110 protein-coding genes, 1 tRNA gene, 1 rRNA gene and 1 pseudogene (1 of these 113 only partly in view) are annotated in these 114,192 nt (G+C 59.5%); 60 read left to right on the top strand and 53 right to left on the bottom strand.

Going from position 1 to position 114,192, the window contains the following annotated elements; translation table 11 throughout:
- Positions 1-1,109, top strand: the final stretch of a protein-coding gene (locus tag DCS96_RS18995) for an AAA family ATPase (protein ID WP_116475367.1). Its footprint begins 2,302 nt before the window's first position; the window shows 1,109 of its 3,411 coding nt (coding positions 2,303-3,411); the start codon falls outside the window, past its left edge; its stop codon occupies positions 1,107-1,109.
- A gap of 140 nt (positions 1,110-1,249) precedes the next feature.
- Here the strand turns inward: DCS96_RS18995 and DCS96_RS15805 are convergent, their stop codons facing one another.
- The gene (locus tag DCS96_RS15805) at positions 1,250-2,713 is read right to left on the bottom strand and encodes a DUF3360 family protein (RefSeq protein WP_116475424.1); all 1,464 of its coding nucleotides are present in this window, start codon (positions 2,711-2,713) and stop codon (positions 1,250-1,252) included.
- 104 nt (positions 2,714-2,817) lie between these two features.
- Positions 2,818-3,729 (bottom strand): LysR family transcriptional regulator, encoded by a 912-nt coding sequence (locus DCS96_RS15800; protein WP_116475366.1) that lies wholly within the window; start codon positions 3,727-3,729, stop codon positions 2,818-2,820.
- 159 nt (positions 3,730-3,888) lie between these two features.
- Between DCS96_RS15800 and DCS96_RS15795 the strand changes: the two genes are divergently transcribed.
- The 11 genes and pseudogenes from DCS96_RS15795 to DCS96_RS15745 all read left to right on the top strand — a co-directional run bounded on the left by DCS96_RS15795 (position 3,889) and on the right by DCS96_RS15745 (position 14,228).
- Positions 3,889-4,095 carry a hypothetical protein gene (locus tag DCS96_RS15795; protein WP_116475365.1) on the top strand — a complete coding sequence of 69 codons (207 nt, stop codon included), beginning with the start codon at positions 3,889-3,891 and terminating at the stop codon, positions 4,093-4,095.
- Positions 4,088-5,545 (top strand): sodium:solute symporter family protein, encoded by a 1,458-nt coding sequence (locus DCS96_RS15790; RefSeq protein WP_116475364.1) that lies wholly within the window; start codon positions 4,088-4,090, stop codon positions 5,543-5,545. Before DCS96_RS15795 ends, DCS96_RS15790 begins: the two co-directional genes overlap by 8 nt.
- A 9-nt stretch (positions 5,546-5,554) precedes the next feature.
- Positions 5,555-6,826: an amidohydrolase gene (locus tag DCS96_RS15785; protein ID WP_116475363.1), complete on the top strand. Its 1,272-nt coding sequence runs from the start codon at positions 5,555-5,557 to the stop codon at positions 6,824-6,826.
- 117 nt (positions 6,827-6,943) lie between these two features.
- On the top strand, positions 6,944-7,633 hold the full coding sequence (locus DCS96_RS15780; protein ID WP_116475362.1) for a glutathione S-transferase family protein: 690 nt from the start codon (positions 6,944-6,946) through the stop codon (positions 7,631-7,633).
- Between the two features lie 75 nt (positions 7,634-7,708).
- Positions 7,709-8,994 (top strand): annotated as a pseudogene (locus tag DCS96_RS15775) (mechanosensitive ion channel family protein).
- A 492-nt stretch (positions 8,995-9,486) separates the two neighbouring features.
- Positions 9,487-10,254: a hypothetical protein gene (locus tag DCS96_RS18990; protein ID WP_116475361.1), complete on the top strand. Its 768-nt coding sequence runs from the start codon at positions 9,487-9,489 to the stop codon at positions 10,252-10,254.
- Positions 10,255-10,299: 45 nt separating this feature from the next.
- Positions 10,300-10,617 carry a hypothetical protein gene (locus DCS96_RS15765; protein WP_116475360.1) on the top strand — a complete coding sequence of 106 codons (318 nt, stop codon included), beginning with the start codon at positions 10,300-10,302 and terminating at the stop codon, positions 10,615-10,617.
- Position 10,618: 1 nt separating this feature from the next.
- Positions 10,619-11,293 (top strand): C39 family peptidase, encoded by a 675-nt coding sequence (locus DCS96_RS15760; protein ID WP_116475359.1) that lies wholly within the window; start codon positions 10,619-10,621, stop codon positions 11,291-11,293.
- 12 nt (positions 11,294-11,305) lie between these two features.
- Positions 11,306-11,743: a hypothetical protein gene (locus tag DCS96_RS15755; RefSeq protein WP_116475358.1), complete on the top strand. Its 438-nt coding sequence runs from the start codon at positions 11,306-11,308 to the stop codon at positions 11,741-11,743.
- A 266-nt stretch (positions 11,744-12,009) separates the two neighbouring features.
- Complete coding sequence (locus DCS96_RS15750) at positions 12,010-13,239, top strand: VpsR-related response regulator (RefSeq protein ID WP_116475357.1); 1,230 nt, start codon at positions 12,010-12,012, stop codon at positions 13,237-13,239.
- A 2-nt stretch (positions 13,240-13,241) separates the two neighbouring features.
- Positions 13,242-14,228 (top strand): transporter, encoded by a 987-nt coding sequence (locus DCS96_RS15745; RefSeq protein ID WP_198650106.1) that lies wholly within the window; start codon positions 13,242-13,244, stop codon positions 14,226-14,228.
- 215 nt (positions 14,229-14,443) lie between these two features.
- Here the strand turns inward: DCS96_RS15745 and DCS96_RS15740 are convergent, their stop codons facing one another.
- Positions 14,444-15,115 (bottom strand): Dph6-related ATP pyrophosphatase, encoded by a 672-nt coding sequence (locus DCS96_RS15740; RefSeq protein WP_116475355.1) that lies wholly within the window; start codon positions 15,113-15,115, stop codon positions 14,444-14,446.
- Between the two features lie 468 nt (positions 15,116-15,583).
- On the opposite strand from DCS96_RS15740, the gene DCS96_RS15730 reads away from it, so the two are divergent.
- From DCS96_RS15730 to DCS96_RS15720, 4 genes are read left to right on the top strand one after another with little or no spacing between them, the layout of a single operon-like run.
- Positions 15,584-16,540, top strand: a complete 957-nt coding sequence (locus DCS96_RS15730; protein WP_116475353.1) for a LysR family transcriptional regulator — start codon at positions 15,584-15,586, stop codon at positions 16,538-16,540.
- Between the two features lie 44 nt (positions 16,541-16,584).
- Positions 16,585-17,130, top strand: a complete 546-nt coding sequence (locus DCS96_RS18985; RefSeq protein ID WP_198650105.1) for an amidohydrolase family protein — start codon at positions 16,585-16,587, stop codon at positions 17,128-17,130.
- On the top strand, positions 17,028-17,702 hold the full coding sequence (locus DCS96_RS18980; RefSeq protein WP_332870201.1) for an adenosine deaminase family protein: 675 nt from the start codon (positions 17,028-17,030) through the stop codon (positions 17,700-17,702). The genes DCS96_RS18985 and DCS96_RS18980 overlap by 103 nt, the downstream gene beginning before the upstream one ends.
- 21 nt (positions 17,703-17,723) lie before the next feature.
- On the top strand, positions 17,724-19,037 hold the full coding sequence (locus tag DCS96_RS15720) for an NCS2 family permease (protein ID WP_116475352.1): 1,314 nt from the start codon (positions 17,724-17,726) through the stop codon (positions 19,035-19,037).
- A gap of 25 nt (positions 19,038-19,062) precedes the next feature.
- On the opposite strand, the gene DCS96_RS15715 is transcribed toward DCS96_RS15720, so the two are convergent.
- The 6 genes from DCS96_RS15715 to DCS96_RS15690 all read right to left on the bottom strand — a co-directional run bounded on the left by DCS96_RS15715 (position 19,063) and on the right by DCS96_RS15690 (position 26,313).
- Positions 19,063-19,776 (bottom strand): DUF3726 domain-containing protein, encoded by a 714-nt coding sequence (locus DCS96_RS15715; protein WP_116475351.1) that lies wholly within the window; start codon positions 19,774-19,776, stop codon positions 19,063-19,065.
- Positions 19,776-21,455 carry a hypothetical protein gene (locus DCS96_RS15710; protein WP_116475350.1) on the bottom strand — a complete coding sequence of 560 codons (1,680 nt, stop codon included), beginning with the start codon at positions 21,453-21,455 and terminating at the stop codon, positions 19,776-19,778. Before DCS96_RS15710 ends, DCS96_RS15715 begins: the two co-directional genes overlap by 1 nt.
- Positions 21,456-21,468: 13 nt before the next feature.
- Positions 21,469-23,019: a BCCT family transporter gene (locus tag DCS96_RS15705; RefSeq protein ID WP_116475349.1), complete on the bottom strand. Its 1,551-nt coding sequence runs from the start codon at positions 23,017-23,019 to the stop codon at positions 21,469-21,471.
- 17 nt (positions 23,020-23,036) lie between these two features.
- On the bottom strand, positions 23,037-24,023 hold the full coding sequence (locus DCS96_RS15700; RefSeq protein ID WP_116475348.1) for a membrane dipeptidase: 987 nt from the start codon (positions 24,021-24,023) through the stop codon (positions 23,037-23,039).
- 15 nt (positions 24,024-24,038) lie between these two features.
- Positions 24,039-25,484: an aldehyde dehydrogenase family protein gene (locus DCS96_RS15695; protein WP_116475347.1), complete on the bottom strand. Its 1,446-nt coding sequence runs from the start codon at positions 25,482-25,484 to the stop codon at positions 24,039-24,041.
- Between the two features lie 328 nt (positions 25,485-25,812).
- Positions 25,813-26,313 carry a YgjP-like metallopeptidase domain-containing protein gene (locus DCS96_RS15690; RefSeq protein ID WP_116475346.1) on the bottom strand — a complete coding sequence of 167 codons (501 nt, stop codon included), beginning with the start codon at positions 26,311-26,313 and terminating at the stop codon, positions 25,813-25,815.
- Between the two features lie 382 nt (positions 26,314-26,695).
- On the opposite strand from DCS96_RS15690, the gene DCS96_RS15685 reads away from it, so the two are divergent.
- Both DCS96_RS15685 and DCS96_RS15680 read left to right on the top strand, forming a co-directional pair.
- Positions 26,696-28,162 (top strand): NarK family nitrate/nitrite MFS transporter, encoded by a 1,467-nt coding sequence (locus tag DCS96_RS15685; RefSeq protein ID WP_116475345.1) that lies wholly within the window; start codon positions 26,696-26,698, stop codon positions 28,160-28,162.
- Positions 28,163-28,171: 9 nt separating this feature from the next.
- Positions 28,172-29,899, top strand: coding sequence for a bifunctional protein-serine/threonine kinase/phosphatase (locus tag DCS96_RS15680; protein ID WP_116475344.1), 1,728 nt, complete (start codon positions 28,172-28,174; stop codon positions 29,897-29,899).
- Between the two features lie 306 nt (positions 29,900-30,205).
- On the opposite strand, the gene DCS96_RS15675 is transcribed toward DCS96_RS15680, so the two are convergent.
- Positions 30,206-31,084: a DMT family transporter gene (locus DCS96_RS15675; RefSeq protein ID WP_116475343.1), complete on the bottom strand. Its 879-nt coding sequence runs from the start codon at positions 31,082-31,084 to the stop codon at positions 30,206-30,208.
- 114 nt (positions 31,085-31,198) lie between these two features.
- On the opposite strand from DCS96_RS15675, the gene DCS96_RS15670 reads away from it, so the two are divergent.
- Entirely contained in the window at positions 31,199-32,650 is a 1,452-nt protein-coding gene (locus tag DCS96_RS15670; RefSeq protein WP_116475342.1) for an aminotransferase-like domain-containing protein, read from the top strand.
- Here DCS96_RS15670 and DCS96_RS15665 read toward each other — a convergent pair.
- From DCS96_RS15665 to DCS96_RS15640, 6 genes are all read right to left on the bottom strand, one after another.
- Positions 32,616-33,977, bottom strand: coding sequence for an efflux transporter outer membrane subunit (locus DCS96_RS15665; RefSeq protein WP_116475341.1), 1,362 nt, complete (start codon positions 33,975-33,977; stop codon positions 32,616-32,618). The genes DCS96_RS15670 and DCS96_RS15665 overlap by 35 nt on opposite strands.
- Positions 33,978-33,980: 3 nt before the next feature.
- Positions 33,981-35,924, bottom strand: a complete 1,944-nt coding sequence (locus tag DCS96_RS15660) for a MacB family efflux pump subunit (protein WP_116475340.1) — start codon at positions 35,922-35,924, stop codon at positions 33,981-33,983.
- The gene (locus tag DCS96_RS15655; protein WP_116475339.1) at positions 35,921-37,072 is read right to left on the bottom strand and encodes an efflux RND transporter periplasmic adaptor subunit; all 1,152 of its coding nucleotides are present in this window, start codon (positions 37,070-37,072) and stop codon (positions 35,921-35,923) included. The genes DCS96_RS15660 and DCS96_RS15655 overlap by 4 nt, the downstream gene beginning before the upstream one ends.
- Before the next feature lie 175 nt (positions 37,073-37,247).
- Positions 37,248-37,547, bottom strand: a complete 300-nt coding sequence (locus DCS96_RS15650; RefSeq protein ID WP_198650103.1) for a TonB-dependent receptor — start codon at positions 37,545-37,547, stop codon at positions 37,248-37,250.
- Between the two features lie 212 nt (positions 37,548-37,759).
- Entirely contained in the window at positions 37,760-38,260 is a 501-nt protein-coding gene (locus DCS96_RS15645) for a phosphatase domain-containing putative toxin (RefSeq protein WP_116475337.1), read from the bottom strand.
- A 122-nt stretch (positions 38,261-38,382) separates the two neighbouring features.
- On the bottom strand, positions 38,383-38,802 hold the full coding sequence (locus DCS96_RS15640) for an arsenate-mycothiol transferase ArsC (protein ID WP_232818298.1): 420 nt from the start codon (positions 38,800-38,802) through the stop codon (positions 38,383-38,385).
- 242 nt (positions 38,803-39,044) lie between these two features.
- Here DCS96_RS15640 and DCS96_RS15635 point away from each other — a divergent pair, with 242 nt between their 5' ends.
- The gene (locus DCS96_RS15635) at positions 39,045-40,349 is read left to right on the top strand and encodes an inosine/guanosine kinase (protein WP_116475336.1); all 1,305 of its coding nucleotides are present in this window, start codon (positions 39,045-39,047) and stop codon (positions 40,347-40,349) included.
- A gap of 42 nt (positions 40,350-40,391) precedes the next feature.
- Here DCS96_RS15635 and DCS96_RS15630 read toward each other — a convergent pair whose 3' ends face one another.
- From DCS96_RS15630 to DCS96_RS15620, 3 genes are read right to left on the bottom strand one after another with little or no spacing between them, the layout of a single operon-like run.
- A complete protein-coding gene (locus tag DCS96_RS15630) occupies positions 40,392-41,678 on the bottom strand; it encodes a TRAP transporter large permease (RefSeq protein ID WP_116475335.1) in 1,287 nt (428 codons plus the stop codon).
- A 39-nt stretch (positions 41,679-41,717) separates the two neighbouring features.
- Positions 41,718-42,311: a TRAP transporter small permease gene (locus DCS96_RS15625; protein WP_116475334.1), complete on the bottom strand. Its 594-nt coding sequence runs from the start codon at positions 42,309-42,311 to the stop codon at positions 41,718-41,720.
- A gap of 47 nt (positions 42,312-42,358) precedes the next feature.
- A complete protein-coding gene (locus DCS96_RS15620; protein WP_116475333.1) occupies positions 42,359-43,387 on the bottom strand; it encodes a TRAP transporter substrate-binding protein in 1,029 nt (342 codons plus the stop codon).
- A gap of 78 nt (positions 43,388-43,465) precedes the next feature.
- Between DCS96_RS15620 and DCS96_RS18635 the strand changes: the two genes are divergently transcribed.
- Positions 43,466-43,669: a hypothetical protein gene (locus DCS96_RS18635; protein ID WP_157953646.1), complete on the top strand. Its 204-nt coding sequence runs from the start codon at positions 43,466-43,468 to the stop codon at positions 43,667-43,669.
- A 113-nt stretch (positions 43,670-43,782) separates the two neighbouring features.
- Here DCS96_RS18635 and DCS96_RS15615 read toward each other — a convergent pair whose 3' ends face one another.
- Both DCS96_RS15615 and ytfE read right to left on the bottom strand, forming a co-directional pair.
- Positions 43,783-46,059: a nitric-oxide reductase large subunit gene (locus tag DCS96_RS15615; protein WP_116475332.1), complete on the bottom strand. Its 2,277-nt coding sequence runs from the start codon at positions 46,057-46,059 to the stop codon at positions 43,783-43,785.
- On the bottom strand, positions 46,052-46,747 hold the full coding sequence (gene ytfE, locus DCS96_RS15610; RefSeq protein WP_116475331.1) for an iron-sulfur cluster repair protein YtfE: 696 nt from the start codon (positions 46,745-46,747) through the stop codon (positions 46,052-46,054). The genes DCS96_RS15615 and ytfE overlap by 8 nt, the downstream gene beginning before the upstream one ends.
- A gap of 154 nt (positions 46,748-46,901) precedes the next feature.
- Between ytfE and norR the strand changes: the two genes are divergently transcribed.
- On the top strand, positions 46,902-48,440 hold the full coding sequence (gene norR / locus DCS96_RS15605) for a nitric oxide reductase transcriptional regulator NorR (RefSeq protein ID WP_116475330.1): 1,539 nt from the start codon (positions 46,902-46,904) through the stop codon (positions 48,438-48,440).
- A gap of 67 nt (positions 48,441-48,507) precedes the next feature.
- Here the strand turns inward: norR and DCS96_RS15600 are convergent, their stop codons facing one another.
- From DCS96_RS15600 to DCS96_RS15575, 6 genes are all read right to left on the bottom strand, one after another.
- Entirely contained in the window at positions 48,508-49,104 is a 597-nt protein-coding gene (locus tag DCS96_RS15600; RefSeq protein ID WP_116475329.1) for an O-methyltransferase, read from the bottom strand.
- A 242-nt stretch (positions 49,105-49,346) separates the two neighbouring features.
- Positions 49,347-49,853, bottom strand: coding sequence for a DMT family transporter (locus DCS96_RS15595; RefSeq protein WP_116475328.1), 507 nt, complete (start codon positions 49,851-49,853; stop codon positions 49,347-49,349).
- Between the two features lie 43 nt (positions 49,854-49,896).
- On the bottom strand, positions 49,897-51,225 hold the full coding sequence (locus DCS96_RS15590; protein ID WP_116475327.1) for a dicarboxylate/amino acid:cation symporter: 1,329 nt from the start codon (positions 51,223-51,225) through the stop codon (positions 49,897-49,899).
- A gap of 364 nt (positions 51,226-51,589) precedes the next feature.
- Positions 51,590-51,829, bottom strand: coding sequence for a hypothetical protein (locus tag DCS96_RS15585; RefSeq protein WP_116475326.1), 240 nt, complete (start codon positions 51,827-51,829; stop codon positions 51,590-51,592).
- A gap of 19 nt (positions 51,830-51,848) precedes the next feature.
- Entirely contained in the window at positions 51,849-52,781 is a 933-nt protein-coding gene (locus DCS96_RS15580) for a pirin family protein (RefSeq protein WP_116475325.1), read from the bottom strand.
- Between the two features lie 97 nt (positions 52,782-52,878).
- Positions 52,879-53,742 carry a pirin family protein gene (locus tag DCS96_RS15575; RefSeq protein WP_116475422.1) on the bottom strand — a complete coding sequence of 288 codons (864 nt, stop codon included), beginning with the start codon at positions 53,740-53,742 and terminating at the stop codon, positions 52,879-52,881.
- Positions 53,743-53,837: 95 nt separating this feature from the next.
- On the opposite strand from DCS96_RS15575, the gene DCS96_RS15570 reads away from it, so the two are divergent.
- Positions 53,838-54,767, top strand: coding sequence for a LysR family transcriptional regulator (locus DCS96_RS15570; RefSeq protein ID WP_232818296.1), 930 nt, complete (start codon positions 53,838-53,840; stop codon positions 54,765-54,767).
- Here the strand turns inward: DCS96_RS15570 and DCS96_RS15565 are convergent.
- The 8 genes from DCS96_RS15565 to DCS96_RS15530 all read right to left on the bottom strand — a co-directional run bounded on the left by DCS96_RS15565 (position 54,764) and on the right by DCS96_RS15530 (position 66,556).
- Positions 54,764-56,119, bottom strand: a complete 1,356-nt coding sequence (locus DCS96_RS15565) for a hypothetical protein (protein ID WP_116475324.1) — start codon at positions 56,117-56,119, stop codon at positions 54,764-54,766. The genes DCS96_RS15570 and DCS96_RS15565 overlap by 4 nt on opposite strands.
- A gap of 110 nt (positions 56,120-56,229) precedes the next feature.
- Positions 56,230-57,273: a YbaY family lipoprotein gene (locus DCS96_RS15560; protein ID WP_198650102.1), complete on the bottom strand. Its 1,044-nt coding sequence runs from the start codon at positions 57,271-57,273 to the stop codon at positions 56,230-56,232.
- 242 nt (positions 57,274-57,515) lie between these two features.
- Positions 57,516-58,883, bottom strand: coding sequence for a DASS family sodium-coupled anion symporter (locus DCS96_RS15555; protein WP_116475322.1), 1,368 nt, complete (start codon positions 58,881-58,883; stop codon positions 57,516-57,518).
- Between the two features lie 232 nt (positions 58,884-59,115).
- On the bottom strand, positions 59,116-60,114 hold the full coding sequence (locus DCS96_RS15550) for a TAXI family TRAP transporter solute-binding subunit (RefSeq protein WP_232818295.1): 999 nt from the start codon (positions 60,112-60,114) through the stop codon (positions 59,116-59,118).
- 60 nt (positions 60,115-60,174) lie between these two features.
- Entirely contained in the window at positions 60,175-60,624 is a 450-nt protein-coding gene (locus DCS96_RS15545; RefSeq protein ID WP_116475321.1) for a universal stress protein, read from the bottom strand.
- Between the two features lie 11 nt (positions 60,625-60,635).
- Positions 60,636-62,843, bottom strand: coding sequence for a TRAP transporter permease (locus DCS96_RS15540; protein WP_116475419.1), 2,208 nt, complete (start codon positions 62,841-62,843; stop codon positions 60,636-60,638).
- A 411-nt stretch (positions 62,844-63,254) separates the two neighbouring features.
- Positions 63,255-64,616, bottom strand: a complete 1,362-nt coding sequence (locus DCS96_RS15535; RefSeq protein ID WP_116475320.1) for a sigma-54-dependent transcriptional regulator — start codon at positions 64,614-64,616, stop codon at positions 63,255-63,257.
- Entirely contained in the window at positions 64,613-66,556 is a 1,944-nt protein-coding gene (locus tag DCS96_RS15530) for a sensor histidine kinase (protein WP_116475319.1), read from the bottom strand. The genes DCS96_RS15535 and DCS96_RS15530 overlap by 4 nt, the downstream gene beginning before the upstream one ends.
- Before the next feature lie 111 nt (positions 66,557-66,667).
- Between DCS96_RS15530 and DCS96_RS15525 the strand changes: the two genes are divergently transcribed.
- Positions 66,668-66,916, top strand: a complete 249-nt coding sequence (locus DCS96_RS15525) for a DUF2960 domain-containing protein (protein WP_116475418.1) — start codon at positions 66,668-66,670, stop codon at positions 66,914-66,916.
- Between the two features lies 1 nt (position 66,917).
- Here DCS96_RS15525 and DCS96_RS15520 read toward each other — a convergent pair whose 3' ends face one another.
- Both DCS96_RS15520 and DCS96_RS15515 read right to left on the bottom strand, forming a co-directional pair.
- Entirely contained in the window at positions 66,918-67,493 is a 576-nt protein-coding gene (locus tag DCS96_RS15520) for an LOG family protein (RefSeq protein WP_116475318.1), read from the bottom strand.
- Between the two features lie 50 nt (positions 67,494-67,543).
- Entirely contained in the window at positions 67,544-67,894 is a 351-nt protein-coding gene (locus DCS96_RS15515) for a DUF1294 domain-containing protein (RefSeq protein WP_116475317.1), read from the bottom strand.
- Positions 67,895-68,068: 174 nt separating this feature from the next.
- Here DCS96_RS15515 and DCS96_RS15510 point away from each other — a divergent pair, with 174 nt between their 5' ends.
- Positions 68,069-68,641 carry a cupin domain-containing protein gene (locus tag DCS96_RS15510; RefSeq protein WP_116475316.1) on the top strand — a complete coding sequence of 191 codons (573 nt, stop codon included), beginning with the start codon at positions 68,069-68,071 and terminating at the stop codon, positions 68,639-68,641.
- A gap of 275 nt (positions 68,642-68,916) precedes the next feature.
- On the opposite strand, the gene DCS96_RS15505 is transcribed toward DCS96_RS15510, so the two are convergent.
- The 3 genes from DCS96_RS15505 to DCS96_RS15495 are packed head-to-tail and all read right to left on the bottom strand — an operon-like array spanning position 68,917 to position 72,587.
- Positions 68,917-70,419 (bottom strand): aldehyde dehydrogenase, encoded by a 1,503-nt coding sequence (locus DCS96_RS15505; RefSeq protein WP_116475315.1) that lies wholly within the window; start codon positions 70,417-70,419, stop codon positions 68,917-68,919.
- Between the two features lie 10 nt (positions 70,420-70,429).
- Positions 70,430-71,794: an aspartate aminotransferase family protein gene (locus DCS96_RS15500; RefSeq protein ID WP_116475314.1), complete on the bottom strand. Its 1,365-nt coding sequence runs from the start codon at positions 71,792-71,794 to the stop codon at positions 70,430-70,432.
- A 31-nt stretch (positions 71,795-71,825) separates the two neighbouring features.
- Positions 71,826-72,587, bottom strand: a complete 762-nt coding sequence (locus DCS96_RS15495) for a gamma-glutamyl-gamma-aminobutyrate hydrolase family protein (RefSeq protein ID WP_116475313.1) — start codon at positions 72,585-72,587, stop codon at positions 71,826-71,828.
- Positions 72,588-72,861: 274 nt separating this feature from the next.
- Between DCS96_RS15495 and DCS96_RS15490 the strand changes: the two genes are divergently transcribed.
- Both DCS96_RS15490 and DCS96_RS15485 read left to right on the top strand, forming a co-directional pair.
- The gene (locus DCS96_RS15490) at positions 72,862-74,235 is read left to right on the top strand and encodes a glutamine synthetase family protein (protein WP_116475312.1); all 1,374 of its coding nucleotides are present in this window, start codon (positions 72,862-72,864) and stop codon (positions 74,233-74,235) included.
- 102 nt (positions 74,236-74,337) lie between these two features.
- Positions 74,338-76,332, top strand: a complete 1,995-nt coding sequence (locus tag DCS96_RS15485; protein WP_232818294.1) for a Na+/H+ antiporter NhaC family protein — start codon at positions 74,338-74,340, stop codon at positions 76,330-76,332.
- 60 nt (positions 76,333-76,392) lie between these two features.
- Here the strand turns inward: DCS96_RS15485 and DCS96_RS15480 are convergent, their stop codons facing one another.
- The 5 genes from DCS96_RS15480 to DCS96_RS15460 all read right to left on the bottom strand — a co-directional run bounded on the left by DCS96_RS15480 (position 76,393) and on the right by DCS96_RS15460 (position 79,894).
- On the bottom strand, positions 76,393-76,812 hold the full coding sequence (locus DCS96_RS15480; protein ID WP_116475310.1) for a CoA-binding protein: 420 nt from the start codon (positions 76,810-76,812) through the stop codon (positions 76,393-76,395).
- 101 nt (positions 76,813-76,913) lie between these two features.
- A complete protein-coding gene (locus tag DCS96_RS15475; RefSeq protein ID WP_116475309.1) occupies positions 76,914-77,900 on the bottom strand; it encodes a glutathione S-transferase family protein in 987 nt (328 codons plus the stop codon).
- Positions 77,901-78,044: 144 nt separating this feature from the next.
- Positions 78,045-78,479, bottom strand: coding sequence for a thioredoxin TrxC (trxC, locus tag DCS96_RS15470; RefSeq protein ID WP_116475308.1), 435 nt, complete (start codon positions 78,477-78,479; stop codon positions 78,045-78,047).
- Positions 78,479-78,889 carry an META domain-containing protein gene (locus DCS96_RS15465; RefSeq protein WP_116475307.1) on the bottom strand — a complete coding sequence of 137 codons (411 nt, stop codon included), beginning with the start codon at positions 78,887-78,889 and terminating at the stop codon, positions 78,479-78,481. Before DCS96_RS15465 ends, trxC begins: the two co-directional genes overlap by 1 nt.
- A gap of 12 nt (positions 78,890-78,901) precedes the next feature.
- Positions 78,902-79,894 (bottom strand): 2-hydroxyacid dehydrogenase, encoded by a 993-nt coding sequence (locus DCS96_RS15460; protein WP_116475306.1) that lies wholly within the window; start codon positions 79,892-79,894, stop codon positions 78,902-78,904.
- A 46-nt stretch (positions 79,895-79,940) separates the two neighbouring features.
- Here DCS96_RS15460 and DCS96_RS15455 point away from each other — a divergent pair, with 46 nt between their 5' ends.
- Together DCS96_RS15455 and DCS96_RS15450 are read left to right on the top strand one after the other, a co-directional pair.
- Complete coding sequence (locus tag DCS96_RS15455; RefSeq protein ID WP_116475305.1) at positions 79,941-80,183, top strand: 3-alpha domain-containing protein; 243 nt, start codon at positions 79,941-79,943, stop codon at positions 80,181-80,183.
- A 63-nt stretch (positions 80,184-80,246) separates the two neighbouring features.
- A tRNA-Pro gene (locus tag DCS96_RS15450) sits at positions 80,247-80,323 on the top strand.
- Positions 80,324-80,388: 65 nt separating this feature from the next.
- Here DCS96_RS15450 and DCS96_RS15445 read toward each other — a convergent pair.
- A complete protein-coding gene (locus DCS96_RS15445; protein ID WP_116475304.1) occupies positions 80,389-81,306 on the bottom strand; it encodes a LysR substrate-binding domain-containing protein in 918 nt (305 codons plus the stop codon).
- A 206-nt stretch (positions 81,307-81,512) separates the two neighbouring features.
- Between DCS96_RS15445 and DCS96_RS15440 the strand changes: the two genes are divergently transcribed.
- The 17 genes from DCS96_RS15440 to DCS96_RS15360 all read left to right on the top strand — a co-directional run bounded on the left by DCS96_RS15440 (position 81,513) and on the right by DCS96_RS15360 (position 97,707).
- Entirely contained in the window at positions 81,513-82,289 is a 777-nt protein-coding gene (locus tag DCS96_RS15440) for a HalD/BesD family halogenase (protein ID WP_116475303.1), read from the top strand.
- Positions 82,290-82,517: 228 nt separating this feature from the next.
- On the top strand, positions 82,518-83,879 hold the full coding sequence (locus tag DCS96_RS15435; RefSeq protein WP_116475302.1) for a Na+/H+ antiporter family protein: 1,362 nt from the start codon (positions 82,518-82,520) through the stop codon (positions 83,877-83,879).
- Positions 83,880-84,011: 132 nt separating this feature from the next.
- On the top strand, positions 84,012-85,295 hold the full coding sequence (locus DCS96_RS15430) for an FAD-dependent oxidoreductase (RefSeq protein ID WP_116475301.1): 1,284 nt from the start codon (positions 84,012-84,014) through the stop codon (positions 85,293-85,295).
- 324 nt (positions 85,296-85,619) lie between these two features.
- Positions 85,620-86,477 carry a phosphonate ABC transporter ATP-binding protein gene (gene phnC, locus DCS96_RS15425; RefSeq protein ID WP_116475300.1) on the top strand — a complete coding sequence of 286 codons (858 nt, stop codon included), beginning with the start codon at positions 85,620-85,622 and terminating at the stop codon, positions 86,475-86,477.
- A complete protein-coding gene (gene phnD, locus DCS96_RS15420; RefSeq protein WP_116475299.1) occupies positions 86,474-87,463 on the top strand; it encodes a phosphonate ABC transporter substrate-binding protein in 990 nt (329 codons plus the stop codon). Before phnC ends, phnD begins: the two co-directional genes overlap by 4 nt.
- Before the next feature lie 53 nt (positions 87,464-87,516).
- Entirely contained in the window at positions 87,517-88,302 is a 786-nt protein-coding gene (gene phnE, locus DCS96_RS15415) for a phosphonate ABC transporter, permease protein PhnE (RefSeq protein WP_116475298.1), read from the top strand.
- Positions 88,303-88,396: 94 nt separating this feature from the next.
- Positions 88,397-89,092 carry a phosphonate metabolism transcriptional regulator PhnF gene (gene phnF, locus DCS96_RS15410; protein ID WP_116475297.1) on the top strand — a complete coding sequence of 232 codons (696 nt, stop codon included), beginning with the start codon at positions 88,397-88,399 and terminating at the stop codon, positions 89,090-89,092.
- Positions 89,093-89,539 carry a phosphonate C-P lyase system protein PhnG gene (gene phnG, locus DCS96_RS15405; protein ID WP_116475296.1) on the top strand — a complete coding sequence of 149 codons (447 nt, stop codon included), beginning with the start codon at positions 89,093-89,095 and terminating at the stop codon, positions 89,537-89,539.
- Positions 89,536-90,132 carry a phosphonate C-P lyase system protein PhnH gene (gene phnH / locus DCS96_RS15400; protein WP_116475295.1) on the top strand — a complete coding sequence of 199 codons (597 nt, stop codon included), beginning with the start codon at positions 89,536-89,538 and terminating at the stop codon, positions 90,130-90,132. The genes phnG and phnH overlap by 4 nt, the downstream gene beginning before the upstream one ends.
- A gap of 2 nt (positions 90,133-90,134) precedes the next feature.
- On the top strand, positions 90,135-91,235 hold the full coding sequence (locus DCS96_RS15395) for a carbon-phosphorus lyase complex subunit PhnI (protein ID WP_116475294.1): 1,101 nt from the start codon (positions 90,135-90,137) through the stop codon (positions 91,233-91,235).
- Positions 91,232-92,104 (top strand): alpha-D-ribose 1-methylphosphonate 5-phosphate C-P-lyase PhnJ, encoded by an 873-nt coding sequence (locus tag DCS96_RS15390; RefSeq protein WP_269801919.1) that lies wholly within the window; start codon positions 91,232-91,234, stop codon positions 92,102-92,104. Before DCS96_RS15395 ends, DCS96_RS15390 begins: the two co-directional genes overlap by 4 nt.
- The gene (gene phnK, locus DCS96_RS15385; protein ID WP_232818293.1) at positions 92,101-92,958 is read left to right on the top strand and encodes a phosphonate C-P lyase system protein PhnK; all 858 of its coding nucleotides are present in this window, start codon (positions 92,101-92,103) and stop codon (positions 92,956-92,958) included. Before DCS96_RS15390 ends, phnK begins: the two co-directional genes overlap by 4 nt.
- 296 nt (positions 92,959-93,254) lie before the next feature.
- Entirely contained in the window at positions 93,255-93,968 is a 714-nt protein-coding gene (gene phnL / locus DCS96_RS15380; protein ID WP_116475293.1) for a phosphonate C-P lyase system protein PhnL, read from the top strand.
- Between the two features lie 15 nt (positions 93,969-93,983).
- Positions 93,984-95,120 carry an alpha-D-ribose 1-methylphosphonate 5-triphosphate diphosphatase gene (phnM, locus tag DCS96_RS15375; RefSeq protein WP_116475292.1) on the top strand — a complete coding sequence of 379 codons (1,137 nt, stop codon included), beginning with the start codon at positions 93,984-93,986 and terminating at the stop codon, positions 95,118-95,120.
- Positions 95,121-95,136: 16 nt separating this feature from the next.
- On the top strand, positions 95,137-95,694 hold the full coding sequence (gene phnN, locus DCS96_RS15370) for a ribose 1,5-bisphosphokinase (protein WP_116475291.1): 558 nt from the start codon (positions 95,137-95,139) through the stop codon (positions 95,692-95,694).
- Position 95,695: 1 nt separating this feature from the next.
- Entirely contained in the window at positions 95,696-96,463 is a 768-nt protein-coding gene (gene phnP / locus DCS96_RS15365; protein WP_116475290.1) for a phosphonate metabolism protein PhnP, read from the top strand.
- Between the two features lie 110 nt (positions 96,464-96,573).
- Entirely contained in the window at positions 96,574-97,707 is a 1,134-nt protein-coding gene (locus DCS96_RS15360) for an aminotransferase class V-fold PLP-dependent enzyme (RefSeq protein WP_116475289.1), read from the top strand.
- A gap of 307 nt (positions 97,708-98,014) precedes the next feature.
- Here DCS96_RS15360 and ybcJ read toward each other — a convergent pair whose 3' ends face one another.
- Positions 98,015-98,230 carry a ribosome-associated protein YbcJ gene (gene ybcJ, locus DCS96_RS15355; protein ID WP_116475288.1) on the bottom strand — a complete coding sequence of 72 codons (216 nt, stop codon included), beginning with the start codon at positions 98,228-98,230 and terminating at the stop codon, positions 98,015-98,017.
- A 147-nt stretch (positions 98,231-98,377) separates the two neighbouring features.
- Between ybcJ and DCS96_RS15350 the strand changes: the two genes are divergently transcribed.
- The 5 genes from DCS96_RS15350 (at position 98,378) to rmuC (ending at position 101,927) form a co-directional block, all read left to right on the top strand.
- Positions 98,378-98,782 carry a DUF4399 domain-containing protein gene (locus tag DCS96_RS15350; protein WP_116475287.1) on the top strand — a complete coding sequence of 135 codons (405 nt, stop codon included), beginning with the start codon at positions 98,378-98,380 and terminating at the stop codon, positions 98,780-98,782.
- 83 nt (positions 98,783-98,865) lie between these two features.
- Complete coding sequence (gene efpL, locus DCS96_RS15345; protein WP_116475286.1) at positions 98,866-99,435, top strand: elongation factor P-like protein EfpL; 570 nt, start codon at positions 98,866-98,868, stop codon at positions 99,433-99,435.
- Between the two features lie 17 nt (positions 99,436-99,452).
- Positions 99,453-100,292 carry a PfkB family carbohydrate kinase gene (locus DCS96_RS15340; RefSeq protein WP_116475285.1) on the top strand — a complete coding sequence of 280 codons (840 nt, stop codon included), beginning with the start codon at positions 99,453-99,455 and terminating at the stop codon, positions 100,290-100,292.
- A 64-nt stretch (positions 100,293-100,356) separates the two neighbouring features.
- Complete coding sequence (locus DCS96_RS15335) at positions 100,357-100,581, top strand: hypothetical protein (protein WP_232818292.1); 225 nt, start codon at positions 100,357-100,359, stop codon at positions 100,579-100,581.
- The gene (gene rmuC, locus DCS96_RS15330) at positions 100,581-101,927 is read left to right on the top strand and encodes a DNA recombination protein RmuC (protein WP_116475283.1); all 1,347 of its coding nucleotides are present in this window, start codon (positions 100,581-100,583) and stop codon (positions 101,925-101,927) included. The genes DCS96_RS15335 and rmuC overlap by 1 nt, the downstream gene beginning before the upstream one ends.
- A 9-nt stretch (positions 101,928-101,936) precedes the next feature.
- Here rmuC and trkA read toward each other — a convergent pair whose 3' ends face one another.
- Genes trkA through def form a run of 4 tightly spaced genes read right to left on the bottom strand, consistent with a single transcriptional unit; the run spans position 101,937 to position 106,102 of the window.
- On the bottom strand, positions 101,937-103,313 hold the full coding sequence (trkA, locus tag DCS96_RS15325; RefSeq protein WP_116475282.1) for a Trk system potassium transporter TrkA: 1,377 nt from the start codon (positions 103,311-103,313) through the stop codon (positions 101,937-101,939).
- Positions 103,310-104,605: a 16S rRNA (cytosine(967)-C(5))-methyltransferase RsmB gene (rsmB, locus tag DCS96_RS15320; protein WP_116475281.1), complete on the bottom strand. Its 1,296-nt coding sequence runs from the start codon at positions 104,603-104,605 to the stop codon at positions 103,310-103,312. The genes trkA and rsmB overlap by 4 nt, the downstream gene beginning before the upstream one ends.
- A gap of 21 nt (positions 104,606-104,626) precedes the next feature.
- Positions 104,627-105,574 (bottom strand): methionyl-tRNA formyltransferase, encoded by a 948-nt coding sequence (fmt, locus tag DCS96_RS15315; RefSeq protein WP_116475280.1) that lies wholly within the window; start codon positions 105,572-105,574, stop codon positions 104,627-104,629.
- Positions 105,575-105,586: 12 nt separating this feature from the next.
- Entirely contained in the window at positions 105,587-106,102 is a 516-nt protein-coding gene (gene def, locus DCS96_RS15310) for a peptide deformylase (protein ID WP_116475279.1), read from the bottom strand.
- 95 nt (positions 106,103-106,197) lie between these two features.
- Here def and DCS96_RS15305 point away from each other — a divergent pair, with 95 nt between their 5' ends.
- Genes DCS96_RS15305 through hemF form a run of 6 tightly spaced genes read left to right on the top strand, consistent with a single transcriptional unit; the run spans position 106,198 to position 110,979 of the window.
- A complete protein-coding gene (locus DCS96_RS15305) occupies positions 106,198-107,298 on the top strand; it encodes a LysM peptidoglycan-binding domain-containing protein (RefSeq protein ID WP_157953645.1) in 1,101 nt (366 codons plus the stop codon).
- Positions 107,279-108,379 (top strand): DNA-processing protein DprA, encoded by a 1,101-nt coding sequence (dprA, locus tag DCS96_RS15300; RefSeq protein WP_116475277.1) that lies wholly within the window; start codon positions 107,279-107,281, stop codon positions 108,377-108,379. The genes DCS96_RS15305 and dprA overlap by 20 nt, the downstream gene beginning before the upstream one ends.
- A gap of 2 nt (positions 108,380-108,381) precedes the next feature.
- Positions 108,382-108,855, top strand: a complete 474-nt coding sequence (locus DCS96_RS15295; RefSeq protein WP_116475276.1) for a DUF494 family protein — start codon at positions 108,382-108,384, stop codon at positions 108,853-108,855.
- A 47-nt stretch (positions 108,856-108,902) separates the two neighbouring features.
- Complete coding sequence (locus tag DCS96_RS15290) at positions 108,903-109,490, top strand: DNA topoisomerase family protein (RefSeq protein WP_116475275.1); 588 nt, start codon at positions 108,903-108,905, stop codon at positions 109,488-109,490.
- A complete protein-coding gene (locus tag DCS96_RS15285; RefSeq protein WP_116475274.1) occupies positions 109,487-110,050 on the top strand; it encodes a Sua5/YciO/YrdC/YwlC family protein in 564 nt (187 codons plus the stop codon). Before DCS96_RS15290 ends, DCS96_RS15285 begins: the two co-directional genes overlap by 4 nt.
- A 20-nt stretch (positions 110,051-110,070) precedes the next feature.
- Positions 110,071-110,979, top strand: a complete 909-nt coding sequence (gene hemF / locus DCS96_RS15280) for an oxygen-dependent coproporphyrinogen oxidase (RefSeq protein ID WP_116475273.1) — start codon at positions 110,071-110,073, stop codon at positions 110,977-110,979.
- Here hemF and hdfR read toward each other — a convergent pair.
- Positions 110,956-111,828, bottom strand: a complete 873-nt coding sequence (gene hdfR / locus DCS96_RS15275; RefSeq protein WP_116475415.1) for an HTH-type transcriptional regulator HdfR — start codon at positions 111,826-111,828, stop codon at positions 110,956-110,958. The two genes, hemF and hdfR, sit on opposite strands and share 24 nt — an antisense overlap.
- 162 nt (positions 111,829-111,990) lie before the next feature.
- On the opposite strand from hdfR, the gene aroE reads away from it, so the two are divergent.
- Together aroE and DCS96_RS15265 are read left to right on the top strand one after the other, a co-directional pair.
- Positions 111,991-112,818: a shikimate dehydrogenase gene (aroE, locus tag DCS96_RS15270; protein ID WP_116475272.1), complete on the top strand. Its 828-nt coding sequence runs from the start codon at positions 111,991-111,993 to the stop codon at positions 112,816-112,818.
- Positions 112,815-113,075, top strand: coding sequence for a DUF1488 family protein (locus DCS96_RS15265; RefSeq protein WP_116475271.1), 261 nt, complete (start codon positions 112,815-112,817; stop codon positions 113,073-113,075). Before aroE ends, DCS96_RS15265 begins: the two co-directional genes overlap by 4 nt.
- Positions 113,076-113,125: 50 nt before the next feature.
- Here the strand turns inward: DCS96_RS15265 and DCS96_RS15260 are convergent, their stop codons facing one another.
- The gene (locus DCS96_RS15260) at positions 113,126-113,674 is read right to left on the bottom strand and encodes a gamma carbonic anhydrase family protein (RefSeq protein ID WP_116475270.1); all 549 of its coding nucleotides are present in this window, start codon (positions 113,672-113,674) and stop codon (positions 113,126-113,128) included.
- A 452-nt stretch (positions 113,675-114,126) separates the two neighbouring features.
- Between DCS96_RS15260 and DCS96_RS15255 the strand changes: the two genes are divergently transcribed.
- Positions 114,127-114,192: ribosomal RNA gene (locus tag DCS96_RS15255) — 16S ribosomal RNA — on the top strand; the annotation flags it as partial.

Genomic DNA, 114,192 nt, shown 5'->3' with positions numbered 1-114,192 from the left:
CCGGCCTGGCCGAGGCGGAGCGCCAGTACCGGCATTGGCAACAGGGCTGGCAGGCGCTGGGGAAGCCCGAAGGCGAGCCGGTGGCCGCATCCAATCTTCAGAAAGCGTTGGATGAAACCGGTGCGCGACTGCAAACACTGAACGATGAACAGCAGCGCCAGGGTGCGGTGCTGGAACGGGAACGCCAGCAGCTGGCAGAGCTGGATACCGAGCTCGGCGATCGGCAGCGGCAATGGCAACAGGCACTGGCCCAAAGCGGCTTTGCCGATGAGGCGGCCTTTATGGCGGCGCTGCTGAGTGATGAACAGCGGGAGCAGCTGGAAGCTCGTCTCCGGCAGTTGCAGCAGGGTTTCGAGCGTGCCAGGACCCTGCTTGAGCGGGTGGAGCAGGAGTGGCAGCAGTTGGGCGAACAGCAGCCGGATCCCCTGCCGGTGCTGGAGGAGCGGGTAGCACAGCTGCAACAGGCGGAAAGCGGCCTGCTGCAGCGCCTGGGCGGGCTAGGGGAGCGGTTGGCGCGGGATCGACAGCAAAGGGAGCAGCAACAGGCGTTGTTTGCCGATATAGTGGCGCAGCGGCAGCAATTGCAGCTCTGGGAGCAGCTGAATCACCTTATCGGCTCGGCCGACGGCGCCAAGTATCGACGCTTCGCCCAGGGGCTGACGCTGGAGCACCTAGTGCTGCTGGCCAATCAGCATCTGATACGGCTGCATGGCCGTTACCGGCTGGCGCGCAAGGCCGGTGGCGAGCTGGAACTGGCGGTGATCGACACCTGGCAGGCGGACGTGGCGCGCGACACCCAGACCTTGTCCGGCGGTGAGAGCTTCCTGGTCAGTCTGGCACTGGCTCTGGCGCTGTCGGATCTGGTGAGCAGCAAGACCCGTATCGACTCGCTGTTTCTGGATGAGGGTTTTGGCACCCTGGATGCGGAAACCCTGGAAGTGGCGCTGGATGCGCTGGATGCGCTAAACGCCAGCGGCAAGATGATAGGGGTGATCAGTCATATCGAGGCGCTGAAAGAGCGGGTACCGGTGCAAATCAAGCTGAGCAAGAGTCAGGGACTGGGCCTGAGCCGGCTGGCGCCGGAATTTGCGGTCAGCGGTAAAGTGTGAGGCTGTCTTTTGGTCACAAATTATTGTCGCCTGCTTGGCATTGCGATCGCTTGAAGGACTGGTGGCCAAAAGCCAGGGCCAGGAGATAACAACAAAAAAGCCGGAGCTTGAGCTCCGGCTTTTCAGTACTACGGCGCTTATTATTCTGCAGTGATCAGTGCCGGAATCCCCGGCAGCATGCCCACGGCGGCCATGATGCCGAGCAGGATGACAAAGGTAATGCCCGGGATCACCCAGCGGTCCATCCGGCGCAGCTTTTTGCCGCGTTCCTTGTCGCCGATCAGCCCCAGGTTGTCGAGCAGCATGGTCATGGACCAGCCGAAGACCGGATTGACGAAGGCGGAGGCGAACACCACTATGCCGGCAGACTGACTGCTGGTGGTGTTGCGGGTCATCTGCATGCCGGCTTCCAACAGCGGCATGAAAACCCCCACGATCAGCGCTACCCGCAATACCGGTGCCCATACCGCCAGATCCATGGGGTAACCCCAGAGGGCGGCAATGATGCACATGATGCCGGTCAGTATGGCGCCGGCGGGGATGGGGCGCTTGGCGATGGCGGCGGGGATCATGTAGGTGCCCCAGGAAGAAGTGAGGTTGCCGCCACCCAGCAGGCTGCCCACCGCCTGGCGGACCGAGGCAATGCTCATGGTGTCATCCACGTTCATCAGCACCTTGTCGGCTTTTTTCGGGTAGTTCAGTTCCTGGAACACCCGGTGCCCCATGAAGTCAGGTGACCACATGGCCACTGCCAGCACCGCGAAAGGTGCCACGCTGATGAAGTGATGCAGCTCGGGCCAGCCCATCTGCCAGCCGGTGTTTTCACCCCACCAGTAGGAAGGAGAAAGGTGCGGCACGCCGGGCTCGGTGACGAACTCGAACGGTGCCCCCAGGGCGATGGCGATCAGGAAGGCGATGCCTGAGCCGAGCGGGATCGACAACCAGCGCATTTCCAGCCGCGCCAGCAGTGCATACATAATGATGGTGCTCAGGATCACCGCAAAGGCAATGTAGCCCATGTCCAGACCATTGGCCCAGGAGGTGAGCGCCTTGATTTGGCTGAGCAGTCCCACAGCACCCAGGTAAATCAGCAGACCGCCGCGTACGCCGTCGCTGGTCAGTGCCATCAGCTTGCTGCCGCCCTTGCTGATACTGAGCAGTAAACCAAACAAACCGACCAGCAGCCCCAGTGCCAGAGGGTGGCCACCGGAGGCGACGATCAGGGGGATGAGCGGGATCATGGGGCCATGAGTACCGGCCAGGTTGGCGGTGGGATTGATCAGCCCCGAGAACAGGATCACGAACAGCAGGGCGGCGATCAGCATTTCGAAGCGGACGTTTTCCACCACGAAGGCATCGGACAGTCCCAGGGGACCGGCGAAGGCGGCAACCACGGCGGCTACCATGACTATCTTGCCGATGGTGGCCGCCAGGGCCGGCACCAAATCTTCCAGCTCGAAGCTGTAGTCCTTGAAGGGAAGGTTCAGCCGCCAGCGTTTGGGGGACATGATAGAGAGCTCATGTTCCAGGTAGGCGGCACGGCTGTCGAAGTCGCGGCGTGGCCGACGCTGGGAGCGATAGCTTTGGGTGTTGGCATCTGACACGGTAATCTCCTTGATGATGGTCATCGTGCTGGTGTCATATCAGAGCCTCAGTATGTGGCGTGTTACGTACTTGTGGTATTGGACATAAGTATTAGAACATTAATTTAACAATTGTCCGGTGTCGGTATGTGGCTGCCGTCGAGCACGGTATTGATAAAGTTCTGCAAGGCGGGTGAGTGGTTGTTGGTGTTCCAGGCAAAGGACACCGACATGTCGCATAACGCCAGCTCGGGCATGTCGATAAAACTGACGCCGGGCGGCGATATCCATTTGCAGTCTCCGGGGACGATGGATATGCCCAGGCCTGCGGCCACCAGGCTGAGGATGGTGACATTATCCGCGCCTATCTGGACTACCTTGGGATAGAAACCCAGCTGGTGCATATAGGCAAGCATGCGGTCGTAATACACGGGCGACGAGCTGCGCGGCCCCCAGACAAAATTATACTGGCTCAGATGCGCGACTTTATCGGGCGGCGCGCCGACCAGGGGGGAGCACTCGGGCACGGCCAGCACCAGGTTGTCCTTGTGAAACATCCGGGCCCTTAAATAGTCCGGGCTGTTATCGTCTATATAGAGAAAGCCGGCGTCGATGGAGCCGTCTTTCAGTTTTTCGCTTTGGGGGCCGGACAACAGCGGAAAAACCTCCAAGGCCACCCGGGGATAGCGTTCCCGAAAACCGGACAGCACCTGCTTTATTTCCGGTACCCACAGATGGGCCACGGTTACCCCTACGGTCACCTTGCCGGTGACTCCCTGGCCGAGGGAGGCGATACGGGCGATGACCCTCTCCCTGTCTTCCAGCAGCTGTTTTGCCTCTTCGTACAGGGCCTTGCCGGTCACCGTAAGACGAATGCCCCTGGCACCGCGGTCGAACAGGCTGACCCCCAAATCGGCTTCCAGGGCGTGGATTTGACGGGTCAAGGCCGGCTGGGCGATATGCACCCTGCGGCTGGCCGCAGAAATGGAGCCTTCTTCCACTATGGCGACAAAATAACGTAACTGGCGAAAGTCCATTGGTTTCTTATCCTCTTATGTCGCTCCGTAAAGCATACCTTAAAAGCATGGCTTGTATATTTATTTGATATTTTCTGTATCTCTCTTTCGCCGCTATCTTTTGAAATGTCAACTGTCCTGACTGGATGGTAAGAAATCACATTGCAAAGGAGATGCCGTATGCGAAGCAACTACTGGATAGGGCTGCATTTTGTGCTCTGCACCCTGGCCATGATCTGGCCAGGCGCCCTGATCGCCAACCGTTACGAACCCACTGTGCTGGGCCTGCCATTTTTATTCTTCTGGTACATCCTGTGGATGTTCCTGCTGTTTGCCGGCTTGCTGGCGGCCTTTATCAAGGTGCATGGAGGCAAGCAAGATGTCTGATTCGATTATCGTTACCGGGATCACCCTGACTTATCTGGTACTGGTGTTATGGGTCGGGCTACGGGCCCGCACCAAGGGCACCGGCTCCAGCCTGGAGGAATACGTGGCCGGTGGCCGTCACGTGGGAGTGGTGATCCTGTTTTTCATCCTGGGGGCGGAAATATTTTCGGCATTCGCCTTCCTCGGTGCACCCGGCTGGGCCTACAAGCACGGGGCTCCCGCCCTCTATATCCTGGCCTACCTGAGCCTGATCCCCATCATCATCTGGATCATGGGACCCCGGGTACGTGAACTGGGCAAGCGGCACGGCTATCTGACCCAGGCCGACATGATTGCCCATCATTACAACAGCAAGAGCCTGGGGGCTTTCGCCGGTATTGTCAGTGTGGTGGCCTTTATTCCCTATCTGGCCATTCAGATTGCCGGTGCCGGCCTGTTGTTTCAGGCCGCGACCGGCGGTCTGGTGCCTTTCTGGCTGGGCGCGCTGGCAGCCTTTCTGGTGGTGGCCGTCTACGTCTACTGCAGTGGGCTCGGGGGTATCGGCTGGACCAACCTGATGCAGGGGGTGATGATGGTGGGCATCGCCTGGTTCCTCGGCTGGACGGTGACCGACAGCCTGTTTGGCGGCGTCGGCCCCATGTTTGAGCAGCTCCAGCTGCAGATGCCGGAATACCTGGTGATGCCGGGCGCCACCGGCGTCATGGGCTGGGGCGCCTTCAGTACCGCTATCCTGGTGAGCGCCTTTGGTGGCGCCATGTGGCCTCATCTGTTCATGAAGTTTTACTCGGCCGACAGCACCTATACCCTGCGCAAGGTGAGCGTCTTCTACCCGCTGTTCGCCTATCTGTTGGTACCGTTATTGCTGATCGGTTTCGCCGGCATACTGGCCTTTGCCGACGCGCCCCTGGCCAAGCCCGACGAGGTGCTGCTGAAACTGGTGATGGAGGTGCTTGATCTTTCCCCCTGGGTCACCGGCCTGATGCTGTCCGGTGCGCTGGCGGCCGCCATGTCCACCGGGGCCAACCTGGCGCATACTGCCGCGACCATAGTGGTCCGCGATATCCTCTGTATTTCCGTGCTGCGCAATGCCTCGGAAGGCACAGTGGTGCGGGCCATCCAAATCAGCGTGCTGGTGGTGTCCCTGCTGGGGTATCTGTTCGCCCTCTATAGTCCCGCCTCGCTGGTGGCCGTGCTGCTGGGTGCCTTCGGATTGATCCTGCAGTTGATGCCCATGGTGCTCGGCGCCCTCTTTATGCCGAGCCTGCGCAAGGGCTCCGTGGTCGCCGGCGCCGCCCTGGGGGGGGCCTTGACCCTGCTCTATCAGTTTTATCTGTCTTCGCCGCTCGGCTTCCATCCGGGATTCTGGGGCATTGCCCTGAACCTGCTGGTGGTGACCCTCTGGCAACTGCTGCTTAACAACAAGGCCTCGATCATCGCCTCCAAAGCATAAGGTAACAGTATGAATATCAATGCGTTGATTTCGAGCTCCATCGATCAGGTTTATGCCGGTATCGAGCGGCTCTACAAGGATATCCACCAGCACCCGGAGCTGCCCTTCGAGGAATTCGAAACCAGCCGCAAGCTGGCCGAGCAACTGCAAAAGAGCGGCTTTGAAGTGGCCACGGGCATCGGCAAGACCGGCGTGGTCGGCCTGCTCCGCAACGGCGAGGGGCCCTGCGTGATGCTGCGGGGCGACATGGACGCCCTACCCATCCGCGAGCAGACCGGGCTGGACTACGCCAGTTGCCGGCACTCAAGCGCGGGTGTGCCGCTGATGCATGCCTGCGGTCATGATCTGCACGCCAGCTGCCTGACCGGTGCGGCCGCCGTGCTCCATGCCCTGCGGGAGCACTGGCAAGGCACCCTGATGATAGTACACCAGCCGGCGGAGGAGATTTTCGGCGGCGCCCAGGCCATGCTGGCCGACGGCCTGTATGAGCGTTTTGCCCGGCCCGACGTGATCCTGGGACAGCACAATATGCCGGCATTGGCCGGCATGGTCGGCCACCTGCCTGGTCAGGCCATGTCCGCCGCGACCACTCTGGGGGTGACCATACACGGGGACGGTGGTCATGGCTCCATGCCGGCCCAGACCGTGGATCCCGTGGTGATTGCCGCTCATGCGGTGGTCCGGCTGCAGGCCATCGTTTCCCGCGAAGTGGAGCCGAGCGAACATGTGGTGGTGACGGTGGGCAAGTTGCGGGCGGGTACCCAGGGCAATGTGATCCCGCACAGTGCCGAGCTGGAAATCAATGTGCGCAGTTTCAACGATACGACCCATGCCAGGGTGATCGGGGCGATCAAGCGCATCATCGACGCCGAGTGTCAGGCCGGACGCTCCCCCAGGCCGGCGGAATACCGGGTGCTGACCGAGACCATCACGCTGAACAACGACGCGGCCACGGTAGCACGGCTGCAGCAGGCTCATGGGGATTTTTTCGGCGCCGAGCAGATCTTCGAGATGAAGCGCCTGGGTGGCAGCGAGGACTTCCCCTATTTCGGCAACGCCGCCGCCGGTGGCTTTGGCGGAGAGGATATCCCCTATGCCTACTGGTTTATCGGTGCCGCGGCCCCGGAAAGCTGGCAAACCACCACAGGGGACAAAGTCGCCGAGCGCATGCTGCAGCTGCCCATGCCTCACTCTCCCTACTATGCACCGGATCGCCAGCCCTCGTTGATCACCGGCATGGCAGCCATGGTAACCGGTGCGTTGGCGTTCCTGAAAGGCTAACTACGGCCTGCTCGGTCCGCTGATGTCAGGCGCCTATTTTGGGCCTGTCTTCCATGGAGGATGAAAGTGGTGTTCTGTGCCAGTATCAAGGGTCACCTGTAAAAGAAAGAGGCCTGTATGATCACAGTGCACCATCTGGACAACTCCCGCTCCCAGCGGATCCTGTGGATGCTGGAAGAGCTGGGGCTGCCCTATGAGATAGTCCGTTATCGGCGGGATGCTGATACTCAGCTGGCACCTGCCAGCCTGAAGAGGGTGCATCCTCTGGGCAAGGCACCGGTACTTACCGACGGCAACGTCACCATGGCCGAATCCGGCGCCATCATTGACTACCTGGCCCAGAATTATGGCCGGGAATCCCTGCTTCCGGCAGCGGGGACGCCGGCCTACCGGGACTATGTGTACTGGCTGCACTACGCCGAAGGCTCCCTGATGCCGCCGCTGCTGGTCAGGTATATCTTCGATCAAATACAGGCGGCACCCATGCCATTTTTCGTCCGGTTGATCGTTAACAGGCTGGTGGCACAGGTAAACCGGCGTTTTCTGGATAACCAGCTGTATAGCCACCTGGATTTCGTTGCCGATCACCTGGCCTGCCATGAATGGTTTGCGGGTCCTGCCTTCAGTGCCGCCGATATCCAGATGAGTTTTCCCCTGGAGGTGGCCATGGCCCGGGCCAATGCGGCCGACAGCTACCCGAGGCTAAAGTCTTATGTTGATAGTTTGCAGGCCAGGCCGGCTTACCAAAAGGCGCTGGCGGCTGGTGGGCCCTATTGTTATGGGCCCGAGTCCTCTCCCGTTGATTGATAGCCGTTCCTATAGCCTTTAGCATGACAGTCTGTGTTTGCTGACAGGGAAAACAAGATGGAAGAGGTAAAGAACCTGAAAGGGCTGATCATGCCATGGCTGGATACCCACATCCCCGAATATTCAGCCCTGGCATATACCTGTGCAGTATTGACGCTGATCCTGATTTTCTCGGTGGCTATCCACTTGGTTTTGCACCGGGTGGTACTGAGGTGGGTGGGCAGCCGAGCCAGGAGTGCCCGTCAGGTATGGCGACAGGCATTTTTTGAACGCAAGCTGTTTAACCGTCTGGCGCTGACCTTGCAGGGTATCATCATCCATATCCAGGCCGGACTCTGGTTGAGCAGCGAGGCGATGTCGCTCCCCATTATCCAGACGGCGACTCAGCTGTGGATATTGCTCTATGGTCTGCTGTCGTTCTTTTCGTTGCTCGATGCATTGCTGGACATCTTTCAGCAGCAAACAACCATGCGTAACTTTCCGCTGCGGGGGATTTTTCAGGGTCTGAAACTGGTGTCGGCAATCTTCATCGGCCTGCTGATTATCTCCGTCCTGATCGGCAAGTCGCCGCTTATCCTGCTGAGTGGGCTGGGTGCCATGACGGCGGTGCTGATGTTGGTATTTAAAGATCCTATCCTCGGGCTGGTGGCCGGGATCCAGCTGTCGGCCAACGATATGTTGTCGGTGGGCGACTGGCTGGAAATGTCCAGGTATGGCGCAGATGGTGAGGTGATCGACATCGGCCTAACCACGGTCAAGGTACGCAACTGGGACAATACTATTACCACCATTCCCACCTATGCGCTGATCTCCGATTCCTTCAAGAACTGGCGGGGCATGAGTGAGTCCGGTGGCCGGCGCATCAAGCGCAGCCTGCTGCTGGATACCAGCAGTGTACGTTTTCTGACCGAAGAGGATGTACAGCGATTGCACAAGGCGCAGCTACTGGCTCCCTACCTGAGTGAAAAAGTATCGGAGGTCAGCCGCTACAACAGCCAGTCCAGGGCGGACTTATCCTCCCTGGTCAATGGTCGTAGGCTTACCAATCTGGGCACCTTACGCGCCTATCTGGCCGCCTACCTCAAGGCCCACCCCAGCATTCACCAACAGATGACGCTGATGGTGCGGCAGCTGGAGTCGGGCGCCCAGGGCGTCCCACTTGAGATCTACGCCTTCACCAATACCACCAGTTGGGTGGTATTGGTGAAGGCATACAGGCGGATCTGTTTGACCATGTATTCGCCGTCCTGCCTGAGTTCGGGCTGCGGATGCATCAGGCGCCTACCGGCTATGATATGCGTACCCTGGCTCATTCCCAAGGTCTGGCATCCCATCAGGCAGGTATCCGAGAAGTGGGGTAAGCACAGGTAAGGGCCGCTGTTCCGGCCCTTTTTCAATTGCGAATTCGGTACCGAAATCGGAACCTATAAAAAGTTCCTCAACCTGTATCGTGATAATTATCTACTCCCTGGCCAGCCGCCGAATCACCGTCTGGCTCCATATAACACCAATCAAAAAATAGAGATGAAGCCGTTTTAATGATTGTTATGTTTATCAATGGCTTACTCTTAATGTTCGAGAGGGAATATATAAATCAGATCTCATCATGAATAGGTCTTTCGGTGTTATTCGGTTGGTTATCGTCTCAAGAATAAGACAGCTCATTCATTCAATTTGTTGATTGGTAAGATTATATACCCAAATGGTTTGTTAAAAATCATATTTGATACATCTCGTTTTATTTGGCTCCACTAACCTTTAACACAGGGTTAGATAGGAAAACCCTGAATTCGCCCAGGATACAAGGATGGCGGAATAACTAGACACGTAATAAAGGAAAGAGGGACTTTACTATGTCTATTCAAAAGAAAACATTGGCAGCTTTGATTGCATTAACTGTCGGTGCTTCATTTAGTGCTGTCGCATCCACCCCCGGTGGGGAGAAGGATTGGAATAAAGGTGCAGACTGGCATCATAATAAGGATGGCGGTACAAATAGAAATGACGATGGTAATCAGGCCGTTGATGACAGTGTCGTGATTGACATTGATGTGGAAAAATACATTTGGAAAACGGATATAGACTACAAATCTTTCTTTAAGATCCACAAGGATATTAAGGTTACCCAGCAATACAATACTACCTACCAATATGGACATACCGGAGACACCAAGTCCAAGTCAGATGTAGATGCCTATTCCGGGGCATATAGCGGAAACTATGCAGATGCTTATCAGAAAGGCGTGAATGTCGGTGCTGGGCTTGGCCTTGGTTTGGGTGTTGGCGTGGGTCTTGGTAATGGCGAAGGCGGTGACGGCTTGGGCTTCCTGGGCTATGGTATTGACCCTAGCGATGGGGACGGTGTGGGTGTTGGCCTTGGTGCGGGAATCGGTGTCGGTGCCGGGTTGGGCCAGGCGTCGCTGGTACCCGATCAGGATCTTGATCAGACAGCCACGGCACACTCCTCAGTCAACGTCTTGTCTGTATCCCTGATCAAGTCCGGGGATAACACCTTGGGTAATAGTGCAGCCACGCATGGTATTAACACCCAACAGGCCATTTCCGGGCAGAGTGCAATGGGTCAACAAAGTGTTAATGTGAACTCTAACATTCATTTTTAACCTTCAAGCCGGCCCTCTGGGGCCGGTTGATTGCCTGGAGGAGATATGAAAAGGATGATATTGTTATCGGCTTTTTTGAGTTCTTCCATCTTTGCCGGCCAGGAGCTGGATATGCTTCCGGTTGCCGATAATACACTGCTTGGCGAAAGTAGAGGTATGGCCCAGTTTAGTGATCAGGATAATGAAACGGCTCAGGGAGGCATAGTAGCAGGCAATGGAGTGGTTAATTCCATTACCGGTGGTAATAATATATCAGCGGGTGCCTTGTCTGGATCGCATGGGATTATCATGGTTAACATGAGCTCTGGTAATAACAATCTTACCAATATGAGCGCCTCCGTCAACCTGATATCGGCTAAGTGACATGAAGAAATTACTATTAATGATAATTTTTTTTCCAGCGGTAAGTTTTGCATTAAACTTGCCAGGTGCTGGAGGGGGGCACCTGAGGGTGCCGGTCAAGAGTTTTGGTGAAATAAAGTTTGGGGAGGTTGTTAAGCAGCAGTATGACTTCAGTTGTGGCTCTGCTGCTTTGGCCTCCTTGCTTACTCACCATTACGGCATGCCATTAACAGAAGCAACAGTATTCGAGGAGATGTTTAAGTTTGGGAATAAAGATAAAATAGAAAAACAAGGTTTCTCGATGCTCGATATGAAAAGCTTTTTGGCAAGAAGAGGCTTGAAATCAGACGGGTACAAGTTAGAGAGGGAAGATATTGGCAACTTGGGACTGCCAGCCATAGCCTTGGTTAACTACAATGGCTATAACCACTTTGTGGTGGTGAAGGGGTTGAGGGACGACAAGGTGTTGATAGGCGATCCTTCATTAGGGCTGCATATCATGGATGGAGAGAGCTTCGACAAGAGCAGTAATGGCATTTTTCTATTTATAAGGGATAATACCGAGCTTGCAAAAGCCAGTTTTAATCAAGAAGAAGATTGGGAGCACTCGGCACCAAACGCACCCTCGAGAATGGCGATTATGCAGCGGCTGCCACATTTAACGGACTTGATGTTACCATCAGAATATGATTACTGAGAGGTGATAGTGATGAAATGGCTGATAGTATCTGCGTTACTGATTCCTGCTATGGCCTTTTCGAAAAGTTATGACGTTTCGCTTGATAACGCGCCTACCTTGTCGGAGAGCATGCTGGAACAACAGCGAGGGGGCTTTTATCTTCCTGGGATTAATTATTCAATAGGATTGAGAATGGAGGCTTTAGTTAATGGTGACAGAGTTTTCTTTAGTGATGTGTTCAATATAGCCAATAACCGGCTGGTACTGCCTGCCATCAATGGTCTTCCCGAGGGTCTAAAAATTACCCCGTTGAATGGGAACGGAAAAGTTGGTTATGTATTGGAGAACTCAGCCAATGGCCTGAGGACCGATGTCAGGTTGGAAATTGATATAGTTACACCCAAAGCCTTGGATGCTGTGAAAATACAACAAGACATCTCTACCCGGCTTCGTTCGGCGGGTTATTGATTTTGTTGATTTACTCACAAGTTGAGCTTGATATGCCATACATAAAAGCAACCTTGGTTATTGGACTCACTTAAACCCGGTTGATTGACATAGCTATCCGCCGGGTTTACTTCCCTTGCTGTCGCAGACTTTAACCTTAATCGACACCGTGATATTTTTTCTTATTTTTTCAAATGGTTGTAAGTAATTTATTACCATGTACTCCTTGCTATACTATTCTGGCCTATAGTAATAGCATCATTGGATGATGGTTATGGTGGTAAAAAATGGCCTTGGAAAGGGAGCTCCTGGTCCTCCAGCCATACTCGGGATTGCGAGTATGGAATAGTCAATACCTGGATTGGTCCCTGGTCCGACATTCCAGCCTGGAAACCGCCAGTCTGTATTTGAATAACTCAGAAACATCGGTAGGTATTATTGACTGCAGCGAGTCGGAAAAGCCGAGCTTTAGGCTGGCGCGTTGGTTAGACAACTACAATGGTGTGTCCTGGATTGCGGTGCTTTCTCAACGCCAACTGCTAAAAAGCGAATGGCAGCTTTTTATCGCTATGCATTGTTATGACTATCATACTACTCCAGTATCAGAAGACAGACTGTTTATCACCATAGGTCGGGCCTATGGCATGACCAGGCTTAAGAATAAGTTAAGCCTTTCGTTTCAAAAAGGCGAGGTGATAGGTCGTCATGAAAGATTTCAGAGTGTATTAGTATCTCTCCAGAGTCACAAAAGGAAATATTTGACGCTTTCTGGTGAGCAGGGAACTGGAAAACGCCTGCTTGCTAAAAATTTTTCAGAGTTGAGAGGTCTTGAATTTATAGAGCTTGATGCCAATCGCATCGAGCCGGGTGCCTATATTTCTCATTTTGAATCCATAACCTCACAATGTTCAAGACAGCCTGTTTGTTTGTATATTAATGGTGTTGAGCAGATTCCAGGTTCCATACAATCTCATATTTCCAATCGTGTGCTTGATGAGAACTTGAAATTGGTTTTTGGTTGCGGTGTCAGTTCTAATGAATTGGATAATGTTTGTTTTTTTATTCCTGAATTTACGTCATTGTTAAGACGGTGCTGGATTGAGGTTCCTCCGTTGAGAGAAAGGGGGCGAGATAAACTGATCTTGGCTAAATACTATCTCTATAAAATAAGTCGTTCTCAAGGTAAACAGGTGTTGGGTTTTTCTAATGACGCCGAATGTGCCATAGATAAATATCATTGGCCTGGGAATGTAACCGAGCTTATTGAGAAAGTTATATCTGGTTTGTCTCGCTGCGAAACAGAATATTTAAATGCAGAAGCAATGGAATTGAATGACGACTTGATACCCGAGTGCAGTAATTTAAGTCTGCGCAAGGCAAGGGAAGAGGCGGACGCCCTCGCAATAAAAAGAGTGCTTGACCTGGTGTCGGGCCGCCCGGGAAGGGCGGCCGAGTTACTTTGCATTTCCAGGGCGTCGTTACATCGTCTAATAGCAAGATATGGGATCAGGAGATAATGATGAAAAGAACAATGATGTTTGCCGGCTTGCTGTTGTCCATTGCGGGCACGGTACAGGCACAAGACCGGCAGGTGGTGGACTCGGTGGCCAGCGCCCTGGAAACCCAGGGACTATTGACCCCACAGGGGCATTTCGAAATTGAGCCCTCGTTCAGCTATTCCCAGAATACCTCAAACCGTATTTCCATCCTAGGTTACAGTGTATTACCGGCATTGGTCGTTGGCTTAATCGAAGCCGAAGATGCGGATTTGACCACCTTTACCTGGGGTTTGGCGGCGCGTTACGGGTTAACCAACAGGATTGAACTGGAGTTAAGGGCACCCTGGGTATACCGCCATGATACCTATACTAAGAGAGAGCCTGGTGAGGGGGCGCCAACCACCCGGAATTTTACCTCTAATGGCGGTGGCCTGGGGGATATCGAAGGGGCCATACGTTATCAATTCAACCTGGAGTCGGTTCCGTTCTGGATTGGCGGGTTCAGGGTCAAGTCGGATACGGGGGATTCTCCTTTCGATCAGGCATTGAATGCCGACGGTATTTTTCCGGATCCGCCCACCGGCTCGGGGGCCTGGGCTATCGAGCCCAGTCTGACCCTGATTTACCCATCAGATCCTGCGGTATTGTTCGGTAGCGCCGGCTATACCTGGAACCTGGAAGCAGACGCGGGTCGGGATTTGGATGGAGATGATTTAGCTAATGATCATGTCGATTTGGGTGACAGCTTTTTCTTAGGCATGGGCATGGGCTTTGCTGTCAACAATCGTCTTTCTTTCAGCCTGGGGGTCAATCACAGGACGGTGTTTATTTCCCGGGTCAATGGCAAGCGGGCGAGCGGGGCCGAGGTCTTGCAGTTGGATAGCCTGACCACCGGCTTTTCATTGGCCCTGACCGACAGAACCTCCATCAATATGAACCTGCAGGCCGGTTTAACGGAGGATGCACCCGATATTCAGGTGAATTTCGGTATGCCAATCATGTTTTAGCATGGCCCGTCTTATTAACAACCGAAGCCCTGCGTTAAACAAAGGGTTACCTGCATAGAGGAGCAAGGTGATAGCACCTCCATGCCAGATAGGTAACCCTCATGCTTAGCCGGCCAGTCGACGCTTTGTACAAAGCAGACGTGAGCGCCAGCCATTTTTATTTCCGCCGTGCTCTTCTTTCGTCGGCTCGTTGCGCCCATTGCAAGCGAGTAAAGTCAGCTGTCGTTCAACAGTACATCTGCAAACACAAAACCGTCGCGGCTGACGATTTCACCGATACGGATCTCGATTTTTTCCTTGAACATGGGGCCATCAAACACAAAGCTATGGAATTCTCCATACTCGCCGCACGGATCTGTACCTTCCGGTAACGCGGCCAGCAGTGCCTCGTCCAGTTCCCGGCCGGCAAAGGTTTCCGGTACCTTGGCCGGGTCCAGGCAGGTGATCAAGGTGCGCAGGCCATTGCGGATCATCTCTTTGGGCAAGCTATCGGTGGGTGTGCCCCAGATGGGAAACACGGCCTCAATGCCGGAGCCTTTCAGGTTTTCCTCGCGGTAATGGCGCACATCCTCGAGTAACAGGTCACCAAAGCCGAAGCATTCGATGTCCCGGGCCTTGGCACTGTCAACAAAAGCCCTCATGCGCTGGGCATACTGGTCATTGTTGCAGGGGTAGGGGATGGAAATCACCTCCAGCGGCAAGCCGATACTCTTTGCCTGCTGTTGTAACAGTTCGGTCCTGACGCCATGCATGGCGACCCGGTCAAAGGCTTCATTCACAGTGGTGAACAGGCCGACCACCTCGAATTCCTGACTCTGCTGCAGCGTGTACAGTGCCCAGGCACTGTCCTTGCCACTGCTCCAGGACATAAGGGTTTTTCTTTTCATCTGTATCCTTGGGTTCTGTATGACGCCCTGTCACCGCCGGCCCATCTATCCGTAAGGTGCGTATGAGCATGGCCAGTCTGGCGCCATGGGCCGGTCTTGATTGTTGTCTACCCGGACTGTATCACGATGTCGGAAGCGATGTGATGACGGCGGTGCCTGCCATATCGCAACATGCGGCTGCATGTAGACCGGAGATGTTGTCCGGCCCCGGAGAGCGATACGCAGTCCGTGCTTCGGCAATTTACGCACCACACTGGGCTGGCTGATACCCAGGCGTTCGGACAGGGCATAGGTACCGGGCAGTTGTCGGCACAGCTCGGCCAGGATGGCCCGCTCGCAGGCATTCAGTTCGGCGTTCGGCGCTGCTGCCGTTGACCGGCTAGCGGCGGCAGGATAACGTGCAAGGTATCGGTGAACCGGGGGTATATTGCCCCGATTTTATTCTGACCGGGCAGCGACAGGAGCGATATGGACATCAAATGGCTGGAGGATTATCTGGCGCTATGCGAGCTGCGCAACTTCTCCCGCGCCGCCGAGGCCCGCCATATCACCCAGCCGGCCTTTGGCCGCCATATCCGGGCCCTGGAAGCCGCGGTGGGCCAGCAACTGGTCGACAGAAGTACCAGCCCGCTGAGCCTGACCCCGGCCGGACGCCAGTTCCGTACCCTGGCCCGCAACCTCACCGAGCAGATGACCGCCGGGCTCGACCAGCTGAAGCAGACCCCCAGGATCAGCTTCGAACCGGTGCGGGTGGCCGCGCCTCACTCCCTGACTACACCCACACTGCTGGACCTGCTCGAGCTGGTGGAAGCGCCGGTCTGCGCCATCGACATATTGCGGGTGGATTTTGCGGTGGAGGCGCTGACCGAAGGGGTGTGCGACCTGTTGCTGGCGTTTGACATCCTGTCGTTGATGCAGCCGCCCTTTCTCAACCTCTGCCTGGGCCAGGGGGACTTTCTGCTGGTCGGCGGCACCAATGAACAGGGACACCCCCTGTTCACTCCCGAGTCCGGGACCATTCCCTATTTGCGCTACAGAGCAGACTCATTCAGCGCCAAACTGGTTGAGCGACAGATGCCGACCCCGGCGCTGAGCCAGTTGCAGCCGGTGTTCGAAACCTCCATGTGCCAGCTGCACAAGGACATGGCGCTGCGTGGCAAGGGGGTGGCCTGGCTACCCGATTGTCTCATCGGCGACGAGCTGAGCCGGGGGACCCTGGTGCCATTGAATCCCGACCGATTGCACATTCCCTATCAGATCCGGCTGTATCGTCATCAGGCGCCGCTGAGTCCGACGGCCGAACGGCTTTGGCAGACGCTGACCCAGCGGCTGGCGGCTGCTGCCGTCGCTCCGTCTCCCCGCCGGGTCATGATGCCGATCCGGCACAGCCATATCGGTTTCGGCATTTCCTGCCGGCCGTCGTAACAGGGATAATCCGCCTCGCATTGTTGTTAACAAGAGAGCTGGCAGTGACTTCCCCGGTGTCCTTTACCGAATTTCTGCACCGTTTTCCCAAGGTGGACATTCATTATCACCTGCTCGGTGGTGTGCGGCTGTCTACCATGCAGGATCTGGCCCGCCAGTATGGCGTGCCCCTGCCGGAGGCGGAGGCCAAAAGCTACTACCGGGCCTACCAGAGCGGCACCGGCGAGCGCCGGGGCGGCATTGCGGCCCTTCATTTTCTTTATACCCTGTTGCGCCGTCCGGAAGACTACTACCGGGTTGCCCGGGAAGTGGCCGAAGACGCCCACGCTACCGGCATTCGTTATATCGAAACGTTCTGGAATCCGAGCGATGTGTCTATGCCCTACCGGCAGGCCAACGAAGCGTTGACCCGGGCCTGTGATGATGTGGAGCGGGAGCGGGAGCTGGGGCTGGTGATGCGGCTGATCCCATCCATCAACCGGGAAAAATCCCCGGAAGAGGCGGTTGCCATGGTCGAGGCCATGATTGCCGCCCCCATCCCTATGTACTGGGCATCGGCATCGACTACAAGGAACAACAGGCGCCGGTAGAGGGCTTCTGGAAGGCCTATCGCCTGGCCCGGGAGCATGGCTATCGGCTGACCGGCCATTGTTCCGAGTTTGGCTTGCACTGGCGTAATGTGGAATCCGGCCTGGACTTGATCGGACTGGATCGCATCGATCATGGCTACACGGTGATCGACAACCCGGAACTGGCCGCGCGCTGCGCCCGGCAGGGCGTGCCCTTTACCGTGATCCCCTCCAATACCTACTACCTGAGTCAGTGGCCCGAGGCGGAACAATGGCGGCAACGTCACCCCATCCGCAAAATGGCCGAGCTGGGCCTGAAGATAGTGCCCTGCACCGACGATTGGCATATGCACAACACCAACGGCGCCGAACTGTACCGGGTGATGGTGGAAGAGTTCGGCTTCGATCTGGACGGCATTCGCCAGTGCATGCTGAACGGCATCGAGGCCAGCTGGGCGCCGGAGTCCCTGAAAGCCCGCTGGCGCCACGACTGGCCCGCCGAATTCGACCGACTGCGGTTCGCCCTGACGGCGGAGCCGGTGATCCCGCCGCAGCGTCATGTCCGTTACCACTTGCCTTGTACTGCCATTTGATCCCAGACAGGAAATCCCCCCATGCTGAATCTGTTGAATCGTTTGTTCAAACTGCCGGAGCACGGCACCGATGTCCGCACCGAAGTGATCGCCGGGCTGACCACCTTCGCCACCATGGCTTATATTGTGGCGGTCATTCCCGGCATGCTGAGCAAAGGCGGCCTGCCCTTCCCGGCGGCACTGACCGTTACCCTGGTGATGACGGTGCTCACCTCGCTGGCCATGGGCCTCTATACCAACCGGCCCTTTGTGCTGGGGCCGGGGCTGGGCAGCGCCGCTATTTTTTCCTATACCCTGCTGGGTGACGGTGTGCCCCTGAGCATCGCCGCGGGCATTGTGTTCATCAGCGGTGTGCTGTTCATGCTGGTGTCCTTTCTCGGCATTCGTGATTTCATTGTGCGGGTCATCCCCCAGAGCGTGAAGGTGTCGGTGGGGGTGGGCATTGGCCTGTTCATTGCCCTGCTCGGCTTCAAGCAGGCGGGCATAGTGGTGGCCAACGCCAGGAAGAACGTGCTGGTGTTTGGGGATCTCAACGCCATGGGACCTGTGCTGGCCATGGTGGGGCTCTTTCTTATCATGCTGTTCACGGTTCGCCGGATGAAGGGCGGTATCATCCTGGCCATTTTGCTGGTCACCGTTATCGGTATTCCGCTGGGCGTGACCAGGGTGCCCGAGTCGCTGTTTGCCTTGCCGGGTGCCATGGACGGCATGATGTTCGAGTTGGACATCATGGGCGCGCTGGATGTGACCTATCTGCCGTTCCTGCTGGCGTTCTTTATTCCGGATTTCTTCTCGACCCTGGGCACCCTGCTGGGCGTGGGCGGCCGAGCCGGCTACCTGGATGACCGGGGCAATTTGCCGGGTATCGACAGGAATTTTCATGTGGACTCCAGCGCCACCACCTTTGGCGCGCTGTTTTCCTGCCCGGTGCTGACCACTTATCTGGAAAGTTCCGCCGGGGTGGAGGCGGGGGGCCGTACCGGCCTGACCGCGGTGGTGGCGGCGCTGGGCTTTGCGTTGATGTTGTTCCTGTCACCGCTGGCTTCGATGATCCCCACCGTGGCCACGGCGCCGGCGCTGATCTTCATCGGCATCTCGATGATGGCGTCGATGAAGAAGGTGAATTACGATGACATCACCGAGTATCTGCCGGCTTTCTTCTGCGTGGCCATGACCATCTTCAGCTTCAACTCGGGCAACGGCATCGCCGCCGCCATGGTGGTCTATGCCTTCCTCAAGCTGGCCACCGGTCGTTGGCGCGAGGATCACTGGTCGGTCTATGCCATTGCGGCAGCCATGGTTTACTACTTCCATGTGGTGGCCAGCACCCACTGAGTCGCGGTTTTTAATCGTGCCGGCCTTATTCCCCGGCACCGCGACGGGAGGCGTCGGTAGCCTCCACCAGGCCGCGTGCGGCGATCTCTTTCAGGGTATTCCAGTGGCTGTCTGCTACCCGGATACCCGTGGCAAGGGCCTGCTTGCGGGCCAGTTCCAGCTGTTCACTTTCCATCATCCGGCTGTCTTCAGGTATCGGTCCACGCAGGATAGGGCTGGCGCTGATCAGAATGCGCAGGCTGTGCCGGTCGTCGGCGCTGTCTTCGCCCAGCTGAACCGTCGGGCGGGGCGAGTCGCCATGCAGATAAAATCGTACATGGTGCGGGGCACTGCCGTTATACCAGCTGGCGGTGCTCCAGTACCCCTGTCGGGCCAGCTGATAGAGGGCGCCGAAGCAAAGCCAGCGATTGTGGCAGTGGCGGATCACCAGCTCCACCTGCCCTTGCGGGGTCAGTTTGGTGGTGGCATAGTCCAGCAGCGGCGACAGGTGACAGAGCACACTGGCCCGGCGCAGATCAACTTCCAGCCGCTGTGGTGTGTCCAGCCGCACTTGGGGGGGCTGGTCGCAATCCTGCTCCAGCCAGGGCAGCGCCTTGACGAAGGCTGCCAGCCCTTCCAGCCCCATCATTTCCGCTTCTGCCACCATGTAGGCGATCACCTCCCCCTCACCGCACTGGCGATTCAGCGCCTCGAATACCTTGCGGCAGAGGGTGACAATTTCATTATGTGAAACCAGCATTATTCATCATCCTCGTTCGGCAACAAGGGAAAGAGCCATTCCCGATCATGGACTTCATCCATCAGCGGCGCCCCCTGGAACAGGGTCACCCGGACCCAGCGAGAGGAACGGGGATCGAACTTGGTGGCGCCGAACATGGACAGTTTGCAGCGCAGCAGTTGCATCGGCAGGCACTCCCGACCCAGTACATTCATGCGGATCTCCCCCATCCGGCACTGACTCATGGTCCAGGCCCGGCGGGTAATGGCCCGGAATTGAGGGTGCTGGAGCAGGAAGGCCGCCATGGTGGCCTGCTGGACATCCCGGGCCAAGGCGGCGTCCAGGCGGCTGACCTGGCGGGCAATATCCAGCCGGACTTCCTTGTCGTCGCCCGGTTCCTGGCCCCGTACCCCCATCCTGGGTTCTTCCTTTTCGGCCGATCGGTACCAGAACCAATACTGGTTTTCCGGCTGCCGGAAGTCGATGGCCAGGGCCCAGTCGTAGGCCCGGGCCAGCTCGGCACGGAAGTCTGCCACCGTCAGGCCGGGGGCCAGGGTCAGCTCTTCGGTCACGTTCATCTGCTCTTCGAACTCATCCACCAGTTCGGGATAGGGCTCCATTATGCAGGTGGTCAGTATCTCCTGGGACTCGAGTCCAAAGCGGACCTGGGCTTCTTCCAGCACCTGATCCCAGAGCCGGCCGCTTGCCTGCCCCACCAGTGCCGACAGCCGGGGGAGCTCGGCGATGGCCTGCTGATTGAGCCCAGCCTGATGTTCGTCAATGGTGACCACCTGAGTAAGGTGGCGGTGCGCCCTGTCCAGCAGGCGGCAGACCAGGGCCGCCGTCTTGTCGGTGGCCGTCTGGGCCCGTACCCGGGCGAGGGCGGATTCCCGTTGGGTCAGCCACTGATCCACCAGTTGGGGGTGATTGAGCAGGTAGGGGGCCATGCCCAGGCCGGTCGCATTGCCTATGCCCAGGTAACGTTGCAACGGGCGGCTCAGGGTGGCCGCCCGAGCGCCGCCCCGTTGTTTGGCCAGATAGTGAATCCAGTCCAGGCTGAACTGGCGCAGCAGATAGACGGCGCACATCTGGGCGCTGAAGCTGCGATGAAAGTCAGGGTTGTCCTGCAGCAGTTCGAAGTCGGCGATGCCGAACTTGCCGTTGCCGTAGACGGCGGTGGTGCGCAGTATATAGCCGACCTGAGCCAGCTCGTCCCGGGCCGGCTGACGACCCTGTGCCAGGCTGTTCACCAGGTGTTCGAATACCCGTACACTCTTGTTGGCCCTGCTCAATACCATGACCCTGGGGTTGTTGCGGCCGGCTTCCTGCAAGGGAACATTGGCCTGGAGCTGCGTCAGGGTGGCATCATCCACCTCACCAAACACCAGGGCAAAGGTGACATCCCATTTTTCGGCGATCACCCTGTCATTGCGTTCTTCGTCTTTCAGCGCGGTGGCAAACACCACCAGGTGATAAAAATGATGCGGTGTGTCCAGCCGGTAGATGGCTGTGCCCAGGCCCTGCTCGTCGAGGTCCCAACGCGGTCTGCTGAGCCGCCATCGCTCGGCGGTCATCTTGCGCAGTATGCTGCGCACGAAGCTGATTCGGGTCTGGTGCATGGCGCCCAGTCGGGTCGGATCCATCACCAGGGAAGGGGGCCTCAGCGGCAGGGCGACAGCGGAATCGAGTTGATGTTGCATCGTTTATCCCCCTCTACAGATGTTGTTCGTCGGCAAGCAGGTTGGCCACCCTGGGCGCGTTCCACAGGGAAGGCAGCAGGATCAGGGATACGGGCACGGCGGTGATGACGATAAAGGACTGCAAGGCTGAAATACCGCCGGATCCCAGGGAAATCAGGATAGCGGCGGTACTGCCCATCATGATGCCCCAGAAGGTGCGGACCTTGGCATTGGGATGCTCGCTGCCACTGACCACCACGCTGATGGTATAGGTCATGGAGTCCCCGGTGGTGATGATAAAAATGGTGGTCAGGATCAGGAACAGCACAGAGATCAGGGTCGGTAGCGGCAGCTGTTGGGTAATGGCCAGCAGCGAGGCGGGCAGGTTAAAGCCCTCGAAAGCGGTCGACACCGAGCCGGGAAGGGCGATCTCAAAGGCCAGTCCGGTGCCGCCGACGATGGAGAACCAGAAGCAGGTGATCAGGGGCGCCATGATGCTGACCGCCATCACGATTTGTCGCAGGGTCCGGCCCCGGGAGATACGGGCGATAAACACCGCCATCATGGGACCATAGCCGAGGAACCAGCCCCAGAAAAACACCGTCCACCAGCCCAGCCAGGCTTCATCGCCACGAAACAGGGCCATGGGCACAAACTGGTGCATCATGGTGCCGACCCCCTGCAGGTAGCCGTTGAAGATAAAATCGGTAGGGCCGAACAGCAGGATAAACACCATCAGGGCGACCGCCAGGATGACATTGTAACGGCTGAGGATCTGGATGCCCCGGTTCAGCCCGGTCAGCGCCGAAACCGTATAACAGACCACCGCCAACACTACGATAATCAGCTGGGTCTGGAAGGTATCGGGCAGGCCGAAAAGGGCATTGAGGGCATAACTCATCTGCAGGCCAAGGAAACCGATGGGGCCGACGGTCCCGGCAATGACGGCGACAATACAGGCGGCATCGATCAGGCTGGCGAGGGGGCCATGGAGCGCGCGTCGGCCGAACACCGGATAGAGCAGGGTGCGCGGCTTGAGCGGCAGTCCCTTGTGGTAATGGAGGTACATCAATACGATGGTGGTCAGGCTGCCGAGGATGGCCCAGGCCAGGAATCCCCAGTGCATAAAGGACTGGGCCAGGGCGTTAATGGCCTTGCCCTGGGGCGAGTCAGCGTCACCGTACAGGGGAGGAGGAGAGATAAAATGGGCAATAGGCTCGGCGGCGGCCCAGAACACGCCGCCCCCGGCCAGCAGGGTACAGAGGATAATGGCGATCCACTTGAAGGTATCCATTTCGGGGGCATCCAGGTTGCCCAGCCTGACCCGGCCGGTACGGCTCAGGGCCAGGACCATGCCGATAACAAAGGTCAGCAGCATCAGCACCTGCCAGTAGGGGCCGAACACCTTGACGGACCAGGCAAAGCCGGCGTTGACCCAGCCTCCCACCAGCTCCTGGCTGATCAGCGACAGCACGACAAACAGGGCGATAAAACCGCCGCTGAATATCAATACCGGCCAATCCAGGTGCTGTTTGCCTTCATCGTGGATCAGGGCCTCCTTGGCCATCTTCATTAGGTCTGCCATCATCAACTCCTACTTATTCATGCAGGGCCAAGCCCGGATTGCAGGAAGCGCAGCCAGTTGCCTCCCAGGATTGCCGCCGTGTCCGTCTCATTGAAACCCACGGCCTTGAGGCCGCGGTAAAGGTTGTTGAAATCGCCGCCATCCCTGAACCAGGAGGGCTGGGCCGGCCAGCCCGCATCCTGGCTGGAGCCTTCGCCATAGTCCATGGCCTTGGACCAGCGGCCGTTACGCATCCATTCCAGCACCGACTGGGGCTGGTTCAGGCACAGATCGCTGCCGATGCCGACATGTTCTATGCCCATGAACTCGACGGTATCGGCCACCATCCGGCAAAAACGCTCCAGGGTGCATTTGCTCTTGTCCGGCAGGTGGAAAGGATAGAGACTGAAGCCCAGCAGGCCGCCGCTGTCGGCCAGGGCCTTGAGCACAGTGTCCGACTTGTTGCGCAGCGCCTCGTGGGCCCGGGCCGGGTTGGCATGACTGATGCAGATTGGCCGGCTGGAAATTTCGATGGCCTCCAGGGTGGAGCGCTCGGCGCTGTGGGACATATCCACTATCATGCCGACCCGGTTCATCTCGGCAATGGCCTGACGGCCAAAGCGGGTAATGCCGGGATCCCGTTCCTCATAGCAGCCGGTGGCCAGCAGGCTCTGGTTGTTGTAGCTGAGCTGCATGATCAGCAGGCCCAGCTTGCGCATTATCTCGATCAGTCCGATATCGTCCTCTATGGGTGAGCAGTTCTGGGCGCCGAAGAAGACCCCGACCCTGCCTTCCTCCTTGGCGGCCCGGATATCCTGGTATCCCATGACCGGCCGAATTAGGTCGGCGTCTTGTTCAAAGCGACGGTTCCACTCTGAGAAACGGGTCAGGGTCTCGCGTGCCAGCTCATGGTAGACCAGGGTGGCATGGACGGCGGTGACCCCGCCGGCCCTGAGCCGTTCGAAGTGGGCGCGGTCCCAGTAGCAGTACTGGAGGCCGTCGATAATGATATGGTCCTGGTACATGCTGGCCTCCATACCCTAGGGTTTCAGATAGGTGGTTTTGACTATGGTGTAGAAATCCTTGGCGTAGGTCCCTTGCTCCCGTGGGCCGAAGCTGGATTCCTTGCGGCCGCCGAAGGGCACGTGATAATCGGTACCGGCCGTGGGCAGGTTGACCATGACGCAGCCAGTCTGGGCCCGGCGCTTGAATTCATGGCTGGCTTTCAGGCTCCGGGTACAGATGCCGGCGGTCAACCCGAAGCGGGTATCATTGACGGTGGCGATGGCGTCATCAAGATCGGTCACCCTAATCACGCTGCTGATGGGGGCAAACAGTTCTTCCTGGTTCATTTCCCAGTCGTTGCGGGTATTCAGAAACAGGGTGGGCGACATATAGTAGCCCTCATGAGTTAGGTTGAGACGATCGCCACCGGTGGCCAGCTCGGCGCCGGCCGCCTTGGCTCTGGTCACCCAGTCCAGGTTGGCATTGAGCTGCTTGTCATCAACCACGGGCCCCATGAATACTCCTTCTTCCAGGGCATGGCCGACCTTCAGGCCCTGCATCCGTTTGATCAAGGCCTCGACAAAGGCATCGTGGATACCGTCCATGACCACCAGGCGGGAAGAGGCGGTGCATTTCTGACCGGTTCCGGAAAACGCGCCGGCGATGGTTGCGTCTACGGCGGTTTGGAGATCGGCGTCGTCGGCCACCACCAGGGCGTTCTTGCTGCCCATCTCCAGCTGGCAGCGCACCAGGTTACCGGCGGTGGCGGCGGCGATGCGGCGGCCGGTGTCGACCGAACCGGTAAAGCTGATGCCATCGAGCTGGCGGGAATTGATCAATAATTCACCCACTTCACGGCCGCTGCCCAGCACCAGGTTGAAGGTGCCGGCCGGAAGATCCTGGCGGGCGATGATGTCGGCCAGGGCCACGGCACTGGCCGGGGTCAGGTTGGCGGGTTTCCAGATGACGGCATTGCCGAAGGCCAGTGCCGGGGCGATTTTCCAGGCGGCAGTGGCGGTGGGGAAATTCCAGGGAGAGATGATACCGACCACGCCCAGGGGCTCCCGGGTCACTTCGACCTCTACCCCGGGGCGAACCGAGGCGGCGGTTTCTCCCATCAGGCGCAGCACCTCGGCGGCGTAATACTGGAAGAACTGGCCGGCACGATAGATTTCTCCCCGGCCTTCGGCAAACGGCTTGCCTTCCTCCCGGGACAGCAGGGTACCCAGCTCGTCGCAACGGGCGATCAGCTCGTCTCCGATGGCCTGTAATACCCTTTGTTTGTGCTCGGGGAGGGTGGCCGCCCATGCGGGCTGGGCAGCCCTGGCGGCCTCGATGGCTGCCTGAGTCTGGCTGACGCTGGCCTGGGCGAAATGACCGATCACTTCGCTGATATCGGACGGGTTGATATTGGCAAGGGCATCCTGACCCTGTTGCCATTTTCCACCAATATACAGGGCTTGTTCGGGCTTGACGTTCATCGGTGGTTACTCCTTGCAAGATGGGTAGTGGGTTACCGCTTGTTGCTGACGTGATGGGAAGTTGCCCCGTGTGATGTTCTGGTCGGTCCGCTTATCACCAGGGCAGGACGCTCGGTGTCGCGGCCTCGGCGGTAAACGAAAGGCCAGTAGCGTCCGGAAACCTGGGTCAGCAAGCTCAAATGACATTACCTAAGTGTTATTCAAGTGTTGCATTTAGGCTAATAATATGTGCGGAGGTAGGTGCTTTGTTGAATTGCGTAATGATGTGGCCGGTATGTGCCGGGAGCGGATTCTGGTGCAGCTCCGGCGGGCGCTTCCGGGGAGAAGGTTAAGCGACTTTCTGCTGGTGCCGCCATACCAGCCATAGCCGGGTATCCAGCTCCAGCTGGTGATAGGCTGGTTCCATATGGCAGCACAACTGGTAAAACGCTTTGTTGTGTTCCTTTTCCCTGAAGTGGGCCAGTTCGTGGACCACTATCATCTTCAGAAATTCTTCCGGTGTTTCCCTGAACAGGGCCGCTATGGTGATGCTGTTATGGGCCTTGAGCCTGGCCCCCTGTACTCGGGACTGATAGGTATGCATGCCGAGCGCCTGCTTGAGTACGTTGATCTTGCTGTCGAAGTGTACCCGGCTCAGGGGCGGGGTCTTGCGCAGATACTGGTTTTTCAGCGCCATCACATAGTCGTACAGGGCCTTGTCGCTCTGTACCCGGTGACGGAGGGGGTATTTGCGTTGCAGGTAGTCGCCCAGCCGGCCGTTTTGTAGTAGCTCGCTGGCTTGGGCCTGAATATGTTCCGGGTAACCGGCCAGGTATTTCAAGGTATTCACGGCGGGCCTCCCCTGGATGAGCGGAGACCCATTATAAAGCGAAGGAGGCACTTTGTCCGCTTTCCGGTCCGGAATGGTGTAGCCCCCCTCCCTGCGGGCAGATCCGGCAGCTCGCAAACGCCTGCGGCGCAGTGTCGGCGTTATCAATGCACGGTAACGGGACATAGCCTGAGGTGCATATGGCACTAGCAGGAGGCAAGCGGCTCCGGGGTGGTGACGACTTGCACAACGACTGTGCATGTTCCTGGTGCAGCGCCTTGTTCTGGTGCCGGTAAGGCCCCTGCTCAAATACTATTTTTAATACAAAACAATCGTTTGTCATATTGGCATGATTCCCGCAGGAGGATACCCAATGTTTTAACGGGCTAGTGAGAGCACCAAGATGTCTGCATCCAGAATCAAGCTTCTATCTTTCAGCGGCAACAGCCGTATCCTGCATATGACCTGGCTGGCGTTTTTCATCAGCTTCGTGGTCTGGTTCAACCATGCCCCGCTGCTGATATTTATCCGTGAGTCTATGGGGTTGAGTGATCAGCAGATATCCACCCTGCTTATCCTTAACGTGGCCCTGACCATACCGGCGCGCATCGTCGTGGGCATGCTGGTTGACAAGTTCGGTCCCAGGGTGATGTATTCATTGCTGCTGGGGTTCTCAAGCCTGATTTGCTTCTTCTTTGCCCTCGCCGACAGCTTTGAGCAGATGGCGCTGGCGCGCTTTATGCTGGGCTTTGTCGGCGCCGGCTTCGTGATCGGCATTCGCATGATTTCCGAGTGGTTTCCCGCCAAGCAGGTGGGCCTCGCCGAAGGGATTTACGGTGGCTGGGGCAACTTCGGCTCGGCGGCGGCGGCCATGGTGTTGCCGTCACTCGCCCTGCTCATTGGCGGCGAACACGGCTGGCGTTATGCCCTGGGGATAACCGGCTGCGTCGCCCTGGTCTATTCCTTTGCCTATTATTTCAGTGTCTCCGACACCCCCAAGGGCTCTACCTACTTCAAACCGAAAAAGTCCGGTGCCATGGAAGTCACCAGCAAGGGCGACTTCGTGCTCTATATCGTGATGAGCCTGCCCCTGTATGCGGCGCTGGCCCTGCTAGTTTGGAAGCTGTCACCCCAGGGCGTCAGCCTGTTATCTGCTGGCGCCAGTTACGGGGTTTACGGCGGACTGCTGGGACTGTTCGCCTGGCAGCTTTATCATATCGTCAAGGTTAACAAGGACGTCTTCCACAAGCCGGTGCCGGAGATCCATCGCTACAAGTTCAAGCAGGTGGCGGTGCTTAACCTGGCCTATCTGTCGACCTTTGGTGCCGAGCTGGCGGTGGTGTCCATGCTGCCACTGTTTTTCAACGATACCTTCGGCATCAGCCCGGTACAGGCGGGTCTGCTGGCCTCGGCCTTCGCCTTTATGAATCTGGTTTCCCGTCCCAGCGGTGGTTATCTGAGCGACAAGCTGGGCCGCAAGAAGACCCTGACTCTGAGCCTGGCCGGCACCACCCTGGGCTTTTACCTGATGGGACAGATCAATGCCGACTGGTTGTTGCCCGTCGCCGTGCTGGTGACCATGTGCTGCTCCCTGTTCGTTCAGGCAGGGCAAGGTGCCGTGTTTGCCATCGTTCCCCTGATCAAGCGCCGCCTGACCGGGCAGATCGCCGGTATGACGGGGGCCTACGGCAATGTGGGTGCCGTGGTGTTCTTGACGGTGCTGTCTTTCGTTTCTCCCCAGGTCTTTTTCTGGATGATCGGCACCATGGCCGCCATTACCATGCTGGCGGTACAGCTGATGGATGAGCCGAGCGGCCAGATGGCAGAAGTGCTGCCGGATGGTACAGTGCAGATGATAGACGTCCACTAGGATTAATTCGTGGCAACTCCACTCAGCGCCAGTTGCGGCCAGCATTCACTGGCCGGACTGAAACCAGAAAATCAGGACGCCCTGGGCTTCTATGCCCCGGACAATCCGCTGCTGCTCGACGCCAAGGGGCTGGCCTGCGCCCTGGCCGACGGCATCAGCAGCAGCGAGCTGGCCAGCCTGGCCAGCCAGTCTGCCATCAGCAGCTTCCTCTCCGATTACTTCAGTACCCCGGATAGCTGGTCGGTCAAGCAGTCCGGTGCCAAGGTGCTGACCGCCATCAATATCTGGCTCTGTGGCCAGGGCAATCAGTTTCTGAACGAATCCAGGGCGGCTGCCACCACCTTTTCCGCCGTGGTGATCAAGTCGACCACCGCCCACTTGTTTCATGTGGGAGATACCCGCATCTACCTGTGGCGGGGCGGGGATCTGGAGCTGCTGACCCAGGATCACCGGCTGCGCCTGGGCCATGACCGCGAGTACCTGAGCCGGGCCCTGGGGGTCGGTTACGGTCTGGAAATCGACTATAAATCGCTTCCGGTCGAGTCCGGCGACAGCTTTGTGCTGGTGACCGATGGCGTCCATGAGCATGTGCCCGACCAGCAGTTGAAAACCCTGCTGCGCCAGTATCCCGATCCCGACCGCTGTGCCCGACACATATGCGAAGTGGCGCTGGAGCAGGGCAGCGACGACAACATCAGTTGCCAGGTTCTGCGTATCGACCAGTTGCCCCGGCCGGAAGTGGAGGAAGTTTATGCCAGGCTTACCACCCTGCCGTTCCCGCCTGAGCTGGAACAGGGCATGGTGCTCGACGGCTATCGCATCATCCGTGAGCTGCACGCCAGCTCGACCAGCCAGCTCTATCTGGCGGTGGATACCGACAGCGGCAACAAGGTGGTGCTGAAAACCCCCTCGGTCAATTTCGAGGATGATCCTGCCTATCTGGAGCGGTTTCAGCTGGAAGAGTGGGTCGGGCGGCGCATCAACAGCCCCCATGTGGTGCGCACCATTGAGCAGCAGCGACCCAGGCGCTTTCTCTACTATGTGCTGGAATATATCGAAGGGCGAACCCTGGAGCAGAAGCTGGATGATGAAGGTCCCCTGTCCCTGGATGAAGTGCGGCGCCTGTTGCCCCAGATGATCGCGGGGCTGCGCGCCTTCCACCGGCTGGATATGTTGCATCAGGATCTCAAGCCGGGCAACATACTGCTCACCGATGAGGGGCTGGTCAAAATCATCGACTTCGGCTCGGCCAGGATTGCCGGGATTGCCGATATCGCTACCCCCATTGCCCGCAATACCCTGCTCGGCACCAAACAATACACGGCACCCGAATATCTGCTCGGGGTGCCGGGCAGTCCCCAATCGGACCAGTTTGCCTTGGGCTGCATTGTCTATCAGATGCTCAGTGGCCAGCTGCCCTATGGCGAGGCCCTGGCCGCCGCCACCGGTAAAGGCCACCTTAACCGGCTGCGCTATACCTCGTTGCGTAACTATCAGCCGCAGCTGCCTCACTGGGTCGACCGGGCCATTGCCCGGGCCGTGTCGCTCCAGCCCGGACAGCGCTACCAGGCGCTGTCGGAGTTTGAAGCCGATATCAGAAAGCCTAATCCCGCCTATCTGCAAGAGCAGCAGCTGCCGCTGGTCGAGCGCCATCCGCTGGCCTTCTGGCGAACGCTGTCGCTGCTGCTGCTGCTCGGCAATGTGCTGCTGCTGGCGCTGTTGTTGCCGCGCAACTGATACCAATCCCGGTAAAGATCTGAGCAGCGAGCCACATCCTCATCGTGGTAGCTGACGGCATTAGCCGGCAGGCTTTGTTACGCAGCGCAATACCAGCAATGCTGAACCCGCAGTTTATGTACTTAGCCTGCTTGTTTACGGTTTGCCTGCCTATGTGTGCCAAATAAATTGACGTACTATAAGGGGCAGTGAACCGAGATGAAATAGCTCATCTGTTGAATCCGATGGGCATGAAAGCCCTAAGGCCGGCGGCCTGAACTGGATGCGTTATTCCCTTGCACCCAGGCCAGTGGATTGGCAGTGGGTTCAAGCATAGCGCCGGCCCAGGGCGACGCAGGCCACCACCGCCAGACAAATCCAGATGGTCTGGGCGGACAGGCTCTCACCCAGCAGCAGGGCGGCCAGCCAGAGTGCGCCGAACGGCTGCAGCAGCTGTACCTGGCTGACCTGGGGTACGCCGCCCAACGCCAGTCCCCGGTACCAGAAGAAAAATCCCAGGAACATGCTGCAGCTGCCCAGGTACAGCATGCTGAGCCAGCCCGCCGGGCTGGTGTCGGCCAGCACCGGGCGGCTGTGCCAGGTCAGGGGAGTCAACAGCGGCAGGGACAGCACCAGGGCCCAGCAGATCACCTGCCAGCTGCCCAGCTCCCGGGTCAGCCGGGCGCCTTCCGCATAACCGATGCCGCACAGCACACAGGCCAGCAACAACAGCAGATCCGCCTGTTGCCAGTGGCCCTGGGCCTGCTGGCCGGCATAGAACAGCACCAGCGCCGAGCCCGCCACGGCGCACAGCCAGAAACCGGCCCTGGGCCAGTGCTGGTTGAGGAAGGCGCCGAACAGGGCAGTGCACAAGGGCAGCAGGGCGGTGACCAGCACCCCGTGGGTGGCGGAGACGCTTTCCAGGGCGATGGACGACAGTATGGGATAGCCGAACACCACGCCGGTGGCGACCAGCGACAGCCGGAGCCATTGCCGAGGGGTGGGCAGGCGCTGGCGGGTAAGCAGCAGCAGCATCAGGGCCAGCACGGCGCCCAGCCAGGCGCGCCCGGCGCCGACGAACAACGAGGGCATTTCCAGTACGGCGATACGGGTGGCGGGCAGGCCGGCGGCAAACAGCAGTACCCCAAGGGTGCCCCACAGCATGCCGGCCAGGGGTTGGTGAGGGATGGAGGTGGTGATTTTCATATGAGACTCCTTCGCAGTGTTTGCCTATCGACAGGTGATCAGGTTACTCTCTTGGTGACCAGACAATCAGGACACTTTGTCCAGAATTGACCCAAGTGTACAGGTAGCTTCACCATGACAGTTCAAGCCACAGACTGGCGCTTCGATAAAGCCGCCGACCTGCCGTTTGTCGAGCAGTTGGTGCGCCATGCCACCCAGGCTATCGGCGAGGGGCGCTGGACACCGGGCTGCCGGCTGCCTTCCATTCGCCAGCTGGCCCAGCAGCTGGAGGTGAGCCGGTTTACCGTGGCGGATGCCTACGAGCGGCTGGTGGCTGCTGGTTTGGTGGTCAGCCGTCAGGGCAGCGGCGTCTATGTGGCGCGCAGCCCGCAAACTCGCCAGCTGGTACTGGAAGTGGATGCCTCCAGCAGCGCCCTGGCCAAAGAGGTGGCGCTGATGCGGCGGGTGATGGATACCGAGCGCTTCAGGCTCAAGCCCGGCAGCGGTTGTCTGCCCGCCGACTGGTTGGGAGATGAGGATATTCGTGCCGCCTTGCGGGATCTGGCCCGGCAGCCGACGCCGCTTACCGAGTATGGCTCGGCCCAGGGTCACCCGGCCCTGCGTCAGCAGTTGTCCCTGCGCCTGGAGCAGCTCAACATCCAGGCTGCCCCTTCGCAGATCCTGATGGCCGCCAGCGCCACGCACGGCCTGGATCTGGCCCTGCGCGCCCTGGTGCGTCCCGGCGACCGGGTGTTGGTGGATGATCCGGGGTTCTATAACTTTATGGCGGTGCTGCGGCTGGCCGGTGCCGTGCCGGTGGCGGTGCCGAGACAGCTGGAGGGGCCCGATCTGGCGGCGCTCAGGCTGGCCCTGGAGCAGCACAAGCCGATTCTCTATATCACCAATTCGGTGCTGTGCAATCCGGTCGGTGCCAGCGTCAGCCGCAGCCGGGCCCACAAGGTGTTGAGCGCCCTGGCGGAGCATCGTTGCTGGCTGCTGGAAGATGACATCTATGCGGATTTCGATACCCAGCAGAGTCTGCGCTATGCCAGCCTGGCCGGCTTCGACAGGGTGCTCTACCTGGGCAGCCTGTCGAAGACGCTGTCGGCGGATTTCCGGGTGGGTTTCCTGGCCGGTAATCCGGCACTGATTGCCGATATGACCGATATCAAGCTGATCACCGGCATGTCCACTTCGCCCTCGACCGAGAGCCTGATCTACCGGCTGCTGACCGGCGGCCGCTACCGCCGCCATGTGGAGCAGCTGCGTCGGCGGCTGGACGACGTCCGTTACCCTGTGCTGGAGCGGCTGGCGTCACTGGGACTGACCCCATGGCACAAGCCGGCCGGCGGCTTTCTGTGCTGGCTGCGGCTGCCCCCAGGCCAGAGCGCCGAGCGGTTGAGCCGTATCGCCGCGGAGCTGGATGTACTGCTGGCCCCGGGCCGGCATTTCAGTTCCCAGCCCGATGCCGACAGCTATGCCCGCTTCAATATCGCCCACTGTCAGGATGAACGGGTGTGGCGGGCACTGGCACAGGCATTGGATGAAGGGGCTAAGGCTGCTGCCAGCCACCCCCCAGGCTCTTGAACAGATCCAGGCTGGCATTCAGCCGGCTCTGGCGGATGATCGCCAGCTGATCTTCGGCGGCAAACAGGGTGCGCTGGGCATCGATTAACGACAGCAGCTCCTCGGCGCCTTCCCGGTAGCGGAGCTCGGTCAGGCGCAGGGTTTCCCGGGCATAGTCCACTATCTGTTGCTGGCTTTGCTCCTGGGCGGCGGTCAGCGCCACATTGCCGAGCGCGTCTTCCACTTCTTTCAGGGCGGTCAGTATCGCCTTGCGATAGATCTCAATCAGCTCATGCCGGCGGGACTCGGCGAGCCGGATCTGGCTTTGGCGCTGGCCACCATCGAACAGGGTCTGGGTCAGGGCCGCCGTCAGGTTCAGGCTCCGGCCCGGATCGGCCAGCGACAGCAGGGCGGAGCTTGCCAGGCCGCCGGTTCCGGTCAGCTGTATGCCGGGCAGCAGTGCCGCCCTGGCCGCGGCGACATCCGCATCGGCGGCGGCCAGGGCTGCTTCGGCACTGGCCAGATCCGGCCGGCGACGGAGCAGCTCGGCGGGCAGTCCTGCGCTTACCACCGGGATGGCCAGTTGCTGCAGCGAGGCTTCGGCCAGGCTGACCTCCTGGGGTGTTCGTCCCAGCAATATGACCAGGGCGGTGCGGGTCTGGTTACGCTGCTCGGCCAGCGGCAGCAGGCTGGCCTGCTGGGTCAGCACGGCGGTGCGCTGGCGCTGTACATCCACCAGGGCGGCGGCGCCGTAACGGTATTTGGCCTCGACAATGGCAAGGTTGTCCCTGGCCAGGGCCAGGTTCTGCTCGGCGATGGTCAGCCGTTGATTGAGCGCCAGCAGCTGGAACCAGGCCCCGGCGATGCCGGATGCCAGGGTCAGGCGAGCGCTTTCCACGTCAAACCGGCTGGCGGCCAGAGTCGCCTCGGCGGCGTCGCGACCAGCCTTCAGTCTGCCCCACAAATCCAGCTCATAGCTGATGGCCAGGCTGGCGCGGGTATTGTTGGTGCTGCTGTTGCCCGCGGCACTTTCCGACCAGGCCCGGCTGCTGTCGCCGCTCAGGTTCAGGGCGGGAAACAGAGAAGCCCCGGCACCTTGCAACCGGGCCTCAGCTTGGCGCACCCGCTCGGCGGCAATCAGCACATCCGGCCCCTGGCCCAGACCTTCCGCTATCAGTCGGTCGAGCTCCGGAGAGCCGAATCCCTGCCACCAGTGGGTATCCAGCTCGGCGGTGGCGGCGACGGGCTGGTTCCACTGGCTGGCCAGGGTCAGTTGTGGATGCAATGTGGTCGGTGCTTGGGCGCAGCCGGCCAGCGCCAAAACGAGAGTAAGGGGGCGATATATCATCGGTTATTCCGAAGCGAGGGCGATAACGGGATCCAGCCGCGCCGCCTTGCGCGCCGGTAGCCAGCCGAACACCAGGCCGGTGACGAAGGCGCAACCGAAGGCCAGCAGCACGGGGGACAGAGAGAAATAGACGGGAATGCCGAAGGCCTCGAGCACGGCGGCGGTGCCCAGGCCCAGGGCTACGCCGATCAGCCCCCCCAGGGCAGATACCACCAGCGCCTCGATCAGGAACTGCTGCTGTATATGGCGGCGGTGGGCGCCGGTGGCCATGCGGATACCGATTTCCCGAGTGCGTTCGGTGACGCTCACCAACATGATGTTCATCACTCCTATGCCACCCACCAGCAGGGAAATGGCGGCGATCGAGCCCAACAGCCAGGTAAAGGTGCGGGTGGTAGCCGAGACGGTGTCGATAATCGACGACATGTTGCGGATCTGGAAGTCCTCCACCCCATGGCGGGCCAACAACAGCCGGTGGATGTCCTGCTCCGTCTGATCGATGCGCGAGACATCCTCCACCGACACGGTAATGCTGCGCAGGAACTGCTGGCCGAACAGTCGCAGGCCACCTGTGGTATAGGGTATAAACACCACATCATCCTGATCCTGGCCCCAGGGTGAGGCGCCCTTGGGGCTCATCACCCCGATCACCTGGAACAGGATATTGTTGGCCATCACATACTGGCCCAGGGGATCCTGATCCGTGAACAGGGCCTCGACCACCGACTGGCCGAGCACGGCGACTGTGGCATAACTGCGTTCATCCTCCTCGGTGAAAAAGGTGCCATGAGCCAGGGACCACTGGCGGGCCTGGGGAAAGTCCGCCGAGGTGGCATTGATGGTCGGACTGTGATCCCGGCTGCCGAAGCGCAGGGTGGCGGTACCGCTGATTTCAGGCACCGCCGCCGTGACATCATCCAGTTCCCTGACTGCCAGCATGTCCGCCGCCACCAGGGTGGAAGTGGCGCTACGGGCCCAATGGCCCCCGCCGGGGGCTCCCGGACGAACCAGCAACAGGTTGCTGCCCATGGCGCTGATGCTCTGTACTATCTGTTGTTGGGAACCGTTGCCGACGGCCAGCATGCTGATTACCGAGGCGACTCCGATGACGATGCCCAGCAAGGTGAGCGCGGCGCGGAACAGGTTGCTGCGCAGGGAGCGAAAGGCGGTGCCGATGGCTTCCAGCAGCTCGGCAAGTGCAGGGTTATGCCGGGTCGGGTGCGCTATCTTGTGAGCGGCACGCTCCGGGCCGGCCGGGCCGGGATCTTTGGTGATGCGTCCATCGCTCAGCTCGATCAGCCGATCGGCACGGGCCGCGACCTTGGGGTCGTGGGTAATGACGATCACCGTATGGCCCTGCCGGGCCAGGCTGGTGAGCAGCGCCATCACATCGGCGCCGCTCTTGCTGTCCAGGGCGCCGGTGGGTTCGTCCGCCAGTATGATATCACCGCCGTTCATCAGCGCGCGGGCGATCGATACCCGTTGTTGCTGGCCGCCGGACAGCTGGCCGGGGGTATGGTCCAGCCGCTCGGCCAGGCCCAGTCGGGTAAGCAGCTGAGCGGCTCGCTCCCGGCGTTCGGTACGGGACAGGCCGGAGTACACCGCCGGCACCTCGACGTTTTCCCGGGCGCTGATACCGGGCAGCAGGTGGTAGCTCTGGAACACGAAACCGAAGGTATCGCGCCTGAGTTCGGCCAGTTGGTCGCTGCTCAGGTTGGAGACATCCCGGCCCATCAGTTGGTAGCTGCCGCTGCTGGGTTTGTCCAGGCAGCCGAGGATGTGCATCAGGGTGGATTTGCCCGACCCCGAGCTGCCGACGATGGCGACAAACTCCCCCCGGTTGATGTGGATATCGATATCGTGCAGCACCCGGACGGCCAGCTCACCCGTGCCGTAGTGCTTGTTGATGCCGCTGAGCCGGATCAGCGGGACCTCCGGGCCGCTCACAGGCGGAACCTCATGCGGCGACCGCCGTTTTGCTCGCCGGCCGGGCTGACGTTAAGGATAACCTGCTCGCCTTCCGCCAGGCCCTCGAGTATCTCGGCCTGGATGCGGTTGTTCACGCCCACCCGGATCTGGCGCTCTTCTATGCTGCCATCTTCTTCCAGTATTGCCACCCTGGCCTGGTTGCGGTCCTGGCTGTCCGGAAAGGTCAGTGCCGACATGGGCACCAGCAGGGCATCCTCGGCCTCGGCCCGCACAAAGAACACCTGGGCGGTCATCTGCGACATCAGGCGGCCCTGCTCGTTGGCGATATCGAACAGGGCGTTGTACAGCACCACGTTGTTTTCCACCAGCGGGGTCGGCTCCACCTTGCGCAGTGTGCTGAACCAGCGCTGGTTGGGATCCCCCAGGGTGGTGAAATAGACCTTCATGCCGGGGGTGAGCTTGCCCACATCGGCTTCGGATACCCTGGCCTGCACCGTCATGGTGGCCAGGTCGGCAATCTGCATCAGGGTGGGGGCCTGCTGGATGGCATTCAGGGTCTGGCCCTGGCGAGCGCTGATGCTGACGACTGTGCCGTCCATCGGCGCATAGATGCGGGCATAATCCAGGTTGGCCTCATCGGCGCGCAGGCTGGACTCGGTCTGGCTGATCTGGGCCTTGAGCGCTTCCACCTGGGCCTCGGCGGAGCGCAGGGCGGCCTCGGCGGTCTGCAGGTTTTCCCTGGAGGTGGCGTTTTCCGCCATCAGCCTGGTTTGTCGCTTGTGCTGGATGCGTGCCAGCGCTAGCTGGGCCTGGCGATCCTTAAGCTGGGCTCGCTGGTTGCGCAGCTGGGCCCGACTGGCGTCCACCTGGGCCAGGTAGATGGTAGGGTCGATTTCCGCCAGCAACTCACCCTGGTGGACCCGGTCACCCACCTCCACATGGATGACGGTCAGCTGTCCCGAGACCTGGGCGCCCACATCCACATAACCGCTGGGTTGCAGTATGCCGGTGGCGGTGACCTGGTCCACCAGTTCACCCCTGTGCACCGGCACGCTGACCAGCTCCGGTTGTTGGTCGTCACCAAGCAGGCGCTCGTAAAAGTAGTAGCCCGTACCCAGGGCTAGGATCAACCCCAGGACCAGCCACAGACGGTGCGTGCGTTTCATCGATAAATGGATCCGAAAACAGCCAAACAATTACTACCCATACCATGGCAAAGTTCTCGACCATGGGGGGATATTGCCTGGATAAAAATCATATTGTAATGATATTCAATCAGTTAATTGTCACTCAAGTGTGTCAATGACCAATAAAATGTGCCTTGTGTGGGGGGCAAGATGCTCAGAACTGGATATTGGCCGACAACCAGAGGCGGCGGCCCTCTTCTATGTGGGCGAAAGTATTGCCATAGCTGTCGCCGTTATCAAATGCCTGGTAGTCGATAAAGTCCTTGTCGAACAGGTTATAGATAGTGGCATTGAGGGTGACGTTGTCGGATGCCCGGTAGCTGCCGCCCAGGTTGAACAGGGTGTATGCCCTGAAATCTCCGAGGTCATCGAAGGTCGCGGCCCCCGGCCCGGCACCGACCCGGGTGAAATCTGGTTGTGGGTGGGGGACGATCCTGAATGCGGCCTGCGCCACGAAGTGCTGACCTATTGGTCGCGTGGTCTTTATGTCAGCCCGGACTACCTTGCCGTACAGTGCGAGCCGGGCCTACCCCGGTCAGCTGCAGCCTTGCCTGGGCAGCTGGCGGCTACCAGCCAGGCCGGTAGGGCTGCTCTATGGCTTTGGCCGGCAACCATGCAAGGTTACCGCGCTGCTGACCCATCTTCGTGGCGCCTTGCCCAAGGGCGCTAGTCCAGCCCCTTGATGTAATCGATGTGGGCGGGCAGGGTAAAGGCACTCGGCCGCACTGCCTTGATTTGCTCCCGGGCCTGTTGTGGCTCTACCCCCAAGGCCCGCAGTACCTGGTAGGCGATAAGGCCGGTTCGGCCCGATCCCCCCATGCAGTGGATGGCGACGTCCTTGCCATGGGCCAGCAAGGTCAGCATGGCGGTCTTGTTGGCCTGCCATTTCGCTTCGCAGACCACATCGGGTGTCTCCTCGTCATAAATGGGCAGATGCAGCCAGCGCATCCCCAGGGCGGTGACCAGCTCGGGCAGTTGAGTCAGGTCTTTTTCTGCCAGTTCAGCTTCGGTCGTCAGGCTGATGACGGCAGCGGCGCCGTTGTCGTGCAGCTGGGTCAGGCTGTCGGTTAGCGACGTACCCTTGGTGCCGGGGCAGGGGGTCAGGGCCAGGCGGCCGGGCTGAGGGGTGTTGATATACCAGACCGGGTGGGTGTTTGCTGAGCTCATGGTCACTCCTTGCTTCTGAGGGCGCTAAACCAGTGCCGGGCCAATCAGAGATAATGCAGGCGGGTCCGGCCGCTTGTGATCTTTAAACTGTAGCCAGAGCGGCGCGGGAATGCAGGCCCGGGCTACCACAGACTTTTCTGCTGGCGATCCTGGATCAGCACCAGCAGTTTGATGCGTTCATATATTTCATGGAGGGTACGAGTGAGCAGGGTCAGGTCCCGATCCTCTGGCTCATCGAAGTTCCAGGTGATATGGCGGGCAGCGGGGATGGCGTTTGCCGCCAGGTGAGCCTGGTGGTCCAGGCTCACCACCAGATCGAAGTACCGATCGGCGACCTGCTCCAGTTGCTTGCTGCACAGTCCCCGGGTCGATACCCCCAGCTTTTCCAGGGCGGAAAAGACCTCGGGCCTGATCTCGCCGGGCCTTATGCCGGCGCTACTGGCCTCGATGCGGTCACCTGCCAGGTGTCTGAGCAGGGCTTCCGCCATGGGAGAGCTGCCGGCATTATTGCTGCATAGGAACAAAATACGGGTCATGGACATGAAGTTAGGGCTATCCAGTATGGTGGGCCTATCCTATTCACGAGGAGTCATAAGTCAAATCTGAAGCAGGCGGATCATGGCGTATTGTCATTGGCCTGTCATTTTTTGCTGATAGGCGGGTGTCGGTAACGGCGGGCGAGAAGGTTTTTCTGCCTGTAAAACGTTTGATTATTGTACGGTCGCTGTCCTGAAGAGGGCTTTTTGCTAGACTCTTGGGTCTTTTCCTGTGGGGTGGTAAGTCAATGAAATTTCCCGGCCAGCGCAAGCATAAACATTTCTTCCCGATTGAAGCCCGTAATCCGCTGTTGAGTGAGCTGCTGCCCCAGAACAAACCGGTCTCCGGCCATATCTGCGGCATCGACCAGGTCATGGTCGATATCGAGGCCCATGTGCCGGATGACTTCCTTGCCAGGCATGGTCTGTCCAAGGGCCATTCGATGGTGCTGGAGCCTGCCCGTGCCCAGGCTATCTATGACGAACTGCTGGCCAACCGGCTGATCGTGTCCGAGTTCGCCGGCGGCACCATCGGCAATACCCTGCATAACTACTCTGTGCTGGCGGACGACAGATCCGTGTTGTTCGGGGTGATGAACGAACAGATCCGGGTTGGTACCTCCGCCTATCGTTATCTGTGCAATACCTCGTCGCGGGTCGATCTTAACTACCTGCAGCCGGTCACCGGCTCCATCGGCCAGTGCATTACCCTGATCTCGGCGGACGGTGAGCGCAGCTTCGCCATCAACAAAGGGATGATGGACAGGCTGGCGCCGGCCTACCTGGACAAGGCACAAATCCAGTCGGCCTCGGCGCTGGTGATCACCGCCTATCTGATGCGCTGTGACGCGGATGAGCCGATGAAGGACACCGCCCTGCAGGCGGTAACCTGGGCAAGAGAGGCGGGTGTGCCCGTGGTGTTGACCATGGGTACCAAGTTTATCGTGGAAGACAGGCGGGCCTGGTGGCAGCGGTTTATCCGGGATTATGTGACAGTGGTGGCGATGAACGAGGATGAAGCCCTGGCCCTGACCGGTATCGATGAGCCGCTGCGAGCCTGTGAGCAGGTGTTGGAATGGACCGACCTGGTGCTGTGCACCGCAGGCCCCCTCGGCCTCTACCTGGCCGGCCATGTGGACGAGGTCCATAAGCGGGAGAGCGGTCGCGAGTTACTGCCCGGGGCCATCCCTGAGTTCAACCGCTATGAATATTCCCGGCCCATGCGACGCGGGGATTGTCGGCAGCCGCGCAAAATCTATACTCATATCGCGCCCTACATGGGCGGGCCCGAACGGATCAAGAATACCAACGGCGCCGGTGATGGTGCCTTGGCGGCCCTGTTGCATGACATGGCAGCCAACGGTTATCACCGGCAGAATGTGCCCGGCAGTACCAAGCACCAGGCCCCGCACCTGACCTATTCTTCCCTGTCCCAGGTCAGCAAGTATGCCAACCGGGTCAGTTACGAGGTGTTGGTGCAGCATTCGCCACGCCTGTCGCGGGGCCTACCGGAACGGGAAGACTCGCTGGAAGAAGCCTATTGGGATCGGTAGCAGCAAAAACGGCCCCGGCGGTGAATCCGCCGGGGCCGTTTGCTAGTCGGCAAAGGCCAGATCCCGCAGCCCGAGGGCGATATCCGGGAAGGCGATAATCAGCCCGGCGGCCGCCACCAGCATGAAGATAAAGGGCGGGGTACCGCGTATCACCTCCAGGTACGGCCGTTTGAAAATGGCGATGGCGGTGAAGATGTCGCAACCGAACGGCGGAGTGGCCGAGCCAATGGCTACCTGCAGGGTGATCAGCACACCCACCAGCACGGGATCCAGGCCGGTGGCCTGAATCGCCGGGGCGAAGATCGGGGTCAGCACCAGGATCACCACGATGGGATCGACGAACATGCAGGCAATAAAGAAGGCCACGCAGATGGCGATCAGCACCCCCACCGGCCCGGCCTGGTTCACTCCTGCTGCTTCCAGTATGGTCTGGGGGATCTGGGCGAAGGAGAGTATCCAGGAAAAACCGTTGCCGACGGCCACCAGAATAAACACCACGGCGGTAATCAGGCCGGTGGACTTGGCGATACGATAGATTTCGGCGAGTTTGAGCGAGCGGAAGATCAGGAACTCCAGCAAAAAGGCATAGAGTACGCAGACCGCTGCCGCCTCGGTAGGGCTGAAGATGCCGCCATAGATACCGCCCACTATGATCACCGGGAAGAACAGCGGCCACATGGCATCCCGCACCGCACGGACTCGCACCCGCCAGCATGCCCTGGGCTCGGTGGGTACCTGGTTTTTATGGGCGTAGTACAGGCAGTAGAGCGAGAACATCACCAGGATCAGCAGGCCCGGGCCTATGCCGGCGATAAACAGCTCGGCAATGGAAGTCTCGGAGATAACGCCGTAGATGATCATGCCGATACTCGGCGGGATCAGGAAGGCGATGTCACTGGCGTTGATAATCAGGGCCAGGGTAAAGGGATCGGAATAACCGGCCTTGAGCATTTTGGGTCGCAGCGGGGAGCCCACCGCCACCACGGTCGCCTGGGTGGAGCCGGAAACGGCTCCGAACAGGGTGCAGGAAGTGGCGGTGCTGATTGCCAGGCCGCCCCTGATATGGCCGATAAAGGCCATCACCATGTTGATCAGGCGATCCGCCGACTGGCCACGAGTCATGATGTCCGCGGCCAGGATGAACATGGGCACGGCAATCAGGGAGGCGGGTCGAATGCCGGCCATCATCTGCTGGATCAGGGTGCCCATCTGGCCGAAGCCGTCGAACATCATCACAAAACCGACGATGGCGGCCGTCGCCAGCGGGATCATCATCGGGAAGCCCAGCAGTAGCAGCCCGATCATGATAAGCATCAATGTTGTTGCCATAAGCAATGCCTGTGTCGTATGAAGCCTTTATGGCCGGAGTTAGCCTGGCGTGCCGGTATCGGTATAGTCATCGGTTACCTGGGTGGAGAGGTATACCCGGCCGCTGCCGATATTCTTGACCGCCGTCAGCAGATACTGGATGCCGGTAATGGCAAAGCCAACCGGGGCCCAGAGATAGATCCACCATATTTCGATCCCCAGGGCCGGCAGGATACGACCGCGGCCATACAGGGTTTCGAGATAGCCATAGGCATGAAAGCACAGGAAAAACATCACCAGAGAAGTAAGCAGGGCGATCAGTATCATCAGCACCTTGCGGCCCCGGGGCGGAAAGCTGTCGTACAGGGCCGACATGCGAATGTGTCGGCCGTGGCGGGCCGCATAGCCGATACCGGCGAAGGTGATAAAGATAATCAGGATGCGGTTGATCTCGCCGGAGAAGAACAGGCCTTCCCCGAATACAAAGCGGGCGACGACACTGACACAGGTATTGACCGCCATCAGCAGCACGCCGGCGGCGAGCATGACGGCCTCCACTCTGGCTATCCATTCATCCAGGGTGCCCAGCCAGCCGGGCAGGCCCGATCGGTAGGCGCCGGTATCGTCATCCAGCTGGGGGGAATGTTCGGGCATGGGCTCCACTCCGCAGTAACAGGCACCGACCGGTGCCTGTCGCAGGCTCAGTTAGACGGTATCTCTTGCAGATCCTGCTTGAACTGGGTCAGCAGTGCCTGGCCACGATCGCCGGTCATCTCGATAAACTTCTCTTCCACCTGCGGGGCGCGTTGCCGGAATGCCGCTATCTGGCCTTCGGTCAGGCGGGTGACGGTCACCTCGTCACTGTTGTTGGTGATCTTTTCCAGTGAGCGCTCGGCCAGGCCGTCGATATGCGCGATGATTTCCTCGAAGGCATAGTCGGCGGCGTCCCGGACCAGCTGCTGGTCCTGATCGGACAGCCCCTGGTAGAAGTCTTGGTTGGCCATCATGGCGGTGGTGAACCAGCCGTGACCGGTAAACACCAGGTTGGGGGAAACTTCATACAGGCCGCCGGATTCAATCCAGAAGATGGGATTTTCCTGGCCCTGGATCATATTGGTCTGCAGGGCGCCGTACACTTCTCCCCAGGGCAATGGGGTAGGGGTGGCGCCAAAGGAGGAGTAGGTCGCCGACAGCAGCGGGTTGGTCATGACCCGGATTTTCTTGTTGTTCAGTTGCTCGGGGCTGGTGACCGGCTCGTCGAGGGTCATCACCATTTCCCCTTCAGGATACATCTTCAGCAGCTCGAGCCCCTTTTCGGCGTATAGCTTGGGAAAATCCTGGTTGATGGCGTCGCTGTGGCGGAAGAAGCTGATCACCGTATCCATGTCGGTGGGCATCAGGTAGGGAATGAAGAAGATCTGGGCTTCGGGGATCAGTGCGCCGGTAAAGCCGGGAGACTGGTTGACGAAATTGAGGATGCCGGCCTGGGTCTGCTCCATGATGTCGTCGGACTCGCCCAGCTCGCCAAAACGGTAGACCTGCAGGGTATGATCCGAGTGTTCCTCTATGTATTCCTTGAACTTGTAGGCATAGACGTCCTGCACATCGCCTTCGTACTCTTCATGGGCGTAGCGCCAGTTGTCGGCATTCACCGAAGTGGCGGCGGTGATAGTGGCCAGGGCCAGGGCTGGCAGGGCGGTCAGTTTCCCGAGTTGACTAAACGTGTTCATCGCGCACTCTCCATTATTTTGAGTTGTAACTTCCTGAATCGATTAAAGACTGACAAAATAAAACGATAGGTGCAAGCAGTGAAACCAATTAAATGCCCCTTGGTTTATCAATTGATGGCATTACAATTGCTTGAATTAACAATCTATTTGTTATTTTCATGTTTGGTGAGCGGTATTGGAGCTTGGCTGGTGATTGCCTGGCACATTGTCAGTGTCATGCGGATTTGTGAGAACGGTATCGGGAAAGGGGATGAATATGCTTTCAATACTAATTGTTTTTGAAGGCCGGATGAGGCACTTGCTGACCCTGGCCGAGTAAGCCGGACCAGGAGGCAAACGAAATCGGCCCCGACGGTATGAGCGCCGGGACCGTTTACTGATCGACTCTCAATCGGTTACTTGGACATCAGCTCGGTCACGCCGGCCTGAGCCTGCCTGCCGCGGGGCCACAGGCCAATCACCACCTGTGAGGCCACCGCCAGGGCACCGATGATAAACACCACGTCACCGAAGGTACGCACCCAGCGCAGGGTCTGCAGCAGGCCCTGCTGCATAAAGCTTTCGCTGCGTGCGTACCAGAGGCCTTCGCTGGCGCTGGCCACGAACTGGATGATCCCCACCGGCAGCACGCTGGTGAACAGCATCAGCACCAGGCCACCGTTGAGCCACCAGAAGGCGGTTTTCATCAGCGATTCGTTAAACACCATGTTGGGACGGATATAGCGCAGTACTAACAGGGTGAAGCCCAGGGCCAGGAAGCCGTAGACACCGAACAGGGCCGCGTGGGCATGGGTCGGCGTGGTGTTCAGGCCCTGGATATAGTAGAGCGCGACCGGGGGGTTGATCATAAAGCCCATAACCCCGGCGCCCAGCATGTTCCAGAATGCCACGGCGATAAAGAACAACAACGGCCACTTCACGTTTTCCATCCAGGGGGCGCGGTGCTTCAGGCTCCAGTTTTCCCAGGCTTCGTAGCCCAGTACCACCAGGGGGACCACTTCCAGCGCGCTGAAGGTGGCGCCAACGGCCATCACCGGGGTGGTGGTGCCGGAGAAATACAAGTGGTGGAAGGTACCCGGGATACCACCGAGCATAAACAGCGAGGCGGAGGCCAGGCTGGCAGTGGTGGCCATGCGCTTGGATACCAGCCCCATGTTGCAGAAGATAAAGGCCATGGCAGTGGCGGCGAACACTTCAAAGAAGCCTTCCACCCACAGGTGCACTATCCACCAGCGCCAGTATTCCATCACCGAAATATGGGTGCGTTCGCCGTAGAAGAAGCCGGCACCGTAGAACAGGCCGATGGCGGCGCAGGAGGCGGTGAGCAGGGCCAGCAGGTGCTTGTCACCGGGCTGACGCAGGGCGGGGACGATGCCGCGCAGCATCAGCACCAGCCACAGCACGATACCGATGAATTTGCCGATCTGCCACAGGCGGCCTAGGTCGACATATTCATAGCCCTGATGGCCCAGCCAGAAGCTCAGGTCGGCGGGCATGATCTGGGCAATGGCCAGGTAGTTGCCGGCGAAGCTGCCGACCACCACGGCGATCAGGGCCCAAAACAGCACATCCACCCCCAGTTTCTGGAACCTGGGATCCTTGCCGCCGTTGATGATGGGGGCCAGGAACAGGCCGGCAGCCAGGAAGCCGGTGGCGATCCAGAACAGGGCACTTTGCAGGTGCCAGGTGCGTACCAGGCTGTAGGGGAACCACTTGGACAGTTCAAGACCATAGAAATGCTGGCCTTCCACCGTGTAGTGGGCGGTGATGCCACCCATCATTACCTGAAAGGTGAACAGGGCGACCACCAGGAACAGGTATTTTCCCAGCGCCTTTTGGGATGGTGTCAGCTTGAAGCTGGTCAGCGGATCCCTGGCCGGGGCCTCAGGGTGCAGTTCGTCTTCCTTGCGCAGGAAGGCCCAGGCCCAGATCAGGCCGCCGACACCGGCGATCAGCAGGACCACACTGGTGATGGACCAGATGATGTTTTCTGCGGTGGGTTTGTTGTCGATCAGCGGCTCATGGGGCCAGTTGTTGGTATAGGTTGCCTCACCGGCGGTACGTTCTGTGGCGGCGGCCCAGGCGGTCCAGAAGAAGAAGTTGGTCATTTGCTCGCGGCGTTCGGCGCTTGGCAGGGTGTCTTCCTTCATGGCGTAGCTCTGGCGGGTGCCCCGCAGTTCGGGAGCGTCGCTGAACAGACGGCTGTAGTAGTCGGCGGCACCGGCCATGGCCTGGGCACGGCGCTCGGAAATCACCAGTACGTCGTTGGCTTCATCGTAGGTATTGGCGCGGTATTCCTTTTTCAGCCGGTGCTGCAACAGCGCCTGCTGCTCTTCGTCCAGGTTGGCGTAGTGGGTGCCGAATTCATCATGGGCAGCCAGGTCCAACCAGATCATCAGTTCCCGGTGCAACCAGTCGGCGGTCCAGTCCGGCGCCTGGTAGGCGCCATGGCCCCAGATAGAGCCGAGTTGCATGCCGCCCACCGATTGCCAGGCGGTCTGGCCATCGAGGATACTTTCTTCGGTCATCAGCAGGGTGCCATCGGTGGTGACCACCTGGGCGGGAATGGGGGGCGCCACCCGGTAGACTTCCCGGCCAAAATAGCCGAGTACGCAAAAGGTAATACCCAGTACGATCAGCAAGATCGTCCATAGGCGACGATAGTTAGCCATGTTGCACCTCCTGGTGCTTGTTGGAATTGGAAAGATAGTCCTGGTCGAACAGCAGGTTGTTCTCCAGGTGAATGTGTTGCAGTAAATCGTCTTTGAATTCGGTCAGCCCGGCATAGAGGGCACGCCAGGTATTGCAGGCCCCCGGCGGCAGCTCCAGATCTCTGGCCAGGCGCACCATCCGGGCCAGGGCTTCATCATGCTCGTCGTGCTCCAGGCGCATGATGGTAATGGGGCCCCGGGCCTGGTCAGCGAGGTGGCGCCTGAGCATGGGAAAGAGGATTTGTTCTTCTTTCTGCATATGGCTTTCCAGCTCCTGACGCATGGCGTCCAGGTGGTCGGCCAGACCGTGGGGGCATTCCGCCTTGTCGCCGTGAACCAGTTCGACCCGGCGGGCCAGGCGCAGCAATTCTGTCAGCTGTTCACGATGGACCGCATGATATCGATCAAGAATATGGCCGATCAGGGTACTTATCGGTTCGTTGGTCCAGCTCTTTGCTTGATCATGCTGGGCGAGCAGGGTTTCCAGGCCGGCAACCACCAGAGCGGGAACTATGCCCTGCTCTGCCAGTACCTCACCCAGCAGGCGCTGGCCATTACAGCAGAAGTCCAGCTGGTAATGATGGAATATGCGGCTGGCGCCGGGCAGGTCCCGGGCGATCACGCCGATGGGTTGGTCAAGCAGGTTCATGGGTGTTATCTCCTTGTGGCAAGATGCTCACCCATAAATAGGCATTTAACATGCCAGTTTTTACTTTGTTGATTTATAATAATTTATTATTTTTATGGTAATAAATACCCTATTGATTTAGGGTGTTTATTACCCGATATAGGTAAAAAATACCATGTTGCAGGATATCCTTCTGGCCGATCTCACCACCGAGCTACCCAGCGCCGTACGGCTGCAAAATCTGGTGCGCACCCTGCGTGAATATTTTCACTGTGGCGCCGTCTGTCTGCTCCGGCTGGACGATGACGCCCTGAGCCCGGTGGCGGTGGACGGGCTGGCGCGCGAGGTGCTGGGGCGGCGCTTTCTGGTTGGTCAGCACCCCAGGCTGGCAGCCATCCTGGCCAGTCGCAGCACGGTATCGTTTCCGCCCGACTCCACCCTGCCGGATCCCTATGACGGCCTGGTTGAGCATCACCTGGGCGAACCGCTGCGGGTACACGACTGCATGGGCATCAGCCTGCATGTGGAGGGGGAGTTGTGGGGGGTGCTGACCCTGGATGCGTTGCAGGCGGGGACCTTTGATCTGGATGCCCGGGACAGCTTGCAGCGCTTTACCCTGACGGTGGAGGCGGCGGTACGCATGACCCGGCTGGAGCAGGAGGTGCGCGGCTTGCGCCTGGTGCGCCATGATGCCCATGAGCCGGTAACGGCCCATGACAAGGGCGAGATCCTGGGGCAGAGTGCGCAGCTCAAGCATCTGTTGCAGGAGCTGGATGTGGTGGCCGACTCCGATTTGCCGGTGTTGCTCACCGGAGAGACCGGGGTGGGCAAGGATCTGTTTGCCCACCGGCTGCATCAGCGTTCGCGCCGTCGGCGGCGGCCGCTGGTGCAGGTCAACTGCGCTGCCCTGCCCGAATCCCTGGCCGAAAGCGAGTTGTTCGGCCATGTGAAAGGCGCCTTTTCCGGCGCCGGCAACGCCCGGGCCGGGCGCTTCGAGGCCGCCGACGGCGGCACCCTGTTTCTGGATGAAGTGGGTGAGTTGCCGCTCGGCATCCAGGCCAAGTTGCTGCGGGCCTTGCAGAATGGCGAGATCCAGCGGCTGGGGGAAGACGAACCACGCAAGGTCAATGTACGGGTGATTGCCGCCACCAACCGCCAGCTGCATGACAGCGTGCGCGACGGTCATTTTCGCGCCGATCTGTACCACCGGTTGTCGGTATATCCGGTGCCGATCCCGCCTTTACGCGAGCGGGGCAGCGATGTGCTGGTACTGGCCGGGCACTTCCTGGAGCTGAACCGGGGCCGGCTGGGGGTGCGCAGCCTGCGCCTGTCAACGGCCTCCGAACAGGCCCTGTGCGGCTACGGCTGGCCGGGCAATGTGCGCGAGCTGGAGCATGTGATCAGCCGCGCGGCGCTCAAGGCCATCAGCCGGGGCGCGGCGCGGGAAGACATCATCACCTTGGAGCCCGAGCTGCTGGATCTGGCCGGCAATCTGCACCAGCCTGTCGCTGATGTAGAAGCCGTGGCTGTAACAGCCCCCCGCTCGCCGGCTCAGCCCCTGGTCAGCCTGCAGCAAGCAACCAATCAGGCTCAGCGCCGGGCCGTAGAGCAGGCGTTGAGTGAATGCAGGAACAACTGGGCCGCCGCCGCTCGACTGCTGGAAATAGATCCCAGCAACCTGCATAAGCTGGCGAAGAGATTGGGATTGAAGTAAGTCGTGAGCTGGCCATTAGCACCGGCTATCCGGGGTGTCATGTGGGAGCATGGGAGAGCGTCTCCCTTTATTCCCGGAGCCTGGCCTTGGTGGCGAGAAACTTGCCCTTGCCGACCGGCACCAGGCAGCTGGTAAAACCGGGATCGGACGCAACCCGCCGGGTAAACTCGGCCAGCTCCTGTTGATGCGAAAGCGCATTGTCGACCACCAGCAGGCCGCCGGGGCGCAGCACGGATTGCAGGCTGGGCCACCAGCCGAGGTATTTGGAACGCTCCGAGTCGAGGAAGATCAGATCCTGGGAAGCGGGCGCCAGCCGGGACAACAACCGACCGGCCTCGATACAATGTGACTCGATAACCCCGTCCAGGCCGGCGGCGGCAAAATTTTCCCGGGCCATGGCACATTTGGGTTCGGCGTATTCCACCGTTATCACCTTGCCGCCGGTGATATGCGCGGCTTCCGCCAGCCAGAGGGTGGAATAGCCGTTGGAGGTGCCTATTTCCAGGATATGCCGCGCCGCTGTGGCCTGTATCAACACCGACAGAAACTCGCAGGTATCCCGGGGGATATTCAGCATGCGTTTGGCTCGATCCTGGTTGGCGGCGTCGTGCTGCCGGCCAAATTGCTCCAGCTCCCGTTTTAGTTGTTCAAGCTGTGAGTGCATATAATTCCCCTTATGTGCCCGTCGGCTAAAAGTCGCCGCGTCTCCCCCTGGAACCCCGCATAAACCGGGCTTCAATCAGTATTGTCGCTACCCGAAAAACGGCGGACATAGTCTGCTATTTGGTTCTCTGCCTCCGCCAGGGCCCCGACTTTGACTTTAGTGGGGGGCGACCTGTTCCCTCATGGTGGAGGCGGTGGCCATTGAGGTTTTCATCATTGCCAATAGCGCCCCTTCGGTGGCGGCTATTGGGGCGGGGAGGTGGCCAGGGGGCCTTGATGGGCTCTGTGCTCGATCGGGGATGAGGTGAAAATAACCAGGAGCATGCCCGCCACAATGAGCATCACACCGGCACTGCGGCCAAGGTTGATGGGACGGGCGGCGAGTCCCATCAGGCCGAATTGATCGATGATCAACGCCGCTATCATCTGCCCGGCCATCACGCACACAATCAATCCGGTTGCCCCCAGTCGAGGTGCCAGCATCAGGGAGGCAGAAAGGTAAACTACGCCGAGGATCCCCCCTGCCCATATCCAGGTCGGCATCTGCAGCGCTTGGCCGAAAAAGGGCGAAGGGACCCGCATGGCCAGCAGGACAGGGACCAGCACCAGCAGGCTGACCGTCAGAGAGATAAGGGTGGCCCACAGCGGGTGGCCCAGGGCCCGGCCGAGAGCGGCGTTGCTGGCGGACTGTGGCTCTGTTAGAACCCTGTCCGTCCAGTCCTTACCCTGCAGTAAAGCACGCCCGAGCATGACTCGGGCGTGCTTTACTACGTACCGCTTGGCGGCTCCGGCATCAGCTCTCGGCTGGCGATTGAGACGGCTTTTCGCGCGGGAAGTGAATGTCTTCTTCTTTTTCACCGGCATGGGGGTCATGGAAGCGGGTCAGGTCCATGGCGCCTTCGCTTTTACCCACGATACAGGTGACCACCGCATCACCGGTGATGTTCACGGCGGTGCGGATCATGTCCAGCAGGCGGTCCACGCCGATGATCAGTGCAATACCTTCCACCGGCAAGCCGACCTGGTTGAGTACCATAGCCAGCATGACCAGGCCGACTCCAGGTACACCTGCGGTGCCGACAGAGGCCAGGGTGGCGGTCAGGATAACCATCAGGTAATCGTTGAAGCTCAGATCGATATTAAAGGCCTGGGCGATAAAGGCGGTAGCCACCCCCTGCATGATGGCAGTGCCGTCCATGTTGATGGTGGCGCCCAGCGGCACGGTAAAGGAAGAGACCCTGTTGTCCACGCCCATGCGTCGGGTGGTGGTTTCCATGGTCACCGGAATGGTGGCATTGGAGGAGGCAGTGGAGAAGGCGAACATCACTGCGTCTTCCATTTTTTTCAGGAAAGTAAACGGACTCAGGCCGGTAAACGCCTTGAACATCAGGGTGTAGGTGACCAGGGCGTGTAGCAGCAGGGTGCCGGCCAGTACCAGGAAGTATGCCATCAGGTTGATGATGGCATCCAGGCCCAGGCTGGTAAATAGCTGGGCCATCAGGCAGAACACCCCATACGGCGCTATATTCATCAGCAGCGCCACCAGCTTCATGATCACTTCGTTGAAGTCATTGAACAGGGCGGCGATGCGCTCTCCCGGCTTGCCGGCCAGGCTGATGGCAATACCGAACAGTACGGCAAACACGATGATCTGCAGGGTGTTGCCCTGGGCCATGGAGTTGATGGGGTTGGTGGGGAACATGCCGATGATCACTTCGCCCAGAGAAGGTGCTTCCTTGGCGGTGAAGCTGGAGGCGGTTGTCAGATCCACCCCCTGGCCCGGCTGGAACAGGTTGCCCATTAGCAGCGCCAGGCTGATGGCAATGGCGGTGGTGGTCAGATAGAAGGCCAGGGTCTTGCCGCCGAGACGACCCAGGGTGGCAAGATCCTTCAGCGAACTGGTGCCGCACACCAGAGATACGAAAATCAGCGGGACCACCAACATCTTCAGGCTGGCGATAAAGATCTGGCCCCCAACCTGCAGCAGGCCGTCGACCAGGTAGTCATGTACAAAGGGAACATCTTCCAGCAGGGTGCGGAAAATAAAACCGACGACGATGCCAAGGCTCATGCCCAGCAGGACCCGGCCAGTCAGCGACATCTTTTTTGAGTTGGTACGCATGGGTGGATACTCCTTATCCAAGGATTGGTTTGGTATTAAAGGATTGAAAACAGTGTAGTTCAGCCATCAGCTCGGAAGACGAGGGCTAAAACCAAAGCGTACTTTTAGGCAACTTTGGTGCCACTTGTAAAAAGTTTTTATAGGTGGCTGTTTTATAATTGAAAAGAGAATATCTGTCGGGGGCGTCGGAGCAGGGGAAGGGGTATAACCAGGGGCATGGCTTTACCCGCTATTTTTGGCTTAAATTATATTAATCAGATAGATACTCGGATTTCTTGTGGTTATACCCCATGACTGTGGTTATAGGGGGTTGTTTGGTCGTATCTGTGTCCGGGTCGGGATGCCGGCTGGCTGTCTGCATGCGTCAGATACGGTTTTCACCGCAACGAGCGCGACCCTGGCCGGCAAAGCGCACGGCCAAATCATACTGGTTATGGCTGCCGACCGGCGTGAGAATCTTCACTCCCTGGTGTCCTGGAAACCGTGAAGACGCGGCTATGATCTCGTCCAGCCAGAGCTCATGGCCAGCCATGGCATCCTGCCTGACTTGATGGTTGATCAACACGAATATCCAGGTAGGCACCCTGGTATTTTGCTCTGTCACCCTCTGCTCCCTGTCACGGTCAAGGCAATGGCGGGGCCTGTAGCGGCTCGCCATCATAGCCGTAAACTTCCCCGAAGCGGCCGCTGTTGTCGTTCCAGTCCGCCAGGGCCTGTGCAATATCGGCCTTGCTGTGGCCGACGAAGTTCCACCAGATGAAAATGTCCTCATCGAGCGGTTCGCCCCCCACCAGCAAGACACGCGAGCCCGGTGTCAGACTGATGGAAATGTCACTGCGATGGAGTCCGAGATACGCCAGCTCGTTGACCGTGAAGCATTCTCCCTGGAGTTCCAGGTTGCCTTCCAGCACGAAGAGACCGTATTCAAAATCCGGCTGGAGGGAGAGGGTCGTGCTCACCTGCCGGGTGGCGTATAGGTCTATCCCCACCAGAGGGGAGAATGTCAGGGTCGGGGCCTTGTGGCTCAGGTAGTCGCCGACCAGCAGGGTATAGTCGAGGCCGTCTCTGGACCAGGTGGGAAGCCTGGGGTAATGGTCAAACCGGGGCGGTGTGTCTTTATCGGCCAGGGGCAGGGCAATCCACAGCTGGGCACCGTGCAGGCTCTGCCCGCCAGATACCGATTCTTCGGTATGGGCAATACCGTGGCCGGCGGTCATCAGGTTCACCTGATGGGGGCGGATCACCTGCTCGTTGCCGAGGCTGTCCCGGTGCAGCACTTCGCCTTCCAGCATCCAGGTGAAGGTTTGCAGGCCGATATGCGGATGCGGACCCACCCGCAGACCCGGGCTGTTATCCGTAAAGGTGACGGGACCGGCATGGTCGAGAAAGCACCAGGCACCGATCAGCCGTCGTTGTTTGGTGGGGATGGCGCGGGCCACCGGTATGCCGCCGACGTCGGCGGTGCGTGGAGCCAGGCGCTGGATCTGGTGTTGTCCGTCCACCTGCGGGCATTCGCGGGACGAGCCGAAGCTTGCCGCCCATTGGGTGTTGCTCATATGACCTCCGGAATCTTGTCTGCACAACAACTGTTATAGCCTGTCCGGCAAGGTCGTGCCTTGCCGGACAGGCGCCCGGTTAGTTACCTGCCGCCAGTTAGCTCATGGCGCCGAAGCGACCGCCGTTGAAGTCGGCGATGGCCTGACGGATCTCGGCCTCGCTGTTCATCACGAAGGGGCCGTAACCCACCACCGGCTCCTGTAGCGGCTCGCCGCTGAGCAGCAGCAACGAGGCGTCGCTGTTGGCTTCGATGGTGAGCTGCTCGCCCTTGGGGTCGAACATCACCATCTGCGCATCATGGGTCAGGGCGGTGCCGTTGATCTGCACAGTGCCGTGCAGCACGATCAGCATCGTGGTCCAGTTTTCCGGCAGCGAGAATGTCTGCGAGCCGTTCCGGTTAAGACGCAGATCCCATACCTGCATCGGCGAAAAGGTACTGGCCGGGCCTGCTTGCCCGTCAAACTCCCCGGCAATCACCCGCAGCCGCCCTGCGTTTTCGGACAGCGGCACGACCGGGATATCCTTGTTTTCAATCGCCTGATAGCCGGGTCGGGTCATTTTGTGTTTGGCCGGCAGGTTGACCCACAGCTGGACCATTTCCAGGACGCCGCCGGTTTGGGTGAACGCCTCGGAATGGAATTCCTCGTGCAGGATGCCCGCGCCCGCCGTCATCCACTGCACGTCGCCCGGGCCTATTACCCCGCCCTTGCCGGTGGAGTCGCGATGGGCCACTTCCCCTTTGTAAACGATGGTGACGGTTTCAAAGCCCCGGTGCGGATGCTCACCGACGCCTCGCGGACGGGATCCTGCCGTAAACTCGGCCGGGCCGGCGTAATCCAGTAGGAGGAAGGGACTGAGCTGCTCGCCTCGATCCTGGTAGGAAAACAGTGAGCGCACGGGAAAGCCATCGCCCACCCAATGGGAATTCGGTGCTGTGTATATGCCGCTGACTTGTTTGATCATGCTTGCTCCGGTCGCTGAGTGAACGATGGAGTCAAGTGTAGTTATGGCGTCGGGTTGGGAGTAGATGGTAAATTTGAGTAACAGTGTTCTATATGGTGAACGATGGGCTGATCATGCAGGATCTCAACGATCTTTATTATTACGCGGCCGTGGTTGAACATGGCGGCTTCGCTCCCGCCGGGCGGGCCCTGGGGATACCCAAGTCGAAGCTGAGCCGGCGTATCGCTTTGCTTGAAGAGCGGATCGGGGCCAGGTTGCTGCAGCGTTCCACCCGCCATTTTTCGGTGACCGAGGTGGGCCAGACCTTCTATGCTCACTGCAGGGCGATGCTGGTCGAGGCGGAAGCGGCGCACGAGGCAGTGGCGATGACCCATGCCGAGCCCTGTGGCGTGGTGCGTGTGACCTGTCCGATTGCCCTGCTCTATGCCCATATCGGTGTCATGCTGGCGGATTTCATGGGGCTATACCCTCAGGTCAAAGTGTATCTGGAGGCGACCAACCGGCAGGTCGATCCGGTGGGTGAGGCGATCGATATGGCGATTCGGGTTCGGCCGCCCCCCATCGAAGACAGCGAACTGGTGATGCGGACCTTCTCGGATCGTGGCCAATGTCTGGTGGCGAGCCCGGGACTGTTGGCTCGGTGCGGCTCCCCCAGGGAGCCGGGGGAGCTTGGCGCGCTGCCGAGCCTGGCACTAGGCAATGCGCCCCAGGAGCGCTATGTCTGGGAGCTGGGTGGACCCGGTGGGACCCATGCCCAGGTTGATCACCAGCCCAGGTTTGTTACCACCGATATGTTCGCGCTGCGCACGGCGGCCGTCGCGGGGGTGGGAGTAGTGCAGTTACCGGTGATGATGGTTACCCGGGAGCTGGCCAGTGGTGCCCTGGCTCGGCTGCTGCCCCAATGGCAACCCCCGCGGGAGATCATTCATGCGGTGTTTCCATCCCGGCGAGGGCTGCTGCCCTCGGTGCGGGCTCTGCTAGACTACCTGGCCGAGCGCTTTGCCGAGTTGGATGAGGACTAGCCGCCCCGCCGGGCAATCTCCTCTATCTCCACTATCTTCGAGCGGCTGATGACGATTTTCCAGCGCTGGATCAGCGGTGGCAGCTCGCCCTGTACTTCCCGGGTGACCAGGTTAATCAGGTAACGTTTTTCCACCGCTGTTCGGGACACCTGACCATCCTTGAGCTGGTAAACCCGATGGGAGCCTTTTTCCATCAGTTTCGACAGCAGGCTTAGATCCAGCTGCAGGGTCTCCCGGGTTTGTTCGTAACCGCTGAGGAAGCGGGTGGGCAGCATGCGGGAATGGCTGCCGTAATGCATGATGAGTTCTTCCCGCTGGCTGACGGTGGCCCGGCGGGCAGCCTTGATATCTTTGTCCAGCCGGGAGGAGCGCATGTAGTCGAACCATTCCAGTTGACGGCCGACCGGTTGATTGCTGTGCACATCAAAATACCGCCGCCGCCACTTGGGGCGCCCCTTGCGTAACCAGCGCCACAGGGTATTGCGCAGGTCATCCTTGAATATTTCCCGCAGGGCATAGAGCACGCCCAGCGCCAGGATCACCATCAATGACACGCCGCCCAGGGTTTCGCGTAGCTCATAGGCGGTGAGCGATACCGAGGTCATCAGCACTGCTGTCACCAGCCCCTTGAGCAGTTTCTGCTCGCCGCCGCCCAGTTCCCGGGTTTTTTCTTTGAGGGTGACCGGATACTCGATCAATCGTCGCAGCAGGCGCATCTTGTTGGAAATCCGCGACAGCCCTTCCGTGGTGTGTACCGAGTTGTATTGCAGGGCCTCCCTGTGCTGGCGCTCGACGTCACAGACGGCCAGCAACTGATCTTTGATGACCTTGTAGTCGGCATTGCGGGGTAGATAAGCGACCAGCGACAGCAGCCTCTGTTCGGTAAACCAGGAGAGGTAGTTATCGATGTTGGCGTAATACTTGAGCAGGGTCTCATCCGCGGGCACATTGCGCCTGAGTCGCTTGAGGATATCTTGGGAGAGGGTGATAAAGTCTTCCACTGCTTCCCGGATGTCGTCCTCCTGGCTGTTGCGCAGTTCCCGGCTGGTTTGTTCCAGTCCGACCACATACTGGTAGGCATACAGGCTGAGGCTGAGGCGGTACTGCTCGGTGGCCAGTTTGTCCCGGCTGGCCAGCCGGCTGTGCACCAGGGGCAGATTCTGTCGGTCGCTGAAGTAGGTACGTTTTACATGAATGGCGTTGTGGTAGAACTCTTCTTCCGGTACCACATGGGTGTTCAGGCCCAGCTCGCCGGGGATAAACAGGTAGAGATCCAGCTTGTGGGTGGTCGCCTCCCGCAATATCCGGGAGATCTTGATATTAAAACCGTCTTTCTGCTCGACAGTGATCAATGACCGTGGCTCTCCAAAAAAACAAGAGTAATAACAATATATTAAATTGACGGGGAAGGGGAGGTAGAAGTGCTCCGTCTTGTTGGCGACAGGACGGAGCATGGTCGTCGTTAGTCCAGACTCTGGCCGCAGCCCTGGTAGCTGTGGCCGTTCAGCTCGATGTTGACCCGAGCGGGCAGGGGCTCACCACTCATGTCATCCTGGCAGGCTTGCTCTGTGATGATCACGCTCAGCCGATGGGTGTCGGTGGTGGCCTGATAGCGGGTCTGGTGTGCTGACTTATCGTGCTTGGCGTCGAAAGCCGGCACGATAAGGGTATTTTCACCGTAGTTGTAGCTGAAGGAAAGCTTGTCACCGGCGGTGATCTCCAGCAGCCAGCCGGGCTCGTTACCGGTGGCGCGGAAGCTTACACCGCGCAACCGGGCATCTTCCCGAATGCCTGCCCGCCTGTCTTCCCGGCAATCCTGGTAGACTCGCTCGCCGACTTCCAGCCGGGCCAACTCACCCTTGCTCCAGATCATGGCATGGTCGTTCTGGTAGCGGGCACCACTGGCGGAGATGCTGTGGGCCAGCAGCTGGTAGGGCAGCTTGAAGCCGTCCGGCAGCCACAGACCGAGTTCGTCCTTTTCCTGATCGTACTGGGTGACAAACTCGAATGCGGCGCCGTTCTTGGGTGAACACCGATAGACCCGGGTCGTTGCCGAAGGGGATGGCCGCAGGGCCCGGGCATCTGACACCTGTTTCAGCACCAGCTCCACCTGGCCGGTGGGCTGGCCCTGGGTCAGCACGCCGTGGTAGCGGTCCGTGGTCCACATCAGCCGGCCTTGGTCATCGCGGATCTCGCCGCGTACCGCATAGCGGTGGGCCTGATTGATGGCGTTGCTGTCATAGCTGAGGCTAAACGGCAGCGGCACCTGGCGGCCTTCGGTGATAAAGGCGTGTTCGGCCAGCTGGGTAGCGGGGGCACCGGCCAGGCTGACATCAAGCAGGGTGACCTGTACCCGGGCGTTATCCGGCAGGCCGATGCGCTGCAGGTAGGTCAGGGTGCCGGTGAGGGTTTCCTGCTCGCCGGCCGTGTCGGGCTGCTCATCGGAGCAGGCGCTCAGGGTCATGGCAAACAACAGTGGCAGGGACGCAAGGCGTATGGTCATCATGGGGTCATATCCCGTACAAGGCCCGTCCCTGGGACATAAGGTCAGATTGATACTTATTGGCTCGGGCTCAAACCAGGCTTTATGTGGATGGCCAAGTCTGAGTCTGATACTGACGATAATATTGGCATGCAGCACCGAAAAAAAACAAGGTTCCCGGCCCATCCCGGGTTCGGCGACACCGAAATCCCGGTGTTTGCGCCATGAACTGACTAATGATTCGGATCTAGACGGCAAGCGCCGAGTTAGCCGACAAGAAAGAAATAGCAGGCCAGCAGGCTGATACAGGCCAGGTTGAGCACAAAACCCGCCTTCATCATCTGTCTCTGGTGGATAAGGCCACTGCCGAACACGATGGCATTGGGCGGGGTGGCGACCGGCAGCATAAAGGCGCAGGACGCCGCCACGGCAATCACGGATGCTACCATCACTGGTGTCAGCCCCAGGCTTTCGGCCACCGCAGCAAATACCGGTACCAGTAGCGCGGCACTGGCGGTATTGGAGGCCAGCTCGGTGAGAAATACCACGAAGGCGGTCACGACCAGCAGGATCACGAAGGGGCTGGCCTCGACCAGCAGCTCGGACAGTACATTGGCCAGAAACAGACTGGTACCGGTATCACGCAACACGCTGCTCAGGGTCAGACCGCCCCCGAACAGCAGCAGCACCCCCCAGTCGGTATGCCGGGCGATTTGCTGCCATTCGGCCACCCTGCAGAGACCGATCAGCACAATGGCAAACAGGGCGACCAGGGTATCGAAGGCGGCCAGTCCGCCGAGGGCGGCTGCGATGGGAGTCGAGAAAATCCACAGGCCGACGGTCAGAGCAAAGATGATCAGGGTGATTTTCCGTTTGCCGGTCCAGTCCATGGCTTCCGTTGGTGCGTCAATACGCTGATTAAGCCGGGGGCGGAACAGCAGGTACAGGATGATGATGGTGATCGGTAGCAGTATCAGGGTGATAGGCAGTCCCAATGCCATCCAGTCCACGAAACTCAGGCCCACCTCGGCGGCGGCAATGGCATTAGGTGGGCTGCCTACCAGGGTGGCGATGCCGCCGATGCTGGCGCTATAGGCAATGCCGAGCAGGACAAACACATAGGTGGCCTTGTGTTGCTGCTGATCCAGGCAGCTGAGCAGGCCCAGAGCCAGCGGCAACATCATGGCAGCGGTGGCGGTATTGCTGATCCACATGGAGAGGAAGGCGGCGGTCAGGAACATCAACAATACCGCTATGCTCAGGCGTCCGTTGGCCAGGCGCAGGATACGGCTGGCAATCAGCCGGTCCAGTCCCTGGCTGTGCATGGCCGCCGCCAGGGCAAAGCCTCCCAGAAACAGGAAAATAATGGGGTTGGCAAAGTTGCTCAGTGCGTCTCCCGTGGCCAGTATACCCATGGCGGCAGCCAGCAGTGGCACCATCAGTGCGGTAATGGTGATGTGCACGGCTTCGGTCAGCCATAATACGGCAATAAAAATCAGCAGGCTCAATCCCTTGTTGACGTCGGGTTCGAAAGGAAGGGCGGTCAGCAGGATGGCAAACAGCAGGGTATCGGCCAGCAGGATCCCTCCTTTGATACTGAACCGGGGTGATGTTGGCGGTGTGTCTGTGATCATGTTTTTGCTAACTCCTTTGTGGTTAAAACATGGTGTCCGAGGTGAAGTAATGGCGGCGGAGCCCCAAGGATGGGTTTACGGCGAGTAGAGGCAACAGAAACCGCCTCCCTCGACTGTGCTATGCCAAGGAGGCATTGCCGAGCCCCCATGGATGGTGTCATAGCGTGTCGTGGGAGACGGCTGTGTCGCCTCTGTAACTCTGCCCCAAAGACCAGATCTACCGGGGCTGGTATTATTGCTGGGCGTCGGTCAGGGTCTTGCCGTGCTCGGTCCAGAATGTCTTGGCGCCCTCGTGCAGCGGGGTCACTATGCCCATGGTGCCGGAGTCGATAGTCATGGCGCTGGCAGCCTGGGACACCGAGGACATGAACTTCAGGCCTGCCTCCGAATAGATTTCCTTCAGGCTGTTGTACACCTGCTCCGGGGACAGATGGCGGCCCGCCACCCAGAGGGCAGAGTCCTGCACCGTGACCACATCGTAGTCCACCCCCGAGTAGGTGCCGGCGGGGATGGTCACCTGGGCATAGTAGGGGTGGTCGGTGAACAGGGTACCTTGCTCGGCGGCGGCAAAGACCTGCAGCAGGCGGATCTTGTTGCTGGACGCAGCCTGGATGACGGAGGCATTGGGGAATCCGGCGAACACCCACAAGGCATCGATCTGACGGTCACCCAGCGCCGAGGCACCCTGGTTGTAGCCGATATACTGGGGCTTAATGCTGTCCCACAGACCCGCCCCTTCGAAGAAGCGCTGGGCGGAGGCGGCGGCACCGGAGCCGGCCGGACCGACCGCCACATTTTTGCCGGCCAGCTGGGATACCTCGGTGATGCCGGAGCCATCCAGCACGATCAGGTGGGCCGGCGCACCGTAAAGATAAGAAAGGGCATGGACGTTGCGGTATTTACGGGTGTCTTCGGTGAGTTTGCCATTCTGGCCCAGATAGATGTCACCCGAATAGACGATACCGAAGTCGGCGTCCCTGGAGTTCACCCGACGCAGGTTCTCCACTGAGCCGGCGGAAGCCATATTGGACACCTCGACCCCTTCCAGGTTGCGGGACAGCCTGGTGGCAATGCCGTTGGAGAAATACTGGAAGGTGCCGCCATCCGGACCGCCGGAAAAGGCCAGGCGTTCGGTTGCTTGGCTCGGGGTGCTGGCTCCAAAGCCCGCGACGGCCACCATGGTGGCGGCGATCAGGGTTTTGGACGGTTTGAACAGTTGTTTTAACATCATGGTTATTTCCTCTTTGTAATGGTTTTTCTTGCGGTCTTCCCTGAGAAAGTTGCGCGACGGTCAGACGCGCTCGGGTACGGTTAATACCGGAATATGGGACTTTCGGATCAGCCGTTCGGTGGTGGAGCCGAGCAGCAGTTTCTCCACTCCGTGGCGGCCATGGCTGCCCATGACGATCAGGTCAGCATCCAGCCGATCGGCCTGGGCCAGGATTTCTTCTGCACCGGGGCCCATTACCACATCGGTGCTCAGCTCGCCGGGGTAATGGGCAAAAAAGCGCTGGCGGAAATCGTGCATGTCGCTGACGGCCTGGGTGGTGACTTCCCTGACGAAGGCGTCCATCACACTGGCGGGGATCCCCCGCCTGTGGGTGTCGCCCAGCTCGGTGATCACATGCAGCAGGTGCAGGCGGGCGCCCTGGCTCTGTGCCAGCTGGGTGGTTAGTTCGACCGCCCGGGCGGCGTCTTCGGAAAAATCGGTGGCGTATAAAATCAACTCTATCTGGGCCATGGTTGTCATCCTCAACTGGCGTTGGAGTGGCTGGTCTTGTTTACGGAGGCGGCGGCGCTTTCCCGCTGCAGCCACCACACCAGGGCGACGATGGCCAGGCCCAGGGCGTCGGAAAGCAGGGTCGGCCAGTACAGCAGCAGGGTGCCGGCCCCCAGCAGCAGCCATTCATGGAGCCGGGTCTTGCGGCGCAGGTAGCCCATGGAAAAGGCGCCGAAGGCGATGGTGCCCAGGGTGGCAGACACAAAGGCCACCATGATTTCCAGTACGGTGCCATCCAGCAGTATGGCCGGTACATAGGCGAACAGCAGCGGCATCACATACAGCATCTTGGCGTATTTGAACGAGGTCCAGCCGGTCTTCCAGGGATCCGATCCGGCGATGGCGGCGCCGGCATAGGCGGCCACGCATACCGGCGGTGTGATGTTGGAGTCCTGGGACAGCCAGTAGACGATCATATGGGCGGCGATGGCGGCGACCCCGAACTCGCCCAGGGCGGGCACGGCCAGCACGGCGACAATCAGATAGGCGGCGGTGACCGGCACACCCATGCCCAGTACCAGCGAGGCCAAGGCCACCAGGCCGAGGGCCAGTAACAGGCTGTCACCGGCCATGGAGATGATCAGATCCGAGAACTTCAGGCCCATGCCGGTGAGCGAAATGGTCCCGACGATGACGCCGATCACCCCTATGGTGGCGCCGACGATCAGGGTGTTACGGGCGCCGACCTGGACGGCCTCCCAGATTTCCTTCGGTCCCATGCGGGTATCCTTGTTGACCCAGCTGACCGCGATACAGGACAGGGTGGCCCAGAACGCCGAGTTGCCTGCCGAGCGGCCACTGAGCAGCAGGACGGTGATGATCACCAGGGGCAGGGCATAATACCAGCCGGCTTTGAACACCGTCTTCCAGTGGGGGATGTCTTCGCCCTCAATGCCCACCAGGCCGTGCTTCTTGGCTTCGAAGTGCACCATGCAGTAGACCGATAGGAAGTACAGCAGCGCCGGCCCGATCGACAGTATCATGATGGTGGAGTAGGGGGTGCCGGTCAGTTCGGCCATCAGGAAGCCCCCCGCACCCATGATCGGCGGCAGGAACATGCCCCCGATGGAGGCCGCTGGCTCTATGGCGCCGGCCACATGGGGCTTGAAGCCGGCCCGTTTCATCATGGGGATGGTAAAAGCCCCGGAAGACACGGTATTGGCGATGGCGGAGCCGGACACAGAGCCGAACAGGGCGGAGGAAATCACCGCCACCTTGGCCGGGCCCCCGGTCGACCGGCCGGCCAGGGCCAGCGGCAGGTCGATAAAGAACTTGCCGGCGCCGGATTTTTGCAGGAAGGCACCGAAGAAGATAAACAGGATTACATAGGTAGCCAGCACGCTGGCCATGACCCCGAACACCCCGTTGGTGGTCAGGAACAGGGCGGTGGCCAGCCGCTCGAAGCGGAAGCCGCGGTGGGCCAGGATGTCGGGCAGATAGGGTCCGAACAGGGCGAAGGCCATCATGCCGACCCCGATCAGGGTGATCGACCAGCCCAGCACCCGGCGGCATATTTCCAGCGACAGCAGCAGGCCGACAATGCTTACCAGCATGTCGACTTCGTTTTCGGCGCCGGCCCGGTAGTTGAGCACTTCGAACTGGCTGATCCAGTACAGCACTGTGCCGGCGGTCATGGCAGCCAATATCACATCACTGGCGGTGGGACTGTTGTGGTTACGCCTGTTCAGCCATTGGTCCAGGGGCAGCAGCATGGCGGCAAAGGGCAGGATCAGCCACAGGGTATAGTGCAGCTTGTCCAGATCCTGCTCCAGCGCCAGGCCCAGGCCGTCGTACTCCCAGGTTTCCCGGAACAGGGTGAGCTGCTGGTAGAAGGCGGTGGGAGAGTCGTAGATCACAAAGCAGCTGACCAGTACCGACAACAAGGTGGCGGCAATCAGCGACAGGCCGCCATGGGCGGTGCGGCTGCCGGCCGGATAGAGCAGAAACACCAGTATAAAGGTGATCAGCACATAGATGCCCAGGTGGTACTGGGTACTGAGGGCGGAGACCCCGGCCCCGTAGAAGTAGACCACCACCATGATGGCGGCCAGGGCCGATACCAGCCAGCCCCAGGGGCCGGTGAGCTTGCGCTCGGTCTTGGCATCTTTTTCCATCAGCTCCTTGAGCTTTTTCTGCTCCTCGGGGCTGAGGTTGTCGAGGGGGTGTTGAGCGTTTGACATCATTACCTCTATTGGTTCACCGGCTGCCTGCCTGGCGGTCCGGGTGGCCATTGGCCTTCCTTGTTTCCTGCCTGTGTTCACGATGGTGGGCACAGGCGCTGGCGTACGCATAATCCTCATGTAGCAAAGTATGGGCCAGTTATTAAAATCCCTTTAAAGACTGGGCGATTATTTACATATTGGCTATGAAGCCGCCGATATTTATTAACTTGGTGGTGGCTGAGGCTCGAAAATGGGTGGGAATACGCCAATTCTTATAGAGGGATGGGGGGATTTCCGCCGTTTTGTTGGTAAACGGCCGTATCAGTGCGGGTAACGGCGATGAGTTAGGGGAAGCGGGAAGAGCTTGGTCGAGCCGGCCCGGGAAATTGGGTGGAAATCCACCCATATGTCTAGGGAGCCGGTGTGCGCTCAGCCCTTGTAGTCGTTCTTGTCCAGGTTGTGCTTTTTCATCTTGTCGTACAAAGTCTTGCGCGGCAGCTGCAGGCTCTCCAGGGTGTCCTTGATGGAGCCGCCGTGGCGGGCCAGCTCGGCCTGGATCAGCATCTTTTCAAACTGGTCGACCCGGACCGCCAGGCCCTGGCCATGATCGCCGCCGGATTCGGTTATGGGCTGGTTGTCGAAGTCGAAGGTGCAGGCCTCGCCCAGTAACACATAGCGTTCGGCCAGGTTGCGCAGCTCTCGCACATTGCCGGGCCAGTCGTGGCTGATCAGCCGGTGGGTGCGTTCCGCCGACAAGGGCGGTATCTCCCGCTGGTAGTGGGCGGAAGCAAGCAGGGCGAAGTGCTGGAACAGCAGGGGAATATCCTGGGCCCGGGCCCGTAGCGGCGGGATATCGATGCGCACCACATTCAACCGGTAGTAAAGGTCCTGACGGAACTGGCCCGTTTCCGCCTGCACCCTGAGATCGGCCTTGCTGGCGGCTATGATGCGGATATCCAGGGGGATCAGCCGGTTGGAGCCGAGCCGCTCTATGGCCCTTTCCTCCAGTACCCGCAGCAGCTTGATCTGCAGGCTGATGGGCATGCTCTCTATTTCATCGAGAAACAGGGTGCCGCCCTGGGCATGTTCGAACTTGCCGATACGCTTGTCTTTGGCATCGGTAAAGGCACCCTTTTCATGGCCGAACAGCTCGGATTCGATCAGGCTCTCCGGCATGCCACCGCAGTTGATGGCGACAAAGTTGTGCTCCCGGCGGGGGCTGTGTTCATGGATATAGCGGGCCAGCAGATCCTTGCCGGTACCGGTTTCCCCCATCAACAGTACATCGGCCGGGGTGCCGGCCACCGTCTGCACCAGCCGGCGCAGTTGCTGGACCGCCGGGGTGTTGCCGATGATGCGCGGACCCGGGGCGCTCTGGGCCTGCAGCTCCTGGCGCAACCGGCGGTTCTCCAGGGTCAGGGCGCGCTTTTCCTGGGCCCTGTGCACCACATCCAGCAGCAGATCGGCGGAGAAGGGTTTTTCGATAAAGTCGTAGGCACCGTTGCGGATAGCACTCACCGCCATCGAGATATCTCCGAAGCCGGTGATCAGGATCACCGGGATATCCGGATCTATGGCGGTGACGCCGGCCAGCAGCTCCAGCCCGGTCATGCCGGGCATATTGATATCGGTGACCAGCACTCCGGCAAACTCGGGATCAAGCAGCGTCAGGGCCTTGTCGGCCCGCTCACAGGCCACCACCTGATAGTCTTCCAGTTCCAGGGTCTGGCCGGCGGACAGACGGATATGGGGGTCATCGTCGACCAGGATAACGGTACGCTCTGCGCTCACTGGGTGATCTCCGGTTGTGGGGCGGGCCGGCCGCGTTTAAGGGTCAGGGTAAAGACGGCACCGCCCTTGGGGTGGTTGCCGGCCTGGAGCTCGCCTTCCAGGCTGTCGACGATGCGCTGGGAAATGGACAGGCCCAGCCCGAGCCCGGTGTCCTTGGTGGTGTAGAAGGGCTCGAAAATGTGCTCCAGTGCCTCCGGGCTCAACCCCGGTCCCTGATCGTGCAGGGTCAGGGTCACGCGGTCGGTGGTACAGCTCAGGCCGATGTCTATCACCGGCCGGGCCTGTCCGGCCATGGCCTGCAGGCCATTGCTCAGCAGATTCACCAGTACCTGTTCCAGCCGGCCGATATCGGCCCGCACATGATACTGCTCCAGCCCGTCGGGCCAGTTGATCCTGGCCTGCTGCTTTTCCAGCTGGCCGACCAGGATGGCCATGACCCCCTGGCGGACACGTTGCAGGTTGACCACGGCATTGGCCTCGCCGCTATGCCGGGCAAATTCCTTTAGCGGCTGCAGTATCCTGGCCATGCGCTCGGCCAGCCCGGTGATCTCGCCCAGGTTGGTGTCGACCGCCTCTGTCTTATTCCGGGCCAGCAGCTTGCGGCCATTATCGGCGTAATGGCGGATGGCGGTCAGGGGCTGGTTCAGCTCATGGTTGATACCGGCGGACAACTGGCCAAGCACCGCCAGTTTGGCGGCCTGGATCAGTTCTTTCTGGGTCTGCCGGTGCTGGCTGATTTCCTGCTGTAGGCGGCGGTTGCTGAGGGTCAGCTCCTCGGTGCGTTGTATCACCCGCTGTTCCAGCGCTTCGTGCGCCTGTTGCAGCTGGGCATCAAAATGCTGCTTGAGTCGGTGGCGGGCCTGCAGGAACAGCACCAGTGCGGCGAGAGCCAGATACAGAGTCAGGCCGATGGCCAGGGTCTGCCAGATACGGGTCTGCAGCGGCCGCAGGTTGGACAGTACCGCCACCCGCATGCCGGCGTCGGGCATCAGTCGGCTGAGCAGCAGGTACCGGCCCTGGCTGTCGTTGCCGTTGGCGTCTGAGTCGTTGAGGGTCAGCAGGATGTCTCCAGCCGGGGTGGACTGATGGCGGATGATATCCAACGGCAGCAGGGGGGCGTCTCCATACCGCCGGCTGGCGACCAGCTGGCGGATGTATTCCGGGGTCAGATGGGGAGGGCCTGCCGGCCTGGATGCGGCTTGCAGGGCGATGACATGATTACCGTAATATGGGTTACCAGGACCGACTGGCGACGGATATGTCAGGGTGCGAAAGCGCCAGTGGGCGCGGGTGGAGATGAAAATCACCCCGTCTTCGTCCATCACCAGTATATCCAGCAGGGGATCGCTCCAGTCGGCTTCTATATCTTCCAGATCGACTTTCACTACGACCACGCCGATGATCTGGTCGGCCAGTCGTACCGGGTAGGAAAAGAAGTAGCCGCGTACCCCTGAGGTATTGCCGAGGGCAAAATAGCGGCTGGCCGCGCCTTCTGCCGCTTGCTGAAAATAGGGGCGGAAGCTGTAGTCGTTACCGATAAAGCTGTGGGGCTGGTTCCAGTTGCTGGCGGCTCGGGTGATGCCATCGGTGTCGAGCAGGTAGCTGTCGGTGGCACCCATGGTGTCGTTGGCCCAGCTCAGATAGCGGTTGGCCCGTTTGACACGTACCGGATCGTCGGGGCTTTGCAGCAGTTGTACCAGCTGTTCCTGGTTGGCCAACAGCCGGGGCAGGTCTTTGTATCTATCCAGCTGGTGCTGCAGGTTCAGCATATAGCGGCTGAGGTTGGCATCGGCCCGGGTGCGAGCCTGCTCCATGGCCTGGTTGCGCGCCCAGCTGCTCAGCCCGTAGGCGAGCAGCACCATGCCCAGCAGCAGGAGCAACAGGGTAATGCGCTGGCCGGATGAGCCGGCGGGCAGGGTGTCGGGTGTTGAATGTCTCATCAGGATTAAATTATGACTCCTAGCGGTGGCGATTGAAATGGCGGCGGCACGCACGTCTTGAGTCTGCCTCGCCTTGGGGCGACAATGGCGGCTTTTAACCGGGATCCCGCCATGGCTTTTCGCATTCGTTACCATTACCGCAAGCAGCAAAAGGAAATTGGCTTCGCCAACGACAAGCATCACAGCCTGTATGATGCCATCGCCGCCGCCGAAGGCCTGGATTTGAGCGAGTTCCACCGGATGGAAGCCCAGCTGGCCAACGTCAGCCGCAACGATCGCAAAACCATGAAGGATTTTCAGGAAGAATACTTCCGCAAGCTGGGCTTCAGCCAGATCACCATCTTCCGGGAAGAAGAATAAGTTATTTCACCCACTTGGGCCTGATATTGCGTGGCGCCGAGTCGAGTTGGGCCAGCAATGGCTTCGGCTGTTCGGCCACCACCAGCAGACCCCGGTAATCGGCCTTGATAAACCCTTGGCCGATGGCGTGGTCGATCAGCGCCAGCAGGGGATCGAAGAAGCGGTTCACATTCAGCAGCCCTACCGGCTTGTTGTGGTGGCCGAGCTGGGCCCAGGTCAGGATCTCGAACAGCTCTTCGAAGGTGCCGAAACCGCCGGGCATGGCGATAAATGCATCCCCCAGGCTGGCCATCCGTGCCTTGCGGGCATGCATATCGGCTACCACATCCAGTTGGGTCAGCCGGGTGTGGCTGATTTCGGCCCGGGCCAGGCTTTCCGGCATGACCCCATGTACCCGTCCGCCGGCCGCCAGTGCGCTGTCGGCCAATATGCCCATCAGCCCGACCGAGCTGCCGCCGTATACCAGTTCGAGGCCGGACCGGCCGATTTCCTCACCCAGGGCCCGGGCCTGTTGCCGATAGCGGGGATCATTGCCCAGGCTGGAGCCACAATAGACACACACTCTGTTGATGCTCATTTATGCTTGCTTCCTGGTTGGTGGCCCTGACCCGCTGTCGGTGAGTATCTTCATCGCAACCTCAGCCAGGCCGGCAGCCAGCCTAACCACAGGGCCAGGTGCAACAATACGATGCACCAGAACAGCAGTTGAAAACGGGTTTTTCGGGTCTTGTGCCGAAACCTGCGCTGGGCCAGCAGGCCGCCGGGCCAGCCACCTGCCAGATCCAGCAGGTGCAGCAGATTTTCCGGGAGCCGCCATTGCGCCTGGCGGGCCCTGTGCTTGTCCAGACCGTAGGCGGCAAAACTGGCAACGCTCATGGCGCCATAGGCGAGCAGCGGCCACCAGTGTTGCAGGTACCAGCCGTACAACAGGCCGAGTAGAAAGGGCAAGCCGGCCAGCAGTGTTGTCAACAGGGTCATGGGATCTGTACCGTGTTCGATTCAGGTTGGCCAAGGGCCGGATCAGCTGGAGTGTAACAGCAGTATCCGGCGGTTTTCCTTTCATTTTATTAGTAATTTACAGTCTCTCGGCGGTTCTTGTAGAATGCCTGCAGATTTTTGGTTCCTTTCCCTTCTTTAAACTTGTGTGGTGCTATGGCTGCTGACGTTCAGGATCTGTCCAACGATGTAGGTGTTCGCCTAAAGGCCGTGCGTACCATGCGCAATATCTCCCAGCGGGAGCTGGCGAAACGCACCGGCGTAACCCACTCCAGCCTGTCGCTGATCGAACAGGGCAAGGTCAGCCCCTCGGTCAGTTCCCTGAAGAAAATCCTCGATGGTATCCCGATTACGGTGGGCGAGTTTTTTACTCTGGATCTGCAGAATACCGATCAGATTTTCTATACGGCGGAGGAGCTGCAGGATGTGGGCTCCGATAACCTGTCCCTGAAACTGGTGGGCTATAACCGCAAGAACCGCGCCATGTCGTTTATTATCGAGACCTACCCGCCCGGGGCAGATACCGGCCACGACATGATGGCCTATCGCGGAGAAGAGGCCGGGGTGGTGATCGAAGGCGAGGTGGAAGTGATTGTCGGTGCCCAGGTGAGGGTGCTGAAGGAAGGGGATAGCTACTACTTCTCTACTACTCAGCCCCACCGGTTCCGCAACAACAGCGATAAGCCTTGCCGGGTGGTCAGCTGCTCGACGCCCGCCAAGCATTTTTAAAGACAAATAGCGGACGTTGTTGTCAATGCGAGGGCGCCTTTCGGCGCCCTCGTTGTATTGTAAACCTTGTCTTTGTACCCGCCAGGAGCGCTTCAGGAGCTCCATCATCAACCCTAAGCAGCCGGCCGGGACGTTATTACCAGCCTTATGTGCAGCGGACGCTTGGGGAGCCGCCTCTGATGCGGCAGGCGTTGGCCGACTTCTACGGGCATGGCAGACACCTGGCCATCAAGCTTGGGGCTCCATCATGGAGCCCTCTGCTTTTAAGGGAAGCCTCAGTTTCCGTGCAGGGCTATCCAGGTGGTCTTCAGCTGGGAATATTCGCTCAGCGAGTGCAGCGATTTGTCCCGGCCGTTGCCCGACTGTTTGACACCGCCGAAGGGCACCGTCATGTCGCCGCCTGCGTAGTTGTTGACATAGACCTGCCCGGATTCCAGCCGACGGGAGGCGATCAGCGCCTTGTCCAGATCCTTGGTCCAGACCGCAGCGGCCAGGCCATAGGGGGAATCGTTGGCGATCTCGATGGCCTCGTCCAGGGTGTCGAAGCCGATCACCGACAGCACCGGGCCGAAAATTTCTTCCCGGGCGATGGTGTGCCGGTTGTTGACCTGGTCGAACAGAGTCGGGGGGAAGTAGTGGCCGCCGCTGTCGGTCAGCACCGGCTCGCCTCCCATACGCAGGCGGGCTCCTTCGTCCACCCCCCTGGCGACATAGCCGCAGATGGTATCCAGCTGGGCGGCGTCGACAATGGCGCCCATGCGGGTGGCCGGATCGAGTGGATCACCGGGTTGCAGCTGCTCGGCATAGGCAATGATGCGCTCGATCAGTTCGTCTTTGATGCTGTTTTCTACCAGCAGGCGGGATCCGGCGATGCAGACCTCACCCTGGTTGAAATAGATGGCCATCGCCGCCTCCCGGGCGATGGTGTCCAGGTCGCCCGCATCGGCGCAAACGATGTTGGCGCTCTTGCCGCCGCATTCCATAAAGGTGCGTTTCAGATTGGACTGGCCCGCATACTGGGTCAGCTGCTTGCCGACCCGGGTGGAACCGGTGAAGGCCAGGCAATCGACCTCGTTGTGCAGTGCCAGCGCCTTGCCCACCGTATGGCCGAAACCGGGCAGCACCTGGAATACGCCGTCGGGAATACCTGCTTCCCTGGCCAGCGCCGCCAGACGAATGGCACTGAGCGGCGACTTCTCCGAGGGTTTGAGGATCACCGAATTACCGGCTGCCAGGGCCGGGGCTATTTTCCAGCAGGACATCATCAGCGGAAAGTTCCAGGGCACAATGGCGGCAACCACCCCCAGTGGTTCTCGGGTGACCAGCCCCAGGCTGTGCTGACCGGTGGGGGCTACCTCGCCATAGACCTTGTCGATGGCCTCGGCATTCCAGCCGATGCAGTTGATGGCGCTGGGCAGGTCCACGTGCAGGCTGTCGCTGATCGGCTTGCCCATATCCAGGGTTTCCAGCAGCGCCAGCTCTTCCTTGTGTTGTTCCATCAAGCGCACTAGTTTAAGCAGGGTGCGCTTTCGCTCGGCGGGGGCGAGGCGGGACCAGGCCCCCTGGCGGAAGGCGTCTCTGGCATGGGCCACCGCCAGTGCCGCATCCTGCTCGTCACAGCCGGCAATCAGGGCCAGCGGCATGCCGTTGGCCGGATTGATACTGGCGAAGGTGTCTCCGCTCACAGCGGACACATACTTGCCGTTGATAAAGGCCCGACCTTCCAGTTGTATCCGCTCACTCATGGCCTGCCAGTCGGCCCGTGTCAATTGACTCATGTTCGGCTCCTCAGAGGGCAATGCCCAGGCGCTGGGCGGTGGCATCCAGGCTGGCGCGGGCCAGGCCGATCAGCTGATCGATTTCTTCCTTGGTGATCACCAGAGGTGGCGAGACCACCATGGTTTCACCTACCGAGCGCATTACGATGCCGGTTTCAAAGCAGATATCCCGGCACAGTCCACCGATCCCTGGCTCGAAGCGGGACAGGGTTACCTTGTCGGCTACCAGCTCCAGGGCGCCGAGCAGGCCCAGAGAGCGGGCTTCTCCGACCAGCGGGTGGCTGGCCAGCTCCGCCCAGCGTTCGGCAAAATAGGGGGCGGCGACATCACGTACATGCTCCAGCACCTGTTCTTGTTCCAGCAGCTCGATATTACGCAGGGCCACCGCGGCGCAGCTGGGATGACCCGAGTAGGTAAAGCCGTGATAGAACTCGCCGCCTTCGTCGATCAGCAGGTCGGCAACCCGGTCGCCGACCAGCACGCCGCCGATGGGCAGGTAACCGGAAGACAGCCCCTTGGCGATTGGCATCAGGTCGGGCTTGATGTTGAAATGCTGGCTGCCGAACCACTGACCCAGCCGTCCGAAACCGCAGATGACTTCGTCGGCGATCAGCAGGATGCCGTACTTGTCACAGATGCGCTGGATTTCCGGCCAGTAGCTGGCGGGCGGAATAATTACCCCACCGGCTCCCTGCACCGGTTCGGCGATAAAGGCTGCGACCCGTTCGACTCCTAGTTGCTGAATCTTTTTTTCTAGGGAGCTGGCCGCCAGCAGGCCGAATTCCTGCGGATCCATTTCCCGGCCTTCACCGAACCAGTAGGGCTGGGCGATATGTTCTATATCGGGCAGCATGGGGCCGCCCTGCTGGTGCATGGGGGCCATGCCGCCCAGGCTGGCACCGGCGACGGTTGAGCCGTGATAGCCATTCTGGCGACCGATTATCACGGTTTTTTCTGGCTTGCCCTGCAGTTGCCAGTAGCGGCGGACCATGCGTACCACGGTATCGTTGGACTCGGAACCGGAGCCGGTGAAAAACACATGGTTGATGTGGTCCGGTGCCAGCTCGGTAAGCTTTTTCGCCAGTTTGATCGCCGGTGGGTGGGCGGTCTTGAAGAAATTGTTGTAATAGGGCAGTTCCTGCATCTGTGTGGTGGCGGCGTCGATCAGTTCCTGACGGCCATAGCCGATATTGACGCACCACAGGCCGGCCATGGCGTCGAGGATTTTGTGACCGTCGGCGTCGTAGATATAGATGCCGTCTGCCTTGGTGATGATGCGGCAGCCTTGCTCGTTCAGCTCCTTGGTGTCGGTGAACGGATGCAGGTGGTGCAGGCTGTCTTCGCGGCGCAATTCGCTGGTGTTGTAGGTGCTCATAATGCCTTCCTTATTTATTTCAAATGCCTGTTCAGGCGTTAAACCGATGCTGGTGTCGGGCACATGCCTCACCGAATGCTGTAAAAATAGCCTGATAAAGTGGGTGCTGCGGGGTCTGCCATTCCGGGTGCCATTGCACGCCGAGGGCAAACGCCAGGGATGGATCACTGATGGCCTCGATCAGTCCATCCGGGGCAGTGGCATCGGCTGTCAGTCCCTGACCCAGGTGGTTTATGCCCTGCTGATGCAATGAATTCACCTTGCTGACTTGCAGGTCACTGATCCGCGCCAGTAATCCCAGGGGATTCAGGCTGATGTCATGGGCCGGATGGTAATGTCCGTTGGTGTCGTCGCCATCCGGTTCCCGGTGATCGAGCATCTCCGGCCTGTCCTGCAGCTGGTGGTGCAGGGTACCGCCATAGGCCACATTCATTTCCTGAAAGCCCCGGCAGATGCCCAGCATCGGCAGGTTAAGCGCTCGGGCCTGACGGATCAGCGAAAAGGCGGAGCCGTCCCGGGCTGGATCGTGGCGGCAGTCTTCCGGGAGCGGAGGTTGGCCGTAGTGATGAGGCTCGACATTGCTGTAGCTGCCGGTCAGGCAGATGCCATCCAGCCGGGCCAGTACCCCGTCCGGAATGCCGGCTTCCAGCGCCGGCAGCAGTACCGGACTGACACCGGCTGCCTCGATCAGGGCTGTTATGTATTTATTGACCACCATATGGCATCCGTGGCCTTCAATGGTCCGCTGGCAGGCGGTCACGCCGACTAGAGGGCGTTGTGTAATTCTATCCATGCTGTCACCCGAATAATATCGCTGTTTGCTTATAATCAACGTATCTTGTTGTCCGCCGACAATCAATTACCGTCAAAGGAGAGCATAAGTGTTAATGGAATACAAAGCGTTCATCGCTAAAAAGCCGGAGAAAGGCTGAATAATGTGACGCAAGTACAGTTGTGTTATGTTTTATTAACCATGCATTATCATCTCAGCTTGTGCTTGCATGTTTAATATAATATAACGATTGACGTTTGATATGTTGAAGATAACACAACAAGGGAATGCATTTATGGCGATCACCGGCATGCACGAAGCCCAGGTTTTCCTGGAGCAGAATCCGGACATCAACTCCATCGATCTGATGATTGGCGATATCAATGGCGTGGTCCGTGGTAAGCGGATCCCTCGGGACAGCCTGCTCAAGGCCTATGAAGAAGGGATCTGCCTGCCGGCTTCCTTGTTCGCTCTGGACATCAATGGCAACACCATAGAAGAGACCGGGCTGGGACTGGATCAGGGGGAAGCCGACCGACTGTGCTTCCCGGTGGCCGGCACCCTTAGTCGCACCCCTTGGCAAGACAGGCCCTGTGCCCAGGTGCTGATGAGCATGTACGAGAACAACGGTGAGCCTTTTATCTATGATCCGCGCCATGTACTGCAGCGGGTACTGGACAGATTCGCCGAGCTGAAGCTGACCCCTGTGGTGGCGGTGGAAACCGAATTTTATGTGGTCGATCGGGAACGAGACGAGCTGCAACAGCTGCAGCCGCCGGTATCGCCGGTCACCGGCAAACGGGATACTCAGTGCCAGGTGTATTCATTGTCGGACCTGGATGACCACTGCGATTTTATCGAAGCCATCCATGAAGCAGCCCAGGTTCAGCAGTTGCCGGTGGATACGGCGATTGCCGAATGCGCTCCCGGCCAGTTCGAAATCAACCTGAAACACAGGGCGGATGCCATGCAGGCCTGTGATGAGGCGGTATTGCTGAAACGGTTGATCAAGGGGGTGGCGGCCCGTCATCAGATGGATGCCACCTTTATGGCCAAGCCCTATAACCAGGAGGCGGGTAGCGGCACTCATATTCATGTCAGCCTGCTGGATGAGCATGGCAACAATGTATTCAAGGGCGAGGCGGACGATCCCCTGGGCAGTGTGACGTTGAGACACGCCATCGCCGGCACCCTGGCGCTGATGCCCGAGTCGATGGTGGTCTTTGCCCCCAATGCCAACAGCTATCGCCGCTTCCAGCCGGGTTTCTATGTACCCATGAGCCAGACCTGGGGAGCCGATAACCGTACCGTGGCGGTGCGTATCCCCGGCGGCAGCGGCGAGGCCCGGCGGCTTGAGCACAGGGTGGCGGGGGCCGACGCCAACCCGTATCTGCTGATGGCTAGTATCCTGGCCGGCATTCACTACGGCATCACCCGGCAGCTGACCCCGCCGGAGCCTGTGGTGGGCAATGGCTATGCCTCTCATCCGCCCAGCCTGCCGTCCAGCTGGATCCAGGCGTTGGAACAATGGCAGCGCAACGAGTTGCTGCCGGAATATCTGGGCCGGGAGTTTTGTCGGGTGTATCACGCCAACCGCTACGGCGAACGGCTGCTGTTTATGCGCCATGTCAGCCCCCAGGAATTCGATTGGTATTTGAGGTCGGTATAAATTGCGGCCGGTATAAATAAATGATGTGCATGCCGGATCTGGTTTCCGTTGTCCGGCTATGTATCGCCATATGAATGATGACAACCCATGGAAGGACCTTTAATGACAAGATATATATCCACGAGCATGAAAATGCCGGGCCTGTGGCTGGCCCTGCTGATGTCATTCGCCACCTTGCTGACCCCGGCCTGGGCCGAGGCCGGCATCGAGGCCCCGCCCCTGGTATTGAAGGACACGCCGTTCTCGGTCACCGTCAGTCGGGATGATCCGGCGGCCACCGAGCCACTCTGGCTACAGCTGGACGGGAAGCGCTATCCGCTGGCATTTGCAGACGGCGTAGCCAGCCTGGATGAGCTGACCAGCCGGGCCGAGTCGGTTAGCCTGACACTGGTCAACGAAGCCGGCGACACCCTGGCCGAGGCCGACAGCGTCGGCATTGCCGCCTGGCTGTCGGTGGTGCCGGCCCTGACCGCCATCGTGCTGGCCCTGGTATTCCGCCAAGTGATCCTGGCGCTGTTTATCGCCATTTGTGCCGGTGGCTGGCTGAGTTACGGCCTGTCCGGCGGAAAATTGCTGCAAAGTGTGCTGGACTCGGTCAATGTGCATGTTCTGAACGCCGCCAGCGATTCTGAGCATATGTCGATCGTACTGTTTTGCCTGCTGATCGGCGGCATGGTGGGAATTATTTCCCGCAATGGCGGCACCGTTGGTATCGCCAACCATATCACCCGCTTCGTGCGCGGCCGGCGCAGCGCCCAGACCACTACCGGGCTGCTGGGTACCGCCATCTTCTTCGATGACTACGCCAATGCGCTGATCGTCGGCAATACTATGCGTAATATTACCGATAAGCTGCGTATCTCCCGGGAAAAACTGGCCTATATCGTCGACTCCACCGCCGCCCCCGTGTCGGCCATCCTGTTGGTTACCACCTGGATCGGCTTTCAAGTTGGCTTGATTGACGAGGCCATCGGCCAGATCGACGGCTTTGACGGCTCCGCCTACGGGGTGTTCCTGGACGCCATCAGCTACAGCTTCTATCCGATCCTGGCGCTGCTGTTCGTGTTTATGATAAGCCTCAGTGGCCGTGATTTTGGCCCCATGCTGAAAGCCGAAGTGAAGGCGGTGCAAAGACGCAGCGATGCCGCCGATGAGCTGACCGATATGGAGGCGATTGCCGAAGAGGCCAGTATCGATGCCAAGCCGGGCATACCACACCGGGCCCTGAACGCCATCATCCCGATGACGGTGCTGGTGCTGACTACCCTGGGCGGTATCTGGTATACCGGCCTGGAAGAGCTGGGCCATCCCGCCCAGTACAGCCTGCGCGATGTCTTCGGCAATGGTGACTCCTTTACCGCCATGATGTGGGGCTCGCTGCTGAGTACCCTGGTGGCGCTGGTGATGACCCAGGGCCAGCGGCTGCTGAGCATGGATGAGACCGCCCATTACTGGTTTGAAGGGGTCAAGTCCATGCTGCTGCCGATCACCATACTGATGATGGCCTGGGCCCTGTCGTCGGTGAACGAAGCGCTGCACACCAGCGACTACCTGGTCAGCGTGCTGAGTGACAGCCTGGCGCCGGAACTGATCCCGGTGAGCGTGTTCATGCTGTCGGCCTTTACCGCCTTTGCCACCGGTTCCTCCTGGGGGGTGATGGGCATCATGATGCCCCTGGTGGTGCCCCTGGCCTGGGCTGTGCTGCAGCACCACGGCCTGGCCGGTGATCCTGAATCCATGCACCTCTTCTATGCCTCGGTGGCCGCGGTGCTGGCCGGTGCAGTGTGGGGAGATCACTGCTCGCCGCTGGCGGAAACCACCCTGTTGGCGGCCATGGCCTCCGGCTGCGGCCTGGTGGAGCATGTACGAACCCAACTGCCTTATGCGCTGTTTGTAGGGGTGATTGCCACCCTGTTCGGGATCCTGCCGGTGGCCTACGGGGTGCCCTGGTGGCTGGGGATTGTGGTATCTGCCCTGGCGATGGCCGCCGGCCTGCGCCTGCTGGGCAAGCGGGCCGATGATGCACAGCAGGCCGGGCTGCAGTCACCCGGTCAACCGGCGGTAGCTCAGGAGAAGAGGATTAAGTCGTTATCCTGATGGTGTGCGGTGTGAGTAGTGCAAAATAATAGAGGGGCGCAAGCCCCTCTTTTATTATTGCTAACCACCGCACAGTTGCCGGTGCACCGTCTTGATACAGAGATCTTCCACATATTCCAGTTCGGCTTCGGCTGCGGACTCGGCTGCATCGGCGTTACGGATACCTTCCTGCAGCCATAGACACTGGGCTTCATGTTCGATGGCCTCCAGGGCGATATCCGAGGCAAACTCGCCGCGACGGAACACATTCACCAGTTGTACCGGTTGATCCAGGTCTTCCAGGCCGGCGACGCAGGTCTGGCCGAGGATAATGGCGCCCGCCAGCTGGGGGTTGACCGGATACACCTGGTAGCCGTGTTGCAGCAGATATGCCATCACCTGATAGCTGGCTCGCTCAGGCCGGTTGGAGGCGCCCACCAGGGCGATGCTGCGTGTTTGGGTCAAGATGCGTTTCAAGCGGCTTTGTTCGAGTTTGTCCATCATGCATTCCACACGAAGAAAAACCTCTTTATACCAGCTTGCCCGCCCGCTAATCCATGGCCGCCGACTCAATTTCTGCGGATATGTTCACCTCCCCGGGATCAGTAGGGGCGGGTGTCCCTGTCATGGGCCTCAAGCCAGTTCTGAGCGGGCCCGATAGAGACGATACCATGGGGATTGATGGTCGGATGGCTGCGGAAGTAATGATGGCGGATATGGGCCATATTGAGGGTGTCGGAAATGCCCGGCAGCTGGTAGATGTCGCGTAAGTAAGCATACAGGTTGGGATATTCGGCTATCTTGCGAAGATCACACTTGAAATGAGTGTGATAGACCGCATCGAACCGGGCCAGCGTGGTCCACAGCCGGATATCGGCCTCGGTGAATTTGTTGCCGACCAGGTAACGCTGTCTGTCCAGCTTCTGCTCCAGCCAGTCCAGTCCGGTGAACAGGGCCCGTACCGCCTCGTCGTAGGCGGGCTGGCTGGTGGCAAAGCCCGCCTTGTAGACGCCGTTGTTGATGGTGTCGTACACCTCGGCATTGATGGTGTCTATCTGGGAACGCAGTGCCTCCGGATAGTAGTCACCGGCCCTGGCTCCGAGGTGATCGAAGGCGTTGTTCAGCATGCGGATGATGTCGGCGGATTCATTGCTGACGATGGTCTGGCGCTGTTTGTCCCACAGCACCGGCACCGTCACCCGACCCGAATAATGGGGATCAGCCTTCAGGTAGAGCTGGTACAGGTAGTCGAGTCCGTAAAGAGCATCGCCGGTGGCGGCCTCGAAATCGGTGTCGAATGTCCAGCCGTGTTCGCCCATCAGCGGGTTGACCACGGAGACCTCTATTATGTTTTCCAGCCCCTTGAGCGCACGTATCATCAGGGTGCGGTGCGCCCAGGGACAGGCCAGCGAGACATACAGGTGATAGCGGTCAGGCTCGGCAGCAAAGCCTGCTTCGTCGGTGGGGCCCGCTTTGCCATCTCTGGTCACCCAGTTGCGAAACTGACTCTTGCTGCGCTCAAAACGGCCCTGATTTTCTTTCGTGTCGTACCAGACATCATGCCAGACGCCCTCAACCAGTTTACCCATGTTCTGCTCCTCGGTAATTCATGTGCGTTAAGGTCATTGTGGGCAAAGCGGCCGGTGGATCCCAGCGGAGAAATTAGCCGAACTCGGTCAAAAAATATGAATGAGATGGCAGGCATCACGGCTGCGGGCTGCCATCTGTTTTGCTTACAGCGGCAGGCTCTGCAGCCACTGTTTGAGCTGTCCGGCGGAGAGAGCACCGGATTGGCGGGCAATTTCCCTGCCCTGTTTGAAGGCGATCAGGGTCGGGATGGAGCGAATGCCAAAGCGTGAGGCCGCGGCCTGATGGGCTTCGGTGTCCAGCTTGGCCAGCCGCAATTGACCGGCAACCTCGCCGGCGGCGGCTGAAAACACCGGCGCCATGCTCTGGCAGGGGCCACACCAGGGCGCCCAGAAGTCGACCACCAGGGGCAGGGTTTCGTTGGCCAGCAATCGATCCAGCTGGCCGCTGTCCAGCTCCAGCGGTGTGGTCGGTAGCAGGGAGGTCTTGCATTTGCCGCATTTGGGCGACTGTTGCAGACGTTCACCGGGAATCCGGTTCTTGGCCTGGCAGGCCGGACAGATCAGGAAATGTTCATTCATCATTGCATCCAGTCAGCCAGTTGGTAGCTCAGGGTATATTGTTCACCGGCCAGCTCCAGCTGTTTGCCGTCGTGCTTGATGGTGGCGCCTTTGGTCAGGGTGGTTAATACCGCGGTTTCCACCTGCTGGACGGCGGGCAGGCAGGCCATCTGGGTGGAAGCCAGCGGCTCGGCCTTCAGGCGGTTCAGCTCCAGGGTGGCGCTGCCGAAGAAACGATTGCAGCCGGCCTTGCCATTGATGGTGAAATGTTCGCCAATTTCCAGATCCGATTCGATCTCCGGATCCACGGCCTCGCCGTTGATGGCGGTCAGCTGCCAGTGATGGTGCTGCAGATCCGACTCGACCACATCCAGGCCGCCGCTACAGGCTGTGAGCAACAGGGCGCCGGCAGCGGTGAATATCGCTTTCATGGGGAATACCTCTTATTGATTGATTTTATTGGTGCAATCCTGGCCCTCTGCCAGCTGCTGCAAATTCTCCAGGGTGGTATGGGCGATGGCGGCAAGCGCTTCGCGGGTCAGGAAAGCCTGATGACCGGTCAGGATCACATTGGGATAGGCCGACAGCAGGTGGAAGGTGTCGTCGCGAATGATTTCATTGGATTTATCGGCGAAGAACAGCTCTTCTTCCTCTTCATAGACATCCAGACCCAGGGCTCCGATCTTGCCGCTGTTGATGGCTTCGATGGCATCTCGGGCATTGACCAGGCCACCCCGGCTGGTATTGATGATCATCACACCGTCTTTCATTCGGGCAAAGGTGCTGCGGTTCAACAGGTGATAGTCGTCCTGTGCCAGCGGGCAGTGCAGGCTGATCACATCGGCTTCCTGAAACAGTTGTTCCAGGGACACATAGCGGGCGCCCAGGGCCAGGACTTCCGGGCGCTCCACCGGGTCGTGCACCAGCAGTTTCATACCCAGGCCATGAAGGATGCGCAGGGTGGCGAGGCCTATCCTGCCGGCACCGATAATGCCGGCGGTCTTGCCGTGCATATTGAAGCCGACCAGGCCATCGAGGGAAAAGTTGGCGTCCCGGGTGCGTTGGTAGGCCTTGTGAATATGGCGGTTGAGGGCAAGCATCAGCCCGACCGTGTGCTCGGCGACCGCTTCCGGTGAATAGGCCGGGACCCGGACCACGGTGATGCCGGCCAGGCGGGCGGCTTCCAGGTCCACATTGTTGTAGCCGGCACAACGCAGGGCGATAATCCTGACCCCACCCTGGGCCAGGATGCTGATCACCTCGGCATTCAGCTTGTCGTTGACGAAGGCGCAGACGGCGTCGAAACCTTGCCCCAGCCTGGCGGTGTGCGGCTCGAGGCGCACATCGAAATAGGTGATATCAAAATCAAAGGCGGCGTTGGCGTCGAGAAAGGCCTGTTGCATATAGGGCCGGTTGCTGAAAAAGGCGACCTTCATAGGGCTCTCTGCTCGCTGTTGCTGGTCACTGAAATATGGTGTCTTTATGTTGCATTTTCAAGGCGGTGTGCCTGTTCCGGCCAGATCCGGAAGTCATGCGTCGGAATTGTTTTGCCAGTGGAGGCATCCGGCGGATATTGTATTCAACCATGGCTTTGACGCCGATGGCCTGCACGAACTGGCCGGTTTGCCGACGCTGGCGTCTGGTTGGCGGGCAAAGGCTGCGGAATATTTGACCAAGGGGCGGGTGGACGACTGGAGCCAGCCGTTGCTGGGCCCCAGGCGGTAGTAGGTTCTTTTACAAAAAGCACTTGCAAGGCCGGCGCCATTTATGTAAATTCACGGCCCATTACGGCATGTAGCGCAGCTTGGTAGCGCACTTCGTTCGGGACGAAGGGGTCGGAGGTTCGAATCCTCTCATGCCGACCAGACTCAACAAAAAGCCCCGCAGCAATGCGGGGCTTTTTGTTTTTCTGCTTTCCTGTCTTGCCGTTTCAATCCGCCTCAGCCTGGTTGCGCAACCACGCCACTAATTCCCTGGCCCTGGGTTTATTCAGGATACGTTTGGGAAAAATCAGGAAATACGCTTTATTGAGTGGCAACGCCAGCGGCGACAAGGCGACCAGTTTGCCTTGCTGCAGTTCTTCGCGGATCAGGGCTTGCTGCCCCAGCAAGATTCCCCGACCCGCGACGGCGGCGTCTATCGCCATCGCCGACAGGTTGAACGAGGGGCCCGGGGTGGGTGGCCTCGAGGTGATGTTGGCCGCCAGCAGCCATTCGTTCCAGTCCGGCAGGAAGCGTCCGTCACGGCCCCAGTCCACGTGGATCATGGGGTAATCGAGCAGTTGCTCGGGATTGGTCAGGGGAGCAGCCGTCCTGAGCAGGGCCGGGCTGCAGACCGGGACGACCGCATCGCGAAACAGCGCTATTTTTTCCTGTTCTGGATACTGTTCATCTCCGAACGAGAGGTAAAAGTCGGTGGGAGTGGTATTGAAGTCAGTCAGGCTGTGGGTAGCCTGGATGCGCAGATCGACTTCCGGGTACAGATCCATCCAGGAATACAGGCGGGGCATCAGCCAGCGGGATGCCAGGGCGGGCAGGGCGGTGATGGTCAGGGTATGGTCTCCCTGATATTGCGCCATATTCTGCTGGGCCACGCGCAGGGTTTCGAAGGCTTCCTGGGTAAAGGCCAGGTAGCTGATCCCCGGTTCGGTCAGCTCGACGCCGGTTTTGGAGCGAATGAACAGCTTGACCCCCAGGTGTTCTTCCAGCTGGCGGATTTGCTGGCTGACCGCCGCCGGTGTGAGGCACAGGGTATCGGCTGCGCTGGCCAGGCTGCCGGTCTTGGCGGCGGTTTCAAAGGCCAGTATGTTGCTTAGCTTGGGTAAACGGCGGTGATTGGCCTGCTCCATGGATACTCTCTCGCGACATGACTATCCGGCCCGAGCAGGCCGGTGGTCCGATCATGTGGCGCGGCGGCGGTCGGGTCAAGCCGGTTCGGGCAGAGAGAAGGGTTAGAGTTTGTTAACACATCATTAACGTTATATCGCTATTGCCGTTCGGCGGGGTTTTATAAGGTAAATGGGCTGAAACATACTGACCTAATCGGAGCTATACCATGAGCAAGCTGAACCCTATCCTCGACTTATCTGCCTACCCCATCGATGATCCGGACTTTCGCGCCGAATGCCGAAACACCCTGGCCCGTACCGGCGCCCTGGTGTTGCCGGGCTTTATGAAGCCCGAGGCGGTGGAGCGGGTGAAGCAGGAGGGGCTGGCAAAGCAACACCTGGCCTACTACACCGCCAATCAGCATAACGTCTACCTGGCGGAGCCGGATCCCGCCTTCGGAGAGGATCACCCACGCAACCGGAAAGTGACCTCATCCAAGGGGTGCATTACCGATGACCTTATCGGTGTGGATTCTCCCCTGCGCATCATGTACAACGCCGAGGCGTTCCGTGATTTCCTGGGCGATGTACTGGCAGAAACCCTCTATGAATACGCTGATCGGCTGTCTTCAATTAACCTGCACTATGCCGGTGAAGGGCAGGAGCTGGGCTGGCACTTCGATAACTCTTCCTTCGCCATCACCCTGCTTATCCAGAAGCCCGCCGGCGGCGGTGTGTTTGAGTATGTGGAAAACATGCGCGACGCGGATCGGGGTGAGATGAACTACGAAGCGGTGGACCGAGTACTCAGGGGCGAGTTTGAGGTCAAGCAGCTGAGCATGGAGCCGGGTGCCCTGGTGCTGTTCCGTGGCCGCAACGCTATTCATCGGGTGACCCCGACCGAGGGGAAGGTGACCCGCATGCTGGTGGTGCTGGCCTACAACAACCAGCCCAACGTCGCCCTGTCGGAAACGGCCCGCATGACCTTCTATGGCCGGCTGTAAGCCGGATTGGTGGTAGTGGCTGGGAGCGGTTGGCAAGCTGAGCCGACCTTGCATCAAGCCACATAGTCTTGCGATGGCGGATCGGCAGTTCAATCTTGCTTGGTGTTGATGAGTGATATCCGGTTCGGCGGAGCCGTTGGCGTAAGCCATGCCTGCGGCCCTGACGCCGACTTTGGTTCCCGGGCGGGTGCCGGAAACTGTTGTGATTACAACGACATGGAGGTGTCTATGAATACTATTGTGCTTGCTGTACTGATGATGATCGTGCTTAGCCTGATCCGGGTGCCGGTGGTCATCGCCCTGGTGGCATCGGCGGTGATCGGCGGCCTGTATGCGGGTATGTCGATTGCCGACATCACGGCAGCCTTTAACGGTGGTCTGGGTAGTGGTGCTGTGGTGGCGCTGGCATCGGCTACCCTGGGGGCCTTCGCGGTGGCGCTGTCGCGCACCGGTATCGCCGATGTGATTGCTGGTAAAACCCTGGAATTGATCGGTGCCAGCCGGGATGCGACCCGGTTGAAATATGTCAAATGGGGCATCTATACGGCCCTGGTGGTGATCGGGTTCTCCGCCGATACCATAGTGCCCATTCACATCGCCTTTATCCCCATGCTGATCCCGCCCTTGCTGGGGCTGATGAACATGATGAAACTGGATAGGCGTATCATCGCCTGTGTGCTGACCTTCAGCATCGTCATCCCCTACATGATTGCGCCGGTCGGATTTGGGGCCATCTTCCTTAACGACATTCTTACTCAGAATGTCAACGAAGCCGGTGCCAGCTTAGGGGTTGCGGTCACCAACGACATGGCGCCCAAGGCCATGCTGATCCCGGCCCTGGGCATGATTGTCGGCCTGCTGGTCGCGGTGTTCTTCAGCTATCGCAAGCCCCGCGACTATCAGCATGTTGAATATTCTCAGCCGATTGCCGGTGCGAATAGCGAGCAGGAAGAAGCCGCGCCTCGTCGCCTGTCATTCTTGCAGCTGTGCGTACTCGGTGTAGCGGTAGGCGGGGCCCTGCTAGTGCAGGTGGTGACAGGCTCCATGGTGCTGGGGGGTCTGCTGGGCTTTACCCTGCTGTCGATGAACGGCCTATTCAAATGGAAAGATCAGGACGATGTGTTCACCCAGGGCATGAGGTTGATGGCCTTTATCGGTTTCGTGATGATTGCCGCCGCCGGCTTTGCCGGGGTGATGAAGGCGACCGGTGCCATCCCCGAACTGGTGGCCGGAGCAGGGACACTGATTGGCAACAGTCCGGCCATGGCCGCCCTGGTGATGTTGCTGGTGGGGTTATTTATTACCATGGGTATCGGCTCGTCCTTTTCTACCGTGCCTATTATCGCAGCCATCTTCGTGCCGATGGCGATGCATTTCGGGTTCTCTCCCATGGCGACCATCGCCCTGGTCGGTACTGCCGGCGCCCTGGGCGATGCGGGTTCACCCGCATCGGACTCCACCCTGGGGCCTACCGCCGGCCTGAACGTGGATGGTCAGCATGACCATATCCGTGACTCGGTGATCCCCACCTCCATGCATTACAACATACCGTTGATCCTGTTTGGCTGGATAGCGGCTCAGGTGCTGTAACCGTCTCCGATGTTCATAACGCCAGTCGGCCAGGCCGACTGGCGTTTTTTATGGCTAAGCTTCTGTCAGAGAACAGGGGATCACCGGCCGGTGTGACGGCGATGGTCGCGTGTCGGCATTCGGAGGCTGAGGATGGACAAGGGCAGTACGGTCGCGGTGATCGGTGCCGGCATTATCGGCGTTACCAGCGCCTATATGCTGGTGCAGGCGGGATTCAGGGTGGTGCTGCTCGACTCCGATGAACCCATGAAGGGAACCAGCTTCGCCAACGCCGCCCAGCTCAGCTTTGACAACGCCGATGCTATGGCCTCTCCTGCCCTGCTGCGTAAGCTGCCCGCCATCTTGCTGGGGCGGGAGCCCGCCTTCCGGCTGGACTGGCGGCAGTCCCCCGGCTGGCTGTCCTGGGGGGCTCGTTTCCTGATGCAGGGCCGAGCCGGGAGTGAGAGCCACAACAGCCATTACCTTGCCCGACTCGCCTTGCATTCTCGGGAGCAGTTGCATGCCTTGCTGCGGGTCCATCCGCTGAGCTTTCACCATCGTTGCACCGGCAGGTTGCAGATCTACGAGAGGGCGGCAGACCTGGCGCGGGCGGCTCGGCATATCGAGCACAAGGGCCGGTGGGGATGTCGGCTGCAACTGCTCGACCGAGCAGCCTGCCTGGCCCTGGAGCCGCTCTTAAGCCAGTGGCGGGGCGACTGGGTGGGGGGCGTCTATGCCCCCCGGGACGAAGTGGGCGATGCTCCTGCCTTTGCCGAGGGGCTGCTGGCGTTGATGCGTGAGACGGATCGGCTGGAGGAGCGTTACCGGACCCGGGTGCTGCGATTGCTCATCCGCAAGCGGCATATCGAAGCCCTGGCAACCCCGGCTGGCAGGGTGGAGGCCGATGCCTATGTGCTGGCCACCGGCGCGGGAGGACAGGCTCTGGTCCGGGAATTGGGGCTGCACCTACCCATCTATCCAGTCAAGGGACACAGCCTGACGGTACCGGCGACCGCCCGGGCGCCGGAGGTGAGCGTCAGCGATGTGTCCGGTCGGGTGGTGTTCACCCGCCTGGGGGAGCGGCTACGGGTGGCGGGCGGGGCGGATCTGGTCGGCTTCGATACCCGGCCATCGCCGAAGCGGATCGGCTACCTGCTTGAACTGTGCCGACGGCGTCTCCCCGAGGCCGGCCGCTATGATGAGCCGCTGCATGGCTGGGCGGGGCTACGGCCGGTGACTCCCGACAGCCTGCCGATCATCGGCCGGGCCGGCGCCGATAACCTCTATTTCAACCTGGGCCACGGCATGCTGGGCTGGACCCTGGCGATGGGCTCGGCGTCATTGTTGGCCGCCCAGATCGGCGGGCAGCCCTTGCCGGTGGCTTCTGCCGGGTTCACCCCGCAAGAACAGGGGCTGAATTCGGTCCGCTTTAAATAGCTGCGCTCAGAGGTAAAGCCGCGCACCGACGCGCGATCCACCTTCCATGGTACAGCAGGTCTGGTTACCGGCACCTTGCCTCAGTTCAGGATGTGGCAGCCTCAGGAGCCATCACTGAAAGATGAAGCTTTCTTGAAAGTCTTGTCTATACAAGTTGTTGTCTCTGGCTCGTAGGTGCCTTTAACTACCTTATTAACAACAGCTTACAGATAGATCTGATACTGCAACAGTACTCGTCGTACATCTGGCTGACACAGTTTCTCAATAAAACTGTCATCTGCTGCCAGCAGGATGGCTCACGAATCTAACGTGAGGCTGCTGGCAATGAACAAGATCATTGAAGTCAAGAGTCTGAGCAAGACCTTTGATAACAAGAAGGCGCTGAAAGAGGTCAGCCTGGATATTTCCCATTCGGGAATGACTGCGCTGCTGGGTCCGTCCGGCTCGGGCAAGTCCACCCTGCTGCGTCACCTGAGCGGGTTGGTGTTTTCCGATCATCAGGCAACGACCGAAATACGGGTTATGGGTCAGCTGGTGCAATCCCGGGGCAAGGCGTCGCCGCAGGTGCGCCGCTGCCGGGCTCAGGCCGGCTATATCTTCCAGCAATTCAATTTGGTCAACCGCTTGAGCGTACTGACCAATGTGTTGATCGGCGCCCTGGGCGTCACCGCCAAGTGGCGGACCCTGACCGGATGCTTTACCCAGGCCCAGCGACTACAGGCGATGGCCGCGTTGGAGCGGGTCGGCATGGCGGCTTTTGCCGAACAGCGGGTTTCTACCCTGTCCGGCGGTCAGCAGCAACGGGTGGCCATCGCCCGCTCGCTGATGCAGAAGGCGAGCATTATTTTTGCCGACGAACCCATCGCCTCGCTCGATCCCGAATCGGCGCGCACCGTGATGGAGCTGCTCAGGGATATCAACCAGCAGGAAGGCATCCCCGTGGTGGTGACCCTGCATCAGGTCGACTACGCACTCAAGTACTGCCAGCAGCTGGTCGCCCTGCGGGAAGGGGAAATCTTCTATCAGGGGGCCTCCGGCGCCATTACCGAGCAGGCACTGGCGGCACTCTATACCAAGTCACCTTCGACGAAGACCACACCGACTGTTTCAGGGCCTGCAAGCAAACCGCTGCTGGCTACACCTTCCTTCGTATCCGGTTCAATTCAAGGACAACTGTCATGATGCATGCATTGAAAAAACTCGTGGGTGGCGCGACCCTGCTGGCCGCCGCAGTGTCGACGCCGGTTCTGGCGGACGATGCCCCCCTGTCGACCATCAATTTCGGCATTATCTCCACCGAATCCCAGCAAAATCTCAAACAGAGCTGGGAGCCCTTCCTGGCCGATATGGAAAAGCAGCTGGGCGTGGAAGTGGAAGCCTTCTTCGCCCCGGATTACGCCGGCATCATCCAGGGGATGCGTTTCGACAAGGTCGATATCGCCTGGCTGGGCAACAAATCGGCGATGGAGGCGGTAGACCGGGCAGGCGGTGAAATCTTTGCCCAGACGGTCCGCGCCGACGGCCAGCCCGGTTACTGGAGCCTGTTGATCGCCCACCAGGACAGCCCGCTCAACACCGTTGAGGATGTGCTGGCACAGCGTAAGGAGCTGGTGTTCGGCAACGGCGACCCCAACTCTACCTCCGGCTTCCTGGTGCCTTCCTATTATGTGTTTGCCCAGAACCAGGTATCCCCCCAGGAATTCAAGCGCACCCTCAACTCCAGCCACGAGGTCAATGTGTTCGCGGTGCTGAACAAGCAGGTGGACGTGGCGACCAACAATACCGAAAGCCTGGAACGCTTTGCCCAGCACAGCCCGGAAAAGGTAAAGAACATCAAGGTGTTGTGGAAATCTCCCTTAATCCCGGCCGATCCCATCGTCTGGCGCAAAAACCTGCCGGAAGCCACCAAGCAGGCGGTCTACGGTTTCTTTATGGACTATGGCCGCTCCGGTGATCCGCAACAGCAGGACATCCTGGCCGCGCTGCAGTGGGCCTCCTTCAAGCCCTCCAGCGATCTGCAGCTGCTGCCCATTCGACAGCTGCAGCTGTTCAAGGATCTGAAAGAGCTGGAAAGCAACCAGGCAGACGCCGGTGATATCGCCCGGGTGAAGGTGCAGCTGGCGGCGTTGAACCGTCAGATGTCCGCCCTGTCGGCGATGACCAACTAATACCGTGAGGGGCCGGCGGTATTGGCCCCTCACGTTTATCGGAGACTGTGAAGATGAATACTGACATAGTGACGCCCCCCCGCCCTGGCCTGCGTCTGGGACAATCGTTCAAGTGGCTGCTGCTGGCCCTGGTGCTGGCCTGGGCCTGGCAGGGCGCGGAAATGAATCCCATGGTGCTGGTGCAGGATGCCGACAACATGGCTGAGTTGGCCGCGGACTTTTTCCCGCCCGACTTTACCCACTGGCAGCTTTACTTGAAAGAGACCCTGGTCACCCTGCAGGTTGCCTTGTGGGGTACCCTGCTGGCGATAGTATTGTCGATTCCGTTCGGCCTGCTGTGCGCCGAAAACCTGTTTCCCCAGTGGGTATGCCAGCCGATGCGCCGGCTGATGGATGCGGCCCGGGCCATCAACGAGATGGTGTTTGCCATGCTGTTTGTGGTGGCGGTCGGCCTGGGACCCTTTGCCGGGGTGCTGGCGCTGTTCGTGCATACCACGGGTGTGCTGTCCAAGCTGTTTTCCGAGGCGGTTGAAGCCATAGAGCCGGGCCCCATCGAGGGGGTAAGGGCCACCGGGGCCAGCAAGCTGGAGGAAATTCTCTACGGTGTGTTGCCTCAGGTCATCCCCCTGTGGATTTCCTATTCGCTCTACCGCTTCGAGTCCAATGTCCGCTCCGCCACGGTCGTCGGCATGGTGGGAGCCGGCGGTGTCGGGGTGCTGCTGTGGGAAGCCATCCGCAGTTTCCAGTTTGAGCAGACGGCGGCCATCATGCTGGTGGTGATAGTGACAGTGAGTCTGCTCGACTTTGCCTCGCAGTTTATTCGCAAGAAATATATCTGATTTATTTAATAGAACTTGTCTAGACAACAAGCGCATAAATTAATTGGTTCCAATGCCATTCAATTAATCAGCGAAAAAAGTCAGAGGAATGGACATGCGGGTATATCAGGATATCAGTCGGCAACTGGAAACGGATATCAAGCAGTATTTCAAACCAGGTGACTATTTACCGCCGGAAATGCAGCTGGCCGAACGCTTCCAGGTCAATCGTCACACGGTGCGACGGGCTATCGATGAGCTGGTGGCCAATGGTCTGATACAGCGTCATCAGGGCAAGGGCAACATGGTGTTGCGTCAGCCGCATATCTACAAACTGCATGATGGCGCCCATTTCACCGGCAATCTGCTGGAGCAGGGCTCCTTGCCCAGCAGCCAGGTGATCAAGTCCCGGCTGATAGCCGTGTCCGCCCGGCTGGCTGAGGAATTGGGGGTTGAGCAAGAGCAGAAGATTATTCACATACAAACCTTGCGGAAAACGGAAAGTATTCCTCGCTGTGTGATTAATCATTATTTGAGTAATCCGGAATGGTGGCCGGTACTAAAGCATTTTCAGCAGGGATCGCTGCACACGTTTTTAAAGCAAACACTCGATGTGGATTTGAAAAGAAAGTCGACAAGGTTAAGTGCCAGGGCACCATCAAATGAAGAGTGTCGCCTGTTGCAAATAAACAAGTCGGTCCCCGTGATGCGAATAAAGACCAAGAACCAGATCAAGGATACGGAGCAGGTGGCGGAATTCTCCGAGAGCTCGTCCCGTTCCGATTTAATTGAATATGTCGTGGAGCACTGAATGAATACACCACAACGCAAGCAATGGATGTCGGTACTGGCCCGGTCATCGTTTTTCGATCTGCAGGCCCGCTGGCAGGCCCTGCAATTGGCACCGGATTACCAGTTGATCCGGGCGCCGGAAATCGGCCTGGCCCAGGTCAGGGCGCGGATGGGCGCCACCGGCCGGCCCTTCAATCTCGGCGATGTCACCATCACCCGGGCCGTGGTCAAGCTGGCCGGCGGTGAGCTGGGCTACAGCTACCTGCGTGGCCGCAATAAGCCCCATGCGGAACTGGCGGCGCTGATCGATGCCCTGATGCAGACCAAGAACTGTTATGAGGTGTTGAACAAGGAGCTGATTACGCCACTGGCCGCCATCAAGGCGGAGCAGGAAGAATGCTACCGCCGGGAAGTGGCGGCCAGCAAGGTGGACTTTTTTACCATGGTACGGGGAGAAGACGAATGACCATGATCACCACGGCATTTGCGAATGCGACCCACGACAGCCAGATCTGTTTCCGGCGATTGCTAACCGCCATGTCCGAGCCGGGTACCCGGGTCGAGCTGGACCGGGCCGGCAATTTCGGCAGCCTGAGCGCCGGCTGCACGCAGGCCCTGTTGACCCTTGCGGACAGCGGCACCCGGGTCTGGCTGTCGCCGACCCTGAACCGGGATCAGGCGGTACTCGACAACCTGCGCTTCCATGTGGCTGCACCGCTGGTCGAGCGGGCATCGGACGCCGACTTTGCGGTGTTGTCTCAGGCCGATTTGGCCTGCTGTGAAGCCCTGTTGCAGGACTTGCCGGTGGGCTGCGAGGAATATCCGGATAAGGGCGCCACCCTGCTCATCGAGACCGACTCCCTGGCGCAGGGGGTGGAGCTCAGCCTGTCGGGCCCGGGCATTCCGGAGGTGCGCCGGGTCCGGCTCGGGCAACTGCCGGAAGCGCTGGTGCGCTACCTGAACGAGCGGGAAGTCGCTTTTCCGCTGGGTATTGATCTGATGCTGGTATGCGGCCGCGAGCTGGTCGCCATTCCGCGTTCCACCCGAGTGGAGGTGTAAACATGTATGTAGCAGTAAAAGGAGGCGAAAAGGCCATTGCCGCAGCGCACAGGCTGCAAGCGAAGAAGCGTCGCGGCAATACCGCCCGGCCCGAGATCAGCGTGGGCCAGGTGGAGGAGCAGCTGGCCGGTGCGGTGGACAGGGTGATGACCGAAGGAGGGGTGTACGACAAGGAGCTGGCGGCGCTGGCGGTCAAGCAGGCCGGCGGCGATCTGGTCGAGGCAATCTTCCTGTTGCGGGCCTACCGCACCACGCTGCCGCGGCTGGCGGTTACCGAGCCGGTCGACACCGCCCGCATGCGCATCGCGCGCCGCATCTCGGCGACCTACAAGGATCTGCCCGGCGGCCAGGTGCTGGGGCCAACCTATGACTACACCCACCGGTTGCTGGATTTTGCCCTGTTGGCCGAGGGCGAATACCCGGGGCCCGAGCCGGTCGCCGCCGAGCCACAGGCCTGTCCCCAGGTGTCGGGTATCCTCGAGCAGCTGGAGCTGATGGTCGCCGAGTCCGACAACGGGCAGGCGCCGGCCGATGTGACCATAGCGCCGGTGACCTATCCCTGTGACCGCTCTGCACGGTTGCAGCAGCTGGTCCGCGGTGACGAAGGTTTTCTGCTGGCCCTGGGCTATTCGACCCAGCGCGGTTATGGCCGCAATCATCCCTTTGCCGGCGAGATCCGCTCCGGTGAGGTGACCCTGGAGCTGGTGCCGGAGGATCTGGGCTTTGCCATCGAGATCGGTGATATCGAACTGACCGAATGCCAGATGATCAACGGCTTTGTCGGTGGCAAGCAGCAGAAACCGGCCTTTACCCGCGGGTATGGCCTGACCTTCGGCTTCGGCGAACGCAAGGCGATGTCGATGGCATTGGTGGACCGGGCGCTGCAGGCCGAGGAATACCAGGAGCAGGTGGCCGGGCCGGCCCAGGACGAGGAATTTGTGCTGGCCCACGCGGATAACGTGGAAGCATCCGGCTTTGTATCGCACCTGAAGCTGCCCCACTACGTGGATTTTCAGGCCGAACTGGAACTGTTGCGCAAGATGCGCCGGGAATATGAACAAGAGCATGGCCCAGAGGCCAGCCAAGCGGGGGAGCAGGCATGATGAGCAGCCAGACGATAACCCAGGCCGGTAACAATAATCACGGCTATAACTATGCCTACCTGGATGAACAGACCAAACGCATGATCCGCCGGGCGCTGCTCAAGGCGGTGGCTATCCCCGGCTATCAGGTGCCGTTCGGCGGCCGGGAAATGCCCATGCCCTATGGCTGGGGTACCGGCGGGGTGCAGTTGACCGCAGCGGTGATCGGTCGCGACGATATCCTCAAGGTGATCGACCAGGGTGCAGACGACACCACCAATGCGGTGTCCATCCGTGCTTTTTTCCAGCAGGTCGCCGAGGTTGATACCACCGAAGTGACCACGGACGCGACCCTGATCCAGACCCGTCATCGCATTCCGGAAACGGCGTTGCAGGCAGGCCAGATACTGGTCTATCAGGTGCCGATCCCCGAGCCGCTGCGCTTTATCGAACCGCGGGAAACCGAGACTCGCAAGATGCACGCCCTGGAAGAGTACGGCATCATGCACGTCAAGCTCTACGAAGATATCGCCCGCTATGGCCATATCGCCACCGCCTATGCCTATCCGGTGCGGGTCAATGATCGCTATATCATGGACCCCTCGCCAATCCCCAAGTTCGACAACCCCAAGATGGACATGATGCCGGCGCTGCAGCTGTTCGGTGCTGGTCGGGAAAAGCGCATCTATGCCATCCCCCCCTATACCCGGGTGCAGAGCCTCGACTTCGAGGACCATCCCTTCGAAGTTCAGCAATGGGACGAGCCCTGCGATATCTGCGGATCCACCGACAGTTTCCTCGACGAGGTGGTGACCGACGATCAGGGCAGCCGGGTCTTTATTTGCTCCGATACCGATTATTGCCGCCAGCAGCAGGAGAAACAGGCATGAACCAGCAAGTGTTGTCCCGCGCCGGAGACGTTATGGAGGCTCAGCAAGCAATGACCATTAATATCCAGGAGCAGCCCCTGCTGTCGGTGCAGAACCTGACCAAGCTCTATGCCCCGGGCAAGGGCTTTGCCGAGGTGTCTTTCGATCTGTATCCGGGCGAGGTGCTGGGCATCGTCGGCGAGTCCGGCTCGGGCAAGAGTACCCTGCTGCAGGCGATTTCCGGACGCCTGGCGCCGGACGAGGGTGAAGTGCTGTATCTGCGCGGCAACGCCGACAGTCAGTTGGCCCAGGTGGTCAGCCTGTATCAGATGGCCGAAAGTCAGCGGCGTCAGCTGCTGCGCACCGACTGGGGGGTGGTACATCAGCACCCACTCGACGGCCTGCGGCCGCGGGTATCGGCCGGCGGCAACATCGGCGAGCGGCTGATGGCTGTCGGCCAGCGGCATTACGGCAACATCCGCGAGCAGGCGCTGCAGTGGCTGCAGGATGTGGAAATTCCCGCCGACCGTATCGACGACATGCCGGTGACTTTCTCCGGCGGTATGCAGCAGCGGCTGCAGATCGCCCGCAACCTGGTGACCCACCCCAAACTGATCTTTATGGATGAGCCCACCGGCGGGCTGGATGTATCGGTGCAGGCCCGGTTGCTGGATCTGCTGCGCCGGCTGGTGTCCGAGCTGGGGCTGGCGGTGATCATCGTTACCCACGATTTGGCGGTCGCCCGCCTGCTGGCCCACCGGCTGATGGTGATGAAGCAGAGCCGGGTAGTAGAAACCGGACTCACCGATCAGGTACTGGACGACCCCCAGCACCCCTATACCCAGTTACTCGTGTCTTCCGTATTGCAAAGCTGAATGAACAGTGCGGGAGATGGGATCAGCGTCAGGAGTAGATAAGCAGACCCTCTGTGCCAGGGCCGGAAAATGCTCCTGCCGTACCGGCATTTCCGCCATCCATGGCGGACAGTGGCGCAGCGGAGCCCTCATGGGGCAGCTTGCTGCCTGCACCAAGTTTTACGGCTGAACGAACATCCAGTGAATGTTCGCAGCAGACGTAAAACACAGGTGGCCTTACTTATGGCGAGTCTGCGTTTGTTCCTGACTCCCGGCCGATATGTTGCGGCATTTAAATTGATAATTTAGGAGCGCCAATGACCTGCGCATTGAAAGTTTCGAACGTACGCAAGACCTTCGTCTTGCACAACCAGAATGGCATCCGGCTGCCGGTGTTGTCCGGCGCATCCTTCGCCGTCAAACAGGGGGAATGTGTGGTGCTGAATGGCCGGTCCGGTACCGGCAAGTCGACCCTGTTGCGTACCCTCTATGGCAACTACCTGACCGACAGCGGCCGGATCGAGGTGCAGCATCAGGGCCGGTGGCTGGACATGACCCAGGCGCCGCCGCGCACCCTGGTCAATGTACGCCGCCATACCATCGGCTGGGTTAGCCAGTTCTTGCGGGTGATCCCCCGAATCAGTGCTCTGGAAGTGGTGATGCAGCCGATGATTGAGCAGGGCGGGGGACGGCCCGAGGCCCGGGCTCGGGCCGAAGTGTTGCTGACCCGGCTCAATGTGCCGGAGCACCTGTGGCAGCTGGCGCCGGCGACCTTTTCCGGTGGCGAGCAGCAGCGGGTGAATATCGCCCGGGGCTTTATCGCCAATTATCCGATACTGCTGCTCGACGAGCCGACCGCCTCCCTGGACGCGACCAACCGCGCCGTGGTGGTTGAGCTTATCCGGGAGGCCAAGGCGCGGGGCGCGGCCATTGTCGGCATCTTCCATGACGAGGATGTGCGCGAACAGGTGGCCGACCATCTCTATGAGATACAGCCGGAACTTGACACTACTCGGAAAGCAGTGAGCTAACACGGAGCATTCAGTATGATTATTACCAATGTGAACCTGGTACTGGAAAATGAAGTGATACGCGGCTCGGTAGACGTCAGTGATGGGGTGATCCGCGCCCTGGCCGACAGCCCGAGCCGGCAACCGGGCGCCATCGACGGCGACGGTGGTTGGCTGCTGCCCGGCTTGGTGGAACTGCATACCGATAATCTGGACAAGCATTTTACTCCGCGGCCCAAGGTTAGCTGGCCGCCCTTTGCCGCCATGCGTGCCCATGATGCCCAGGTAGTGGCCTCGGGCATCACCACAGTGCTGGATGCGGTGGCCATCGGCGACGAACGGGACGGTGGTACCCGCCAGGACAACCTCGACAAGATGATCCATACGGTGGTGAACAGCGAGCGACGCGGCTTGAACCGGGCCCAGCACCTGTTGCACCTGCGCTGCGAGCTACCTCATGAAACCACGGTGCCGCTGTTCGAGCATTACCTGACGCTGCCGGAGGTCCGGCTGGTGTCGCTGATGGACCATTCGCCCGGCCAGCGCCAGTTCGTTAACATGATCAAGTACCGGGAGTATTATCAGGGTAAATACCATCTCAATGATCAGCAGATGCAGGCATTCGAGAGGAGTCAATTGAGCTTGTCCGCTCGTTGGTCGGCGGTTAACCGGACGGAAATCGCCCGCCAGTGCCGGGAACGGGGGGTTTCCCTGGCCAGCCACGATGACGCCACCCTGGCCCATGTGCAGGAATCCCACCAGTTGGGTATGGTGATTGCCGAGTTCCCGACCACAGTCGAGGCGGCGACCGCTTCCCACCAGCATGGCCTGATGGTGATGATGGGGGCGCCCAATGTGGTGCGGGGCGGCTCCCATTCCGGTAATGTGGCCGCCCATGAGCTGGCCGCGCTGGGGGTACTGGATGTGCTGTCGTCCGATTACTATCCGGGCAGCCTGCTCGATGCGGTGTTCCGGCTGGCCGAGGACGAACGCAATACACTGGACCTGGCCGGTGCGGTACGGCTGGCTACCAGCAATCCGGCCCGGGCCCTGGGCCTGGATGACAGGGGAGTGCTGGCCGAAGGGCGGCGGGCCGATCTGGTGCTGGTTGGGCAGCATCACGGGCAGATCTATCCAAATCGGGTCTGGTGCCGGGGCGAGCTGGCGTACTGATACAGGAGAAAACCGCATGAACAGGCAGACGGGCAGGCTGTTTTACGTGATGGGCCCCTCGGGGGCGGGCAAGGATAGCTTTATGCAAGCGGTGCGTGAACGCTGGGGCGATCGCCTGCTGGTGGCCCATCGCTATATTACCCGTGCCGCCTCGGCCGGGGGGGAGAATCATATCGAGCTCTCCGTCGAGGAGTTTCGCCTGCGCCAGGACTTGGGCCTGTTCGCCCTCAATTGGGAGGCCAACGGCCACCACTATGCCCTGGGTTGCGAGCTTGAGCGCTGGCTGGAATCAGGTGTCGATGTCATGGTCAATGGCTCTCGGGCCTACCTGCCCCAAGCGCAGGCCCGGTTCGGTGAGCGGCTGGTGCCGGTGATGATCAGCGTTGTCCCCGAGATCCTGGGCAGGCGGCTGCGGGCCCGGGGGCGGGAAAGCGAAGACGAAATCGCCCGGCGGCTGGCGCGGGCGGTGGCCCAGAATAACGGCTTGCCGGACTCGGTGTGGCGGCTGGATAACAGTGGTCCCCTGAGTGAGACACTACGTCAGTTTCAGCATTATCAACAGGGGGACGACTGAAATGATGAGTCTGACCCTGCTAGGCACGGGGGCGGCGGGCGGTATCCCCCTTTATGGCTGCGACTGCCGCGACTGTGTCCAGGCCCGCGCCGAGCCGGAGCTGGGTCGTGAACCCTGTTCGGCGCTATTGGAATGGGATGGCCACCGGCTGTTGATTGATGGTGGCCTGATGGATCTGCACCGGCGTTTTCCGGCCGGCAGCCTGAGCGGCATACTGCTGACCCATTTCCATGTGGATCATGTGCAGGGGTTGTTTCACCTGCGTTGGGGCAAGGCGGCATCGATCCGGGTATGGTGCCCGGATGACCCCCTGGGCTGTGCCGATCTGCTCAAGCACCCCGGGTGTCTGGATTTTCATCCCACTATGGCACATGGTCGGTCATGGCGGCTGGGCGGGCTGGCCATTACCCCGCTGGCGCTGGCCCATTCCCGGCCCACCTTGGGTTACCTGTTTGAATATGACGGCAGGCGGCTGGCCTATCTGACCGACACCCTGGGGTTGCCGGCGCAGACTGAAACCCTGTTGCAGTCCCTGCCGACATTGGATGTGCTGGTGATCGATTGCAGTTTCCCCCCCGGCAGCCAGGGACGCAATCACAATTCGCTGGATCAGGTGGTGGCAATAGGAAAGACACTGTCACCGGGGCGGATCATACTGACCCATGTCGGTCATGACTTTCACGGCTGGTTGCGGCAGCATCAACTGCCGGACGGGATCCGGGCGGGATGGGACAATATGCGCATTCCGCTTGCAGAGGGCAACGAATAAGTCCCAACGGGAAGCATCGGGCTGACCTGCAGAGTCACCGCTGAACCTTGTTATTCTGTCCGAGATTGGGCAGCATGACACGACTGGTGTTTACAACTGAAGGTAAAGCTATGTCCGGATTATTAGCCAATGTGGATCCAGATGGTCTGCTCGAATATTCGGTGGTCTATACCGACCGCTCGTTGAATCACATGTCTCAGTCGTTTCAGCAGGTGATGAACGACATTTCCGCTACCCTGAAAGGCCTCTATCGTGCCCATGCCGCCGTGGTGGTGCCGGGCAGCGGTACCTTCGGTATGGAAGCGGTTGCCCGCCAGTTCGCAACCGACAAGAAGTGCCTGGTGATCCGCAACGGCTGGTTCAGCTACCGCTGGACCCAGATCTTTGAGATGGGCAAGATCCCGGCAGCGGAAACCGTGCTCAAGGCCCGTCCGATCGAAGCCGGCTCCCAGGCTGCCTTCGCCCCGGCGCCGATTGAAGACGTGGTGGCGACCATCCGGGCGGAAAAGCCGGACCTGGTGTTTGCCGCCCATGTAGAAACCGCCTCCGGCATGATGCTGCCCCCCGACTATCTGCGCGCGGTGGCCGACGCGGTGCATGAGGTGGGCGGTTTGTTCGTGCTGGACTGTATCGCCTCCGGCTGTATCTGGGTGGATATGGACACCTGTGGTGTGGACATACTGCTCAGCGCCCCCCAAAAAGGCTGGAGCAGCTCACCCTGTTGTGGCCTGGTGATGTTGAGCAGGCTGGCCCGGGAACGGATCGAGAGCACAGAGAGCACCAGCTTTGCCTGCGACCTGAAAAAGTGGCTGCAGATCATGGAAGCCTATGAGCAGGGCGGCCATGCCTACCATGCCACCATGCCGACCGACGCCCTGACTCGCTTCCGTGATGTGATGAAGGAGGTAGAAGCACTAGGGTTCGAGCAGGTGTGTGCCAGCCAGCAGCAACTGGGTGACAGGGTCCGTGCGCTGCTGACCAGCCGGGGCATCAGGAGCGTGGCCGCCGAAGGCTTTCAAGCTCCCGGCGTGGTGGTCTGTTATACCGAGGATGCGGATATTAACAACGGCAAGAAGTTTGCGGCCGAAGGCCTGCAGATTGCTGCCGGGGTACCACTGCAATGCGGCGAGCCGGCCGACTTCCGGACCTTCCGTATCGGCCTGTTCGGACTGGACAAGCTGAACAATGTCGAGCGGACCGTCGCCACCTTTGAGCAGGCGTTGGACAAGATATTGGGGCGTTAAGCCAATCGATTTAAAGACCGATTAGTGTGAGCCGGCAATGTTGATAACAGTGCCGGCTTTTTTGTGGCAGAGCCATGGAAGCGATATCAACCGGATTAAATAAGCTGTTTAAGTTCGACTTACAGCTCGGCCAAAGGGCCAGCTCTGCAGACTCGCCGTGAACCCATCCGTGGGGGCTCAGCCGCGCCATCCTTGGCGCTGATGGTCGGCTGAGCCGATCCCTTTGCCCTTCTTCAGACCTCGGCACCGTCTGTTGCCTCTGTGGCTATGACACAAAAAGATGGTGAGATATTTTATCAGGCTGCCCTTACTCGCCGACCAGTACCGACTGGCCGGCAAACTCCACCCGCTGGCCGGCGATAATCTTGCAACGCTTACGTATCTCTATATGGCCGTTGACCCGCACCTGGCCGTCATCGATCACCTGTTTGGCCATGGCGCCGCTGTCACACCAGCCGAGTACCTTCAGTAGGTTATGCAGGGGGATATGATCGTGGCCTTCCAGGCTGAACTGTTCTGTCATAAGGGTCTCGTCTGTTTAAAAAACCGTGGTGACACATCTTATCATCAATCCGACGGTGTGCAGGAATGGCGATGGGAGCCGCCCGGAGACTTTACAGACGGTGATTTTGCTTCTTAGCTTAGGCAACACGCAACGAAGGAGCAGATTATGAAAAACTGGATGGCAAGTGTCTTGTTGTTGAGTCCCCTGGCCCTGGCGACCCCGGCGCCGGAAGACGCCAAGGCATACATCATCAGCCCGGCCGATGGCGAAGAGGTAGCGCAGACCTTTATCGTGCGTTTCGGATTGTCCGGCATGGGGGTGGCGCCGGCCGGAGTGGAAAAGGCGGGAACCGGCCATCATCACCTGCTGATCAATGCCGGGGAGCTGCCGGATATGTCGACCCCCATGCCGGCCAGCGAGCAGCTGAAGCACTTCGGCGGTGGCCAGACGGAAACCGAGCTGAACCTGCCGCCCGGCGACTATAGCCTGCAGCTGATAATGGGGGATCACCTGCATGTGCCCCACCAGCCGCCGGTGCTCTCCGAGCCGGTGCGGGTAACGGTCAAGTAGCCCGAGCCGAAATAACAGATGGGACTGGCGCCGTTTTCCGACCTTGGCTAAGATGCGGCGTCAACTTTCTGGAGAACAGGGCAATGCCAAGGGCGAATGAAATTAAAAAGGGGATGGTGGTCGAGCTGGCGGGTAAACTGCTGATCGTACGGGATATCGAGGTACAGAGCCCGAGTGCCCGAGGCGCCAGCACCCTCTACAAAATGCGCTTTAGTGATCTGAAAACCGGCCTCAAGGTAGAAGAGCGATTCAAGGGCGATGAGCTGCTCACTACTATTGACATGCAGAAACGCACCGTGGTGCTGTCCTATATCGATGGCGACGACCATATCTTCATGGATACGGAGGATTATACCCAGTATCCGATCCGCAGCAGCGAGATCGCCGAAGAGCTGCTGTTTCTGGATGAAAATACCCAGGATATCCAGGTGATGCTGGTGGATGGCCAGGTGATCGGCCTGGAGCCGCCACAAACCGTGGAAATGACGATTATCGATACCACCCCGGAGATGAAAGGCGCTTCCGCCTCCGCTCGCACCAAGCCGGCGGTCTTCGCTACCGGGCTGACCATTCAGGTGCCCGAATACCTGAAGATCGGCGACAAGGTACGTATCCACACGGTCGAGCGCCGCTATATGGGCCGCGCCGACTGATACAAGAGGATCAAACCGTGGCTCAGATACTGCTGCTGGCCAACCTGAACTGCGACCATGTGTTGCAGCTGAACGAGTCCCTGGTGCCGGGTGGCCGGTTGCGGTATCGCGATCAGGGCCGTCGGCTGGGTGGCGGGGCTGCCAATACCGGGGTCGGCCTGGTGTGGGCCGGCCACCGGGTCCGCATCGCCTCCCGGGTGGGGAATGATGACACCGGTAACTGGTTGTGCACGCAGGCCGCTTCGCTGGGGCTGGATCTCGGTCATGTGGAGCAGTTCGACGGTGAGACGGGTGAGTTGCTGATCCTGGTCGATGGTGAGGGAGAGCGTACCATATTGCGCCAGGCGCGCAGCCCCGGCTTGCCCAAGCGGCTGCCTGAGGCACCGGTCGATTGTCTCTATGTCAATGTAGAGGGCTTTGATGCCGCCGCCTATATGGCCAGGATGTGTGCCCATAGCCGGGTGATCAGCCAGTATCCCAAGGGCGGCAGCTGTCCCCGGCCCTGCCATGTGTTGATCGCCTCGGCGGCCGATCTGCCGGTGCAGGACCAGCTCTGGTCTCATGCCAGGAGCCTGGCCGGGGAACAGCTGGAGTGGCTGGTGGTGACCCATGGCGAGCGGGGGGCTGAGGCTTTCGGTGCCGACCGTCACCTGCAGGTGCCGGCTCCGCCGGTTGCGGTGGTGGATGCGACCGGAGCCGGCGACGCTTTTGCCGGTGGCCTGATCCACGGTCTGGTATCGGGCCTTGATATGTCGGCGGCACTGGAACAGGCCAGCCAGTGGGCGGCCTGTACCCTGTCTTCCTCTACTTCCATACCTTCCGAGCATTTACGTGCTTATCTGGCCGGGAGTGGCTGAAATCCCCCGGCCGCGCTGTTAAGCTTGGCTTTTATCCGCTCGGGATCCGGTGATGGAAAACAGCTTGTTCATTTCTCTTCTGGCACTGATATGGCGCTGGTCCGTGTTTCTGATGTTTCCCTTGCTGGTCATTGTCTACAGCCTGCTGACGGGGTTGCCCCTGGCAGACTTTGATAACGGAGTGAATCGACATAAATGGTTGATCGTCATGCTGTATTTGCTCTACGTCGGCGTCTGGCTGAAATACAACCCCCGGGTGTCCATGTATCTTGAACGGTGGGGGCGCTGATGGCCGGGTTGTGGCTCAGCTATTGGCCCTGGCTGCTGGCCACCGCCTGTGGCGTGCTGGGCTGGGTCATGGGCAGGCTGCCGATGACGACCCGTCTGCAGCTGCTGGCCCAGGAGCGTCAGCAGCTACAGGGGCAGCTGGCGGAGTCCGGTCAGGAGCAGAGGCGGTTGAATGAGCGTCTCGATCAGCAGCAGCAGCTGATGCTCAAGCTCAATGGCCGGCTTAAGGAGTACGAGACCCTGCTGCGTCAGGAGCGCCTGCAAGCGGTAGAGAAACAGGCCCAGTTTGAAGCCACAGAGGCCCGCCTGGGTCAGCAATTCGAAAATCTGGCCCAGCGTATCTTCGAACAGAAAACCCATAACTTCCGTGAGCTGAATCAGACCAGCCTGGATGCGGTGCTTTCGCCCCTGCGCGAGCAACTGGAGGGGTTTCGCCGCCATATGCAGGACAGCTATGCTGATGAAAGTCGGCAGCGTCACAGCCTCAAGTTCGAGATTGAACGGCTGGCCGGGTTGCATCAGCAGATGAGCGCCGACACCCAGGCCCTGACCCGGGCATTGAAGGGGGACAGCAAGCAGCAGGGCAACTGGGGCGAGGTGGTGCTTGCCAGGGTGCTGAGCGAGTCCGGTTTGCGCGAAGGCCACGAATACAGCACCCAGCTTAGCCTGAACAACGCCGACGGCAAGCGTTACCAGCCGGATGTGGTGGTTCATCTGCCCCATGACAAGGACATCATTATTGACGCCAAGGTGTCGCTGACCGCCTATGAGCGTTACTACAATGGCGAGCAACAGGTCGAACGGGAGCAGGCGCTGCGTGAGCATGTAGCCTCGGTTCGCGGCCATATCCGCGAGCTGGGTCGCAAGGATTATCAACATCTGCAGGGGGTGCGCACCCTGGATTATGTGTTGATGTTTGTCGCCGTCGAGCCGGCCTTCCTGGTGGCGGTGGAGGCGGATCCCGGTCTGGTGAAATTCGCCCTCGATCATAATATCCTGCTGGTCAGCCCCACCAACCTGCTGGTGGCCCTGCGTACCATCGATAACCTGTGGCGGGTCGAGCGGCAGAATCAGAATGCCCGCAAGATTGCCGAATCTGCAGGCAAGATCTATGAAAAACTGCGATTATTCACGGAAGACATGGACAGCGTTGGCAGTTCGCTGCAACGGGCGGAAGACAGTTACCAGAAGGCGATGAAAAAGCTGGTTAGTGGCCGGGGCAACCTGATTCGCCAGGCAGAAGCCTTTCGCGAGCTGGGGGTGGAAGTCACCAAGCCGCTGCCCGAGCACCTGCGGGAAGCGGCGGCCGAGGAAGGGGAGCCGGCCCGGCTGGATAGACGGGCCTGAACCCCAAGGTCAGAGGAAGAAGGGGCTGGGCTGGAACAGCCGCTCCACTTCCGGGATAAATTTCTTGTCGACCAAAAACATCACCACATGGTCGTTTTGTTCAATCACCGTCTTGTCGTGGGCGATCAGCACTTCATCGCCGCGTACTATGGCGCCTATGGTGGTGCCCGGCGGCAGCTTCAGTTCGCCGACCTGGCGACCCACCACCTTGGAGGTGGCGCGGTCGCCGTGGGCGATGGCCTCGATGGCTTCCGCCGCTCCCCGGCGCAGGGAGTAGACGTTGACGATATCGGCCCGGCGCACATGGGTGAGCAGGGCCGAGATGGTGGTTTGCTGCGGAGAGATGGCCACGTCTATGCTGCCGCCCTGCACCAGGTCCACATAGGCGCCGCGCTGGATAAGCACCATCACCTTGCGGGCACCCATCTTCTTGGCCAGCATGGCGGACATGATGTTGGCCTCGTCTTCGTTGGTGAGCGCGATAAACACATCCACCTGATCGATATGCTCTTCCAGCAGCAATTCCTGATCCGAGGCATCGCCACAGAAGACGATGGTATGTTCCAGCATTTCCGACAGCAGCTCGGCCCGCCTGGGATTGCGCTCGATCAGCTTGACCGAATAGCGTTTTTCCAGCCGGCGTGCCAGGCCGGCGCCGATATTGCCACCGCCCACTATCATGATGCGTTTGTAGTCGCTTTCCAGCCGCTGCAGTTCCGACATCACGGCACGGATATGGCCGCTGGCGGCGACGAAAAATACCTCGTCGTCGGCCTCGATAATGGTGGTGCCCTGGGGGCGGATGGGCCTGTCCTGGCGGAAGATGGCCGCGACCCGGGTGTCGATATTGGGCATATGGTCGCGCAGGGTGGACAGGGCATTGCCCACCAGAGGGCCGCCGTAATAGGCCTTGATGGCCACCAGCCCGACCTTGCCCTCGGCGAAGTCCACCACCTGCAGGGCGCCCGGGTACTGGATCAGCCGGTAGATATATTCGGTGACCAGCTGTTCCGGGGCGATCAGGTGGTCGACCGGCATCGCCTCGTTGAGGAACAGCCGTTCCCGCTCGACCAGAAACTCGTGGGAACGGATACGGGCCACCTTGTTGGGGGTATTGAACAGGGAGTAGGCGACCTGACAGGCGATCATGTTGGTTTCATCGCTGTTGGTGACCGCCACCAGCATGTCCGCATCCTGGGCGCCGGCTTCCCGCAATATGCTGGGGAAGGAGCCATGGCCGGTGACCGCCCGCAGATCATATTTATCCTGGAGCTCGCGCAGGCGCTCCGGATCCGTGTCCACGACTGTGATGTCGTTTTTTTCACCCACCAGGTTTTCCGCCAGGGTGCCACCTACCTGACCTGCGCCCAGGATAATGATCTTCATGGTTTTTTACTCAGTTTGGCGTAGTAGAAACCGTCTCTTTGTTCGCTTCCGGGCAATAGCTGCCAGCCGGGTGTTTCTATGGTATCGGCTTGATGCAGGGGCACCAGCATGGCGTCCGCGGTGCGTTCCAGGAAGGCGCGGATCTGGGTTGCATTTTCATCGGGTAGTATCGAACAGGTGGCGTACAGCAGGGTACCGCCGGGTTTCAGCTGCGCCCACAATGCATCCAGGATCTGCCGCTGTAGGGCGGCGAGCTGGGCGATATCGTCGGGCCTTCTCAACCATTTTATGTCGGGATGGCGGCGGATCACTCCGGTGGCCGAGCAGGGGGCATCGAGCAGGATGCGGTCGAACAGGCCATCCTGCCACCAGTCCTGCGGTCGTGAGGCATCGCCCTGTAGCACGCTGGCGTCCAGGCCGATGCGGCTCAGGTTCTGGCGGACCCGCTCCAGCCGGTCCGCGTCCAGATCTACGGCCACCAGCCGGGACAGGGCGGGCTGGCGTTCGAGGATATGGGCGGTCTTGCCGCCGGGGGCGGCACAGGCATCCAGGATAAGCTCATTCGGTGCCGCTTCCAGCAGCTGGGCCGCCATCTGGGCCGCCGCATCCTGGACCGAGCTGTGGCCCTGTTCAAAGCCGGGAAGCAGGGCCACATCCAGCGGCTTTTCCAGGCGCAGGGCCGAGTCGGCCTGGTCATCCGGGTGGGCGGAGATACCGGCTTCCTGCAGCCGGGCCAGATACTGTTCGCGGCTGTGATGGCGGGTATTGACCCTGATCCACATGGGCGGATGGCTATTATTGGCCTCGAGCACCGTTTGCCATTGATCGGGATAGGCCCGTTGCAGTCGCTTGACCAGCCAGTTGGGATGGGCCAGGCGCAGCTGCGGCAGCTGATCGACCTTGGCTTCCAGCTCGGTCTGCCGGCGTTGTACATTGCGCAGCACGCCATTGACCATGCCCTTGAAGGCCTCACCCTTGAGCAGCTTGCAGGCACCGACGGTTTCGGACAAGGCCGCATGGCCCGGCACCCGGGTATAGAGCAGCTGGTAGATGCCCACCAGTATCAGCGCATGGATGGGTTGATACTTGCCTTTCAGGGGCTTTTCCATCAGCTGTTTGCCGATGGCGTCGAGCCGGCTGTACCAGCGCAGGGTGCCGAAGCACAATTCCTGCAACAACCCCCTGTCTTTGGGGGCCATCTGTGGCAGGTAGAGTGGCAGCAGGCTGGACAGGGATTGTCCCTGGTTGATCACCTGATGGACAATTTTGGCGGCAGTGGCACGCGTTTTCATAGAAATTCCGTATGGGACTTATTATTCAGCGAGTCGGGTGCCGGGTTCAAACCAGTCGCGGCGGGCGTTGAGCAGATCCTGACAGGACATGGCCCGTTTGCCAGGGGGTTGCAGGCTGAGCAGGCGCAGTATGCCGTCGCCGGTGGCCACATCGATGCCGGCCCGGGAAGCGGCGATAACGGTACCGGGCGGCTGGCCGGCCGGTTCATCGCGCACCTCCGCCTGCCAGACCTTGATATTGTGTTCCCCCAGCCGGAAATAACTGATCGGCCAGGGATTGAAGGCGCGAATGCAGCGCTCCAGCAGAGCCGCCGGCTGCCGCCAGTCGAGCAGGGCTTCTTCCTTGGACAATTTGTCCGCATAGTTGGCCTGGCTGTCATCCTGGGGTTGGGCTCGGGCGGTGCCGTTGGCCAGTGCCTGCAGGGTGTCGAGCAGGCCAACGGGGCCCAGCTCGGCCAGTTTGTCATAGAGGCTGGCGGAGGTATCCTGGGCGGTGATAGGCAGGCTCAGGGTATGCAGCATGTCGCCGGTATCCAGGCCCTCGTCCATCTGCATGATGGTCACCCCGGTGATTGTGTCGCCGGCCCAGATGGACCTTTGAATAGGGGCGGCGCCGCGCCAGCGGGGCAGCAGGGAGCCATGCACATTGATGCAGCCCAGGCGGGGAGTATCCAGCACCGCCTTGGGCAGGATCAGGCCATAGGCCACCACTACCATGATGTCGGCATTGAGGGCCGCCAGCTGTTGCTGAGCCTCGGGCTGACGCAGGCTGGCGGGCTGATGGACGGGGATCCCGGCCTGCTCGGCCAGTATCTTTACCGGGCTGGGTGTCAGTTTCTTGCCGCGTCCGGCCGGGCGATCGGGCTGGGTATAGACGGCGATGACATTGTGTTCCGAAGTCAGCAGGGCCTGCAGGTGACGGGCGGCAAAATCCGGGGTACCGGCAAAGATAATGTTGAGCTTGCTCAATGGGTGTCCTTATCAGGCGTAACGTTGGTCTTGCTTGGCGAGTTTTTCCATCTTCTGGCGAATGCGCTGGCGCTTCAACGGAGAAAGATAATCGACAAACAACTTGCCCTTGAGATGATCCATCTCGTGCTGGATGCAGATGGCCAGCAGATCGTCGGCGGTCAGCTCGAAGGTCTTGCCGTGACGGTCTTGGGCTCGAATCTTTATCCACTCGGATCTGGGCACCAGGGCGCGGCAACCGGGGATGGACAGACACCCTTCCTCGATACCTGTGCTGCCGCCCTGTTCCAGTATTTCAGGGTTAATCAGCACCAGGGGATCGTCGCGGTTTTCCGAAACGTCGATCACTATCAGGCGCTGGTGCACATTCACCTGGGTGGCGGCCAGGCCAATCCCTTCTTCCGCGTACATGGTTTCAAACATATCATCTACAATGTGCTGTAGTGCGGGGGTGATTTCGTCGACCGGGGCGGCCACGGTACGCAGGCGCTCATCGGGAAATCGCAATACTTCTAATACTTTTGCCATGGTCACTATGCTTTTTTAAAGGCGAATACAGACAGTATTTTAGACATTTCATACCATAAAAAACAGCAAGACTTAGTGTAAGGACAAGGATGGTCATGAAACTACGACGTATATTGCTTGTTGGTTTGCTTGCCGGTTGTAGTCTAAGTCTGCAGGCAGAGCCCCTGGCCCTGAAAGACGGGCATCCCGGCAGCTACCGGGTCAAGAAGGGTGACACCCTGTGGGATATCTCGGCTCATTTCCTGCGTTCTCCCTGGCTCTGGCCCAGGCTTTGGCAGGCCAACCCTCAGGTTGCCAACCCTCATTTAATCTATCCCGGCGATATTTTGACCCTGATCTGGGTCGATGGTCAGCCCAGGCTGGTACGAGAGCAGGAGGCGGTAAATACGGTGCGCTTGTCGCCCAGAGTACGGGTGGAGCCGGCCATTCCGACCATCTCCTTTGCATCCATCGCCAGTTTTACCGACAGCCAGCACATGGTAGCGCCTTCGACCCTGGATGGCATGCCCTATGTGCTGGGGGATGAGGACGGTCGCAACATGATGGTGCCGGGTCGGCAGCTCTATGTGCGTGGCACCCTCAAGGAAGGTGAGCTCTATGCGGTGTATCGTCCGGCCGATCTGGTCCTGGATAAATACAGCGGAGAGCCCCTCGGCCAGAAAGCCGCCCTGGTGGGGACACTGACGGCGGTTGCCCAGCTGGACAATCAAACGGCGATAGCCGATATCAGCAGCCTGAAACGGGACATGCGTCAGGGGGACAAGGTGCTGCCGTTGTCATCCCAGGAGTCGATAGCGGTATTTTATTATCCACGTCCTGGACCAAACCTTGCACACTCTCATGTGGTCACCATGGGCCGGGAGGACAGTACCGCCGGTAAAAACAGTGTGATATTTATCAATAAAGGCCGGCGCGACGGTATTCGTTCTGGTGATCTGTATAGCATACTGGAACCCGGTTCCGACGTGTATGACAAAGGCGGGGCTCCCTCAAACGCGCCGGTATACAGTGACGCTGCCAGCCTGTATCAGCGCCTGGTTGCAGAGCCTGAGCGGCTGCCAGCCAAGGCAATCGGCCGGCTGATGGTGTTCAAGGTATACGACAAGCTGAGTGCAGCGCTGGTGCTGGATAGCGAGGACATGATCCGCATCGGTTATCCCATTGGCCAGGTGACGGATGCCGGGCCCGGATCTTGAACGGCACCCACTGCTGCCCTGGCTGGCGTTACATGATACACCCGGCATAGGGCCGGTTACTGCCGGGAAGCTGTTGCAAAGCCTGGGGACCAGCTGGTATCGGTATCCGGCCGCACTGCGCAGAACCGGCTTGTCCGATGAGCAGGTTACCCTGTTGTTTACCCCCCGGCAGGCTCTGCTGGAGCGAGTGCTGGCCTGGCGGGATGCCGCTGGGAAGCGTTACATCCTGACTCGGTCCGATGATGCCTATCCCCCCTTGCTAAGAAATCTGCCGGATGCGCCCTTGTTACTGTTTGTCGAGGGGGAACTGAGCGCCCTGTCTTGCCACCAGGTTGCCGTGGTGGGCTCACGCAAGCCGTCCTATGTGGGTCGTGAAAACACCAGGAAGCTGGTACCTCAGCTGGTACAGGCCGGTGCCGCCATTACTTCGGGGCTGGCATTGGGCGTGGACGGCCTGGGCCACAGGGCAGCCCTGGATGCCTGCGGTACCACCTTGGCGGTACTGGGCTCGGGGCTGGAACACTGTTATCCCAAGCGGCACCAGTCCCTGGCGACCGACATCTGCGCCGGGGGAGGCGCCCTGGTTTCCGAGTTTGCACCCTGGGTGGGCCCGCTTGCCCATCATTTTCCCCGACGCAATCGTATTATCAGCGGTTTGAGCCTGGGGGTGTTGGTCATTGAAGCCACCGAGCGCAGCGGTTCACTGATCACTGCCCGGTTTGCCCTGGAGCAGGGCCGAGAAGTCTTCGCCATTCCCGGCGCCTGGCAAAATCCCCAGGCAGTAGGCTGTAATCGATTGATCCAGCAAGGTGCCAAACTGGTCTGTTGCGTGGCCGATATTGTCGAGGAGCTGGCGGAATTTTCATTGGCGGCGATAAAAATTCATGCGCCTGCCACCGTGGAATCATTGCCTTATCCGGACTTGTTGGATAACGTAGGAATAGAGGCAACGGCAGTGGACTTGATCGCGTCCCGTTGTCAACAGCCGGTGCAAGAGGTCGTTACCCGGTTGGTCGAGCTGGAATTGGCTGGCTGGGTGGAGGCTGTACCCGGGGGTTATGTCAGAGCGAGGAGGAGCTGATCATGTTCGATGTACTTATGTACTTGTTCGAAACCTATATCCATACGGATGTAGACGCCATGGTAGATCAGGAAGAACTCGCCGATGAATTGACTCAGGCGGGCTTCCATAAGGAAGAAATTCTGAAGGCACTGGCGTGGCTGGAGCGTCTGGCGGCATTGCAGGAGGTCGGTGAAACCCCTGTCTGTACCAGATCAGCCCCCGATTCATTTCGTATTTATACCCAGGAAGAGCTCTATAAACTGGATGCGGAAGGTCGCGGTTTCCTGCTGTTTCTGGAACAAATCAAGGTGCTCAATGCCGAAACCCGTGAGATTGTGATCGACCGGGTGATGGAGCTGGATTCGTCGGTGATGGAGCTGGACGACCTCAAGTGGGTCATCCTGATGGTGTTGTTCAACGTGCCCGGCAGCGAGTCCGCCTACCACCAGCTGGAAGAGCTGATCTTTGAACAGCCGGAGGGATTGATTCACTGACAACCGCAGCGCTGCTAGAATTCAGTTTCTGAATTCGGAGTCGCGGTATGTCCAAAATTGATCACAGTCTGTTCGGCACGCATGAGTCGGCCCAGGAGTGGGCCTCAGAACCTTGTCCCCAATGTGGGGGCAAGCTGCAGCTGCGCCATGGTAAGCATGGCGCCTTCCTGGGCTGTGAATCTTACCCTGCCTGTGATTACCTGCGCCCATTGAAAGTGATTGAGCACGATCAGGATGTGGAAAAAGTGCTCGAGGGCAGTGAATGTCCTTCCTGCGGCCATGCCCTGGCCATGAAAAAAGGCCGCTATGGCCTTTTTATCGGATGTACCCTATTTCCCGATTGCCGTTATGTGGCTGATCTCAACGAGCAGAATTCAGAGGAGCCCGCCTGTCCCGCTTGCCGGCAGGGCCGGCTGGTCGCGCGCACTTCCCGCTATGGTAAACGTTTCTATGCCTGTAACCGCTACCCGGACTGTCGCTTTGTGGTCAATGACAGACCCCTGGCCGAGCCCTGTCCCGACTGCGGCTATGGCGTCCTGGTTGAGCGTAAGGGACAGGTGCTTTGTCCCAGGAAAGGCTGCGGTTATCATCGGGAACCCCATATAACTTCGTTTGAGCCAGAGAGCAAATCATGACCAATCAAGCCATCCTGACTGCGGTATCCCACCTGGAACAAGGAGGGGTGATCGCCTATGCCACGGAAGCGGTATTTGGACTGGGCTGTGATCCTGATAACCAGGAGGCAGTCAACAGGTTGCTGGCCATTAAACAAAGACCGGTGGAAAAGGGACTGATCCTGATTGCTGCCGACTTCAGCCAGCTGTTGCCGTATCTGGAGCTGGATGCCTTGCCCGAAGGGCGGCTGGCCGACATATTGGCCAGCTGGCCCGGCCCGAATACCTGGGTTATGCCTGCTAAACCAGAGGTACCTGCCTGGCTCAGGGGACAGTTTGACTCCCTCGCGGTACGGGTCTCTGCTCACCCGCAAGTACGAGACCTGTGTCTGGCATTTGGCCGGCCCCTGGTATCAACCAGCGCCAATCTAACCGGACAGGAGCCGGGACGAACCTCGGCCGAGGTGCTGGCCCAGCTTGGTCAGCGGCTGGATTATGTACTGGAGGGGAGCACTGGCGGGCGTGCCAATCCTTCACTGATCAGGGATGCAAGGACCGGCGCCGTCATCCGTCCAGCCTAGTAACAGATTAAGGAATAGTAATGAGAGATAAACCCGATACAGGGGCCGTTAAACAATTCTTGCTGACCTTGCAGGACAAGATTTGTGATGCCCTGGCCGCGGCTGATGGTCGAGGGCAATTTATTGAAGACAGCTGGACCCGGGAAGAAGGCGGCGGCGGTCGCAGCCGGGTTTTGCAAAACGGGGCTGTCATCGAGCAGGGAGGGGTGAATTTCTCCCATGTGTATGGCGCTACCATGCCGGCGTCGGCGACGGCCCACAGACCCGAGCTGGCCGGGCGCTCATTCGAGGCCATGGGCGTTTCTCTGGTGATCCATCCCCACAACCCCTATGTGCCGACCAGTCATGCCAATGTTCGTTTTTTCATTGCTGAAAAAGAGGGGGAAGCCCCGGTCTGGTGGTTCGGCGGCGGCTTTGATCTGACTCCTTTCTATCCGTACGAGGAGGACTGCCGGCACTGGCACCGGGTGGCCAAGGCGCTGTGTGAGCCCTTTGGTGAACAGGTTTACCCCGAATACAAGGCCTGGTGTGACCGTTATTTCTACCTGAAACACAGAGACGAGACCCGAGGCGTGGGCGGCCTGTTCTTCGATGATTTGAATCAGTGGCCGTTTGAACAATGTTTTTCTTTTATGCAGGCCGTCGGCAATGGCTATCTGGATGCTTATCTGCCGATCATTGCCAATCGCAAGGACAGCCCCTATGGTGAGCGGGAGAGGCAGTTTCAGCTCTATCGCCGGGGTCGTTACGTAGAGTTCAACCTGGTATACGACAGGGGAACCCTGTTTGGCCTGCAAACCGGCGGCCGTACCGAGTCCATCCTGATGTCGATGCCGCCCCTGGCTCGCTGGCAGTATAACTGGCAGCCGGAACCGGGGTCGGCAGAAGCCCGGTTACAGGCGTTTTTAATCCCCAGAGACTGGGGTTAGTCCCTCTCCTCTGGGTGAGTTGCCGAATAGCTCAATGACCGTATCGATCAACGTCTGACGCTCGCCGCCGGGCAGGTAGGCGGCATAGACCTCACGGGTGATGGGCGGTGCGTCCGCCACTATATGGAGTTGATCCCGATAGAGGTGGAGCATGGAGGTCGGCAGGAAGGCGCTGCCGCCATGGTACAGGAGGTAATCAAGGGCGATGCGCAACGCCCCCGTATGCAACAGCGGTGGGGTGTTGGTATTAAACAGCTTGGCGTGCTGAGTATTGAAGGCGGTGCCCCAGTCTATGCGCACATAGTCCTGCTCCATGGCAGTGGCAGCGTCCAGTCCGGGAGAAGTCGACACCAGCTGTAGCGCCATGGTATGAAGGGCGACATGGGTCACGCCTTCGATGCGGGCCGGGTCGGTTAAAAAGGCCAAATCCAGTGTTCGACCCAGCAGGGCCCGGGTCATTTGTTCCGGGGTGCGGATATCGGCCCGCAACGAAAGCGCTGGCAGTTCGCAATAGAGGCGATGCAGTCCCTCCTGCAGGTAGGCATCCCACAGATTGGCGGTACCGGCTACCGCCAGCTGCTGGGTCTGGCGTTCACTCAAGGCCACTTCATGCTGGGCCCGGGCCCAGGCCAGTAGCATGGATTCGGCGTGAGGGATCAGGGCCTCGCCCGACGAGGTGAGCTGGATATTATTGCGCAGGCGGGTGAACAGGGTGACTCCCAGCTGGTTTTCCAGTTGCCGGATACGAAAGCTGACCGCAGAGGGGGTCAGATACAAATGTTCGGCAGCCTTACCAAAGTGGCGGGTACGCGATACTTCGAGAAAGGTTTTTAAGAGTTCAGTATCCAAGGTCAACCATAAATTTTTGTTTGTTAGCGCAAAATTTATTCATTTTAGCGTTGAATGCAACTAAAAAAGTCAAAAATCGGCAATATGGTCGCTGATATTCCCCATATTGTCACTGGCCCGGTCAAAGGGGCACGATTTTAAGCTTTAACCACGAGAGTTTTCATGGACAGATATGCAGTCATCGGGCATCCCATTGCTCACAGCCAATCGCCTTTTATTCATCATCTGTTTGCCGAGCAGACTCAGCAAACGTTGAGTTATGAACGGATCCTTTCTCCCCTGGACGACTTCAAGGGCAGCCTGGCCTGTTTGTGGCGAGAGGGCGGCAAAGGCTGTAACGTTACCGTCCCCTTCAAGACAGAAGCCTTTGAATTGGCGGATGAACTGACCGAGCGGGCTCGCCTGGCCGGCGCTGTCAATACCCTGCAGTTGCTGCCGGACGGACGCGTATTGGGAGACAATACCGATGGGGCGGGCCTGGTGAGAGACCTTAAACGTCTGGGAATCGAACTTGGTGGTAAACGGATCCTGCTACTGGGAGCGGGAGGGGCGGCGAGAGGTGCTCTGGGACCTCTGCTTGCCGAGCAGACCGCGGAAATCGTGGTGGCCAACCGTACCAGCTCGAAGGCGGTACAACTGGGCGAGCAATTTGCCCATCTGGGACAGGTTCGGGGCTGTGGCTTCAATGAGATAACCGGAAGTTTCGATACCATTATCAACAGTACCTCCGCCAGCCTGCAGGGAAAAATGCCCGCCATTCCCGCTATGGCTTGTCGTTCCGACACCCAGGTCTACGATATGATGTATGGTAAAGAAGAAACGGTATTTCTGGCCTGGGCCAGGAACCTGGGAGTCCAGAGCCGCTTTGATGGCCTGGGTATGCTGGTCAGCCAGGCCGCCGAGAGTTTTTATCTGTGGCGCGGGGTGCTGCCGCGGGTGACGCCCGTGCTGTCGGCCTTGCGCGCCAAAATGGAGTTGCCATCCACATGAACCAGGATATTGTGATTGCCGATGATCAATGCTGGCAGGCGGCCGAGCAAAGAGTCACCTTTACGGCTCATTGGCAGGGGAGACTGGTGTCTTGCTATGTGACCAAGCACCGGCTGGAACATATGACAGGGCTGCCTCTGAATGATGAGGCCGGTATCTTGCTGGCATTTGAATCGGTTCGCTTTGATATTGAAGAGTTGGTGTCACTGAAGATAGAAGAAGAAGAGTTTGCCCCCGATGGCGGGGTTTATCTCTGAGCCAGGCTGTTAAATTTTACCGGGTTACCCTGGCGGTAACCCGGTGAGTATCAGCCTTCGCCTTGCTGAGTCAGATAATCCTCTTTTAACACTACGTAATTGTTTGCCGAGGTGAGCAGGAAGGCTTTTTCCTCATCGGTCAGTAGGCGGGCTTGTCTGGCGGGCGAGCCCACATACAAATAGCCGGACTCCAGCCGCTTACCCGGCGCAACCAGGCTGCCAGCGCCTATCATCACGTCGTCTTCCACCACGGCACCATCGAGAATGATACAACCCATACCGACCAGTACCCGGTCGCCGATGGTGCAGGCATGAAGCATCACCTTGTGACCTATGGTGACATCCTCGCCGATCAGCAAGGGCATCCCATCGGGGAGGGCGGTGCTTTTGCGGGTGACATGCAGGACGCTGCCATCCTGGATATTGGTCCGTGCTCCGATGCGGATATGGTTGACGTCACCTCGGGCTGCCACCAGTGGCCAGACGCTGGCATCGTCACCCAGCTCGATATCGCCGTAAAGAACGGCTGAAGGTTCAATAAAGACCCTTTCGCCGAGTGTTGGCTTGATTCCTCGATAACTTCCAGAATTGCTGTTCATGTCTACGCTCCAGAGGCGAGTGGCTGGTGAGTTCAAACAAGCCATTTTAAAGGCTTTGATGATAAAAACGAGTCCGCAATGTGCATAACCCTGTGGTTAAGCTGTGCTTTTGCTTGGGGTTTATGCAAGCGCACATGAAAGTGCTGTTTTTCACAAAAAAGCCCTTGCGCAAAATCCGCCGGTCCCTATAATGCGCATCCACTGACACGGGGCAAGGCGCTCACGGTCACAAGGGTTGAAAACGAACGACATTAAGTTTGATTCAACGCTTGACGAACACCAAGGATTGCGTAGAATACGCAGCCCTGACCAGCGAAAGCGGTCAACGCTCTTTAACAACTTATCAAGCAAACTGTGTGGGCACTCGCAGGGTTGAGAAACAAAAAAATATTGTTTTTCAATGACTGTCGAAGTGCACAAACACTTCAGCAATTCATTGAGTATCAAATCTTTAATTGAAGAGTTTGATCATGGCTCAGATTGAACGCTGGCGGCAGGCCTAACACATGCAAGTCGAG

This window comes from Zobellella maritima (genome assembly GCF_003075035.1).
GTDB lineage: Bacteria > Pseudomonadota > Gammaproteobacteria > Enterobacterales > Aeromonadaceae > Oceanimonas > Oceanimonas maritima.
The sequence above is the reverse complement of the archived record's forward strand: the minus strand, read 5'-3'. Positions and strand labels throughout refer to the sequence as shown.

Coding starts and splice junctions, on each gene's coding strand:
- DCS96_RS15800 (WP_116475366.1), bottom strand. CDS start 3,729: ATGGACTTTCGCCAGTTACGTTATTTTGTCGCCATAGTGGAAGAAGGC.
- DCS96_RS15795 (WP_116475365.1), top strand. CDS start 3,889: ATGCGAAGCAACTACTGGATAGGGCTGCATTTTGTGCTCTGCACCCTG.
- DCS96_RS15790 (WP_116475364.1), top strand. CDS start 4,088: ATGTCTGATTCGATTATCGTTACCGGGATCACCCTGACTTATCTGGTA.
- DCS96_RS15785 (WP_116475363.1), top strand. CDS start 5,555: ATGAATATCAATGCGTTGATTTCGAGCTCCATCGATCAGGTTTATGCC.
- DCS96_RS15780 (WP_116475362.1), top strand. CDS start 6,944: ATGATCACAGTGCACCATCTGGACAACTCCCGCTCCCAGCGGATCCTG.
- DCS96_RS18990 (WP_116475361.1), top strand. CDS start 9,487: ATGTCTATTCAAAAGAAAACATTGGCAGCTTTGATTGCATTAACTGTC.
- DCS96_RS15765 (WP_116475360.1), top strand. CDS start 10,300: ATGAAAAGGATGATATTGTTATCGGCTTTTTTGAGTTCTTCCATCTTT.
- DCS96_RS15760 (WP_116475359.1), top strand. CDS start 10,619: ATGAAGAAATTACTATTAATGATAATTTTTTTTCCAGCGGTAAGTTTT.
- DCS96_RS15755 (WP_116475358.1), top strand. CDS start 11,306: ATGAAATGGCTGATAGTATCTGCGTTACTGATTCCTGCTATGGCCTTT.
- DCS96_RS15750 (WP_116475357.1), top strand. CDS start 12,010: ATGGCCTTGGAAAGGGAGCTCCTGGTCCTCCAGCCATACTCGGGATTG.
- DCS96_RS15745 (WP_198650106.1), top strand. CDS start 13,242: ATGAAAAGAACAATGATGTTTGCCGGCTTGCTGTTGTCCATTGCGGGC.
- DCS96_RS15740 (WP_116475355.1), bottom strand. CDS start 15,115: ATGAAAAGAAAAACCCTTATGTCCTGGAGCAGTGGCAAGGACAGTGCC.
- DCS96_RS15730 (WP_116475353.1), top strand. CDS start 15,584: ATGGACATCAAATGGCTGGAGGATTATCTGGCGCTATGCGAGCTGCGC.
- DCS96_RS15720 (WP_116475352.1), top strand. CDS start 17,724: ATGCTGAATCTGTTGAATCGTTTGTTCAAACTGCCGGAGCACGGCACC.
- DCS96_RS15715 (WP_116475351.1), bottom strand. CDS start 19,776: ATGCTGGTTTCACATAATGAAATTGTCACCCTCTGCCGCAAGGTATTC.
- DCS96_RS15710 (WP_116475350.1), bottom strand. CDS start 21,455: ATGCAACATCAACTCGATTCCGCTGTCGCCCTGCCGCTGAGGCCCCCT.
- DCS96_RS15705 (WP_116475349.1), bottom strand. CDS start 23,019: ATGGCAGACCTAATGAAGATGGCCAAGGAGGCCCTGATCCACGATGAA.
- DCS96_RS15700 (WP_116475348.1), bottom strand. CDS start 24,023: ATGTACCAGGACCATATCATTATCGACGGCCTCCAGTACTGCTACTGG.
- DCS96_RS15695 (WP_116475347.1), bottom strand. CDS start 25,484: ATGAACGTCAAGCCCGAACAAGCCCTGTATATTGGTGGAAAATGGCAA.
- DCS96_RS15685 (WP_116475345.1), top strand. CDS start 26,696: ATGTCTGCATCCAGAATCAAGCTTCTATCTTTCAGCGGCAACAGCCGT.
- DCS96_RS15675 (WP_116475343.1), bottom strand. CDS start 31,084: ATGAAAATCACCACCTCCATCCCTCACCAACCCCTGGCCGGCATGCTG.
- DCS96_RS15670 (WP_116475342.1), top strand. CDS start 31,199: ATGACAGTTCAAGCCACAGACTGGCGCTTCGATAAAGCCGCCGACCTG.
- DCS96_RS15665 (WP_116475341.1), bottom strand. CDS start 33,977: ATGATATATCGCCCCCTTACTCTCGTTTTGGCGCTGGCCGGCTGCGCC.
- DCS96_RS15655 (WP_116475339.1), bottom strand. CDS start 37,072: ATGAAACGCACGCACCGTCTGTGGCTGGTCCTGGGGTTGATCCTAGCC.
- DCS96_RS15645 (WP_116475337.1), bottom strand. CDS start 38,260: ATGAGCTCAGCAAACACCCACCCGGTCTGGTATATCAACACCCCTCAG.
- DCS96_RS15640 (WP_232818298.1), bottom strand. CDS start 38,802: ATGTCCATGACCCGTATTTTGTTCCTATGCAGCAATAATGCCGGCAGC.
- DCS96_RS15635 (WP_116475336.1), top strand. CDS start 39,045: ATGAAATTTCCCGGCCAGCGCAAGCATAAACATTTCTTCCCGATTGAA.
- DCS96_RS15630 (WP_116475335.1), bottom strand. CDS start 41,678: ATGGCAACAACATTGATGCTTATCATGATCGGGCTGCTACTGCTGGGC.
- DCS96_RS15625 (WP_116475334.1), bottom strand. CDS start 42,311: ATGCCCGAACATTCCCCCCAGCTGGATGACGATACCGGCGCCTACCGA.
- DCS96_RS15620 (WP_116475333.1), bottom strand. CDS start 43,387: ATGAACACGTTTAGTCAACTCGGGAAACTGACCGCCCTGCCAGCCCTG.
- DCS96_RS15615 (WP_116475332.1), bottom strand. CDS start 46,059: ATGGCTAACTATCGTCGCCTATGGACGATCTTGCTGATCGTACTGGGT.
- ytfE (WP_116475331.1), bottom strand. CDS start 46,747: ATGAACCTGCTTGACCAACCCATCGGCGTGATCGCCCGGGACCTGCCC.
- norR (WP_116475330.1), top strand. CDS start 46,902: ATGTTGCAGGATATCCTTCTGGCCGATCTCACCACCGAGCTACCCAGC.
- DCS96_RS15600 (WP_116475329.1), bottom strand. CDS start 49,104: ATGCACTCACAGCTTGAACAACTAAAACGGGAGCTGGAGCAATTTGGC.
- DCS96_RS15595 (WP_116475328.1), bottom strand. CDS start 49,853: ATGCTCGGGCGTGCTTTACTGCAGGGTAAGGACTGGACGGACAGGGTT.
- DCS96_RS15590 (WP_116475327.1), bottom strand. CDS start 51,225: ATGCGTACCAACTCAAAAAAGATGTCGCTGACTGGCCGGGTCCTGCTG.
- DCS96_RS15580 (WP_116475325.1), bottom strand. CDS start 52,781: ATGAGCAACACCCAATGGGCGGCAAGCTTCGGCTCGTCCCGCGAATGC.
- DCS96_RS15570 (WP_232818296.1), top strand. CDS start 53,838: ATGGTGAACGATGGGCTGATCATGCAGGATCTCAACGATCTTTATTAT.
- DCS96_RS15560 (WP_198650102.1), bottom strand. CDS start 57,273: ATGATGACCATACGCCTTGCGTCCCTGCCACTGTTGTTTGCCATGACC.
- DCS96_RS15555 (WP_116475322.1), bottom strand. CDS start 58,883: ATGATCACAGACACACCGCCAACATCACCCCGGTTCAGTATCAAAGGA.
- DCS96_RS15550 (WP_232818295.1), bottom strand. CDS start 60,114: ATGATGTTAAAACAACTGTTCAAACCGTCCAAAACCCTGATCGCCGCC.
- DCS96_RS15545 (WP_116475321.1), bottom strand. CDS start 60,624: ATGGCCCAGATAGAGTTGATTTTATACGCCACCGATTTTTCCGAAGAC.
- DCS96_RS15540 (WP_116475419.1), bottom strand. CDS start 62,843: ATGTCAAACGCTCAACACCCCCTCGACAACCTCAGCCCCGAGGAGCAG.
- DCS96_RS15530 (WP_116475319.1), bottom strand. CDS start 66,556: ATGAGACATTCAACACCCGACACCCTGCCCGCCGGCTCATCCGGCCAG.
- DCS96_RS15525 (WP_116475418.1), top strand. CDS start 66,668: ATGGCTTTTCGCATTCGTTACCATTACCGCAAGCAGCAAAAGGAAATT.
- DCS96_RS15520 (WP_116475318.1), bottom strand. CDS start 67,493: ATGAGCATCAACAGAGTGTGTGTCTATTGTGGCTCCAGCCTGGGCAAT.
- DCS96_RS15515 (WP_116475317.1), bottom strand. CDS start 67,894: ATGACCCTGTTGACAACACTGCTGGCCGGCTTGCCCTTTCTACTCGGC.
- DCS96_RS15510 (WP_116475316.1), top strand. CDS start 68,069: ATGGCTGCTGACGTTCAGGATCTGTCCAACGATGTAGGTGTTCGCCTA.
- DCS96_RS15505 (WP_116475315.1), bottom strand. CDS start 70,419: ATGAGTCAATTGACACGGGCCGACTGGCAGGCCATGAGTGAGCGGATA.
- DCS96_RS15500 (WP_116475314.1), bottom strand. CDS start 71,794: ATGAGCACCTACAACACCAGCGAATTGCGCCGCGAAGACAGCCTGCAC.
- DCS96_RS15495 (WP_116475313.1), bottom strand. CDS start 72,587: ATGGATAGAATTACACAACGCCCTCTAGTCGGCGTGACCGCCTGCCAG.
- DCS96_RS15490 (WP_116475312.1), top strand. CDS start 72,862: ATGGCGATCACCGGCATGCACGAAGCCCAGGTTTTCCTGGAGCAGAAT.
- DCS96_RS15485 (WP_232818294.1), top strand. CDS start 74,338: ATGACAAGATATATATCCACGAGCATGAAAATGCCGGGCCTGTGGCTG.
- DCS96_RS15480 (WP_116475310.1), bottom strand. CDS start 76,812: ATGGACAAACTCGAACAAAGCCGCTTGAAACGCATCTTGACCCAAACA.
- DCS96_RS15475 (WP_116475309.1), bottom strand. CDS start 77,900: ATGGGTAAACTGGTTGAGGGCGTCTGGCATGATGTCTGGTACGACACG.
- trxC (WP_116475308.1), bottom strand. CDS start 78,479: ATGAATGAACATTTCCTGATCTGTCCGGCCTGCCAGGCCAAGAACCGG.
- DCS96_RS15465 (WP_116475307.1), bottom strand. CDS start 78,889: ATGAAAGCGATATTCACCGCTGCCGGCGCCCTGTTGCTCACAGCCTGT.
- DCS96_RS15460 (WP_116475306.1), bottom strand. CDS start 79,894: ATGAAGGTCGCCTTTTTCAGCAACCGGCCCTATATGCAACAGGCCTTT.
- DCS96_RS15455 (WP_116475305.1), top strand. CDS start 79,941: ATGTTGCATTTTCAAGGCGGTGTGCCTGTTCCGGCCAGATCCGGAAGT.
- DCS96_RS15445 (WP_116475304.1), bottom strand. CDS start 81,306: ATGGAGCAGGCCAATCACCGCCGTTTACCCAAGCTAAGCAACATACTG.
- DCS96_RS15440 (WP_116475303.1), top strand. CDS start 81,513: ATGAGCAAGCTGAACCCTATCCTCGACTTATCTGCCTACCCCATCGAT.
- DCS96_RS15435 (WP_116475302.1), top strand. CDS start 82,518: ATGAATACTATTGTGCTTGCTGTACTGATGATGATCGTGCTTAGCCTG.
- DCS96_RS15430 (WP_116475301.1), top strand. CDS start 84,012: ATGGACAAGGGCAGTACGGTCGCGGTGATCGGTGCCGGCATTATCGGC.
- phnC (WP_116475300.1), top strand. CDS start 85,620: ATGAACAAGATCATTGAAGTCAAGAGTCTGAGCAAGACCTTTGATAAC.
- phnD (WP_116475299.1), top strand. CDS start 86,474: ATGATGCATGCATTGAAAAAACTCGTGGGTGGCGCGACCCTGCTGGCC.
- phnE (WP_116475298.1), top strand. CDS start 87,517: ATGAATACTGACATAGTGACGCCCCCCCGCCCTGGCCTGCGTCTGGGA.
- phnF (WP_116475297.1), top strand. CDS start 88,397: ATGCGGGTATATCAGGATATCAGTCGGCAACTGGAAACGGATATCAAG.
- phnG (WP_116475296.1), top strand. CDS start 89,093: ATGAATACACCACAACGCAAGCAATGGATGTCGGTACTGGCCCGGTCA.
- phnH (WP_116475295.1), top strand. CDS start 89,536: ATGACCATGATCACCACGGCATTTGCGAATGCGACCCACGACAGCCAG.
- DCS96_RS15395 (WP_116475294.1), top strand. CDS start 90,135: ATGTATGTAGCAGTAAAAGGAGGCGAAAAGGCCATTGCCGCAGCGCAC.
- DCS96_RS15390 (WP_269801919.1), top strand. CDS start 91,232: ATGATGAGCAGCCAGACGATAACCCAGGCCGGTAACAATAATCACGGC.
- phnK (WP_232818293.1), top strand. CDS start 92,101: ATGAACCAGCAAGTGTTGTCCCGCGCCGGAGACGTTATGGAGGCTCAG.
- phnL (WP_116475293.1), top strand. CDS start 93,255: ATGACCTGCGCATTGAAAGTTTCGAACGTACGCAAGACCTTCGTCTTG.
- phnM (WP_116475292.1), top strand. CDS start 93,984: ATGATTATTACCAATGTGAACCTGGTACTGGAAAATGAAGTGATACGC.
- phnN (WP_116475291.1), top strand. CDS start 95,137: ATGAACAGGCAGACGGGCAGGCTGTTTTACGTGATGGGCCCCTCGGGG.
- phnP (WP_116475290.1), top strand. CDS start 95,696: ATGATGAGTCTGACCCTGCTAGGCACGGGGGCGGCGGGCGGTATCCCC.
- DCS96_RS15360 (WP_116475289.1), top strand. CDS start 96,574: ATGTCCGGATTATTAGCCAATGTGGATCCAGATGGTCTGCTCGAATAT.
- ybcJ (WP_116475288.1), bottom strand. CDS start 98,230: ATGACAGAACAGTTCAGCCTGGAAGGCCACGATCATATCCCCCTGCAT.
- DCS96_RS15350 (WP_116475287.1), top strand. CDS start 98,378: ATGAAAAACTGGATGGCAAGTGTCTTGTTGTTGAGTCCCCTGGCCCTG.
- efpL (WP_116475286.1), top strand. CDS start 98,866: ATGCCAAGGGCGAATGAAATTAAAAAGGGGATGGTGGTCGAGCTGGCG.
- rmuC (WP_116475283.1), top strand. CDS start 100,581: ATGGCCGGGTTGTGGCTCAGCTATTGGCCCTGGCTGCTGGCCACCGCC.
- trkA (WP_116475282.1), bottom strand. CDS start 103,313: ATGAAGATCATTATCCTGGGCGCAGGTCAGGTAGGTGGCACCCTGGCG.
- rsmB (WP_116475281.1), bottom strand. CDS start 104,605: ATGAAAACGCGTGCCACTGCCGCCAAAATTGTCCATCAGGTGATCAAC.
- def (WP_116475279.1), bottom strand. CDS start 106,102: ATGGCAAAAGTATTAGAAGTATTGCGATTTCCCGATGAGCGCCTGCGT.
- DCS96_RS15305 (WP_157953645.1), top strand. CDS start 106,198: ATGAAACTACGACGTATATTGCTTGTTGGTTTGCTTGCCGGTTGTAGT.
- dprA (WP_116475277.1), top strand. CDS start 107,279: ATGCCGGGCCCGGATCTTGAACGGCACCCACTGCTGCCCTGGCTGGCG.
- DCS96_RS15295 (WP_116475276.1), top strand. CDS start 108,382: ATGTTCGATGTACTTATGTACTTGTTCGAAACCTATATCCATACGGAT.
- DCS96_RS15290 (WP_116475275.1), top strand. CDS start 108,903: ATGTCCAAAATTGATCACAGTCTGTTCGGCACGCATGAGTCGGCCCAG.
- DCS96_RS15285 (WP_116475274.1), top strand. CDS start 109,487: ATGACCAATCAAGCCATCCTGACTGCGGTATCCCACCTGGAACAAGGA.
- hemF (WP_116475273.1), top strand. CDS start 110,071: ATGAGAGATAAACCCGATACAGGGGCCGTTAAACAATTCTTGCTGACC.
- aroE (WP_116475272.1), top strand. CDS start 111,991: ATGGACAGATATGCAGTCATCGGGCATCCCATTGCTCACAGCCAATCG.
- DCS96_RS15265 (WP_116475271.1), top strand. CDS start 112,815: ATGAACCAGGATATTGTGATTGCCGATGATCAATGCTGGCAGGCGGCC.
- DCS96_RS15260 (WP_116475270.1), bottom strand. CDS start 113,674: ATGAACAGCAATTCTGGAAGTTATCGAGGAATCAAGCCAACACTCGGC.